Origin of the sequence: Arthrobacter sp. NPDC080031, from assembly GCF_040702485.1 — a bacterium.
GTDB lineage: Bacteria > Actinomycetota > Actinomycetes > Actinomycetales > Micrococcaceae > Arthrobacter.
The window spans coordinates 1-112417 of the sequence record NZ_JBFBLA010000016.1; the positions used below are offsets into that span (position 1 = coordinate 1).

Sequence of the window (112417 nt, forward strand, 5' to 3'; positions counted from 1 at the left end):
CAAGTCCACAAACTCGTTGCGGGCACTCTGAGGAAATGACCTGACCATAGAACGCTCCATCAATCAGAGCGTTGCTACGACCATATGACTTTGCCGGGCTCAGAACGACAACAACTGCGAGTCAGTTGGGTGGGCGCGGCGCCTCAGGAGGGCCCTACCCCAGCAGTGTGTTCACCAGGCGCGCGGCCACCTTGGCGGTCCGCGAGTCGATATCGAACCCAGGGTTGAGTTCGGCAACGTCCAAGTGCAGGAGTTTCCCGCTCGCGCCAAGCTGCTTGCACACCGCGTTGATGACGTGCAGCGGCACGCCATACGCTGCGGGGGCGCTCACTCCGGGAGCCACCGACGCCGGCAGCACGTCCAGGTCGATCGTCAGGTACACCAGATCCACCCCGTCCAAAAACGATGCCACGAAATCCTGCACGGCCGCAGCGGAGCAGTCCTCATCCAGCAGGTACTTCACGCCCAGCCGGTCCGCTGTATCAAAGAGGGTGCGTGTGTTGTTCGGCTCAGAGATGCCGACGACGGCGTAGTTCAGTCCGCGGCCCGCGGCGGCTTCCGCCCGGGCCATCTGCAGGAACGGCGTGCCCGAACTCGGCACAGGATCGTCCCGCAAGTCGAAGTGCGCGTCCAGGTTCAGGACGCCGAGGCGCTTGCCGCTCTTCACAGCCTCCGAGCCAGCCACGCCCAGGTAGCTGGCGAAAGCCGTTTCGTGCCCGCCGCCGAGCAGCACCGTGAGCTTGCCGGCGTCGAGCAATTCCGAAATCACACGTCCCGCGCGCTCCTGGCCCGCCTCCAGCGAGCCGTCCTCCACAACGACGTCGCCGGCGTCGAACACGTCCCGGTCCAGATGGAAAGCCAGCGGGCCCAACGCTTGGCGGATTGCCTCCGGCGCGGCGGCCGCGCCAATCCGGCCCTTGTTGCGCCGCACGCCTTCGTCACTGCGGAAGCCCACGACGACGGCGGCCCGGGAGCCCGCATCCGTCCCGCCGGGGGCGGCCACAGCGGGAGTGTGGGGCGCCACGGCCTGCCACCAGCGGCGGTGCTCATCGCCGGCACCGTCGAAGCGGCCGGTCCACGGCGTCGGGCGGATATCGGCAACAGCGGGGGAAATCTCCATGATTCAAGCTCAGCGCATGACGGCAGCGAAAAACACGGCTTGCGGGCCGAGGGTGTCCGGTATTCCGGAAAGGCCTACTTGATTCCTAGGATTTCCTCGACGGGACCGATCCCGAAGAACAGCAGGAATGCCGCGGCCACAGCCCACATGAGCGGATGGACTTCGCGGGCCCGGCCCTGGAAGGTGCGGATGAGTGCGAAGGAAATGAACCCGGCGCCCAGGCCGTTGGCGATCGAGTAGGTGAACGGCATGAGGGCCATGGTCAGGAACGCAGGAATGCCGACACCCCAGTCCTGCCAATGGATCTTGCCCACCTGGGACACCATCATGAAGCCCACCACCACCAGGGCGGGGGCGACGGCCTCGAACGGGACCAGGTTGATGAGCGGGGTGAAGAACATGGCCACCAGGAACAGCAGTCCGGTCACGATCGACGCGAGGCCTGTGCGGGCACCTTCACCGATGCCGGCGCCGGATTCCACGAAGATCTGGTTGGAGGACACGGACGAGCCGCCACCGATGATCGCACCGAGCGCGTCCACTTGCAGGACGCGGTCCACGTTGGGGATGTTTCCGTGCTTGTCGATGTTTCCTGCTTCCCTGGCCAGGCCCACCATGGTGCCCATGGCGTCGAAGAAGATGCTGAGCAGGATCACGAATGCCAACAGCGTGGCGGCGATGATGCCAAGGTGCTGGAACGCGCCGAGGGGGTTCGCTTTGCCGATGAGGGACAAGTCCGGAGCGGCCCACTCGGTGAACTTGGGCGCAACCAGGGACCAGCCGCGCGGGTTGTGGGTCTTGCCGTCGAAACTCGGTCCGATGTGCAGGGTGAATTCAAGGATGGCGGCAAGGGCAGTGGAGACGATGATGCCGATCAGGATGGCGCCACGTACCTTGCGGACCACCAGGGCGATGGTCAGGACAAGGCCGACGACGAACACCAGGGTGGGCCAGCCAAGCAACTTCCCGTCGACGCCCAGGCCCAGCGGGACCGAGGTGCCGGCGGCGTCCGGGATGCGGCGCACGAAGCCGGCATTGACCAGGCCGATCAGCGCGATGAAGAGGCCGATGCCCACCACGATCGCAGTCTTCAAGGCCTCGGGTACGGCTTTGAAAACCGCGGTCCGGAAACCCGTGAGCACCAGGATCAGCATGGTCAGGCCCGAGAGCATCACCAGGCCCATCATGTCCGGCCATGTCAGGCCGGGGTGCGACGCAATAGTGACTGCCACGAAGGCGTTGACGCCCAGTCCGGTGGCCACGGCGAAGGGGTGCTTGGCCCAGGCTCCCATGAGGATCGTCAGGATGCCGGCTACGAAGGCCGTGGTGGCGGCGACGGCGGCAAAGCCAAGGGAAGCTCCACTCGAGTCCGCTCCGGAAAGGATCAAAGGATTGAGGACCACGATGTAGCTCATGGCAAAGAACGTCGCGAAGCCGCCTCGGATTTCTCGCGAGTAGTTGGATCCGCGTTCCGAGATCTTGAAGTAGCGGTCGATGGCTGAGCCCTGTTTGAGCATGGAAGTCTCCGGGGATCGGGGAAGTGTGCTCTCAAATCCTATGCCCACGGCTTCGGCCCTCCCTCGAATTCGCCTACTCTGTAAGGAATCCAACACCAAGGGAGTCACTCGCTCATGCGCCCTATCCGCCAGCTGCTGGCCGTCGTCGTCGCTTTCGCAGCGGTTCTTTTCTCTGCCGCCCTGTTCTCAGCGGCACCGGCCTTCGCTCACGACGTCGCCGAGTCAACGTCACCGGCCAACGGCTCAACGGTTGCCAGCGTCCCGGACTCCGTTTCCATCACGTTCAACAACCGGCCGCTCCTGCTCGGCTCGCAGATCCGGGTCAACGACGCCTCAGGCCAGAACTGGGCCGATGGCTCCGTCGAGATTGTGGACGCCGTGGTGTCGCAGAAGCTGAGGCCCGGCGCGCCTGCCGGCGCATTCACCGTCATCTGGCGGGTTGTCAGTTCGGATTCGCACCCCATCGAAGGCACCTTTACGTTCACTGCCAAATCAGGAAGTACCACGGCGGGCGGCGGCTCCGCTAGCACCGCACCATCTGTGGTGGTGCCCACCGCCGGCACTGCCGCACCTGGTTCGACCGGGACGCCGGAGAAGGTGCCCGATGCTTCCCAGCCGTTCCCCTGGAGCATTGTGGTCTTCGCGGTGGTGGCCGCGGGCCTGCTGGTTTTCCTGGGCATCACGGCGCGGCGCAGGTTGGCGGGCGGGGACTCCGGCGATTCTGATGATTCCAGCGACTCTGACGGTTCCGGGAACTCCGAGGGAAAAGGGGTTTCCGAGGACGACAGGGACTCATAGGAGCGTCTGCCCTAACCTCGCCTCACAAAACCGGCGCTTGTTTTCCAGACCCGATCTCGAAGGGCCGGAATGGAAAACAAGCGCAAGTCTCTGCGGGCCTCTTTCTAGGCCGAGGCAGGAATTGCCGCGAAGGTACCCGTGAGGGCCCCGTGGACGCTCTCCGGGTAGACCTTGGCGGAAATCGCCTGGCCCACCACCTTGGCTTGGCGCAGGACTTCCTTTGGCGTGGGTGTGGCAAGTTCGCCGACGCCAACCAGGTACATTCCAATCGCGCGCATGGCTGCGACGAAGTTTTGGCCGATGGCGATGCCAAGCTCAGCAAGCATCCGCCGCAATTGGCTCTGTCCACAGCGGGTGACAACGACGTGGTCGGCCAAGAGCACTCCGTTGGCGGTGTGGACGACCCACTGGTACGAGGCCACACCCGAGGAAGCCACAGCGGGCGCTTCCGGATCCGGTCCGGCGGGGTTGGAAAGCCCGGAACCGGAAACTACCGATCCCGAAATCACCGTTCCCAAGGCAGCTTCGTCCAAGCGATCCAGGCGGACGGCCCGCGTGGTGCTCCGCACATCGAGCCCGTGACTGGCTGCGTAGTTGCGCAGGTGCCGGAGGATTTCGCTGCGCTCCCGGAGGCACGCGGCGTCGGCGGCGTCGCAGCGCTGGAGGATGCCGGTGTTGAGCGGCTGCAACGGTCCGGGGACATGCATTCCATCCACCACGATGGCGTCTACGCCGTAGCGGCTGAGTTCGCTGGCCACGGCCAGGCCGGGCATGCCGGCACCGATGACCACGGTGGTGGTGCGTTCCGTACTCGCAGCAGGCATGGTTGACACAGCTTGGCTCCTCTTTGAAGGTGCGTTGCCGAGGGCAACACCGCGGTGGCGTCCGGGTCCCCAAGCGGTCGCGAATGATGGCCGTTGATGTGTTGAAAAACACGATCCCCGGTCACCAGTGCCTCGAACATTACAGAAGAAATCGCGTGGTGGATAGCCCCGGCATCGGCATGTCCGCCGATGCGTTTTTCGCGCTCCGATTCGACGGATTTCTACGCTCCCGGGAGGCTTTCCACATACGCTTCTTCCCGCTTGATTCGGCCCTTGCAAACGAGAATAGTGAGCATTGGAGACCGCAACTCACGGCAGTCAAGCGAGAAACACGCTGTGGGCGCGGGCTCTGGCAGAATAGCCGCAACATCAGCCAGCAGTGCGAGGAGGCAGGCCCCATGGACCAGCACGGCAAACACTCTGAGAGCCATCGACGAGAGACCGAAGGCAGTGGAGAGGAACCATCCATTGCCCCCGGCGGAATTGTGGTGGGCGTTGACGGCAGCGAACACGGCCAGTGCGCCCTCATTTGGGCCGCCCGGGAGGCCGAACGCAGGCAACTGCCCCTGCATGTAGTCACGGCCTACTCCGTGCCCATCTTCGCCGCTTCCGGCCTGGACGGCGGCTACGCAACAGTGGATGACTCCGTTATCAGGGACGGCGCCGAAGCAATCGTCAAGCAGGCCCTCGAGAAGGTCTCCGGCTACGCCATCGACGTCGACGGCTCGGTGGAGAACGGCGATGCCTCCGGCGTGCTGCTCGATCTGTCCGAAACGGCCGAGCTCCTCGTCTTCGGCACCCGGGGACGCGGCGGATTCGTGGGCAGGCTCCTGGGCTCCGTGAGCAGTGCCCTGCCGGCGCACTCCAAGTGCCCCACCGTGACAGTCCCGCTCTTCTGCGCGGACCGACTGGGTGAGACCACAGAGGACAAGCACATCAAGGCCGAGCGCGCGAAGGCCGGCTCCCGCGTGATCGAAAATGTGGTCGCAGTCGGCGTGGACGGCTCCGAACACGCCCGTGTTGCCGTCCTGGAAGCCGCAGAGCAGGCCCAACGCATGGGAGCGAAGCTGCGCGTCATCTGCGCTGTACCCGAGTACAGCGGTTCCCTCGCGTGGGTCCCGGCGCCGCTGGACCGGGAGGCACTCTTCAAGGACATCAGGGTTCAGCTCGACGCAGGCCTGGCGTGGCTCAAGAGCCACTTCCCCAACCTTCCAGCGGAAACCCAACTGCTCGATGGTTCGCCCGTGGAAGTTCTCGTGGAAGTGAGCCGCAGCGTCGAACTCGTGGTGCTCGGCACGCGCGGGCGGGGAGGCTTCGCAGGAATGCTCCTCGGATCGACATCGGACGGAGTCCTGCACCATGCCAAAGGGCCCGTGCTCGTTGTTCCCGACCGGGATGACCCCAGGCTGGCGGACCGCGCCAAATTCGGCCCGATGCTCGCCGCATAACAGGGCAACCCAAGGACCGGTGGACGCAGGCGGACGGCAATGGTGGAGCACGCACAGCCCGGGGAGGGTTCGCGCTTGATCGTCGAGCTGCGCCGGATCCGGGCAACCATGCTTCCGGAGGTCGGTGGCAAGGCGGCCAATCTGGGCGAACTGATCTGGGCGGGACTTCCGGTCCCGCCCGGGTTTTGCCTCACCACCGAGGCTTACCGGCGCGCGCTTCAGCCCGATGCCAGCTCTGCGTCCCCTGGCGATAGTCAGGTAATTCCCAGCGGTGGCCCCGAGTTTGCGACGCTCCCGGACATTCTGCGTGGCCTTCAGGCCGTGGAGCCCGGCGACCTTGGGGGGCTCGCTTCCCTCGCGGCCCGCGCCAGGGAGGCTGTGCTCGACGCCGGGATCCCGGCCGACGTCGAAGACGCCGTCCGCTCGGCCTACTCCGCGCTGGGCTCGGAAGTCCCGGTGGCCGTCAGGTCCTCTGCCACGGCCGAGGACCTGCCCTTTGCGAGTTTCGCGGGCCAGCAGGACACCTACCTGAACGTCGTGGGGGCCGACGCCGTGCTGCAGGCCGTCCGGAAGTGCTGGGCGTCCCTGTGGACGGACCGGGCGGTCAGCTACCGGGCAAGCAACGGGATCGACCACGCCGCGGTGACGCTCGCCGTCGTCGTTCAACGGATGGTGGATGCTGAGACCGCAGGTGTGTTGTTCACCGCCAATCCGGTGACCGGGCGGCGCCGCGAAGCGGTAATCGACGCCAATCCCGGGCTCGGTGAGGCCGTAGTCTCCGGCGCGGTGAATCCGGACCACTTTGTGGTGGATTCCCTCACCGGCAGGATCACGGAACGAAGGATCGGCGACCGGAAGCTGGTGATCCGCTCAATCCCCGGAGGCGGGACCGAAAGGCTCGACGCGACGGCGCAGGCAGAAGGCGGAACAGCCGGGGATGCCTGCCTTGCCGACTCCCAGATCTGGGCGCTCGCTGCCCTCGGCCAGCGCGTCGAGGAGCATTACGGAGCACCGCAGGACACCGAATGGGCCATCGACGGCGACGGCAAACTATGGCTCACCCAAGCCCGCCCCATCACCACGCTCTACCCGCAAATGACCCGCCAGCCCGCAATCCCCGGTCCGCATGCGTACCTTTGCTTCAGCCTCGCCCAAGGACTCACGCGTCCCCTGACTCCCATGGGCCTGGCGGCCATCAGGCTCATGGGGTCCTCGGTAGCCAGCGCGGCGGGATTCCGGGTTCCCGAACCACGGGACGGGCCTTCGCCCTACTACGAGGCGGGGCAACGGATCTATTTTGACCTCACCTCGGTGTTACGGAGCAAGGCCGGGCGGGCCATCGTTCCCAGGATCTTCGACGTCATGGAAGCACGCTCGGCGGCCATCATGCGCGGCCTGTTCGAGGACCCGCGTTTCGCCGTCACCAGCAAGACGCCCTTCAAACTGCTCAGGCACGTTGCCCCGATCGTGCTCCGCTTCCGGCTTCCGCAGACCCTGTTGCGCGCTCTCTTTCGGCCGGACGCTGCCCTCGACAAGCTGGAACGGCTGGACGAGAACCTGAAGGCCACGCATGATGTGCCTGCCGACGCCACTCCGCGTGAAAAACTGGACCACGCAGAGCGGATACTCCGCGAGGAATTGTTCCCCATCCTGCCCAATATCCTGCCACCGGTAGCGCTCGGGTTTGCGATGCTCGGTTTGGTCCGGAAAATACTTGGCGAACAGGCCTCCTGGGGCGAACTCCAAACCATCATCCGCGGCCTGCCCAACAACGTCACCACTGAAATGGACCTCGCCCTGTGGCGGCTCTCGACCAGCATCCGCGACGATCCCGCCTCCGCTGAGGCCTTTACCGGCGGCGAGCCCGCGGTGCTCGCGGAGAGCTACCGCGGCGGCGGGCTGCCGTTCGTCGCGCAATCGGGATTGGCCTCGTTCCTGCGCCGCTACGGGCACCGGGCCATCGCCGAAATCGACCTGGGAATGCCCCGCTGGTCCGATGACCCCACCCACATCATCGGAGTCCTGGTCAACTACCTTCGCCTCGACGATCCCCGCCTGGCGCCGGACAAACAGTTCGAAAAAGCTGCCCGCGACGCCGAGGAACAGCTCGCAGTCCTGGTGGCGCGTGCGAGGTCCAAGAGCCCGCTCCACGCCTTCATCGTGAAAACGGCCTTGGAGCGGACACGCATGTTCGCGGGTCTCCGTGAGCTTCCGAAGTACCACCTCGTGCGCGGCTTCGCCGCGGTCCGCGCCCGGCTTTCAGAAGTAGGGGAGACCTTGGCGGACGCGGGAGTCATCGAAGACGCAGGCGACGTCTTCTTCCTGGATTTCATGGACGCCCGCCGCGGCTTGGACGGCAAGGATCTCCACGAGCTGGTGGCGCAGCGGCGCGAGGCCTACGAGCTTGAACTCAAGCGCCGGCACGTGCCACGCGTACTGCTCTCGGACGGCACTGAGCCAGAAGCCCTGGCCGCCGGCTTCCCGGGCAGCGGGTCGAGCAGCGGGTCGGGCGGCGCGCTGCCGGACGGCATGCTGAAGGGAACCCCGGCTTCGGCTGGAACGGTGACCGCCGTGGCCAGGGTGATCATGGATCCCGTTGGCGCGCATCTCGAACCCGGAGAAATCCTGGTGGCGCCCTCCACGGATCCCGGCTGGACCCCCCTCTTCCTGACTGCCGGGGGACTCGTGATGGAGATGGGCGGGCCCAACTCACATGGCGCGGTCGTAGCCCGTGAGTACGGGATTCCCGCAATCGTGGGCGTCCCGGAGGCCACCTCCCGAATCAGTTCAGGCCATACGATCACCGTGGATGGCGCCGCGGGGACGGTGGCTATCTAGCTGAGACCTCGGGTGGGGTCCGGGAGCTGCGTTCCGGAACGCAGCCAGCGGCCCGTCCCCACGATCTGACGGCCGCTATCCCCAGCCGAGCTCGTGCAAGCGGTCGTCGCCGATGCCGAAGTGGTGGGCGATCTCATGAATGACGGTGATGGCCACTTCGTCGATTACCTCCTGGCGGGATCCGCAGATATCCAGGATCGGCTGCCGGAAAATGGTAATCCGGTCAGGGAGGGAACCGGCATCCCACCAAGAGTCCCGTTCCGTCAAGGGCACGCCCTCGTACAGGCCGAGGAGTACGGTGTCCGGCTCGTCTCCAGGTTGCGGGATGTAGTCGTCCTCGATGAATATGGCCACGTTGTCCATGGCGCGGGCCGCTTTGTCCGGGATGAGGAGCAAGGCATCGCTGACGGCCGCCTCGAAGTCTTCCGGCGACATCTCGAATGGAACGGTGTTGAACGAACTCGCGCCGGTACCGGGAAGCCGGGAGGAAATGCGCTGGCCACCAGGGGAATCACCGTCGGGAACGATCGGCAGGCCGGGAGGTAAATTCGCGGGCATGTTCTGACTCTAGTCCGCGGCCCGGTCGTTGACGCCGGATGTGATGACAGCTACAGTTTTCCGGGCTGGTAATTCGTATAACCCGGCCCCAGGGTTAAGCCCAACCAGTCGTGCGGATCCTGTGACAAGCACCCCGGTGCCCTCAACAGACAGGCCAGCCCATGAACCGCCCCGGCAGCCGCTCCGGCACGACGATGAACGACGTCGCTGCCGCGGCCGGTGTTTCCCAGGCCACGGTTTCCCTGGTGCTCAACGACGCCGCTGGAACCAGGTTCTCGGAGGAAACCCGGCGCAAGGTCCATGCCGCCGCCCACGAACTGGGGTACCGGACCAACGCCCACGCCAAGGTACTCCGGGACGGCGTTGCCGGGATGATCGGCTTCGTCGGCGACTTCGTGGCCACAGCGCCATTCGCGGGCAAGATCATCGAGGGCGCCCAAGCCCGGGCCTGGGAGGCCGGGCTGCTCCTCCTGACTGTCAATACCGGCGGTGACAAGGCCCTCGAGGCCGCTTCGCTGGAGACCATGCTCTCCTACAAAGTGGCCGGAGTGGTCTACGCCGCTATGTACCACCGGGTACTTGACGTGCCGGACGTCCTGGCGGAGGTGCCAGCCGTCGTGCTCAATTCGCGCGACCGTTCCGGGCGTTTTCCGAGCATCGCTCCCGAAGAGGAACTGGGTGGCTACACCGCCGCAAAACGGCTGCTGGACGCAGGCCACCGGCGCATCGCGATGATCAACATCGGTGCGGTGGACGGTGAGCTTCCCGCCGCCGTCGGACGCTATGCCGGCTATCTCCGGGCACTCCAGGAGGCTGGCGTGCACCCCGACCCCGCACTCCACCGCATCGGCGACGGTCATGAATGGGGCGGTTTCGACAATGCGCTCGCACTCATGACCGGTCCGCAGCCACCCACCGCCATCTTCTGCGCCAACGACCGCACCGCCTGGGGCACCTACCAGGCGCTGGCCCAGCTCGGATTGTCCATCCCGCATGATGTGTCGCTGGTGGGTTTCGATAACCAGGAAACGCTCGCCCCGCACTTGCGGCCCGGGCTGACCACCCTGGAACTGCCCTTCCTTGAGATGGGCCGCCGCGCCGTCGAACGGCTGCTGGGCGGCGCGGAGCGTGACGGCAGTACCGAATACTTTGAATGTCCCCTCGTCGAACGCGATTCGGTGGCGGCGCCGCCGAAAACCACTAGTAGCCACCCAAAATCCCCCAACCAACGAACAGGAAACGCATGAACCACTCGCCCCTTGCGTCCGAGCCGCTCGACGTCGTCGTGGTCGGCGAAGCGCTCATCGACATCGTCAACTCGCCCGAAGGGCAGACTGAATACCCCGGCGGCTCGCCCGCGAACGTCGCCTACGGCCTCGGGCGGCTCGACCTGAAGGCCGGGCTGTTGACCGCCGTCGGGCGCGATTCCCGCGGCGAATCCATCGCGGCGCACCTGGCAAGCGCCGGTGTGGTTGTCCTGCCGGGCTCGCAATCGCTCGCGAAGACTGCGACGGCGACGGCGGAGATCGCCGCGGACGGTTCGGCCGAGTACACCTTCGACATCGAGTGGAAGCTGGGTCCCGCCGCACTCCCTTACGCCCCGAAGGTCCTCCACACGGGCTCGATCGCGACGTTCCTCGAGCCGGGCGCCCGCGTCGTCAGGACCCTCCTGGAGCAGGCCCAGGGCGGGTGCATCGTCACGTACGACCCCAACATCCGCACCGATCTCCTGGGTAGCCACGGCGAGGCACTCCGGATTTTCGAGGAGCTCGTACCGCTGACCAGCGTGGTGAAGCTCAGCGATGATGACGCGTTCTGGCTCTACCCGGGCAAGTCCCTGGAAGAGACCGCCACGCATATCCTGGGCCTCGGTGCAGGCCTGGCCGTCGTCACGCGAGGCGCCCAAGGCTCCTTGATGGCGACGCCGCACACCCAGCTGACGGTTCCTGCGGTGACCTCGGTGGTGGCGGACACCATCGGAGCCGGTGATTCCTACATGTCGGCACTGATCCTCGGGCTGCTGCTGCGCGGCAGCCAAGGGCTTGCGCCCACGGTCCTCGAACGCATCGGGCAGACCGCTTCCATGGCCGCGTCCATTACCGTGGGGCGCCCGGGGGCCAACCCGCCCACGCACCGCGAGCTTCTCGCCGGGATGGCGAGGTAGCGGCGGCGGAGGTTCGGCGGCGGTCCGGGCGCCTTGCCGGCGCGCGGCGATCCTAGCGGGACCGGCGCCGCGTCAACCCGACGCCCACGAGGCAGATGACGCCGCCCACCAGGCCCCAGATGGTGGGGATCTCCTTGAGGACCGCCCAGGAAATCAGGATGGTGGCGCCCGGAACCAGATACGTTGTGGCTGCGAGTTTCCCGGCCTCAATCAGGGACAGCGCATAGGCCCATGTGGTGAAAGCGATGGCCGTGGGGAAGATCCCGAGGTACACCAAGCCGAGAGTGGCCGGGAGGGGTGCGGCCTGCACTTCGGCCACCAGCTGGCCCGCCCACGGCAGGCAGCACACGGCCCCCACCACGATGCCGAACCAGGTGGCCTGGGCCGCGGAGAACTTCCGGAGCACGGGCTTCTGGACAATCACGCTCACCGCCGCGAGCACGGCGGCAAGGAGGCACAACAGCACTCCGGCGACGTCCGCTGTCGAGCGCTGTCCCGAACCGAGCGCGATCAGCGCAACGCCGCCGAATGCCACGAGGCTGCCGATGATCAGCCAGCGCGGAAAGCCTTCCTTCAGGATGACGCCGGCGAGGACGGCGATCAGGATCGGCGAAACGTTGATGAGCATGGCGCTGGTTCCGGCGTCGAGCAGGTGTTCGGCGGCGTTCAGGGCCAGGTTGTAACCTGCGAACCACATGACACCGTAGGCCAGGACGGGCAGCCATTCGCGGCCTCTGGGCCACCGCTTGAGCCTGGGCAGGGCGACAATGCCGAGCGCGACGGCGGCAACCACCAGCCGTCCGAGCGTCAGGGAGCCGGGGGAGAAGCTGGGTCCCACGGCCCGGATGCCCACGAAGGCGGATGCCCAGAGGACAACGGTGACGATGACGGCGGCGATGCCGAGCTTACTGATGGTCCGGGAGGTTGTGGTCGCCGGAGATGTTGAAGTGCTTGTGGCCATGATGCCAATCTAGCCCGCGGCGGGCTGGACGGACTGGCGGAATTCGGACGTCTTTCAACAAGAAACCGCCAACTCCGGCGTGGCGGATTTGAACGGCAGTTTGAGTTCCTGGTGTGAGCCTCGATTGCGTTCGGCAGCCCGCGATTTGGGAATATCCCCGACTATGCTCTAAAGTTTTAGAGTCCAGTTCGGACGAGCGAGAAGCGGGAAACGCATAGCGTTGTTGACTGTCGCGAATTCGGATTGTTCCAGGCCCCCATCGTCTAGCGGCCTAGGACACCGCCCTTTCACGGCGGCGGCACGGGTTCGAATCCCGTTGGGGGTACGCAAGGAACTGGTCAAGCGGGACTGAAAAGTCTGGTAGGCTGGAAGCCTTGAAAAAAGGCGGTAGAGATACTGCAATCGTAGTAGAGATACTGCAAGCAAGGCCCTGTAGCGCAGTTGGTTAGCGCGCCGCCCTGTCACGGCGGAGGTCGCGGGTTCAAGTCCCGTCAGGGTCGCTCTGATTGCCGGAAGGAATTCCGGCAATCATGGTGACATTGTCACCTAAGGCTCTGTAGCTCAGTTGGTAGAGCGTTCGACTGAAAATCGAAAGGTCACCGGATCGACGCCGGTCGGAGCCACCACTGGGAAGCGTCAGTTCTTCGGAACTGGCGCTTTTCTTCTTTTAACGTTCATGGGAAAAGCCCGGGGTTATTCGGTTTCTGCCTAAAAGGCGGACATTTCCGTGCATGCGCGCCATTTTCGTGCGCACGCGATCGATTCTGCTCAATCATTCGAATGGACAAACCTGGGCCCCTTGGAATCACGCGGCCGGCAAGCTAAGCGACCCGGAATGATCCAGCAGAATCCGACGGCGTCGGACGGCTGGTCTCCGCCTTGTCTTGGCCAAGCGCTAGGGTGGTACTCAAGAGAAGGGGAGGGCTCAATGGACCAGCAGGAAAGCTACACCGCGCCTGAACCGGAAGCCGTTGGGGCTCCGGTATCAGAAGACCGGCAAACGGTGGCAGGAAGTGGCCGCACAGTGATCTCTGATTCCGCTGTCGCCAAGGTTGCAGGCATTGCCGCCAGGGCTGTCCCTGGTGTCTATTCCCTCGGATCGGCCCCCTCGCGCGCCCTCGGAGCCATCCGCGATGCCGTCGGCAGCCAGGACCACGCTGCGGGTGTCCGCGCCGAGGTCGGAGAAACCCAAGTGGCCGTGGACCTCACTCTTGTGGCTGTCTATGGATACCCTTTGCATGATGTCGCCAACCAGGTCCGCGCGGCCGTCTATCGGGCGGTCGAATCGTTGGTGGGGCTGGAAGTCATCGAGGTCAACGTTGAGATCAACGACGTCTACGTTGCTCCGCCCATCAAAGCCGGATCAAGAGGCGCATTATCGGAAAGGGAGCCACTCCAGTGAACTTGACCGTTGTCGGTATCGGGATCGGCGCCTTCGTGGCGTTCATGGCCTTCCAGTTCGGGCTGTGGGGTTTCATCATCGCCCTTCTCTTCATGGGCATCGGTGCACTTCTGGGCCGCGCCGCAGACGGAAAGCTTGACCTGCGCAGCGTGCTGGATGCCCTCACCGGCCGCCGTTCATCGTCATGAGTTCCACGGCTGAGGCTGTGCAGCCGGCCGGTTCCCTGGCTGGCCACAACCGCATCAGCACCCAGGCCCTCACTACTTTGGCCCAGGCGGCCGCCGCGGAAGCGCTCGGTGTCTTGGCGCAGGATGTTCGTGCCGAATGGTCGGACGAGGACGGTCTCCTGGCACTTTCGATTGTGGCCCCGATCCGTGTGCCCTCGCTTATCGAAGTCCTCAGGGACCCGTTGCTGGTAGAGGGATACGGCGGCACGGTCTGGGACCGGACCGTCGCCGCCAAGACGGCCATTCTTGAGCGTGTCAGCCACCTCAGCGGTTCCATCCTGAGCCGCGTGGATATCCGGATCAGCGGCGCGCGCATCAGCGAAGGAGCACGCGTCGAATGAGCCACGCCCAGACCCCGCACGCCCGGCGCAGCCACCCGGACATTGCGCACGCGCAGTCGACCGAGGGCGAGACACCTGGCGTCCAGGCAGACGACACGCCCGGCGTCCAGACTCCAGGGACCTCCGGCGTCGGCGACCGTATCGACGTCGGACTCCAGCGCATCCTCAGGCGCGAGACCCGTTCCTCGCGTGCGGCAATGGCCGGGCTGGCCGCTGCCCTTGTGATCGCGGCCTGCGTCTACGCCCTCCTCGAATCCGCTTTGCGCGCCATTGGCCAACCGCCGTGGCTCATCGACCCCCAAACAGCTGCCGAACGGCTAACGGCCCTCCCCGCAGGTATTTCGCCCTTGCTGCTTGGCTCCCTCGGCGGAGTCGTGGCCATGGTGGGCCTGATCTTCTTCTTGAACGCGGTCCTGCCCGGCCGGAAGTCCCGGCACTTGCTTGAGAATCCCCGGGCCGGAGTAGTCGTGGACGACGAGGTCATCGCTTCGGCACTTGCCAGGGCTGCCCGGACCGCAGCGAACGTCACCCAGGAGCAAGTCATGGTGGTGGTCTCGCAAAAGCTGGTTGTAGTCAACGTCCGGCCCACCTCGGGCGTGCCCTTGCACCGGGAACGGATCCTGGCCGCCGTCGAGGATGAACTTCAAAGGATGGCCCCTTTGCCCATGCCTTCTGTCCGGGTCAATGTCGCTACGTCGGGGGTGATCGGGGCATGAACGGCACCCCGCACGTCCTCAACCGCATCCTGATCGGCATCCTCGGCCTGAAGCTGCTCGCCATCGGCGTTCTCCTGATGCTGCTGGCCACCGTTCCCGCCGTGGGAAGTTGGTGGCAAGGGTGGTCTACCGGGCTCTGGGAACACGCCAAGTACCTCTCTGAGCAGACCCGCATTCCAGGCCGGGAGGAAAGCTGGCTCTGGGTTGCCGCAGCAGTGGTGCTGGTTGTGCTGATCGTGCTCATGGTGGCATGGGTAGCGCAGCAGGGGAAAGGCCGCGCCAACCTCATCGTGTCCGAGTACGACGACACCCGGACGCCCGGCGACGTCAACATCGGCGGGAACCTTGCCGAGCAGGCGCTCAAGGCGGCGCTCGCGGAACGGGCGGATCTCGCGGGCGTGACGGTGGCAACCTACGACGTCAACGGTCGTCCCGGGCTCCGGGTCAGGGTCCAGCCCCGTCAAGGCGTTTCCCCAAACCTGCTGGCCGCGGACGTCTCCCGGCTGGTGGAGGCGCTGGACGTGGTGGTGGGGCGCAGGACTCCCGTCTTGATTCATATCGGGGCCGGGGCGCGGACCCGTTTCAGCAAGGCCGAGCGCGTTCGTTGAAGGGCGGCAAGTAGGCTCCACCCCGTAACGGCGCTTTCCTGACCCTTTTTGGCTACAGAACGGGGCCGACACGCACAACTTGCTGCGTGTCGGCCCCGTTTCCGTGCCAGAGAAGGTCGGGAAGGGAAGTCCCTACTTCGCCAAGAGGTACGCCCCGCTGTTCGGGACAATCGAAGCCGCGCCTGAGCCGCCATCGCTGGAGAGTTCCACCCGGAACCCGGCCGGCACGGGGAGAGCTGTGGTGCCCATGTTGACCACCACCAGCACGTCCCGGTTGTGGAAGGCGAGGACTCCGTTGGCGGGATCGTGCTCCTCAGCCCACTGGAACGTGCCCGAGCCCAGGAAGTGGGACCGGCGGAATGCCAGGACGGAGCGGTACAGCTCCAGGGTGGAGCCCCCGACGCCGGCCTGGACGTCCGCAGCCAGCTCGCCGAACGCCTCGGGCTGGGGCAGCCAGGGTGCTGCGGGTGCCTTGCCGGCAGCACCGGCGCCGCCCGTACCAGGCGATGCCGCTTCCGAGAATCCGAAACCAGGCTCTTTGGATTTCCAGGGCAACGGTACGCGGCACCCATCGCGGCCGCGCTCCACGCCCTTGGTCCGGAAGAATGAGGGGTCCTGGCGCGCCTCGGCCGGCAGTGACGTGTGCTCCGGAAGGCCGAGCTCCTCACCCTGGTACAAATAGGCCGACCCCGGCAGGGCGAAAGACACCATGGAAGCTGCCCGTGCCCGCGACAGGCCCAGTGCGGCGTCGGGCTGTTCGTCTTGCGCCGAGATTCCCTTCGGGAAGGTGGTGGGATCCGCCAGCCCAAAGCGGCTCGGGTGCCGTACGGTGTCGTGGTTGCTCAAGACCCAGGTGGAGGGCGCTTCGACGGATCCCGCCGCGTCCAGCGAAGATTCGATTGCCTCCGCCATGCGCTCCGCGTCCCAGCCTGCCAGGAGGAAATCGAAGTTGAACGCCTGGTGCATTTCATCCTTGCGGACATATCGGGCCAACCGCTCCGCAGGCTCGACCCAGGCCTCGGCAACCAGCATGCGGTCGCCGTCGTACTCGGCGAGGACCCGGTGCCATTCGCGGTAGATCTCGTGGACACCGTCCTGGTCGAAGAAGGGCGAGGGCGGGTCCAGCGGCGGCTTGACCTTGTGTTCGACGGCGGTCGCTACGGCCGCCGCCGCGGGCTCGGCTGCGGAAGCGACGTGAGCGTGTGCCGTGTGCGGTTCGGCTGCTTCGCTGTGGGCGCCCGGCGCGGATAGACCACCTTCGACCATGGCGGCAGAACCTTCCCAGTCCGGCAAGCCGGCTTCTTTGACCAGGCCGTGGGCAACATCCACCCGGAAGCCGTCAACTCCGCGGTCCAGCCAGAAGCGCAGTACCGAACGCATCTCTTCGTGGACTTCGGGGTTGTCCCAATTGAGATCCGGCTGCTTCGTATCGAAAAGGTGCAGGTACCACTCGCCGGGAGTGCCGTCGTCGTTCGTTACGCGCGTCCATGCGGGCCCACCGAAGATGGACTTCCAATTGTTCGGGGCCAGGGTCCCGTCCCCGGAGCCCGGTGTGGAGTCTTTGCCCGGGCGGAACATATAGCGCTCGCGTTCGGGGGAGCCGGGGCCGGCGGCGAGGGCTTCGCGGAACCAAGCGTGCTCGTCCGAGGTGTGGTTGGGCACGAGGTCGACGATCACCTTGATACCCAGGCTGTGCGCCTTCTCCAGCATGGCGTCGAAGTCATCCAAGGTACCGAAGAGCGGATCCACGGCCCTGTAGTCCGCTACGTCATATCCGGCATCGGCCTGCGGCGATTTGTAGAACGGGGACAGCCACACGGCATCCACGCCCAACGTTTGCAGATAGGGCAGTTTCGCGGTGACCCCGGCAAGGTCGCCCATCCCGTCGCCGTTGGCATCGGCAAATGAACGGGGATAAATCTGGTAGACGACGGCGCTTGCCCACCACGCGGAATTGCTGGAACCGGGGGTTGGGATCGGGGAGTGCGGCACTGGATTCCTCTCGATGACATATTTTTGTGTAAACGCTTGCATTCCTACCCGGAAGCTTACTAATGTGAGGCTCACCACATCAACCGCACAGCGGAAATACCTGGTCCACTCACTGAGGAGTTCCCAGCATGAACACACGCAAGTACCTTTTGCCGGCCGCTGTTGCCGGCGTGCTAGCCATGTCCCTGTCCGCCTGTGGTGGCGGCGGTGGCGGCGGCACAGCCTCCAGCGGCGGAGATGCCGCAGCAAACCTTGACGGGCGGGGTCCCATCACCTATGTCCAAGGCAAAGACAACAGCAACGTTGTCCGCCCGCTCGTCGATAAGTGGAATGCGGCGCACCCGGACCAGAAGGTCACCTTCAAGGAGCAGTCCGACCAGGCGGACCAGCAGCACGATGACCTGGTCCAGAACTTCCAGGCCAAGAACGTCAATTACGACGTTGTTGACGTGGACGTCATCTGGACCGCCGAGTTTGCTGCGAAGGGTTGGCTGCAGCCGCTCACGGACAAGATGAGCATCGATACCTCCAAGATGCTGCCCGCCACGGTCAAGACGGCAACCTACAACAACACGCTCTTCGCGGCACCCCAGACCTCGGACGGCGGCATTCTCTACTACCGCAAGGACTTGGTGCCTACCCCGCCCAAGACCTGGGACGAGATGATGAGCATGTGCTCCATCGCGAAGCAGCACGGCATCGACTGCTACGCAGGACAGTTCGCCAAGTATGAAGGCCTCACCGTGAATGCGGCTGAAGCCATCAACTCGGCAGGCGGCACGATCGTGGGAGACGACGGCAAGTCCACCGTGACCTCCGCGTCGGCCAAGGCAGGCCTCAACAATCTGGTTACGGCCTACAAGAATGGAAACATCCCCACGCAGGGCGTGACCTACCAGGAAGAACAGGGCCGGCAGTCCTTCGAAGACGGCAAGCTCCTCTTCCTGCGCAACTGGCCTTACGTGTACAACCTCGCCAAGACGGACGGCTCGTCCAAGGTGAAGGACACCTTCGGCATGGCTCCGCTCCCGGGTAAGAGCGGCCCCGGCGCCTCTTCCCTCGGTGGACACAACCTCGCCGTCAGCGTCTACTCGGCGCACAAGGCTACGGCCAAGGACTTCCTGACCTTCATGACCAGTGAAGAGACTGAAAAGTTCTACGCCACGCAGGGCTCGCTCGCCCCGGTCCTCGCTTCCTTGTACGACGATCCGGCCCTCGTCCAGCAGCTGCCGTACCTTCCTGTGCTGAAGACCTCGATCTCGAATGCCGTGCCGCGCCCGGTCACGCCGTTCTACCCGGCGGTCACCAAGGCCATCCAGGACAATGCCTACGCTGCCATCAAGGGTGACAAGTCCGTCGATCAGGCAATGACGGATATGGACACGGCCATCAACTCGGCCAGCCAATAGCGACACCTACAGTGAACCTCGGGCGGCTGGCGCTTCAAGCGCACGGTCGCCCGAGGGGCACGCTATCAATTTCCGGAAGGAGGGGAAATGTCCACCCTTGCGCAGCCTAAGCGGGCGCCAGAGACACCAAGCCCCAAAACCAAAAAAGTTCAAAAAGAAGTAGGACAGGACCGGGCGGCGAAGTCTCAAGGCCGGTGGGCGTTCTGGTTGATTTCCCCTGCCTTGGTATTGCTTGCCGTGGTCATTGTGTACCCGGTGGTCAACGCGATTATCATGGCGTTCCAGAAGGACCAGGGCCTGGATCCGGTGACCAAGGTCTTCGTCCAGGGCGGACCCGCCGGCTTCGATAACTTTGTCCACTGGCTGGCCCAGCAATGCGGCTCTGCGGCCTGTGCACCTGGCACCCTTGGCTCCCAGTTCTGGAGCGCCGTGGGAACGACATTCTTCTTCACGGCGGTCACCGTTGTCCTGGAGACTGTCCTCGGGTTCTGGATGGCCGTCATCATGGCCCGGAGTTTCCGCGGTCGCAGTGCCCTTCGCGCTGCTGTCCTGGTTCCGTGGGCCATCCCGACTGCCGTTACGGCGAAGCTGTGGTTCTTCATCTTCGCTTTCGACGGAATTGCCAACAAGCTCTTTGGCACGGCAATCCTGTGGACAGGCAGCGAGTGGCCTGCCCGTTGGGCGATCATCATTTCAGACGTTTGGAAGACGACGCCGTTCATGGCCTTGCTGATTTTGGCTGGCCTGCAGATCATCCCAGCAGAGGTGTACGAAGCCGCCAAGGTCGACGGTGCCTCGGCTTGGCAGCGTTTCACGCAGATCACCTTGCCGCTCGTGAAGCCGGCGCTCATGGTGGCTGTCCTGTTCCGTGTCCTTGACGCACTGCGCATGTATGACCTCCCGGCCATCATGACCCAGGGCTCGAACGGCACAACAACGTTGTCCATCCTTGTGGTTGACCAGATCCGTCAGGGCTTCAACTCAGCAGCGGCCTTGTCAACCATCACCTTCTTGATCATCTTCCTGGTTGCGTTCATCTTCGTTCGTTTCCTGGGAGCCAACGCAGTCGCCTCAGCCACACCCAAGACCACCAAGGGGCAGGAAAAATGACCGCCGTGAGTATTGACTCCGCTCCCAAGACAGCTGCCCGACGGCGGGAACGCTGGGCGAGCGGACGCACGTACATCAGCGCAGCGCTCATCTTCATCTGGTGCTTGATTCCCTTCTACTGGATGATCGTTACTGCGTTCCGCGACGTTGGATACACCTTCGATTCGACGCCCTTCTTCACCCACGTCACGTTGGACAACTTCAACACGGTGTTCTCGGAGAACCTGGGCAACCACTTCGGCCGGAACCTTTTGAACTCGCTCTTCGTGGCAGGGGTAACCACCGTCATTGCCCTGCTTTTCGGGGTGTTCGCGGCGTATGCCTTGTCCAGGCTTGAATTCCGCTTCAAGTTCCTGGTCCTCGGCTTTGTCCTCGGGGCATCGATGTTCCCGGGAGTCGCCTTGGTCACGCCGTTGTTCCAGCTGTTCACCAATATCGGCTGGTACGGCACATATCAGGCGCTGATCATTCCAAACATCTCGTTCGTGCTTCCGTTGACGGTCTACACCCTGACGTCCTTCTTCCGGGAAATGCCGTGGGAGCTGGAGGAATCAGCTCGAATCGATGGCTGCACCCAGGGCCAGGCATTCCGCAAGGTGATCATGCCGCTTGCTGCACCGGCTGTTTTCACCACGGCAATCCTGGCGTTCATCGCTTCGTGGAATGAGTTCCTCATCGCGAGCCAGTTGTCCAATGACCAAACCAAGACCGTCACGGTGGCTATCGCCTACTTCGCCGGTGCCCAGGCCCACCAGGAGCCGTACACCGCCGTCATGGCAGCCGGAACGGTTGTGACGATTCCGCTTGTGATCCTCGTCCTGATCTTCCAGCGCAAGATCGTGGCGGGCCTGACGGCCGGCGCCGTCAAATGACGCATACTCCGGATTCGGCCGGGCCGTCCCTCGGCGGCCCGGCCAAGGAGCAGCACTCGCGGGTGAAATCGGCGGAAGATTTCGACCTCGTGATAGGTTTCCTCGGCTTTTGGGCCCTGGTCCTGCTGGTCATCACCGTGGCGGCAGAGCTCACGGCCCAGCCCGCACTGGGCTGGGCCCTGGGCCTGCTGGCCGTGCTGCTGGCCCTGTGGGGAATGCTTCGGCTTCGCCGGCGGCTCCCCGCGCGGACATCCAGGCGCATCAGGTGAGCAGCGGTCCGAAATAAGTAGCGCGGAATCGGCGGAGGACAACTAGGCGGAATACGCTGGTTATCTGCCGTCTGGGAAGGAACCCCCGGCTTCCGCACGGATTCTTTGAGGGGGCTTGAGTGGCAAAAACGAATGAACGGTCCCAGCGTGGCGGCCACGCAGGAGCCAGCATTGAAGACGTCGCGCAGGCCGCAGGCGTTTCCACCGCTACCGTTTCCCGCGCAGTGCGCGGCCTTCCCCGGGTCTCTCCTGCCACCCGGGAAAAGATCCTCCGGGTTGCCGGAGAACTTGGGTATGTGGCGTCGTCGTCCGCTTCGGGCCTGGCCACAGGCCGCACCAGGACGATCGGTGTCCTTGCCCCCTACGTGGACCGTTGGTTCTTCTTCAAGGCGATCGAGGGCGTAGACCGCGAGCTCCACGCCCGCGGCTACAACCTCTCGCTCTTCAACTTGGGCGGGCAGCGCGGAGCGCGGGAACGGCTCTTCAGCAAGACGATGGTCTATAAGCAGATCGACGCACTCCTGGTCCTCTGCATGTCCCTGACGCCCGAGGAAATCGCCGATCTCCAAAGGATCGAAATCCCCTTGGTGATTGTCGGCGGTCCGGTGGAGGACTGCCCCAGCATCGGCATCGACGATTACGCTGCTTCGGTGGAAGCCACCATGCATCTGTTGAACCTCGGCCATCGGGAGATCGCGCTGCTCCACGGCCAGGACGATTCCGACCTGAACTTCACTGTGCCGCGATTGCGCGTTGACGGCTTCACGGACGCCATGACGAGCGCGGGCTTTTCCATGCCTCCGGAATGGGACATTTTCGGAAACTTCACCGTGGGCAGCGGCCAGGAAGCCTTCGATGAGCTATGGAGCAAGCCCGGACCCAAACCGACGGCGATCTTCTGCGCTTCCGATGAAATGGCCATGGGAGCCATGTTGCAGGCGCGGCGCCGCGGTGTCCGTGTGCCGGAAGAATTGTCCATCATCGGGATTGACAACCATGAATTCGCCGAAGCGATGGGCCTGACAACCGTGGCCCAGGACCCCGTTGAACAAGGCCAGTTGGGGACGCGCATGCTGTTGGACGAATTGGCGGGGGCTGCAGGTTCCGTGCGGTCCATGAAAGCACCCCACCAGCTCATCGTGCGGGAAACCACCGCACCGCCCCGCCCCAGAAGCTGAGGGCCCCAAGGACCAACTCCCCGGAAGCCAGGGTCCCGGCGGCCGGTAAAGCGGAGTCAGGAAGCCCGGGCCAACTGCCTGATGGGGATCCAGCGGGAAGCCAGCCTGCGGTAAGCCGCGGCCGCTCCTGTCATGTCGCCCTCGGCCAGGCATTCGATGCCGAGCCTGACGTCCATGGGCGAATCGTCCGGGTACACCTTGTCCGCCACGGCGCCGTAGTCCAGCTCGACCATTGACTGAACATGGAATAGTTCGAGCCATTCGGTGAGCTGGGTGAGGTCGTCCAGCATGTCCAAGTCCGGTGCGGCAAGGGCGAGGTTGGCTACGGCAAAGCGTGCCCGGTCCAAGGCATCCGTCAGCGAGGCCCAGACCCTCACCGTCAGGATGCGTCCGCCGGATTCCACGACATCCTTGCGGTCCGACTCCTGGAACAGCGAGAACCAGCTGAAGGGAATCCCCCAGGTGGAGGCCCGTGTGTGCACCCGCTTCGCGTCGTGGCTGGCGTTTATACGGTCGATGCGTGCCTGGTGCCGGTCGCGCTGGTCCACGGGGATGAGCAGGTCCGCGAGCGGTCCATGGATACCTTCCATGAGGGCGTTGGCCGCCAATCCTGCCCGGATGACCAGTTGGCTGGGGCAGTAAAGCAGCCGCCCGGCGTCGGGATCGTTCGGGTCTCCGGACGGAATCCTGGTGATGCGGACCAGATCGGTGCTGCCCGTCGGGAAAGGATCCCCGCCCTTACGGGTGACCCGTCCGAGGGAAGCGAGCAGCTCGGCATTTTCGACGGCGGCGCGCGAACCGTTGCGGCTACCGCTCGCCACGAGCTGCTGCCGCTGGTCCTCGGGGAATGCTTCGAGCGGCTCGTATACGCGCAACGCTGAAGAGAAGGGCAGCCCTGCCTGGCTTCCGTATAGCTTTCCGCTCATCGCGGGCCCGCCTCCTCCGTCATTGTCGCTGCTCAGTCCGTAAGCTCCACGATCACGGGAGCGTGGTCCGAGGCGCCCTTGCCCTTGCGTTCCTCTCGGTCGATTGAGGCCCCGATGACGCGGGCGGCCAGCGCGGGGGAGGCCAGGACGAAGTCGATTCGCATGCCCTCCTTCTTGGGGAACCGCAGCTGCGTGTAGTCCCAGTAGGTGTACACGCCCGGACCCGGCGTGTACGCGCGGGCGACGTCGGTGAATCCGGCGGCTTCGAACGCCCGGAAGGCCTCGCGCTCGGGTTCGCTGACGTGGGTGAGCGCGTTCGCCCGGAAGTAATCGATGTCCCAGACATCCTCGTCCAGCGGCGCAATGTTCCAGTCGCCCATGAGGGCCACCTGCGTCTCGGGGTTCTGCGTGATCCAACCGGCGGCGTGGCCCTTCAGCGTGTCCAGCCACTTGAGCTTGTACGGCATGTGCTCGTCGTCCAGGGAACGGCCGTTGGGAACGTACAGGCTCCACACCCGGACCCCGCCGCACGTTGCTGCAATGGCACGGGCTTCCTGGACAGGATCCTTGCCGGCTTTTCCGAAGGCGGGCTGGTCAACAAAGGTCCGCTCGACGTCGTCGAGCCCTACACGCGAGGCGATCGCCACGCCGTTCCATTGGCTCACACCGAAGTGGGCAACCTCGTAGCCCATGCGCTCGAAGAGCTCCCACGGGAAGTTGTCGTCCCTGCACTTGGTTTCCTGCATGGCGAGGACGTCGCAGTCACTGCGCTGCAGCCAAGCCTCGACGCGGTCGGCGCGTGCGCGGAGCGAATTCACATTCCAGGTAGCTATCTTCACAGCCACTAACTTACCGCGGGGACTAGTGGGCGAGCATCACCGAAGAAGAGGCGCGCCTGCGGAGCTTGATGCCGGAGGCGATCAACAGCACACCGCTGACCGCGGCGTATGTCGCGAGGAGCGCCACCACGCTCAGGAATCCGGCACTTGGATTGACGAGCACAAAAAGTCCGAACAAAGTGGTGACCAAGGCTGTCAGCATCCAGATCCACCAAGCCCTGACCGTCGTCCTGGTGTCCATGGCAAGGATGATCTGCGAAATGCCGAGGACCAGGGCCCATGCTCCGATGAGGATGCCCAGTGCCGCAGCGGTGATGCCCGGCCACGAAACGGCCACAAGGCCGGTCGCGACGGAGATGAAGCCGCCGATCAAGCTCCAGCGGGAATGGCGCGCCGGATCGTAGAAGTAGTGGGCCATATTGGTGAGCCCGTCGGTGATGGCGAAGACGCCGAACACATAGACGAGGGCAAACACCGTGGCGACCGGCAGGGAAGCGACAAGGAAGGCCAAGAGAAGGGCCAAGGCTCCCCGGAAGATGAGCGCCGTTCCCGAATGCTGGAACAACTTGCGTCCTGCGGTGTCGGACATAGGGTCAGTTTAGACCCGGGCCGGAAGCTGGTGAAGGGGCCGCTGGAACTCCCCAGCGCAACGCGGGGTCACTTACGGCCCAAGTTGCTGCCCGGCATGGGCCGTAAGTGACCCCGTGTTGGGGAGTTTCCGCTAAACAGACTCCAGGATGCTCACATAGTTCGCGATGCCCACGCCGCCCATGTTCTGCACGGCTCCGCGGCGGGCGTGGGGCAGTTGCATGGCTCCCGCGGTGCCCGTGAGCTGCATGGCCGCGATGACGTGCTGCGACACACCTGTTGCGCCCACGGGGTGGCCCTTGGCCTTGAGTCCGCCCGACACATTGACGGGCAGCCTGCCGTCCTTGTAGACCCACCCTTCCTGCACCGCCCGGGATCCTTCACCGCGCGGCGTCAGCCCCATGGCTTCGTACATGATCAATTCGGCGATCGTGAAGCAATCGTGCACCTCGGCGAAGTCCAGTCCTTCGATCCCGACGCCGGCCATCCCCAGCGCGCGTTCCCAGGACACTCTCGTGGCGGCGAACTCCGTGGGGTCGCGGCGCTCTGCCGGGAAGAAGTCGTTCGCGTGCCCGAAGCCCGCCAACCGCACGGGTTCGGTAGCAGCGCCCGACGCCGGGCCCAGGGAAAGCACGACGGCGGCGGCGCCGTCGGACACGGGGGAGCAGTCGGTGCGGCGAAGCGGTTCGGCAACCATGGGATTCTTCTCGGAAACCGTCCGGCAGAATTCCTCGCCGAAGTCCCTGTGCATCTGCGCGTAGGGGTTGTCCATGCCGTTGTGGTGGTTCTTGGCGGCGATGGAGCCCAGGACGTCGCTTAGGCCGGACCCGGCAAAACCAGGGCGTTCGATGCCCGCGCCATAGCGCTTTTCGTAGTGCCGGGCCACCTCGGCGAACAGCCCCGTGAAACCGGTAGTGGAGGCCTTGCCCGCCATTTCGTAGGAAGCCCCGAGCAGGGCAGCCCCTACGACGTCGGCTCCGGCGTCCGTCATCTTTTCGGCCCCGATCACCAGGACGTTGCGGGCAGTCCCGGCCAAGACAGCCTTCACGCCCTGCTGGAATGCTGCGGAACCGGAGGCGCAGGCGTTTTCGGTTCTCGTTGCGGGCACATTGGCAAGATCCTCGGACAACTCGAGGGCCAGCGAGGACGTGAAGCCCAACGGCTGCATGCCCGAGTTGAACTGGCCGAGGTAGATCGCGTCGATGTCCCGTGGCTCAAGGCCCGAGTTCCCGATGGCCTCCGCGGACACTTGGACGATCAGGGACTCGAGCGTCTCGTCCGTGAGTTTGCCGAACTTGCTGTGTCCCCATCCGGTGAGGAGGACATCTTTGCCGAACTGGTCCTTCAGGCTCATGCCAGTGTTCCTTCCAATGCATTTCCTTCCAGTGCAGGGGTGGTTTCGAATGCGACGTCGAATGCTGCCTCCGTCTTTTCCCGGAGCTCCTCCACGGTGACCCCGGGGGCGAGGCGGGTCAGCGTGAGCTGCCGCCCGCCGTCGTCGTTCGCGGATGGCAAGATGTCGAAGACCGCGAGGTCGCTGACGATCCGGTCCACCACGCGCAGGCCGGTCAGCGGCAGGGTGCATTCCCGGACGATCTTGGCGCTCCCGTCCTTGGCGTTGTGCTCGGTGAGGACCACGACGCGCGGGGTGCCGGCCACGAGGTCCATGGCGCCGCCCATGCCCTTGACCATCTTTCCCGGAATGGTCCAGTTGGCGAGGTCCCCGTTGCCGGAAACCTGCATGGCGCCGAGGATGGCAACCTTGACATGTCCGCCGCGGATCATGCCGAAGGACGTCGCGGAGTCGAAGATGCTGCCGCCGGGCAGGACCGTGACGGTCTGCTTACCGGCGTTGATGAGGTCGGCGTCTTCCTCGCCCTCGTAGGGGAAAGGCCCCATGCCGAGGAGGCCATTTTCGCTTTGCAGGACAACCCGTACGCCGTCGGGCAGGTTGTTGGCAACGAGGGTGGGAATGCCGATGCCGAGGTTGACGTAATCGCCGTCGTTGAGTTCCTGGGCCGCAATGGCGGCCATTTCGTCGCGGGTCCATGCCATGGTGGTGCTCCTTCGCTGGTGGGTGCTTAGACGGCCAGGGCTTCAGTGCGGGGCCGGACGGTGCGCTGCTCAATGTCCTTGGTGCGGCTGCGGGCCTGGACCAGTCGCTGGACGTAGACGCCGGGGGTCACGATATGGTTCGGATCCAGCTCGCCCGGATGCACGATCACTTCGGCCTCGGCGATGGTCACGATTCCCGCCGTGGCCACCACAGGGTTGAAATTCCGGGCCGTGTAGCGGTAGATCAGGTTGCCGTCCGTGTCCGCGGTGTGCGCGTGGACAAGCGCGACGTCGGCCACGATCCCGCGCTCGCGGACGTACGTGACGCCGTCGAACTCTTCGAGCGGCTTGCCTTCGGCAACCAGGGTTCCGACGCCGGTCCGCGTGTAGAAGGCGGGGATGCCGGCACCACCGGCGCGGAGGCGTTCGGCCAGGGTGCCCTGGGGCGCGAATTCGACCTCGAGCTGCCCGGAAAGGTACTGCTCGGCGAAGAGCTTGTTCTCGCCCACGTAGGAAGCGATGACCTTGCGGACCTGGCCCGTTTCGATGAGGATCCCAAGCCCCTTGCCATCAATGCCCATGTTGTTGGAGACCACTGTCAGGTCCTTGACGCCGGAATCGCGGACGGCCTCGATCAGGTCCGCGGGGATGCCGCTAAGTCCAAAACCGCCGACGGCGATCGTCTGGCCGTCGCGCAGGACGTCCTCTAGTGCAACGGCTGCGCTGGGCTGGTTTTTGGCCATGGCGTTGTCCTGGTCTTTGAGTAGGGTCACTCAGTGCTATCCACTTTGTGGACACTTCTCTGAGCTAGCGGTCTGAAAAGGAGCTTAGGGTTGCCCAGTGCGGAGGGTCAACGGCCTCGCATGGCCAGCAGGGTTGGACTCGCACAGTGTGGACGCTAGTCTTAGAAGTGTCCACATTGTGGAGGATATCTTTGAGAGGAGATCGGATTGTCGACTCGTCAGCCGCAAACCAAGCCGGTCCAGGGGGCCCAGGTCGTCGCCCGGGTTGCCGCGCTCCTCCGGCTCGTGGGACGCAAACCGGAGGGCATGTCCATCGCTGGCCTGGTCCGCGAGTCCGGACTGACCCGCCCGACCGTGCACCGCTTGCTCGCGTCCCTCGCCGCCGAAGGCCTGCTGGACCACGACCAGCGGAACGGCAACTGGATCCTGGGGCCCGAGATTTTCCTGCTGGGGTCCGTGGCGGCGGCGCGGTTCCCGTTTGAGGACTTGGCCCGGCCCGGCCTGCGCCGCCTGGCCGAGGAGAGCGGGGAAAGCGCCTTCTATTCGATCCGTCGTGGCAACGAAACCGTGTGTGTGCTCCGCGAGGAAGGCAGCTTTCCGGTGCGTTCGTTCGTCTTGCACGAGGGCGTCAGGTTCCCGCTCGGCGTCGCGTCGGCCGGAACCGCAATCATGGCGTTCCTGCCGGATGAAGAACAGGAAATGATCCTGTCCGGCTGGGAACAGCACGCCGGGGACTTCGCCGCCAGCCACACCGAGAGGGTGGTGCGCCGGAATCTTGAGCAGACCCGGATGGCCGGGTACTCGGTGAATCCCGGGCTGATCCTCGAAGGCAGTTGGGGGATGGCGGCTGCCGTCTTCGACCAGCTGGGCCGGCCAGTCGGCGCTTTATCCCTCACAGGCATCGAGCCGCGATTCCGTCCTGAACGCCAGGAATTCCTCGGCAAGTTGCTCATGGAAGAAGCCCACCGCATGAGCTCCGCAAGAACCGACCACCTTTGAGCCGCAACCTTGGCGCGAATGCCGCCATCCGGCGTCGGAGGCTCCCGAAAGTGGTCGGTTCTGGAGGCGCGCCCAAAATTAAGTTTTGAAACTCACCCATCCACCCGGCTCCCACCTCCGAATAGCTGGCATAAGGACTTCACGCCGGAATCAACCGGCACCGAATGTCAGTCCGTTTGAAGGAGAAATGTCATGCTTTCTACAAAGCGCACGTCTTTTGCGATCGCCGGCCTCGCCGCTTCCGCCCTGTTGGGCCTCACTGCTTGTGGCGGCTCGGCTTCCACGGCTTCACCGTCGTCGGCCGCTCCCGCTGCGACCACCATGGCAGCCACACCTTCCGCCTCGGCAAGCGCCGCGATGGACCCGACTAAAGACCTCGTTGGCCCGGGCTGCGCAGGTTACGCTTCCCAGGTTCCCAGCGGTGCAGGTTCGGTTGCCGGCATGGCTCTGGACCCAGTAGCCGTGGCCGCTTCCAACAACCCGTTGCTCAAGACCCTTACCGCCGCTGTGTCCGGCAAGCTGAACCCCAAGGTGAACCTGGTGGACACGCTGAACAGCAGCCAGTTCACCGTCTTCGCTCCTGTGGACAGCGCCTTCGCCAAGATCCCCGCCGCCACCATCGACGGCCTCAAGACCGACGACGCCCTCCTGAGCAAGATCCTCACCTACCACGTCATCCCCGGCCAGCTGACTCCGGACCAGATCGTGGGCACCCACAAGACTGTTGAGGGCGACTCGGTGACCGTTACGGGAACCAAGGACGCGCTCAAGGTTGACGGCGGCTCCGCCGTGATCTGCGGTGGCGTCCACACCGCCAACGCGACGGTCTACTTGGTTGACAGCGTCCTGATGCCGAAATAGATCTTGGCAGATGAGGTACAGGCCATGCCCCTTAGGATTCGTCCTAAGGGGCATGTCCGTTGCGCAAAAGATCCAAGGGGATGAGTGAAGCCGTCAATCGTATGGTTCCGGGACGACCTCCGGACCACGGACAACCCGGCGCTGCGGGCGGCAGCCGACGACGGTGGAGCCGTCGCGCTTTATGTCCTCGATGAGGAATCGCCCGGAATCAGGCCGCTCGGCGGCGCGTCCCGCTGGTGGTTGCATCATTCCCTGCTCACCCTTCGCGAAGACCTTGCCGCCCTCGCCGTACCACTCGTGCTGCGCCGCGGACCGGCGGCGGAGATTGTCCGGGAAACCGCGACGGCGATGGGTTCCGGATCGCTGTACTGGAACCGCCGTTACGGCGAGGCAGAGCGAATGCTCGACGCCGGCATCAAGGCCTGGGCGCGCGGGTCCGGGATGCACGCGGAGAGTTTCCAAGCCTCTTTGCTGCACGAACCGTGGGCCGTCACCACGAAGCAAGGCGGACCCTTCAAGGTTTTCACGCCATTTTGGCGGACCGTGTCCGGGCTGGATTTCCGTGAACCGCTGGAAGCTCCGGAACCGGGCCGGGGATACTCCGGCCGGCTCCCTCAGTCCGAGGAATTGGACACGTGGGGATTGCTGCCGCGGAACCCCGATTGGTCTGCCGGATTATCCGAGGTTTGGGAGCCGGGTTCGGCCCAGGCCCATGAGCTCCTTGATACCTTTGTGGAGCACGGGCTGGTGGACTATCCGGTGAACCGGGATCGTCCGGACCTGCCGGGCAGCAGCCGGTTGTCACCCTTTTTGCGCTGGGGGCAACTCAGCCCGTTCGAGGTATGGCATGCCCAGCAGCGCCGGCGTCGGGAACTGGGCGAGGGCGCTGCAGTCTTCGCCTCGGAACTCGGGTGGCGTGAATTCTGCTGGCACCAATACTTCCACCACCCGGACCTGGCAACGGCCAATTTGCGGCCCGGGTTCGACCACTATCCGTGGGCTTGGCCCGGTAGCCAAGGTGCAGGCTCGCATGACTCGGCCAGCAGCGCAGGGGCCCGGGAGGCCGAGTCACAGGAGGCCGAGTCACAGGAGGCTGCCACCCTCCTCCGCGCATGGCAGGAAGGCCGTACCGGTTTCCCCTTGGTGGACGCGGGCCAGCGGCAATTGTGGCATACAGGATGGATGCACAACCGGGTCCGCATGGTTTCCGCCAGCCTCTTGGTCAAGAACCTCGGCATCCATTGGCAAGTGGGCGAGCAATGGTTCTGGGACACATTGGTGGATGCCGATCCGGCGTCCAACCCGGCGAACTGGCAGTGGGTAGCCGGTTCCGGCGCCGACGCCTCGCCCTTCTTCAGGATCTTCAATCCGGAGACCCAGGCAGCGAAATTCGATCCCCACGGCAGCTACGTCGGCCAGTGGATCCCGGAACTGGGCACGCCGGACTATCCGGAGCCGGTGGTGGACCTCAAAGCCTCGCGTCGGGAGGCGCTTGATGCCTACGGCTCGCTGCCTCGTTGAACCGGGCCACCACTTCCGACCATCTTTGGCCCCGCCGCAGAGCGGCACCTCCCCGCCTGCGGCGGGTTCCGGCGTCGGGCATTCCCAAATGTGGTCGGGTGTTGAGGGCCGCAGCCGAAGTGCTCTAGAAATTAGTAGGAAGTCCGAGTATATTCGGGATCAAAGACGTCCCGGAGCGCAGTTGGACATGTGCCTTCGAGGCCGATGGCGGGCATTCCCCCTATGCAAAGGAGCATTCCATGGTGCGCGAACTTTCCCACTACATCGACGGCCAAAGAGTCGACGGGACTTCTACACGATTCAGCGACGTCTACAATCCCTGCACCGGCGAGGTTCAGGCACGGCTTCCCCTCGCCAGTGCTGACGAGGTCAGGAACGCCATTGCGAGCGCGGAGAAAGGCCAGCTCGAATGGGGCGCCATGAACCCGCAGCGCCGCGGCAGGATCCTGCTGAAGTTCGTGGACCTGGTCAACGAACACATGGACGAACTCGCTACGCTCCTGTCCTCCGAGCACGGCAAGACCTTCCCCGATTCCAAAGGCGACATCCAGCGTGGCATCGAGGTGGTGGAGTTCGCCGCCGGTGCCCCGCACCTGCTCAAAGGTGAATTTTCGGACAACGCCGGCGCGGGCATCGACGTCCACTCACTGCGCCAGCCCCTTGGGGTGGTCGCGGGCATTACGCCTTTCAACTTCCCGGCCATGATCCCACTCTGGAAGTCCGGCCCCGCCCTGGCTGCCGGCAATGCCTTCATCCTCAAGCCTTCTGAGCGCGATCCGTCCGTGCCGCTGCGCCTGGCGGAACTTTTCACCGAAGCGGGATTGCCGGACGGCGTCTTCAACGTCATCAACGGCGACAAAGAAGCCGTGGACACCCTCCTTGAAGATCCGCGGGTGAAGGCCATCGGCTTCGTCGGAAGCACGCCGATTGCCAAGTACATCTACGCCACGGCCGCGGCCCACGGGAAGCGCGCCCAGTGCTTTGGCGGCGCCAAGAACCACATGGTGATCATGCCCGACGCCGATCTCGACATGGCCGCGGATGCCCTCATCGGTGCCGGGTTCGGCTCCGCCGGGGAGCGTTGCATGGCGATTTCGGTTGCTGTGCCTGTTGGCCAGGAGACAGCGGACCAGCTCGTCTCCAAGCTGGAGGACCGCATCAAGGGCCTGAAGGTGGGTCCCAGCCTGGCCGCGGATTCGGACTTCGGGCCTGTAGTGGCCGCCTCGGCGAAGCACCGTATTGAGGGGTACATCCAAGCGGGCGTCGACCAAGGCGCCACCCTCGTCACCGATGGACGCGACCTGAAGGTGGACGGTTACGCCGGAGGCTTCTGGGTTGGCCCGACCCTCTTCGACAACGTCACGAAGGACATGTCCATCTACAAGGAGGAGATCTTCGGCCCGGTCCTGAGCGTCCTCCGCGCAGCCGACTACGAAGAGGCACTGCGGCTCTGCTCCGAGCACGAGTTCGGCAACGGCGTCGCGATCTTCACCCGCGACGGCGACGCTGCCCGCGACTTCGCGAGCCGCGTCGAAGTGGGCATGGTGGGCATCAACGTTCCCATTCCAGTCCCGATTGCCTACTACACCTTCGGCGGCTGGAAGGCCTCTGGCTTCGGCGACCTCAACCAGCACGGCCCAGACGCCTTCCGCTTCTACACCAAGACCAAGACGGTCACCACCCGCTGGCCCTCGGGCATCCGCCAGGGCGCCAGCTTCGTGATGCCGGCCGGCAGCTAATGGCCGAGGTCCTGTTCGAAAAGCGCGGCCACCTCGGCGTCATCACGCTGAACCGACCCAAGGCCGTCAACGCACTCACCGCCGGCATGGTGCACGCCATGCTGGAGCGACTCACCGCCTGGGCGGACGACGACGCCGTCAGAACGGTTTTGGTGCACGGCGCCGGGGACCGCGGACTCTGCGCCGGTGGGGACATCGTGGCGATCTACGACGACATCCTGCGCGGCGGGGACCGGACCGCGGATTTCTGGGCTGCGGAGTACCGGTTGAACTCGCTTATTGCCCGGTACCCGAAGCCGTACGTGGCCTTCATGGACGGGCTGGTCCTCGGTGGCGGGGTCGGGATCTCAGCCCACGGCTCCGTCCGCGTGGTCACCGAGCGGACCCGTACCGGCATGCCGGAAACCACCATTGGTTTTGTGCCCGACGTCGGCGGCACCCTTCTGCTGTCCCGCTCACCGGGCGAGTCCGGTACACACGCAGCCCTCACGGGCGCCCACTTGAGCGGGGCCGACGCCTTGTTCCTGGGGCTCGCGGACCACTTCGTGCCGTCCGAGAGCCTGCCCGCGCTCGCGGAAGCGCTGGAAAGCTCGACGGCGGAGGCCGCCGTCGGGCGCTTTGTTCAGGAGCCGCCCGCCTCGGCGCTGTCCGGCCAGCGCGGGTGGATCGATGACGCCTATGCTTCCGACGACGCCGAGGAAATCGTCGCCAGGCTGCGCGCCGCCGGCGGGGACGCCGCTGCAGCCGCGGTCACGATCGAGGCGAAATCGCCTACAGCCGTGAAAGTCACCCTGGAATCGTTGCGGCGCGTCCGGGGGCTTTCCCTCGAGGAGGCTTTGGAGCAGGAATACCGTGTTGGCGTGCGGTGCCTGGCCGGCCCGGATTTCCGGGAGGGCATCCGCGCCCAAGTGGTGGACAAGGACCGCAACCCACAATGGAAGCCAGCTTCCCTGGCGGAGGTGTCGCCGGCCGCCGTCGAGGGCTTCTTCGCGTCTCTCGGCGACCGTGAACTCAAACTTCATTCAAAGGAGTCCGACCATGTCTGACGCAGTTTCCGGCACCATCGCTTTCCTCGGCCTTGGCCACATGGGCGGTCCTATGGCCGTGAACCTTGTCAAGGCAGGGCATCAAGTGGTCGCGTACGATCCCGTGCCGGCAGCGCTTGAGGCAGCCCGTGAACACGGCATTGCCACGGTGGATTCCGCTCCGGAGGCCGTTGCCGGCGCTTCCGTTGTCCTGACCATGCTGCCCAGCGGCAAGCACGTCCTGGAGGCCTACCGGGGAGTGGACGGAGCGCCGGGCCTGCTCTCGGTGGCTGCGTCGAACACACTGTTCGTGGACTGCTCCACCATCAACGTCGAAGAGGCCCGCGAGGCCGCTGCCATTGCCTTGGAAGCCGGCCACCGCTCCGTGGACGCGCCCGTTTCCGGCGGCGTAGTGGGTGCCGAAGCCGGGACCCTGACCTTCATGGTGGGGGCGCTGCCCGAGGACTTCGAAACAGCGAAGCCGATCCTGGAACACATGGGCCGCAGGATCGTGCACTGCGGTGACCACGGAGCCGGGCAAGCCGCCAAGGTCTGCAACAACATGATCCTTGGCGTGTCCATGATTGCCGTCAGCGAGGCGTTCGTCCTGGGCGAGAAACTGGGACTGACGCACCAAGCGTTGTTCGATGTCGCGTCCAACGCCTCTGGGCAGTGCTGGGCGCTGACCACCAACTGCCCGGTTCCCGGACCGGTTCCCACGAGCCCGGCCAACCGCGACTACAAGCCCGGATTCGCCGGAGCGCTCATGGCGAAGGACCTCCGGCTCGCGGTCAACGCGCTTGAGAGCACCGGAGTGGACGGGAAAATGGGGCACTTGGCATCGCAGATCTACGATGCTTTCGCGGCCGAAGGCGGAGCCGAGCGCGACTTCTCCGGCATCATCACGGACATCCGGGACAAGTCCGCCAAGTAGCCTTGGCGGGTAGGTCAGTTACGACAAAAGGGGTACGGCTTGGCGCAGCAGCACGAAAACATCCTGGTGGAACTCCGTGGACGGGTGGGCTTGGTGACCCTGAACCGGCCCAAGGCGCTCAATGCGTTGAACCAGGCCACCATGAACGAGATCGTGGCCGCCGTGTCGGACATGGATGCGGATCCCGCAGTGGGTGCCGTGGTGATCACCGGCTCGGAAAAGGCCTTCGCGGCCGGCGCCGACATCAAGGAAATGGCATCCAAGGGCTACATGGAAATGTACGCCGCCGACTGGTTCCGCGCCTGGGAAAACCTCACGCGCCTGCGCATTCCCGTCATTGCCGCGGTGTCCGGCTTTGCCCTGGGCGGGGGCTGCGAACTTGCCATGATGTGCGATTTCATCATTGCCGGGGACAACGCCAAGTTCGGCCAACCGGAAATCAACCTCGGCGTCATTCCCGGCATGGGCGGCTCCCAGCGGCTGACCCATGCCGTGGGCAAGGCCAAAGCGATGGACATGGTCCTCACCGGGCGGTTCATGGACGCCGAGGAAGCCGAGCGTGCGGGACTTGTTTCCCGCGTCGTGCCGGCAGATTCCGTGGTGGAGGAGGCTCTGAAGGCCGCCGAAGTGATCGCGTCAAAGTCCAAACCGGTTGCCATGGTGGCCAAGGAAGCCGTCAACGCAGCCTTCGAAACCGGCCTGTCCCAGGGCGTTTTGTTTGAGCGCCGGATCTTCCACTCACTGTTCGCCACCGAGGACCAAAAGGAAGGCATGGCAGCGTTCACCGAGAAGCGCCAGCCGGAGTTCAAGCACCGTTGACCCATCGATTGCTCCCCACCGGCACCCTAACCTCGCAAGCTCGGCCAGGGAACCCTGCCGGCGTGGGCCCAGTGCCGTTTTGCCGGCTCAAAACGGCACTTACTCAGCAACGGATGGCTCTGATCAGTCCGTAAAGTCCCCCGCCGCCTTGCGGAAGTCTCCCAGCACGCGGATCAGGTGCTCGACGTCGTCGTCCCCGAAACCGGACTGGCCGAACACCTCGTTGTTGAGTGCCGTCGTCGCGCGTTTCGCGAGGGTGCGGCCTTCCGCGGTGAGCTCGATCAGCGTGGTGCGCCCGTCAGTGGGGTGCGGGGAGCGGACCACGAGGGCTGCCTTCTCGAGGCGGTCGACGGCGTTGGTCACGGACGTCGGATGCACCTGGAGCAGCGCACTGGCTTTGTTCATCGGCAACGCGCCGCTGCGGGCGAAACTCAGCAGTGCCAGGAGCTCGTAACGCGCGAAGGTCAGGCCGAACGGCTTCAACACGCCCTCGATCCGCGCCAACAGGATCTGCTGCGTGCGCATGATCGCGGTGATGGCCGCCATGGGCGCGGCGACTTCGCCCCAGCCGTGGCGTTCCCAGTTTCGCTGGGCGTCGGCGATGGGGTCGCGGGGGAGCGGGCTTCCCACGGTGCCTCCTGACATTGGTTGGCTGTCTATTCTTTCAGACTCGGGAACTCGTCCTCGGTGTACTCGACGCCCAGGCCGGCAGGCAGCGGGCCGTCTCCGTGACGGGCCACCTCCGTGCCTCGAAGTTCGACACGGCGGATCTTGCCGGAAATCGTCTTGGGCAACTCGCCGAATTCGAGCCGACGGATGCGCTTGAAAGGCGCCAGGTGCTGCCGGCAGTACCTGAGGATGTCCTCAGCCACGGCCGGACCGGGCTCGTACCCCGCGGCGAGCACCACGAAAGCCTTAGGCACCGAAAGCTTGACCGGATCCGGAGAGGGCACGACGGCGGCCTCCGCCACAGCGGGATGTTCGATCAGGACGCTTTCGAGTTCGAAAGGCGACAAGCGGTAGTCGGAGGACTTGAAGACATCGTCACCGCGGCCCACGTAGGTAATGACGCCGTTCCCGTCCCGGCTGGCCATATCGCCCGTGTGGTAATAGCCGTCACGGAAAGCCTCGGCCGTCTTTTCCGGGTCGCCGAAGTAGGACTTCATGAGCCCCACGGGGCGGGGGTCCAAGCGCAAGCACAGCTCGCCGTCGTCGGCCTCTTCGCCGGTGGCAGGATCAACAAGCACGACGTCGTAGCCTGGCAGCGGCCGTCCCATCGAGCCGGTCTTGACCGGCTGGCCGGGGGTGTTGGCAATCTGGACCGTTGACTCCGTTTGGCCAAAACCGTCGCGGATGGTCTGGCCCCAGGCCCTCTCCACTTGCCCGATCACCTCGGCGTTGAGGGGTTCGCCCGCAGAAACTACCTTGGTGGGCGGGGTCTTGAGCAGGGTCAGGTCCGCCTGGATGAGCATGCGCCATACGGTGGGCGGGGCGCAGAAACTCGTGACGCCTTCACGCCCCATCTGTTCCATGAGTGTCTTGGCATCGAAGCGGTCATAGTTATAGACGAAAACGCAGGCCTCGGCGATCCACGGCGTGAAAACGTTGGACCATGCGTGCTTGGCCCAGCCGGGGGAAGCCACGTTGAGGTGGACGTCTCCGGGTTCCAGCCCGATCCAATACATCGTGGAGAGGTGCCCCACGGGATACGACGTGTGGGTGTGCTCCACCAGCTTCGCCCGTGACGTGGTGCCCGAAGTGAAGTAGAGGAGCATGGTTTCGTCGGCAGCGGTGGGTGCATCCGGGACGAACACGGTCTCCGCGGAATCCGCTTCGGCATAGTGGAGGGCATTGGCGGTCGGGCTGCCGGTGTTCTGGGCTCCAGCCGGGCCGCCGTCGCCCACTTCAATGAGGGTGTAGTCGCCCGGTACCTCCGCGAACTTGGCAATATTGGCGCTCCCGACGGCGGCCCAGCGGGCGCCCCCGCGCTCGACGCGATCCGTGATGTCGCGCGGACCCATGAGCGTGGTGGTGGGAATCAAGACCACGCCGAGTTTGATCCCGGCGAGCATGAGTTCCCACAGTTCCACTTGGTTGCCAAGCATGATGATCATGCGGTCGCCACGGTGGACGCCCTTGCCGCGGAGCCAGTTGGCAAGCTGCGAGGACCGAGCGGAGAGTTCGGCGAAGCTGCGGCGGGTGGAGCTCCCGTCCTGCTCGACGATGACGAGCGCCGGGTTGTTGGCCTTGGCGGGATCCGCTGCGATCTGGTCGAACCAGTCGAGGGCGAAGTTGAACTCGCTGAAGCGGGGCCACTGGAAGTCGCTGTATGCCTTGGCGTAATCGGTGCGTAGCTCAAGGAGCCGGTCGCGGGCTGCGCGGAAGTCGTCGGTGACTGTCATTGTCTGCCTTTCGCCCTGCGTGGAATCGGTAGGCGCGGACCGGAAACGAGCTGGCCGTGTGATCCGCCTCACCTGCAATATACTAGGACATCCAAGGGTTTGGAAGGGGCAGTGCGGCGGGGATACGTCCCGTCACGCCGGGCAAACTTTTGCGGGATAACGACGGCGGCGCCCCCGCCACGGCGCGGCAGGCCGCCGTCGTGCGCTGCAAAAAGTTGCCCAGCGTGACGGAGGACCCCGGGTTCAGGCGAGTGCTACTTCCACCATGTGTCGAAAATCGTGACCGGAACAGTGCGCTTGTGGCGCGTCCGCGTGTACTTCTGCTCAATCAGCATCGCTGCGGCCTCGGGGATGTCACGGCCCTCAAGGTAGTCGTCGATCTGGTCGTAGCTGACTCCGAGTTCATCCTCGTCCGTACGTCCGGGCGTGCCGTCCAGGAGGTCCGCCGTCGGAATCTTTTCCCAGACCCTGGACGGGGCGCCCAGCTCGGCGAGGAGTGCGCGGTTCTGCCGCTTGTTCAGGCCGAAGAGCGGCAGGATGTCCGCGCCGCCGTCGCCGAACTTGGTGAAGAATCCGGTGACGGATTCGGCTCCGTGGTCGGTGCCGATCACCAGGTAGTTGTATTCGCCGGCGAGGGCGTACTGGGCGGTCATGCGGGCCCGGGCCTTGGTGTTGCCCTTGTGGAAATCCGAGATGCGTGCGCCGGTGGTCTTTTCGAACTCGTCCTCGAAGCCGTCGACAGCCCGGGAAATGTTGAAGGTCCACTCCGTCTTGGCCTGGATGAAGTCCAGTGCCGCCCGGGCGTCGTCCTCATCGTGCTGGGTGCCGTAGGGCAGCCGGACCGCCACGAAGTTTGCTTCGACGCCCTCGGCCGCGAGCTCTTCGACGGCCAGTTGGGCGAGCCGGCCGGCGAGGGAGGAATCCAGTCCGCCGGAAATACCCAGGACAAAGCCCTTGGTTTGCGTGGCCTTGAGATATTCCTTCAGGAACGTGACGCGTTTACGGACCTCCTCGGCAGGGTCGATCCGGGGCTGGACGCCCATTTCCGCAATGATCGTGGCCTGGAGTGTGCGCATGTCCCCAACACTAGTAACCAGCACTTGAAACACTCAACTGTGTCACCCCATGTGTTTTACCCCCGAGTGCCTGTGTCACCCAACTGGTCCCCACCGGCTCCCAGCCTTCGCAAGCTCAGGCAGGGGCCCTCGCCGGCGTGGGCCCACGCAATTGTTGTCGTTTTGAGCGCCCATAACGACAACAACTGCGAGCTAGTTGGGCGCGATACGCCGCCTGTTCAGCGCACCGGGGCGGCGCCCGTCGACGCCCGGACCGTGAGGTGGGTGGGCATGACTGCCAAGCGCCGGCCGGTGCCGCCGTACTGGGGATTCAGCCTGGACAGGAGCATGGAGACGGCCACACGACCGGCTTGTTCAATGGGAGACGCCATGGTGGTGAGGGGAGGGTTGCAGAAATCGGCTCCGAAGATGTCGTCGCAACCGACGATGCTCATGTCCTCGGGCACCCGGATACCGCGTTCGCGCAGCCGCTGCAGCATCCCGATGGCCAACAGGTCATTGAAGACGATGCACGCCGTGGCACCAGTGTGTGCCGCGGCGTCCGCTGCGGCAGCGCCCGAGGTGGTCTTGGGTGCGAACGGTCCCACGCTGAATGTGGTCAGCTTCCGTTCCGTAGTTTCTTCCTGGAATGCTTGCCACCGCTTGGCGTTGGACCAGGAGGTGGCCGGGCCTCCGACGAAGCAAATCCGTGTGTGCCCCAGCGAGACCAAGTGCTCCAGCGCCTGGATAATGGCCGACGGCGTATCGATCACCACGGTGGGTGCAATTGCCGGGGCCCGGTTGATGGTGACCAGGGGCTGCTGCGCCGCCGCTTCGGCCAGCTGTGCATCTGTCAATCGGGATGCGGCAAGGATGAATCCGTCGGCCGAACGGCGCATCTTCTGCAGGGCATCTGCCTCCATCTCCGCTGATTCCTCTGTGTCTACGAGCAGCTGCGTGTAGCCGGCGGCCTTCAACTGGTGCTGCGCCCCGCGGATGATGTCGAAGTAGAACGGATTGGTGATGTCCGGAACCAGGACGGCAACGGTCTGGGTGCGTCCGGAGCTGAGCCCGCGGGCCTGGGAGCTGGGAATGTAATTCAATTGCGCGGCCGCTTCTTCGATCCGCTCGCGCGTCACGTGGTTCACCCTCCCCGGATTGCTCAGGGCTCTCGAGACCGTTGACGTCGCCACTCCCGCGAGCTCCGCGACGTCGCGGATCGTGGGCTGCTTGCCCGGTGACTGGAGCTGAAGTTCTGCCATCGTCTAGGTGTTCCTCATCTGCCGCAGCCTCTCCACAACGAGTGACTTGTCCCACAATTGCAGCACCGATGACAATTTTTGGCAATCGCTTGTCATCCATGTTGCGCGTGCCTAGACTCGGAGCAATCACCCCGATGTGACGCGCACCACGCCAATGAGGCCCATCGGGCTCCAGGGAGGAAAACAATGAAGTTTGCATCGTCCGCCAAATTTGCCGCTGTCGCCGTAACAGCCGCCCTAGCCTTGACCGCCTGTGGAGGCGGCAGCACCAGCTCCGGGGGGAGCGTCGGGCCTGTTGACGGGAAGGGCAAGAAGCTGAGCGTCCTGGTCAACTCCAGCGCCGCCTATCCCGCCCAGCAGAAGCAATGGTTCACCGACATTGCGGCCAAGTTCAAGGCCCAGACCGGTGCCGACGTCCAATTCGAAACCTTCGCTTCGGCCAACGATGAACTGACCCGCATCCAGACGTCCGTCGTCTCCGGACAGGGACCTGACGTCTACAGCCTCGGTACCACCTTCACGCCCACCGCGTATGCAACCAAGGCCTTCGTGACGTTGTCCGACGACGACTGGAAGAAGGTCGGCGGGAAAGACAAGTTCAACCAGGCCGCCCTCGGAATTTCGGGCCCGGACGCCCAGCACCAAGCGGGCATTCCCTTTGTCAGCCGGCCCTTCGTGATGGCGTACAACAAGGACATCCTGAAAGCGGCCGGGATCGACAAGCCCGCCACCAGCTGGGACGAGCTTGCAGCCCAGGCCAAGAAGATGACCGATCCGTCCACGGGCACCTTCGGCCTGGCCACCGGGTACAAGGACAGCTTTGACCCCTGGAAGTTCATCTGGGCAATGTCCGTCCAGGCAGGAAACCCGCTCGTGGACGGCAAAACGCTCAAGCTTGACGACCCGGCCGTCAAGAAAGCCTACGAAACCTACTTCGGCTGGCTTACCAAGGACAAGGTAGTCGATCCGGCTTCCATCGGGTGGAGCAACAGCAATGCCGTTGCCGCCTTTGCCTCGGGCAAGGCCGGATACCTCATGATGACGACGTCGAGTTCCCTCCCGACTCTGGACAAGTCGGCTGTTGCGGGAAAGTACGCCTACACAGCCATGCCGACGACGGCGCCGGGCCAGTCGTCTCCGCAGGGCGATGGCGCGAAGGCGGCCAGCATCCTGTCCGGTGACAACGTGGTTGTTGCCGACTACTCGAAGCAGAAGGACCTTGCCTTCGCTTATATCAACCTGATCACGTCCAAAGATGAGCAGTTGAACTACCAGAAGATCTTCGGGGACCTGCCGGCCAACGCCGAAGCCCTGAAAGCTTTGGACAACCCTGTCCTCCAACCGGTTGCCGACACTGCAGCGAAGTCCAAGGCCACCCCGTTCACCGGGGCTTGGGGCGACATCCAGCTCGCCCTCCTGAACGTCGTGGTCCAATCGATCCCCGACCTCTCCAAGGGTTCAATTGACGACGCCAGTCTCCAGGCGCGCCTCAAGGACGCACAATCCAAGGGCCAGGCCTCACTTGACCGGGCATCGAAGTAAGTAGGAACCAATATGTCCACCGATTCATTGACTGCGGGAAAGTCCACGCGCCGCAAATCGTCCCGCGCTGCAAAGCCGGACCCGCAGTCGCCGGACAACACGCCCCGGCGCCGCAAGGGGTTGAGCGAACGCAACCGCCCCTTGTGGATGCTGATTCCAGGCGGCCTGCTGATGGTGATCATCATCGTGGTGCCGCTCCTCCTCGGCATCTTCATGTCGGGGCTGGACCTGGACCAGTATTCACTGCGCCAATGGGTCAGCGCTCCGTTCATCGGAGTCCAGAACTTCGTCGAAGCGCTGACCGCGTCGCCTTTGCTCCACGCCATCTGGCTCAGCGTCAGCTACTCCTTGCTCGCCATGGTGGTCACTATCCCGCTCGGCATCGCCGGCGCCGTCGCGACCCAGAACGCGTTCAAAGGCCGCGCCGTGATCCGTTCCATCTTCCTGGTCCCCTACGTTCTTCCGTCCTTCGTGGTGGCCACGGTGTGGCGGACGATGTTCCAGCCGGGCAGCGTGATCGATTCGGCGCTGCACTCGGTAGGCATCGATCCCGGCCTGTGGCTCAACGGTCCCCAGTCTTATTGGACCTTGATCCTGGTCCAGATCTGGGCATCGTGGCCGTTCGTCTACCTGCTTGCATTGTCCGGGCTCCAGTCCGTGGACCATGAGGTCCACGAGGCCTCGGCCCTTGACGGTGCGCTGTGGTGGAACAAGCTGCGCTACGTGGTCTTCCCGTACCTGAAGGGACCGCTCTCCTTGGCGTTCCTGATCGGCATGCTGCACCACATCAACAACTTCACCTTGCCGTTCGTCCTGTTCGGGGTACCCGCTCCGTCCGATGTGGAGCTGCTCCCGATCCTCACCTACGTCACGAGCTTCCAGAGCTTCAGGTTCGGGCTCAGCGCAGCTATGGCGTTCGTTTCGCTGATCCTGATCGCGATTCCCCTGTTCGTCTATCTACGGGCCGTCAAACTCGATGACGCCGAAACTCCCGGAGGCAAAAAGTGAGCACCGCAACTACCGCCGTCGGACGCCAATCGAGCGAAGACTTCCGCCCGGGCTCCAAACGCCAGCACGAGGTCACCAAACTCTTGCCGGGGCCCATGCTCGCCATCATCCTGACGGTGTTGTGTGCCCTGGTGCTCATTCCGGTGGCGTACATCTTCCTGGCGTCCGTGAACTCGGACATCGGCGTGGCCCGGGGCGAGTTCTTCCCGTCCAGCGTCTCCTTTGAGAACTACTCCACCATCTGGTCGAGTGTTGGACTGGCCACGGGCCTGGCCAACAGCGTCCTCGTGGCCGGTTCCACCGCCGTGGTCTCCGCGCTGATGTCGATCGCAACCGCCTACGTCCTGGTCCGCTACCAATTCCGTGGCCGCTTGACGATCCTTCGCGGGCTCCTCGGACTGCAGTCGGTTCCGGGCACCCTCATGGTGCTTCCGGTCTTCGTCCTGTTTTCCTCGTCCGCCACCTACTTGGGCATCCAGGTCATTGGCACGCAATGGGGCCTGTTCCTGACGTACCTGACGTTCGCGATGCCGTTCTCCACTTGGGTGATGGTCACGTATCTGCGCGGCCTGCCGCGCGAACTCGAAGAGGCGGCAAGGATCGACGGCGCCAGCAACCTGGGCGTGCTGGTGCGGATCATCCTCCCGCTGAGCTGGCCCGGCGTCGTCGTTTCCGGTATTTTCGCCTTCCTGCTCGGCTGGAACGATGTCCTGTTCGCCTCGGTCATGACGCGGCCCGAAAGCCAGACGGCCGCCGTCGCGCTCCAAGTCTTCGGCGCCTCGCAAGAAGGCGGCGCGATTCCCTACTACGGCCAGATGATGGCGGCTTCCCTTGTGTGCGCCGCCCCGGTGGTCATCCTGTACCTGATTTTCCAGCGTTACCTAGTGGGCGGCCTGACCGCCGGAGGAGTCAAGTAACTATGAGCACGCCAGCTGTCGAATGGGAGCTCTCGGGCTTCGGCGACGAGATCGACGACGACCCCAAGATCCAGATTGCCGTGATGCAGGCATTGGGAGCCAAGCACATCGAGGTCCGCAGCGCCTGGGGCACCAACATCGTGGACCTGGATGATGCGCAGCTCCGTGAACTGAAGTCCTTGCTGGATGCCGCGGACATGAAGGTTTCCGCGATCGCCTCGCCGATCGGGAAAGTAGACGTTTCCCTTCCCGTGGAGCACGAGGTGGAACGGCTTCGCCGGGCGGTCAACGCCGCCCAAGTCCTGGAATCCCGCTACATCCGGATCTTCTCCTTCTACTACGGCGAGGACGTAGCGGTGGAGAGCATCCGGGATGCGGTCATCGAACGCATGCGTGCGCTCGCGGACGTGGCGGAAGAGGCCGGCGTCGTGCTTCTGCACGAAAACGAGAAGGACATCTACGGCGATATCCCCGAACGGGTCCTGGACATTGTCGAAACCGTGGCGTCTCCCGCGCTCAAAGTGGCGTGGGACGCGGCGAATTTCGTCCAGGTGGGCGTCAAGCCTTTCGACGACGGCTACGCCAAGCTCCGCCCGCACCTTGAGTACCTGCAGGTGAAGGATGCCTTGTTCTCGGACGCCACCGTGGTCCCGGCGGGCGAGGGCGACGGCGATGTCCTCCGCACGGTTCAGGCCCTGAAGGCCGACGGGTACACCGGCTTCGCGAGCCTCGAGCCACACCTGGCCGGCGCCCATGGACTGGGCGGATTCTCCGGCCCGACCGCGTTCGGCATTGCAGCGAGGGCGTTCGCGAAAGTCCTCCATGAAGCAGGGGTGGGGACGAAGTGAGCGAGGCCTCAAAAGCTCCCGGCGCTTCGGAGATCCGGGCCGCGATCGTAGGGTGCGGGGTCATCGGCCGCACCCACTCGGCGGCGATCCGCGAATTCCCGGAGGTGGCCATCACGGCGCTTGTGGATGTGGTTGCCGAGGCTTCCGAGGCGCTTGCCGCGAAGATCGAAGCCCAAGGCGACCCTAGGCCTGCGGTCTTCCCGACGCTGGCCGCGGCGCTCGCCGCCGCACCGGTTGACGTGGTCATTATCGCGACCCCCAGCGGGCTCCATATCCAGCAAGCGCTCGAAGCGCTCGACGCCGGCAAGCACGTGGTGATCGAAAAGCCGCTTGACGTTGACTTGGGCAAGGCGGACGAAATCCTGGCTGCGGCCAAGGCTGCCGAGGCCAAGGGCCTGGTGGCCACCGTGATCAGCCAGCACCGCTTCGATCCGGCCAGCCGGGTGGTGGACGAGGCCCGTCGAGCCGGGCGCTTCGGCACACTGACCTCGGCCGTCGCCTCCGTCAGCTGGTGGCGGAGCCAGGGCTACTACGATTCGGGGGCCTGGCGCGGAACCTGGGCCATGGACGGCGGCGGGGCCATCATGAACCAGGGCGTCCACACCGTTGACCTGCTGTTGTGGTTCCTCGGCCGGCCCCTCGAGATCAGCGCCAAAACCGCGCTTCTCGCACACGAAGGCGTTGAGGTGGAAGACACCGCCGTAGCTACTGTCACCTTCGAGTCAGGCGCCCTTGCCGTGTTGCACGCGACGACGGCGGCGTACCCGGGCTTGACGGTCCGCCTCCAGGTGATGGGGAGCAAGGGTTCCGCAGTGATCGACAACGACGACCTCGCGTACTTCCACGCCTCCGACGCCGCGGATCCTTCCGAAAGCAGCGCCATGGGCATCCTCGGCGGCGGGAACCAGGCCGCCGTCGAACTCGCCAAATACCCCGACGACACCGTCGAAGCACTGGACCCCACGGTGTACCCGGCCGGACATGTCCGGCAATACCGCGACATCATCGCAGCGATCCGGGAAGGACGCCCCGCGGGCGTTACCGTCCGGGACGCCGTGACTGCTCTGGCTACCGTGCGTGCCCTGTATGTCTCGGCCACCTTGGGCCAGCCCGTGCTGATCGCCGACGTCATTGCCGGCAAGTACAACAATGTGGAGGTCCGCACCGGCGGGGCCCCTTCCCACCCGGAAGCCCCCACTGGCTCGCACCGCGAAGAGGTATCGGCATGAAGTTCTCCGTCTTCACCGCATCCACGCCCGAATGGTCGCCGCAGGAAGCCGCCACCAAGCTTGCCGCCCAGGGGTGGGACGGCATCGAATGGCGCGTCACCGACCAGGCGGAGGCAGCAGAACCAGGCTTCTGGGCAGGGAACCGTGCCACCTGGCCCATGACAGGCTTGGAGGATTCGATCCCGGAGATTGCCCGCCTCACCGCGGAATCAGGGCTGGAATTCTCCGGACTCGGCGGTTACGCCCGCTGCGACAACCACGACGACGTCGATCGGGTCCTCGCCGCGACCGCAGCCTTGGGTGCAAAGCAGGTCCGCGTGAACGTGTTGCCGCTGGGCAACTCGAACATGGGCGGCCAGGAACCCACCGGCCTGTCCTACCCGGAACTCTTTGCCGCCACCCGGGAACACTACGAGTGGGTCGCATCCCGCGCGGCACACCATGGCGTCAAAGCACTCGTGGAACTGCACCATGGAACCGTGACCGCGTCGGCCTCCTCGGCCCTGCGATTGCTGGAAGGGCTGGACCCCAAGCACGTCGGCGTTATCCATGACCTCGGCAACCTGCTGATCGAGGGCTGGGAATCGCCGTTGCCCGCACTCCAGCTCCTCGGGCCCTATTTGGCACATGTCCACGTGAAGAACGCCCGCTGGGTCCGCACCGAGGGGAAGGACGAATCGGGTGCGGCCGTGTGGGTCAACGAATGGGCCCCCCTGGTCGAGGGACAGGGCAGCGTCCTGGGCTACTTCCGGGCGCTCGCAGAGGTCGGCTACGACTCCTGGGTGACGCTGGAGGACTTTTCCACCGAGCTTCCGTTGGAGGAACGGACCGCGTCGAACCTGGCGTATGTCCGCAAGGCAGCAGCGTTGGCGGGGTTCGCCGTCGTCGATCCCGCTTCGGCAACTTGACCGGGCCGCTCCTCGACCATTAAACGCTCCTCGACCATTAAACACAGCAGCAGCCGCTTGCCTTTCCGAGGCAAGCGGCTGCTGTGTTGTTTGGAGGTTCCTAGATGGTGCGAGTTGCCTTGGCCAGGTTCTCCTTGAGTTCGGCGGCGTTCTGCCGGATCACGTAGGCCGGGCGGTCACGCTCCACGCGCCAGCTCTCGTCGAGCGGTCCGATGTTGACAGTGTCGAAGCCGAACTCGTCGTAGAGCTTCGCTACGAGTTCGGCGGCCTCGGGGTAGTCGCTGGCGGTGGCCAGCGCGCGGCGGTTCTCGGAGCCCGCAGGGGTGCCGTCGGTGCCGATCTCCTTCGCCATGATGTGGTTGAAACCCTTGGCCACCTTGGACGTGGGCAAGTGCTTCTGCAGCAGGCCCGACGTGGTGGCCTCGCCCTTGTCGACCTCCGGGATGCGGCCGTCCCGCTCCCAGTAGTAGTTGTTCGTGTCGATCACAATCTTGCCGGCGAGCGGCTCCACGGGAATGTCCTGGTAGCTCTTGAGGGGAACAGTCACGACGACGAAATCGCCTGCCGCCGCTGCCTCGGCCGGCGTTGCGGCCCGGGCACGAGTGCCAAGCTCCGCCACCAGTCCCGCCAGGGTCTCCGGTCCCCGCGAGTTGCTGATCACTACGTCATAGCCGAGTTCGACCGCCTTGCGGGCGATTTGGCTGCCAATGTGTCCTGCACCGATGATTCCGATTGTTGTCATATGTGCGGGAACACCGTCTGCTGCGCAGATATTTCACAGGTTACGGCCAGTGACGCGGGCGCACCGCGGACTTTCCATGACGCCGCCCATTCCCTCGCGTCCAACGGCTTTACGTAGAATAGGCACCATGACTGTCGCCTCTGATGCTGCCACCGCCACTGCCGCCGCCCGTGCCCGCCTCCTTGAATTGATCAAAGAACTGGCGGTCGTCCGCGGCAAGGTGATCCTTTCCAGCGGTGCCGAGGCGGACTACTACATCGACCTGCGGCGCATCACCCTCCACCACGAGGCTTCGAAGCTGGTTGGCCAGGTCATGCTGTCCATGATCGACGACGCCGGAATCGCCGTTGAGTGCGCCGGTGGCCTGACCATGGGGGCGGACCCGGTCGCTACCGCTGTGATGCACGCCGCCGCAGACGCCGGCCGCGCCGTGGATGCCTTCGTTGTGCGCAAGGCGCAGAAGTCCTACGGCATGGGCCGCCAGGTGGAAGGTCCCTCGGTGGAGGGCCGCAACGTCGTGGTTCTCGAGGACACCTCCACCACCGGCGGCTCGGCACTGACCGCCGTCGAAGGCGTCCGCAAGGCCGGCGGCAACGTGGTGGCGGTGGCCGTCATCGTGGACCGCAACACTGGCGCCAAGGAGAAGATCGAAGCCGAAACCGGCGTGCCGTACCTCTTCGCCTTCGGCAAGGACGAGCTGGGACTCGACTAAGCTTCCCGCGCTAGGCGGGGCTGAACGGGCCCGTGTGCCCGGCGGCCGAAAAGCCTAAGCTGGCTGCGTGAACTATCGGGCGGGAAAATTTCCCCGGAAGCAGCAACGCTGGCAGGACCCGGGCTCCCTCGCCCGGGTGCTCCGCCAAGCCGCCGAGCTGAAGAGTTTCTCGCGTCGCTCCTTCCTGATTGGAGCGGGTGCTTCCACGGCCCTCGCAGCGGACATGCTGTTCACCCGCCAGGTCCAGGCTGAACGTCGCACCACCAAGATCCTTCCGGTGGGGGACGATTTCGCAGAGTCGTACTACCCCAACTCGGGTTGGATTCTCTTTCCCGGCTACAAGACCAGCTGGGAAGAGGCCCAATGGATCCTCAACTCGATACGCGGTTCGCTGCGGCAGCGGGGCCAGATGGCCGCCGTCGGATATTCCAACCTGGGGTTGGAAGTCACCGAGGTTGTGGACGCCGTGCTCGCCTACATCAATGCGCGGAAGCTGAACACCCTCTATTTCTACGGCCACAGTTTCGGCGGGATGTTGGCCACCGAAGTGGCGGCGCTCCTGCGCGAAAGGAACGGCGTCAGCGTCAAGCTGATCCTGTTGGATTCTTCGCCGTTCAGTAAGTACGACATCCTCGACCAAAGCTGGTTCGACGGCGTGGTGTTCTTGTACGAGAGCGGCTTCCAGGTTCCGTCGGTCCTCCGCGGCGGTTACGAACTGGGGGAGCGTGTGGTGAACAAGCATGAACGCACGTGGGGGCAGATCTGGAACCAGACCCTGGAGCAGCTCTCGCCGATCGCGCCGTCGAGCGTGCTGATCCAAAGCGAATCGGACTACATCTACCACTTCGACGGCACGCGCTTTGTCGACAGGCTGGGGGACACCCGCGTGGCCTTTATCGGAAACCCGAATGACGACACCGTGAACTACGGAACGGCCCGGGCAGCGTGGGCCAAGACATTTCCCCTCAACATCGCGTCCACGGGCCGCAGGACCGACGGCGCCCGCCCCGCCCACGCGAGCCCCCAGTGGAATCCCTTTATCTACAATCCGATCATCGAGGACCTGGAGAACGAGCTCTTTCCGCTGCCCCGCGCAGGCTCGCGGGTGGTGTTCTACTGAGCGGTTCCTAAAGAAAGAACGCCGCTACCTGAGCCGCAATCCATCCAGCTCGGAACCACTGAGCCCGGCGTCGCGCAAGTAATCCCCCGCGCTGCCGAACTCCTGCCCGAAACGGTCCAGGAAGTACTCCATCGCAGCTTCGGGGGATTGCAGCAGCATGAGCGAGGGACTGAATGCCTCCTCCGGAACCTCGGGGACAGCCAGCCGCCATGCTGCTGACATGGTTTCCAGCATCGCGGGGAGGGCAGCGGTGCTTGCGGCGTAGTCCGCCACGACAGCCGCGTGGTCAGCGCCCGTCGCGAGGAGAGCCAGAGCGGCCACGACGCCGGTGCGGTCCTTTCCGAGCGAGCAATGGATGAGGGTCCGCTTGCCTTGGGCCGCGGGACGCAGCGATTCGGCCACCCAATCCGGGCGGGCTCGCACCCAGCCGAGATAGAGCTCGCCAAGGTCTTCGGCTGTGTGGATCGACTGAAGCCCCTCGGAAGCGGTACGCGGATCGAGGGGGTTCTCCACGAGCTCCACTGGAGCCTTGGACATTGAGCCGTTGGCCAGTTGCCAAGGCACAATGGCGCGTTCAAATTCGCTTCGAAGATCCACAACCGCCTGGATGCCATGACGTTCCAGGAAGGCGGCCGTCGCCGCGAAGTCCATGCCAAACGGCTGGCTGCCCCTCAGAATACGGCCACCGGCCAGGGAACGGAGGTTCAGCACAGCCATGGCAGCAGCCCTTCTTCTTAGATCTGGCTTTTGAGATCAGCTACCGAGTTCAGGACCTGGTTCGGCCGGAACGGGAAGGCCGCGATGTCCTCGCGCTGGGTGATGCCGCTGAGCACCAGGACGGTGTGCAGCCCGGCTTCCATGCCCGCGATGATGTCGGTATCCATGCGGTCACCGATCATTGCCGTGGTTTCCGAGTGGGCGTCGATCTGGTTCATCGCGGAACGGAACATCATGGGGTTCGGCTTGCCCACAATGTATGGTTCGCGGCCGGTCGCCTTGGAGATGAGCGCGGCAATGGCGCCGGTGGCGGGCATCGGGCCGTCCTTCGAGGGGCCGGTGGCATCCGGGTTGGTGGCGATGAAGCGCGCCCCGGCGAGGATCAGCCGGATGGCCATCGTGATCGCTTCGAAGGAGTAGGTGCGGGTTTCGCCGAGCACAACGAAGTCCGGGTTCTGGTCGGTGAGGATGAACCCGGCCTCGTGCAGCGCCGTCGTGAGTCCTGCCTCGCCGATGGTGTAGGCCCGGTTCCCGGACTCCGAGCCCCGCACCTGGTCCTTGAGGAACTGCGCCGTGGCCAGGGCTGATGTCCAGATGTTCTCCTCCGGGATTTCCAGGCCGGAAGAGCTCAGCCGCGCCGCCAGGTCCCGCGGGGTGAAGATGGAGTTGTTGGTGAGGACGAGGAATCGCTTGGAGGTGTCCACCCAGCGCTGGATCAGCTCAGCCGCCCCGGGAACCGCCTGGTTTTCGTGGACGAGGACGCCGTCCATATCCGTGAGCCAGCATTCGATTTCGTGTCCGTTGCGGTAAATGGCTGAGCTTGTCGGGGCCTCGGTTGCGTTCTCCATGCTTTTCCTCCGCGTATTGGCTGCTTCTCGTCCCAAGTCTTTCATCTTTCGGTCCGGGAGACACCCGGGTGTCCTGCGTTACGGTGGCCCGGGCTAGTGTTGAAGAGTGACTGACCGGCCCCAGTACCCTGCCCCTACCGACGCCACTGCTGTCTCGTCGTTCGTCTCCTCCACCGAGGGGGAGTCCGAAGCGAAACCGGAGGTCGGCGTCGGGCCGTGGGAAGGCGACTGGCCGGAAGGCGGGCATTGGGACCCGGACCTGCTGGCGGATGGCGACCGCCGCAACGTCGTGGACAAGTACCGGTACTGGAAGCACGAAGCGATCGTCGCGGACCTGGATGCGCACCGGCACGATTTCCACATTGCCATTGAGAACTGGCAGCACGACTTGAACATCGGCACGGTGGTTCGCACGGCCAATGCGTTCCTCGCCAAGGAGGTCCACATCATCGGACGACGCCGGTGGAACCGTCGCGGGGCCATGGTCACCGACCGCTACCAGCACGTCCGCCACCACCCCACCGTGGAGGATTTCGTGGAGTGGGCGCAGGGGGAAGGGCTGGCCATTATCGGCATCGACATCTTCCCCGATTCCGTGCCGCTGGAAACCTACGACCTTCCGCGCAACTGTGTGCTCGTGTTCGGGCAGGAGGGCCCCGGCCTGACTCCCGAAGTGCACGACGCCGCCGTCGCCACGCTGTCGATCGAACAGTACGGTTCCACCCGGTCCATGAACGCGGCGTCGGCTGCGGCAATCGCGATGCACGCCTGGATCCGCAGGCACAACTTCGGCCAGCGCGTCTGCTGACGCGGGGTTCCTTCTTTTCGGATCGGCAGCGTCCTGCCGGCCGCTCGGTAGCCCGAGCCGTTGGCAGCGCTTCGCCGTACAATCGGGCATATGGGTCTGCTCGCGTACGGCAGGGACTTCAGCGGAGCCAAAGGAGCCTTGATGAAACTCATCCCACTGGCGTTGACCGCTGCGTCCACTGTAGCCACGGCTGCGGCCGGCTCGGTGGCGGCCGATCCGGAGGGCAGCTGGTACCGGCAGTTGCGCAAACCAAGCTGGCAGCCCCCGGCCATCGCCTTTCCCTTGGTGTGGACGGCGATCTACGCCGATCTCGCAGTGAGTTCAGCGGGGGCGTTAGCCAGCGGCGACGCGCCCGGCGCCCCGGGCAGCAAAGCCCGGCGCGAGGAGTCAACCGCCTACCGAGGGGCCTTTGCGGTGAACCTCGTGCTCAATGCCTCCTGGAGTTGGCTCTTCTGGCGTGCCCGACGGCCCTGGCTGGCTGCCGCGGAGTGTGCCATGCTGACAGCGAGCAGCGCCGACTTGGTGCGGCGAACGTACAAGCTGAACCGCAGCGCCGGTGTGGCTCTTGCCCCTTACGCACTCTGGTGCGGATTCGCCACGGCCTTGTCGACCGCAATCGCAAGACTCAACCACGAAGAAAACATTGGCTGATCCCGCACCTGAAGTTCCAAAGACGTAGCGCCGAATGCCTTCTGAGCTCAAGGTCCGCAAGTGTTACCCGTCTCCGTGACCGGAAACACGGTGCCGGATTCGAAGTCGCTAGGATGGTGCCTAGCCGTATAGGTCTACTCCAGGGTCAACAAAACCCACAGACGAAATCAGCATAGGAGTCAGCATGCCCATCGCAACCCCAGAGATTTACTCCGAGATGATCGACCGCGCGAAGGCCGGTGGATACGCGTTCCCGGCAGTGAACGTCACCTCGTCGCAGACCCTGAACGCCGCCATCCGCGGCTTTGCCGAGGCCGAGTCGGACGGCATCATCCAGGTCTCCACCGGTGGCGCTGCTTACTGGTCCGGCGCATCCGTCAAGGACATGGTTGCCGGCTCCTTGGGCTTCGCGGCGTTCGCCCGCGAGGTCGCGAAGAACTACAACGTGAACATCGCCCTGCACACGGACCACTGCCCGCAGGACAAGCTGGCTGATTTCGTCCTGCCGCTGCTGGCTGCTTCCGAGGAAGCCGTCAAGGCCGGCAAGGACCCGATCTTCAACTCGCACATGTGGGACGGCTCGCACGAGACGTTGGAAGACAACCTGCGCATCGGCCGCGAACTCCTGGAACGCGCAGCCGCCGCCAATATCATCCTCGAAGTTGAAATCGGCACGGTCGGCGGCGAGGAAGACGGCGTCGAGAACGAGATCAACGAGAAGCTCTACACCACCACCGAAGACGCCCTCGCCACCATCGAGGCACTCGGCGCCGGCGAGAACGGCCGCTACCTGACCGCCCTGACCTTCGGCAACGTCCACGGTGTGTACAAGCCGGGCAACGTCAAGCTGCGCCCCGAACTGCTCAAGCAGATCCAGGCTGAGGTCGGCGCCAAGATCGGCAAGTCCAACCCGTTCGACCTCGTCTTCCACGGCGGCTCCGGCTCCACCGAGCAGGAAATCGCGGATGCCGTTTCCTACGGCGTCATCAAGATGAACATCGACACCGACACCCAGTACGCGTTCACCCGCCCGGTTGCCGGACACATGTTCTCGAACTACGACGGCGTCCTGAAGGTCGACGGCGAAATGGGCAACAAGAAGGCCTACGACCCCCGCGTCTGGGGAGCCTCCGCAGAGGCCGGCATGGCTGCCCGCGTCGTGGAAGCCGCAAAGCAGCTCGGCTCGGTAGGCAAGACCTTCTAATGTCCGACGAATTCCGCAAGAACCTGATGGGCCCGGAGCCGACGCTCCTGCCCGCCGAGACCGAGGTGTACCAGCACCTTGCCTTGGGGCAGGAGGCCCTGGACCTCGTGGCCAAATACCCCACGTCTTCGTTGCTGTGGGCGATCCTGGCCGAGGAAGCCTGGGCCGAGGGCCGGACCATCGACTCCTACGCGTATTCCCGCGTGGGTTACCACCGGGGACTGGATTCGCTGCGCCGCAACGGTTGGCGCGGCGTCGGGCCCATCCCATGGGAGCACGAGCCCAACAGGGGATTCCTGCGCGCTCTGTACTCTCTCGGCCGGGCATCCGCCGCCATCGGCGAAGCTGAGGAACCGGAGCGGATCGAGAAGTTCCTGAACGACTCCGACCCCGCCGCGAAGGCAGCGATCGAAGGCTAGGACAACTGGGTTAAACGCCGACGGCGGCCGTCCCACTCAGGTGGGGCGGCCGCCGTCGCGCTTTCCCACCCAACTAGCTCGCATTTGTTGTCGTTATGAGGCGTCAGAACGACAACAAATGCGAGTCAGTTGGGCTTGGTGGGTCCTAGGAGACCGGGGTGAGCCCGGTCCGGGCCATGGCCTCGGCGTAGGCGCCATGGATGAGGTCCAGGTACTCCTGCTGGCGCGTGGGGGAGCCGGCGAACGAGCGTCCACCCAGCGAGCGGACCTTGAACGTCTTGAAGCCGCGGCGGTGGATGCTCTGTGGCGCGGATTTCATGAGCTGGTCCGCCAAACGATGGGCTTCATTGCCGTGGGCTACCAGCACGGAGGTGCGCGGCACGATCGCGAGGAGGCGCAGGAGCGGCTTGAGGCCTTCGGTGATGTTGGCGGGAGTCAGCTTGCCCGGCTCGCTGTCGGGCTCGATCCACGGGTAAACGTTCCACGGCATCATGAGTTCCGGACGCAGGCCCAACTGCCACTGCATGCCCACCATGCGGGCGGTGGCATCCGCGTCGCCCGCGACGATGAAGCCCGAGCCCTCAGTGGTGCGGGTGTTGGAGAAAAGGCTGATGATGCGGCACTCGTCAACGCTGTGGGCAGGGTCTACGTAGAGGACTTCGCTACCAGGCTTCTGTTCTTTGAGGGAATCGCAAAGCCCCGTGACCTCGGCGATGTGGGGTTCGAAACGTCGGTTCCAGAGCTGCACTTCGGGTGTTTCAGTCGCCAGGTCTTGCATATGGGCTTGGGTCTCCTACGTGTAGCGAGGCGCACTTATCCGGCCGGGAGCGGTTTGCCGCGACCGGTCGGATTGGGTGCAGTGTTGGGGGCTGGTTAACTCTACCGGAACGGCGGTGAGCTGTGGGGTGAATCGGGACTTCTGTGTTGGGTCTCTCGACGGCGGGAGCCGGATTCGGGCCTGAAGCGGCCCTGCTTTAACGGAAGCCGTGCCTTAACGGAAGCCGTGCTTTAACGGAAACGGCACCGTCCCGATGGATTCGGGACGGTGCCGTTTCGACAAGCGCCTGCTACTGCTGGTTCTCGTTCTGGTCGTCGCTTTCCTTGGTCTTGGAAACCACGGTGCCGTTCGATTCGTTGAGGATGAGCTTCACGTCCCGCCCGTTGTCGAAGTTGAACATCGCGTTGATGGAGCCGGCCTTGGCGTCCGCCGAGGAGTCGCCGATCTGGCCGGTGTGCCAGTTGTCCTCGATGAAGCGAAGGATGGATGACTGGTCCGTCTGGGTGTGGTCCACGAAGTTCTTCTTGGCGAAGGGGGAGATCACGACGAGCGGCTGGCGGGGGCCGGGGCCGCAACGGTCGGCATAGCCTCCGGCCATCGGCACACCCTTGTTGTAGGCGTTGAGGCACCACGCGGCGTCGTCAGTGGTGTTCGACGAGTTCTTCACACCGGCAGCGACGTGGTCGTACCAGCCGTCCGAGTCATCGTAGGCGAGGACGATGGCAGTGTTTTCCCAGTTCTTCGAGTTCTGGATGGCGTTCACCTGCTGGGTGATGAACTTCTGCTCGTCCAGGGGATCGGAGTAGCCCGCGTGGCCGTCCTGGTAGTTTCCGGCCTTCAGGAAGGAGACGGCAGGCATGTTGTCCGAGTTGACCACCTTGGCGAAGTCCGTGGTGTCGTACTGGTGGTTGGCCTGACCGTTGTGTCCGATCTCGTCCACGCTGGCCGGAGCAAGGTGGTGCGGGTTGGACGTTGACTTGTAGTACTGGAACGGCTGGTGGTGCGGGTTGTAGTCCGTTACCGTGGCACCGGCAATGTTGGTGTGGGTGGTCATGCACGCTGCCGGAGTGGTGTCCGTGGCCGGCGTCGTCGGGGCGAAGCCGCCCTGGAACCAGCCCCAGCTGACGCCCTTGTCGTTGAGCAGGTCGCCGATGTTCTTGCCCTGCATTCCGGCAAGGTTGTTCTTGCTCGCGTGGCTCTTGTTGGAGCAGTCGTCGTAGACCGGATCAGGGTCTTCCGTCATGGTGCCCACGCCGTTGGCGTCAGGGAACTTGACCGTGTAGTCGCTGCTTGCGGGTTTGACCGGCTGCCCGGCGGCAGTGAACTCGGTGACACCGTGGGTCTGGCCGGACACGAGGTTGAGCGCGCCAGGGCTGGACGGGCCGAACACGGTGCTGAAGTGTGAGTCGCTCATGGCGAAGTTCTGGGCGTAGTTCCAGATCCCGGTCACGGTATTGCCGTCGTAGTAGTCCATGGTGAGACCGGGACGGCCGAACTGGCCACCCGAACAGGTATCCATGCTCGTGTTTTCGACGAACTTGTTCATCAGGCCACTGTTGTAGGCCTTCTGCTCCGCGGTGTATTCGTGGTCCTGGTCGCACGTGATTGCCTGGCCGGGCGTCAGCCGCTGGGGCTGGACCGAGTTGGGATTGTTCGGTGCCAACAGCTTGTCGTTGGCGAGGGTGGCGATGTTCTTGGGGGTGTTCTTGGCTGCCGTGAACGCGGGAGCCGCTGTGCCGCTGCCTTGCTGGGTTTCGCCGGCCGTGTTGGCGGCCTGCGGGTATGTCGCGAAGTAGTGGTCGAAGGAGACGTTCTCTCCGAAAATTACGACGACGTGCTTGATGGGCGTGCTTGTCCCGTCGTCGTGGCCCTTGGCCGAGGCCGGCGTCATGCCGAACCCGATCAGACCGGCAGCGATCGTGGACGCCGCGAGAGCGCTCACTCCTGCCGTTGACAAAAGACGCTTGTTGCGAAAATTCATGGATTTCCCTTCAAATTCACGGAAAGGTGTGGGTGGGGATTCACAAAGAATGTAGCCGGTCGTCCGGGGCCCGGCGGGCGATTTGGCGGCACAATGCGGACTGTTTGGGAAGAGTTCACATTCTGCTAACAGGGACTTCGAGTGCTCCCTCCTTGTCTTCATTTCGCCCTCCGGCCGTGTGGCAACAGGTCCAAGAGCCGCATCGGCTAAACTTGGCTGGTAAGAGCCCCGGAACTCTTGCTGATCCCGCCGGTGAACTTTTGCGAAAGTCTGCGGGCAGGACCGAAAAGATTCGGGGCGTTCTCATGAACGGCGCTGAGCCTTGGTGATCCCGCCAGGACCGGCCCGAAAGAATGGGGGAGGATCCCATGCCAGCTATCGTGATCGTCGGAGCCCAATGGGGCGACGAAGGCAAAGGCAAAGCAACCGACCTGCTCGGTGGCCGCGTTGACTACGTGGTCAAGCCCAACGGCGGCAACAACGCCGGGCACACCGTTGTGGTGGGCGGTGAGAAGTATGAGCTCAAGCTCCTTCCTGCCGGCATTCTGAGCCCCAACGCGATTCCGATCATCGGCAACGGCTGCGTGGTGAACCTTGAGGCGCTGTTCCAGGAGATCGACGGCCTGGAAGCCCGCGGCGCGGACACGTCCCGTTTGCGCGTCTCGGCCAATGCCCACCTCGTAGCGCCGTACCACCAGGTGTTGGACAAGGTCACGGAGCGCTTCCTCGGCAGCCGAGCCATTGGCACCACAGGCCGGGGAATCGGACCGGCCTACATGGACAAGGTGGCCCGCCTGGGCATCCGCGTCCAGGATGTCTTTGACGAATCGATCCTCCGCCAGAAGGTGGAAGGCTCGCTGCGCCAAAAGAACGAGCTCCTGGTCAAGGTCTACAATCGCCGCAACGTGGTGGTGGACGAGATCGTGGAGTACTTCCTGTCCTACGCCGAACGCCTGCGGCCGCTGGTCATTGACAGCACACTTGTCCTCAACAACGCATTGGACGAGGGCAAGGTGGTCCTCATGGAAGGCGGCCAGGCCACGTTCCTGGACGTGGACCACGGCACCTACCCGTTCGTGACATCTTCCAACCCGACCGCCGGGGGCGCGTCCGTTGGCTCGGGCATCGGGCCCACCCGGATCTCGCGTTCCATCGGCATCATCAAGGCCTACACCACCCGCGTCGGCGCAGGTCCGTTCCCCACGGAGCTCTTCGACGAGATGGGCATGTACCTGCAGAAGACCGGCGGCGAGTTTGGCGTCAACACTGGCCGCCCGCGTCGCTGCGGTTGGTACGACGCGGTCCTGGCCCGCCACGCATCCCGCGTCAACGGCTTCACGGACTACTTCGTCACGAAGCTGGACGTTCTGACCGGCATCGAGCAGATCCCGGTCTGTGTGGCCTACGACGTCGACGGCGTTCGCCATGACGAAATGCCCATGACCCAGACCGAGTTCCACCACGCCGTGCCGATCTTCGAGTACTTCGATGGCTGGACCGAGGACATCACCGGCGCCAAGACGTTGGAAGACCTCCCCGAGAACGCCCGCCGATACGTGCTGGCCCTCGAGAAGCTCTCCGGCACGCGCTTCTCCGCGATCGGCGTCGGCCCGGACCGGGACCAGACGATCGTGGTGCACGACCTCATCGAGGACTAGTCACCAAAGCCGAATCACGACGACGGCGGGCGGCCCTTTCAGGGGCGGCCCGCCGTCGTGCGTTCCGGCTATTTGGCGCCCAGTATCTTCCTGTTTCCGATCGATGACTTGAGCTGGACAAACGTGATGAGGGTGTTCAGCTGTTGGGTGCAAGGACCCTTGTCGGGAAAAAACTTTGGAATCCGCGTAACCCTTTGGGGTGCCCCGACGATTACGTCTTTGAAAGGCCGAGCTGAAATTTGTCCCCCATCATGTTTCAGCTCGGCCTTTCATGTCTGAAGGGGTTTCGTGGATGTGCAGAAAGTCCGGGAGAGGCAAGCCTCCGGAACCGAAGGCTGGTCCTTGGGCATAGCGGGAGCTGCGGTTAGGCTAGGTGAGGTTGCCCGGCCCTGCGGCGTTTGGGCGGCACCGAGGATCTCGCTTGGATCCGGACATTCGCTCCCCGACGAAAGCCACGTTTCAGTGACCGACGCCTTGACCGATGCAGCATTGCTTGCCCTCCGCGGCCGGGAGGCTGAGCTGTTCAGCGCCGTGTACCAGGCCTTCGCGGGCCAGGTGCTCGGCTACCTGACAGCAAAGGGGGTCTCGGATCCGGAAGCTCTCACCCAGGACGTCTTTCTTGCCGTCCTGCCGCGCGTTGAGACGATTACTGGCGGCGTCAGCGGCCTGCGGACCTTCGTATTCTCGGTGGCCCATGCCCGGATGGTGGATGACCACCGTCGGCAAAGCAGGGCGCCCGAGCACCACGAGTTTGAACCTGAGCGTGACACGCGCCAATCGAGTTCGGCGGAAGCCGAAGCGATGGACCGTGTGGCGCCAGCCGAAGTGATGGCGCTGCTGGATCTCCTTCGGGAAGATCAGCGGGAAGTCCTGACGCTTCGCATTGTTGCCGGTCTGACTGTGGACCAGGCAGCCGAAATCATGGGGAAAAGCCAAGGCGCAGTCAAGCAACTGCAGCGCCGGGCGTTGAATGCACTCCGCGAGCACTCGGTAGTAAAGGAATACGTGGCCCCATGATGCGTTGGGATTGCAAGGACATTGACCGCGACGCGATCATCCTCGAGCTCATGCTTGAAGCTGGCCTCACGGACGCCCCCGAACTCACGGATTCGTTGAAAGCACTGGAATCGTTTGGGTCCATGCCGCCGCCGGTCCCAGGGCCCGCACTCCCGGCGATGCTGTCCGGCGCGGCCGTGGGTGAGACCCTTCCCCACGACGAACTGGGCAAGCGGCGTCAGTTGCGCAAGCATCGCCCCGTCGTCGTTGGTGCCGCCGTCCTGACCGCCATGGGCCTGGGCGTTGGTGGCGTTGCGGCCGCGAGCGGCGGATTCAGCAAGGGAACCCCGGAATTCATGCAGACACTGCTCTCCGGCTGGGCGCCCGCTTGGACCACTGCTCCGCCGTCGCTTGTTCCTCCTGCCCCTCCCCAGGACTCCCCGAAGGTTATGACGCACCCGGCTCCCGTCGATCTGCCGCCGGCCGCGCCTCCAGTGGCAGGCCCTTCGGCGGACCCGGCGCCTCCCGCTCCGGCCAGTACCGGTAATGCGGCGCACGAGCCTTTAGCGCCGCCCGCCCCGGCACGCCAACCAAGCGGAATGCCCGAAGCTCCGAAGGCAGTGCACACCGAGCCAAAGACCGACTCGCAGGGTATTCCGCAGCCCAAAACTGCTATCCCATCGACCCCGACGGCGAAGGACCTCCAGAACGGCGTTCAGCCAGTCGCAAACGCCAAGGACGACGTGTCCCTGGAGCCTGCCGGGACGTCGCTGCGTTGGCTCTTTGGACTGCTGTCCCGCTAGTAGGCTGGGGTTATGACACACGTCAACGATCCGGCAGTCATTGACCGGCTTATGCGAACAAAGGGTCGCTGGGCAATCGTGGGACTCAGCACGAATGAGTGGCGCTCGGCGTTCGAGGTAGCTCTTTATATCCGTGACACGATGGGCATGGAGATCATCCCGATCAACCAGAAAGGTGATGACGTCCACGGCGAAACCGGCTACAAATTCCTTGCCGACGTCCCCTTCGAGAAGCAGCCCATCGACGTCGTCGATTGCTTCGTGAACTCCTCGCGCGTCGGCGCGGTAGTGGACGAAGCGATTGCCGTGGGAGCGAAAGCCGTGTGGCTCCAGCTCGGAGTCATTGACGAGGACGCAGCGGAGCGGGCCAAAGCTGCGGGCCTGGACGTGGTGATGAACGCTTGCCCGGCACAGGTGGGCTGGCGCAGCGGCATCTAGCGTCGCTTTCTGTTAACCGGCCGCTGGTATGTTCCGGGGACAACTGCCCCTCCGACACCCAAGGAACCCCATGTGTGACGAACACCCCTCCACCGCCAGCCGACGCGCCGCGCTCGGTTTCCTCGGGGCTTCCCTCGTGGCCGGGCTGGGGGCATGCGCGCTACCGGGAAACCCGTCCGCAGAGAGCCCGACGGCGGCTCCCGGCACTGCGGGCCCCTCGCCGTCGTCGTCAGCAAGCACAGCGATGAGCCCCCCACCAAGCCCCGCGGGCCCCGGGCGGCTCCGGAACCCCTTCGAGCCGGACTTCACGCTGCCGCCGATCCAAGGCGGGCTGGCTCCGGTGATCACCAGAATCCCCACCAAAGATCCCGTGGTGTTCCTCACGATCGACGACGGGCTGGTCAAGTCACCGGAAAGCGTCCGGCTCCTCAAGGAGAACGGTTATCCGGCCACCCTGTTCCTGACGAGCAACACGGTCCGCGACAACCCTGCATTCTTCAAGGCCTTCATGGCGCAGGGGAGTCTGGTGGAAAACCACACGGTCAGCCACAACGTCAACATGACGACCCAATGGGGCTACCAGCGGCAGCTTGAGGACATCGCGGGCATGCAGGATTTCGCCGTCCAGCAGTACGGCCGCAAGCCGACCCTGTTCAGGCCTCCCGGAGGTGCCTATTCGACGGCCATGCGGCAGGCCGTGGCAGCCGCCGGTTTGAAGGCCATCATCACGTGGGAGGCCAAGGCGAATGCCGGGCGCATGGATTACCAGTACGGCAATTCCCTCCGGCCCGGCGACATTGTCCTGATGCACTTCCGCCCGGAATTCGCGGCGGACTTCGAAGCCTTCCGCGCGGCGCAGGTCGCGGCCGGCCTGGAAGTGGTGCTCCTCGAGGACTTCCTGGACGTTGCGTGAGGCGGTCGGTCCGCTGATCGTCGCACTCCGCTAGTCTCGCTACATGGACGCTGCCACACTCCGCCAAATCTGCCTCGGCTTCCCCGGGACGTACGAAGACTTTCCGTTCGGTCCGGAAACGTCGGTTTTCAAAATCCGGTCCGCCGTGTCCGGTGGATCCAAGCAGGAAGGCAAGATGTTCGCCGCCTCTGCCATGGACGACCACAACCTGGCGGTAAGCCTCAAATGCGATCCCACATTGGCCGTGCAACTTCGCTCGGCCCATCCGGAAATCACCGGCGCCTGGCACATGAACAAGACGCACTGGAACGGCGTTCGCCTGGACGGCGCCCTCCCTGACTCCATGGTCCGGGACATGGTGGAGGACTCCTATGACCTGGTGGTTTCCTCGCTGAGCCGCAAGCAGCAGGAGCAACTGGGCTGGGCCCGGCTCGCCAAGGACTGACACGCCGACCCTGTCGGCTGCTTCGGCTAGATTGTCAGTGGACTGCACCTTCCCAGCCGCAAAGCAATCAGGAGGAGCCAGATGCTGAAACAAAAGACCCTCGATGAGCTGTGGAATTTTGAGGACCCCGCGTTGTCGGAAGCCCGCTTCCGCGAAGCCATGACGGATCCCGCCTACGATGCCTTCGAACGGGCCGAACTCGCCACCCAATTGGGCCGGGCCATCGGCCTGCAGGGCCGCTTCGAGGAAGCGGATGCGCTCCTGGACGGGATCGACGCCGAAGAGGAACCGACCGTTGCGGTGCGGATCCTCCTGGAACGGGGCCGCCTGCTCAACTCCGCCGGCCACCCGGCCATGGCCGTTCCGCTCTTTGAGCAGGCCGCCGAGATGGGAGACCTCCTGGGCGAAGATTTCCTCGCCGTTGACGCACTTCATATGCTGGCCATCGCGGACTCCGGCCACCAGGAATCATGGACGCGCAGCGCGCTTGAATACGCCTCCGCCGTCGAGGATCCCCGCACCAAACGGTGGATGGTTTCCCTGCACAACAACCTCGGTTGGGCGATGTACGACGACGGGCGGCGCACCGAGGCGATGGTCGAGTTCCAGCTCGCCGAACAATGGGCTGAGCGGGTAGGAACCGAGCAACAGCAGCAATGGGCGCGCGAGGCCATCGCCCAGTGCGCAAAATCCTTGAATTTACGGGCCTAAACCACCCAAATCACCCCTCCGCACGGGCAAGATCGTCAGATCACATTTTGACAAAAGTTGATTGAAACTGCCCCCAAATATTGCTTTTCAATCACTCGTGGTGAAGTATGTCACACGAGGGGCACGCGTCGCAGCGGCGGTGCCCGGACCGATCGACTGCCGGCCGAGGCGCCGTCAACGTGAGGTACTACGAGTCTCTGGAGGGTTTTAGGATGAATGTTCAGCAGCAGTCCTTTGCACGGCGCGGTTTCCTTCGCGGCGCGCTTGCCGCGGCCGTGCTTGTGCCGTTGGCCGGCTCGATGGCCTCCTGCGCGGCCGGTGGCGGCGGAGGAAGCACCGGTCCTACGGGCGCCGTTTCAGATACCAATCCGTTCGGTATGGCAGACAAGTCCACCGTTGACGCAGTGATTTTCAAGGGCGGCTACGGAATCGACTACGTCGACTTCGCGGGCAAGGCCTTCGAGAACGCACATTCAGGTTCCACCGCCAAGATTTCCCCGTCCACGGACATTGCGCAGGAACTCCAGCCGCGATTCGTCGGCGGCAACCCGCCGGACCTGATCGACAACTCCGGTGCCAAGGCAATCGGCTTCAGCACCATCCTGGCCCAGCTTGAAGACCTTACCAGCGTGGTCAACGCCAAGAACCTTGAGGGCAAGGTCATCAAGGACACCCTCTACGCCGGAGTGCTCGCTCCGGGCACTTTCAATGGCAAGCTGGCGGCCCTGAACTACGTGCTGACCGTGTACGCCATGTGGTACTCGGATTCATTCCTAAAGGAGAACGGTTGGACCGTGCCGAAGACTTGGGATGAGATGTACACCCTTGGCGAGCAGGCAAAGGCCAAAGGCAAATACCTGTTCGTCTGGGGCAAGGAAGCCGCCACGTACTACCAGGAAATGGCGATCGCTTCCGCCATCAAGGAAGGCGGCAACGACGTTCGCCTCGGCCTTGAAAACCTGAAACCGGACGCCTGGTCCCACCCGGCCATCCAGAGCGTCTTTACCGCGCTGAACAAGATCGTCAAGGCGGGCCACTTCAAGCCAGGTGGTTCGGGTACGCAGTTCACCGCAGCGCAGGCGCAGTGGAGCAACGCCCAGGAGGCCGTGTTCTACCCGTCCGGCTCGTGGATAGAGAACGAGATGAAGGACCAGACCAAGGCCGGATTCAAGATGACCGGCGTCCCCGTTCCTACCGTGACCTCGGGATCCAAACTTCCTTGGGAGGCTATGCACAGCGCTTCCGGAGAGCCATTCGTTGTTCCGTCCCAGGGCAAAAATGTTGCTGGCGGCAAGGAATTGCTGCGTGTCATGCTGTCCAAGGATGCTGCCACCAACTTTGCCAAGACCAAGCTGGCCCCCACCATCGTCAAGGACACAGTTCCCGCCGATGGATTCGGGTCTACCGCCCTGGTTTCCCAGACCAAGCTGCTCAGCGATGCCGGCTCGAACATCTTCACGTGGAACTTCGTTGACCTCTACGGGATGAACAAGGACCAGTTGGTTGTGTGGAACACCTTCCTCGATGGAAAGTCCGACGTCGCCACCCTGACATCGGACCTGCAGAAGATTACCGACAAGGTCCGCAACGACAGCTCGGTGACGAAGATTGAAGTGAAGTGACTTCAGTGAAAGCAAAAACACTCCGGGTCGGCGACGGTGCGTCCGCCGTCGTCGTTCCGGATACCGCACCACCGGTCTACAAGAGGCGGCGCAAGCCCCTGACGTTCGACAAGGTCAGTTTTTTCGTGGTCTTCCTGGGCCTGCCCCTGGCGATCTATCTCCTGTTTGTGATTTGGCCTTTCATCCAGGCGTTCGGCTACTCCCTGACTGACTGGAGCGGTTTCTCACCCGACCAGAACTTCATCGGACTTGAGAACTACCGGAAGCTCTTCACGGATGACATCTTCATGAAGGCCATGGGGAACAACATCCTGCTGGTCATCTTCCTCCCCATCATTACCATCATCCTCAGCCTCGTGCTGGCAACCCTGGTGACCGTGGGCGGCAGCAGCAAGGGCCAGATCAAGGGCTTGCGCAACTCCAGCTTCTACCGGGTTGTCTCCTTCTTCCCCTACACGATTCCGGCGATTGCCATCGGCATCATGTGGGGCCAGATCTACGATCCTTCCGGAGGCCTGCTGAACGGCATCCTCACCTCCTTGGGGCTCGACCAGTTCAAGTCCTACGCCTGGCTTGGGGACAAGAACACCGCCATGATCGCCACGATGTTCGTGATCGTGTGGGGCTTCATCGGCTTCTACATGGTGTTGTTCGTGGCGGGCATCAAGGGCATCCCCGCGGAGCTGTTTGAGGCGGCGCGGATCGACGGAGCAGGACGCTTCCGCACCGCCGTGTCCATCACCATCCCGCTGATCAGGGACAACATCCAGACGGCCTACATCTATATGGGCATCCTGGCACTGGACGCCTTCGTCTACATGGCCGCACTGAACTCCGGCGGCGGCCCGGACAACTCCACCCTGGTGATGTCCCAGCAGCTCTTCTTCACCGCATTCACCAAGGGCCAGTTCGGCCTGGCCAGCGCAATGGGTGTCGTCCTCGCCGTAGCCACCCTGATCTTCTCCGGCCTCGTGTTCCTGGTCAACAGGCTCACTGGCGGCGACAAGGATGTGTCCCTCTAATGTCTACCAAAATTGCCAGCCAGGAAATGAAGGCGCTGCATTTCAACGCGCGCAAACCGGCCATGACCACGGGAGACAAGGTGGTAGGCGCCGTTTCGCACGCGGCCCTGACCATCTGGTCGCTCATCGTGATCCTGCCCTTGTTGTGGACTTTCATGTCTTCCTTCAAGACGTCCAGCGAGATCTTCGCCTCGCCGTTCGCCTTGCCCTCGCAATGGCGCTTCGACAACTACGTCCGGGCCTGGACCGAGGCCGGAATCGGGAGCTACTTCCTCAACTCTGTGATCGTCGTAGGGTCCGCCTTGGTGATCGTCATGGTCCTCGGAGCCATGTGCGCCTACGTCCTGGCGCGCTATGTCTTCTTCGGCAGCAAAGCGATCTACTACCTCATGCTTGCCGGGCTCACGTTCCCGATCTTCCTCGCCATGGTGCCTTTGTTCTTCGTCATGAAGAGGATCGGCCTCCTGAACACCCTGCCAGGCTTGACCTTGGTGTACGTCGGCTTCGCGCTGCCGTTCACCGTCTTCTTCCTGTTCTCCTTCTTCAAGTCGCTTCCCCACGAAATCACCGAGGCTGCTGCTTTGGACGGGGCCGGGGAGTGGCGGACGTTCTTCCAGGTCATGTTGCCGATGGCCAAGCCGGGACTCGCCTCCGTTGCCATTTTCAACTTCCTGGGCCTGTGGAACCAGTTCCTGATTCCGGTGGCCATCAACGCGGCCGGGCCGCGTGTGCTGTCCCAAGGACTGGCCGCCTTCGCCGGCCAGATGGGTTATGCCGTGGACTTCGGCGCGTTGTTCGCAGCCGTCACCGTCACCGTGGTTCCGGTGTTGATCGTCTACATCATCTTCCAGCGCCAGCTTCAAGGATCCGTGTCGCAAGGCACGTCCAAGTAGCACGACTAAGCTAAATAAGCGCCGGACGGCGGTTCCCACCCTAGGTGGGGGCCGCCGTCGGGCGTTTCTGCCAGCTGCGCCCCGTGCCAACTGACGCGGGCCGCCGTCAGATCCTCTGGTAACGGGAGCGGAACAAGGAGTAGACGCCGTAGGCCATGAGTCCGACGCTGACGAACCCCAGCACCCATCCGCCAAATGGTTGTTTCAGGAAGGCCTTGAGCGCCGAATCGAGGCCCCCTTGCTGGGAGGGGTCGTGCGCCGCGGTAGCGATCAGGATGAGCAGGCCGACGGCGCCGAGGGCCACCCCTTTCGCGCAGTAGCCCACCACGCCCAGCACCGTAAACGCATCTCCGAGGGCGCCGGACGGCTTTCCCCTCAGGTTCTTTTCGTACTTGCGTGTGATCCCCAGGAAGACGTACGTGCCGGCTGCCGCCAGGAGCGCCACCCCGATGATCACCAGGAGGACGGTGCCGGGACCGCTGGACATGAGGTCTGCGCTGGTCGTACGTGATTTCTCGCTGCTGTTGCTTGGATGGCTGAGCGCAAAACTGCCGAAGGTCACCGCGGCCACAGCGAAGACGATGGCCTGCCCGACTGCCTTGAGCCGGTTCATCCAGGGCTTCGAGCTGCCCCCGCTCCATCCCATCACGGCGTCGCTCGCCATGTAGAGGGCGAGGACACCGCAGGCGATCAGCCCCGCCCACAAAAGGACGACCCCGCCAGGCGTGGCGGCCATCTGGCTGACCGCTCCGCTTTGGTCGGCTTGGCCGGATGAGCCCAGAGCGATCCCCAAGGCGATAACCCCGATCAGGATGTGTATCAGCCCTACGGCGACGAAGCCGGCCCGCGCCACCGCCCGGACGGTCCGTGAATCCCTTGCGTCGTCTACGGCGTTTTCCACCGAATCGGCGCCGCGGGATACTGCGTTACCGGCCTTGTTCGTACGATCGTCTGCGCCCATGGAGCTCCTTTGGTCTGCCCTCATCTTGCCACTGCGGGCTCCGAAGCGGGAGGGCGCGCCACTACTGGATACGATGAGCGCATGTGGATCGCGTGGATCGAATTCGACATCCTCCTCGGCGAGGTGCACAGCCTGAAGGAGAAACGCTCCCTGGTGCGGCCGGTGATCGGCGAGTTGAAACGGCGTTTCGAGGTCTCTGCCGCCGAGACCGGGCACTTGGACCAGCATCGCCGTGCCCTCATCGGCGCGGGCGCGGTGGCAGCAGACCGGGCGCATCTCGTGGAGGTGCTCGACGCCGTCGAACGCTTCGTTGCCGCGCGCCCCGAACTGGAGCTGCTGAGCGCCCGACGCCGGGACCTCCACAGCGAAGACTGACCCTTTTTCACACCGATTGCTGAGCAAACGTCGTTTTGAAGGCCCAAAACGACCGTTCTGGAGCAATCGATGGAGGCTGTGGATAACTTCTGCGAGGTAGGCCGTTTTCTGCTCTGATGAGGTCATGAAAACCCCGCGTCGCCTCCCAATGAGCCTCGAGACGCGGCCGTTCACTATTGCCGAGGCGGCCCGGGAAGGTGTCAGTCCCAGGCGTCTGCGGCACGGCTCTCTGAAGAGACTCGGCAAGGGGATCCGTTCGGAGAGCCCGACGGCGGAGCTCCCCTTGTGCGTCCGTGTGCGCCCTTTCATTGAGGTCAATGAGCGATGCGCCGCATCCCACCTCACAGCGGCAGAGCTCCTTGATCTGCCCCGACGTCGCCAGAAGGAGCCAACACAGATGTTCCACGTGATTAGACCGGAGGGCGCAGCCCATCTCAACCGTCCACATGTCGTCGTCCACCGCATGAAGCTCTATGAGGACGAGCTCACGACGGTTGATGGCCTCCCTGTCACAACCGTGGAGCGCACCTGGCTGGACATGGCCGAGATGCTGACCGTGGACGAATTGGTGGTGATGGGGGACAGCTGTGTGCGGATGCCGCGGGTTGAATTCGAAGCGCGAGACACGCCGTTGTGTGCTCTCGCGGATCTCCAGCGGATGATCGATCGCCACAAAGGCAAGCGCGGCCTGCGCAAAGCCAAGGAAGCGCTCCGACTGATCCGGATGGGCTCCGATTCACCGCAGGAATCCTTGCTCAGGTTGGCCATCGTGAGGGCGGGCTTACCGGAACCCGAACTCAATGCGCCGATTGAGGCTAGGGACGGCGGGAGGTTCCTGCAGCCTGACTTGTCGTACAAGAAGTACAAGATCGGCATCGAGTACGAGGGAGAGAACCACGGCAACGAAGCGCAAGTTGTGCGGGACATTAGCCGCTCGGAACGGTATGAGGCGCTGGGCTGGACGGAGGTCCGGATTTCAAAGCGCCACATGGTGAACAGCTCCAAGTCGGCCGTGGCGAAGATCCGGACGGCACTCATCCAAGCCGGTTGGCGCCCGGCCCGTTCTTAAAACGATTGCTCCGTAACTGCCGTTCTGAAGGTTCAAAACGGCAGTTACGTGGGGCCACGCCGGCGAGGGCCCCGGCCTGAGCTTGCGAAGGCTGGGAGCCGGTGGGGAGCAATCGATGAGCCCCGCGTTGGATTAGCCGAAGTACTTCGGCAGCGTGGCCTCGTGGGCTTCGCTGAGAGCGTCCAAGGAGAGCTCGTCCACGCCGTTGATCTCCAGCTTGCCGCCGGCAGCGTCGACGACGCCGATCCGGAGGTGGGCGAAGCCGCGGGCGGTGCACATGTCCTTGAAGCGTATTTCCTCGGAGCGCGGAACGGACACGATGGCCCGGCCCTGGGACTCGGAGAACAAAGCCGTGAACAGGTCCACGCCGTCGCGCTCGACGAGTTCGTCCAACGCAATCCGGGCTCCGACGCCGTAGCGCAGTGCGGATTCCACCAGAGCAGCGGCAAGGCCGCCCTCGGAGAGGTCGTGCGCGGCGTCGATCATGCCGTCGCGCGAAGCGTTGATGAGGATTTCGCCCAGCTGGCGCTCGATGGCCAAGTCAACCTTCGGCGGCAAGCCACCGAGGTGTCCACGCAGGTTGGACCATTCCGAACCGTCCAGTTCCGCAGCCGTGGTGCCCAGAAGGTAGATGGCTTGGCCGTCTTCCTTCCAGCCGGACGGGGTGCGGCGCGCGACGTCGTCGAGCTTGCCCAGCACTGCAACCACAGGGGAGGGGTGGATCGGCACGGTACCCGTCTGGTTGTACAACGAGACGTTGCCACCGGTGACCGGGACGCCCAGCTCCATGCACGCGTCAGACAGCCCTCGAATGGACTCGGCCAGCTGCCACATGACGTCCGGGTCCTCGGGGGAACCGAAGTTCAGGCAGTCGCTGACGGCCATCGGGACCGCGCCCGAGGTGGCGACGTTGCGGTACGCCTCGGCAAGTGCCAGCTGCGCGCCGTGGTACGGGTCGAGATAGGTGTAGCGGCCGTTGGCGTCGGTGGCCAGGGCCACGCCAAGGCCGGTTTCCTCGTCCACGCGGACCACTCCGGCGTCGTCCGGGAACGCCATGGCGGTGTTGCCGCCGACGTAGCGGTCGTACTGCTTGGTGATCCAGGCTTTGCTGCACATGTTCGGTGAAGCAATGAGCTCGGTGATGGCAGCGGCCAGTTCCCCGGAGGTGGAGGGGCGGCCGGCGTCCTGCACGGAGCCCGTGAAGGTATCGGCCTGGACGGAATCCTGCCATGAGGGTCGGGCAAACGGGCGGTCGTAGACCGGGCCGTCGTGGGCAACGGTGCGCGGGTCGACGTCGACAATGACTTCGCCTTCCCACGTGATGATCAGGCGTCCGGTGTCGGTCACTTCACCAAGCCAGGAGTACTCCACGGCCCACTTGTCCATGACCGCTTCGAACGCGGCGACGTTCTCCGGAGTGACAACGGCCATCATGCGTTCCTGCGACTCGGACATCAGGATTTCGCCCGGGGTCAGCGTGGGGTCGCGGAGCAGCACGGAGGTCAGCTCAACCTGCATGCCGCCGTCGCCGTTGGAAGCGAGTTCGGACGTGGCGCAGGAGATGCCCGCCGCGCCGAGGTCCTGGATACCCTCAACCAGCGAACCCTTGAACAGCTCCAGGCAGCACTCGATGAGCACCTTTTCGGCGAAGGGGTCGCCTACCTGGACAGCGGGGCGCTTGGAGGGCTTGGTGTCGTCGAAGGACTCCGAGGCCAGCACCGATGCGCCGCCGATGCCGTCGCCGCCGGTGCGTGCACCGAAGAGGACTACCTTGTTGCCCTTGCCGGAGGCGTTGGCCAACCGGATGTCTTCGTGGCGCATGACGCCGACTGCCAGCGCGTTGACCAGCGGGTTGCCCTGGTACACGGAATCGAAGACCATTTCTCCGCCGATGTTCGGCAGGCCGAGCGAGTTGCCGTAGCCGCCGATGCCGGCAACGGCACCGTGCATCACGCGGGCCGTGTCCGGGTGGTCGATGGCGCCGAAACGCAGCGGATCCATCACGGCCACGGGGCGGGCGCCCATGGAGATGATGTCGCGGACAATGCCTCCGATGCCGGTTGCGGCACCCTGGTAGGGCTCCACGAACGACGGCGAGTTGTGGGACTCGATCTTGAACGTCACGGCCCAGCCGTCGCCCAAGTTGGTGACGCCGGCGTTTTCGCCGATGCCCACGAGCATGTCCTTCTTCATCTCTTCGGTCACCTTTTCGCCGAACTGGCGCAGGTGGTTCTTCGAGGACTTGTAGGAGCAGTGCTCGCTCCACATGACGGAGTACATGGCGAGTTCGGCGCCGGTGGGGCGGCGGCCCAGGACCTTCACGACCTCGTCGAACTCGTTCTGCTTGAGGCCGAGTTCGGCCCAGGGGAGCTCGGTGTCCGGCGTCTTGGCCGCGTTCTCGACGGTGTCGATGTTGAACTTCTTGCCGACGGTTTCAGCTGAGGTAGTCACTGTGCGCCTCCCACGATTTTGTTCAGGACGGAGGTGAAGAAGCCCAAGCCATCCGTGCCGGCATTGGACTCGGGGCCGAATCCTGGCTCCACCGCGTGCTCCGGGTGCGGCATGAGGCCCACCACGTTGCCGGCGGCGTTGCTGATGCCGGCGATGTCGCGGCGTGAACCGTTCGGGTTCCAGCCGACGTAGCGGAACACGACGCGGCCCTCGGCCTCAAGGGCGTCCAGGGTCTTGTCGTCGGCGATGTACTGGCCATCCTGGTTCTTCAGGGGAACCGTGATTTCCTCGCCGGCCTCGTAATCCGAGGTCCAGAAGGTCTTGTTGTTCTCCACGCGTAGTACCTGGTCGCGGCACAAGAACTTCAAGTGGTCATTCTTGATCATGGAGCCCGGGAGCAGGTGCGACTCGGTCAGGATCTGGAAGCCGTTGCAGATTCCCAACACAGGCAGCTTGGCGTCGCTGTTGGCAGCATCGATGATGCGGGACATCAGCGGAGCGAAGCGGGAAATCGCCCCGGCGCGCAGGTAGTCGCCATAGGAGAAACCGCCCGGGATGATGACGGCGTCCACGTCGGCGAGGTGGGTGTCCGCATGCCAGAGCGCGACGGCGGTGCCGCCTGCGAGGCGTACCGCACGGGCGGCGTCGCGGTCGTCAAGGGTGCCGGGGAAGGTGACGACGCCGATCTTGGCCCCGAGCAATTGGGGTTCGACGGCCACAGGGGCTCCGCCGATCAAGGGAAGTTCAGTCATGTCAGGCCTCGACGACCTCGACGTTGACGACGTCTTCGATCACCGGGTTGGACAGCAGGGTCTCGGCGGCTTCGCGGGCCTGGGCGAGGATGGCGTCGGTCACCTCGCCGTCGACGGTCAGTTCGAAGCGCTTGCCCTGGCGGACTGCGCTAAAGCTGGTAAAGCCGAGGCGGGGCAGTGCGCCCACGATGGCTTTCCCCTGAGGGTCCAGAATCTCGGGCTTGGGCATGACGTCGACGACGATCCGGGGCATCCGGTAACTCCTGTGCGTGAGCGTTGGTTAAACCTTGGTTAAAGGCTGCCGCGGAGTGGTGCCGTCTCACGCCGGAACTGCCTCCAAACAGTGTTCAGCAACAGTGTTTAACGGCAGTGTCTTACGGAATAAGGGGGGCGCTCCGCGAGCTTGCATGCCCATTCTACCGGCCAAATCGCTACATACCCTATTTGCGGGAGATCGGTGAAGAGGTGGCAACCAGGCAAAAGGTACGCGCCAATTCGCGGCGGCGCCCCGCCGACGTCGGGGGTTTTCAATGCCCGACGTCGGCGGGGCCCTGAACGACAGCGGCTCTGGCCGGGGGTGGTTTGCGTCACTAGGATTGCGGCATGGCCGAGAACGCTAAGTCGATGGTTTTGCCCGTGGTCCTTGCCGCTGTTTTTGCCGGCCTGGGGAGGATGGTTTTCCAAAGGATCATGGCAGACCGGGCTGCGCGGGAAAACCGTATATCCGTCCCGCCGGATGCATCGACAAGGGCCAAAATCAGCGACGCGTTGCGAGGGATCCATTCTTAGCGCGGCCCGGGGCGCTGATACCGCAGGGAGCGCAATAGGGTACGCGCAAATGCGCTAATCCTCCGGGTTAAAGGGGCGCATTCGGGAGTAGCTTGGAATTGCTGTCAAGGAAATTCCCCGCCCAACAGGAGGAGCAATGACCGAACACGTCGCCGAAGTGTCCGCATGCAGCGTTGGCAGCTGCGGATTCAACCACCATGGCTGCACCGCGTACGGGATCACGATCGGCGGAACCGCGAACCACGCATCCTGTGCCACCTTCATTGACACGACGCTCATGGGAGGACTCCCCAAAGTCCTGGCGCATGTAGGTGCCTGCCAGCGCTCGGAATGCACCCACAACAACAACCTCATGTGCGAGGCCCACGATGTCCGGATCGGCCCCGGTGCCGAAGCGGCCGATTGCTTGACGTACCAACACGCCTGAGGCTCTTTTCGACCCCGCCTTCGTCATCAATATCTGAATATCCGCACAGCGGGCACGTCCCTTCCGACGGGGGCGTGCCCGTTGCTGCGCGCGGATGTATTCTGATGCCGAATGACATGACAAAAAACGTGAAATGTGTCCTATGTCATATTCAGCTATCGCTCTGTACTCTATGAATCGGCTGGGACTTACCTGATTACAAGAACTGTCAATCGGTGCCCCTCCTTAGTTGATTGATCTTGACATAACCGCCACGATCGCCCGGAAAGGTGCAATCACTCGTGAATTCACAAGGAAAGAGCTTCATTGGGAGCGGGGGGCTTCGAAAAGCTGCGGCGTTGGCCGTCGGATTACCGTTTCTGCTCTCCTCGGTGGCATTGACACCCGCCCAAGCTGCGCCCGCTTCCGGCTCAACGGTCTTCGGATCAACGGCTGGGGGGGTTGCCCGGAATGTCGACCCCAAGTCTTATCAGGATGGCCGCTACGTGGTGGTGCTGGCAGAGAAGCCAGCGGCCACTTACGACGGCGGAACGCCCGGCTATGTGCCCACTAAGCCGCAAGCCGGCAAGAAGCTCGACGTCGGCAAGGCCGAAGTGAAGCAGTACCAGGCCCACTTGCAGCAGAAGCAGCAGGACGTGGCCAAGCAGCAGAGCGTGAGCATCAATCGCGACTACACCACAGCCATCAACGGCTTCAGCGCCACCCTGTCCGCGAACCAGGCCGTCAATCTCGCGAAGAACCCCGATGTTCTCCTCGTGGCCCCGGACACGCAGTCGGCTCCGGACTACTCCACTACCGATTTCCTCAACCTCAGCGGACCGAACGGCGTCTGGAATACCCAGTTCGGCGGCCAGGACCAGGCCGGCAAGGGCACCGTGGTCGGCGTCATCGACACCGGCTACACGCCCACAAGCAAGTTCTTCGCCGGCGATCCCGTCCAGCCGCTTGTCGGAGACCCCCAGGTGGGCGTCCCGTACCGCACGAGTGACGGCAAGATCGCCATGCTGAAGGCCAACGGAGATACCTTCGTAGGCGAGTGCCAGAAGGGTACCGACACCGGGGCGGCCTTTGACGGAACTGCCTGCAATTCCAAAGTCCTCGCAGCCCACTACTTCGCAGATGCCTTCCTCCAGACGGTTCCGCCAGCCCAACGGGCACCCAAGGAGCAGATCTCGCCCATCGACGTCGTGAGCCACGGCACGCACACGGCCAGCACCGCTGCAGGCGACTCCGGTGTGGAAACGTTCGTGGATGGCCGCAGCTTCGGCAAGACGAGCGGCGTGGCACCAGCTGCCAAGCTCTCGATCTACAAGGTCTGCTGGGAAGACACCGACCCCAATTCGGGCGGCTGCTACAGTTCCGCGGCCATCGCCGCCATTGACCAGGCTGTTGCCGACGGCGTGGATGTCCTGAATTACTCCATCTCCGGCGCTACGGACACCACCACGGATCCGGTCTCGCTGGCGTTCCTCTCTGCCGCGTCGGCCGGCATTTTTGTCTCAGCGTCGGCAGGTAACTCGGGTCCGCAGGCCAGCACCGTCAACCACGGCGCACCCTGGATGACCACGGTTGCGGCTACTACCTTCTCCCAGGAGCTCCAGGGAACCGTCGAATTCTCCGACGGCACCAAGTTCCGCGGAGCGAGCATCATGAACCGCCAGGTGAGCGGGGCCGGCGTCGTTCTCTCCGCAAACGCTGCCTCAGGTGCCGGCAACGCAGCACTCTGTGCGCCAGGGTCCCTGGACCCGGCGAAAATCGCCGGCAAGGTAGTGGTGTGTGACCGTGGGGTGGTTGACCGCGTCGCCAAGAGCGCCGAGGTGCTCCGAGGAGGCGGCGTGGGCATGGTCCTCGTGAACCTCACCAGTTCCTCGTTGGACACGGACAAGCACGCAGTGCCGACCGTTCATGTGAATCCTCCGGCCTCGCAGGCGATCAAGGACAAGGTCGCGGCGAACCCGGGAATTACCGTTTCCCTGGTTGACCACGACACCACCGGGCTCCCGCTCGAGGCCCAGCCGCAGATCGCCGGATTCTCCTCCCGCGGCCCGCTCGTCGCCACCGATTCGGATCTCCTCAAGCCGGATGTCTCGGCTCCCGGCGTTGCTGTACTGGCAGGTGTTTCGCCGATCGGCAGCAACGGTGATGAGTACGGATTCATGTCCGGTACTTCCATGGCATCCCCGCACATTGCAGGTTTCGGAGCCTTGATCCTGGCGAAGAATCCCGATTGGTCACCGGCGATGGTCAAGTCGGCCATGATGACGACGGCGAGTGACGTCAAGCTGGCCAACGGAAGCAAGAACCGGGACGTCTTCGCTACGGGCGCGGGCGAAATGAACCCCGCAAGCGTGCTGGAACCGGGCCTGGTCTACGACGCGGGAACCGAGGACTACCTGAAGTTCATCCAGGGCACCGGCGTCGATCTCGGCAAGCCGGGACTTGGCGCGACACTGCCGCGCGATATGAACCTCCCCTCGTTCGCCCTCGGTAACCTCGCGGGCAAGATCGAGGTCACGCGCACCGTCACCGCCCTGACCCCGGGGCAGTACCGGGCGACAGCCGATGTTCCCGGCGTTGACGTCAAGGTGACCCCGTCCGTGCTGAACTTCAAAGAAGCCGGCCAGAAGAAGACCTTCACGGTGACCTTCGAGAACAAGAGCGCGCCACTGGGTACCTTCGCGATGGGATCGTTGAAATGGGAAGGCGCCAACAAGTCGGTGGTCTCTCCGATTGCGGTCCGCCCGCAGTCAGTACTGGCATCCAAGAGCGTCGCCTTCACGTCACAACAGGCAAGCGGATCGGCCGACATCAACATCGTCTCCGGTTCCGACTCACCCACGGCTGTGACCGTTGACGGCCTATCCAAGGCTGATTCCTCGGCCGCGGAGCTTGTTCCCGGTCCCGTGGCTGTAGCGAACGATGCCTCGAACTTCGTCAAGACCGCCACCGTTGCCCCCGGAACGACGTTCGCGAGATTCTCGGTGATTTCCTCCGATCCCACCGCCGATTTCGATCTGTATGTTCTGTCGCCGTCGGGTCAGTTGTTCACGGCTGCGACGCCGAGTGCCAGTGAGTCGCTCTCGCTCGACAACCCGGAACCCGGGACGTACACGATCATCGCGAACCTGTATGCCAGCCCCAACAACCGGCCCACCAAGGCCAGCGTTGATGCCGCGATCCTGGGCGCAAACCAAGGCAACGCCACGGTCACGCCCAACCCGATCAACATGAAGAACGGCAAATCCGGGAAGCTCACCTTCGCGTGGAGCAAGCTGACTCCGGGCTCCTACATCGGCCGACTCACCTTTGCCGGCACCAGCTCGCCGACATTCGTGTCCGTCCTGGTCTCGGCAAACGGCAGCGTGTCCGTCGCGCCGAATGACGACCAGGAAGGCCAGCATGGCAAGGGCAAACTGCAGAATGACGGGGAAGACCAGTCGAACAACGCGCTTTAGTGCGGCAGTGATGGTCTGACAGATATGCAAGGCAGCGGCCGGCGGGATATCTCGCCGGCCGCTTTCTTGTGATCTCCCCGGAACGCCCGCTCACGTATGTGGCCCTTTTGGCGGACGCCCGCTCACGTATGTGGTCCTTTTGGCGGACGCCCGCTCAGGTATGTGGCCCTTTCGGCGGACGCCCGCTCACGTATGTGGCCCAACGGCCGGAACCGTGTTGCAGATTAAGTGAGCGGGCGTTCGGCTCGGGAGGGGTTGTTTGTGAGCGGGCGTTCGGCTCGGGAGGGGTTGTTTGTGAGCGGGCGTTGGGCTAGATGTCGCCCGTGGATCCTGCTACGCCGCCGAGGAGTGCGGCCATGGTTCGCCAACGGGCGATCTCGCAGCCGTCCGTCCGGCTGAAGCGGCTGCTGACCTCGCGACCGCGGAACCGGCCCGTCACCACGGCCACTTGGGGACCGCCGTATTGCTGGGTGCAAATGCGGTCCGGCCGGGGAACCGGAAAGAAGATCTCTTCGCCGAACTGCTCGACGGCGGCAAGCGCCGCGCGCGGGTCCGGAAGGGTTGAGCCTTCGGAGACTTCGCCGCCCGAGCCGAGCAGGAGGAACTCATAGTCCGCGGCGCCTGGTGCCTCCGTCAGCGTGATGGTGAGTTCGACGTCGTACTTTCCATTGCTTGAAGTCATCGTTGTCCTTCGCGAGAGGGTGTTTGTGCCAGGATCTCCAGGAGCGGCCGCACTTCGTCGAGCACCCGCGCACGCAGCGCCTGGGCCTCGGCGGCGAATGCCCTCTGATACTCAACGTACTCGGCCTTGCCTTGCGGCGTCTCGATCCTGATGGCCGGATATCCCCACTCTTCAAGGTCGTAGGGCGAGGCCTGCATGTCCATGGCCCGGATGCGCCATGACAGTTCGAAGCAGTCCATCACCAGTTCGCTCGGCAGGGCCGGCGCCAGTTTGTATGCCCATTTGTAGAGGTCCATGTTGGCGTGGAGGCAGCCAGGTTGTTCCATGGTGCGCTGGTTGTCCCGCGTAGGGGCGAGTTCGTTGAGCGGGACGGCGTCCGGAGTGTAGAAGCGGAAGGCGTCGAAGTGCGAGCAGCGGATCCGGTTGTCTTCCACCACGGTATCTGTCCCTTCGGAGCCCAGCCGCAGCTTGAGGTACTCGTGGCGAAGATCGAACTTGTCCTGGCGGTAGACCATGGCCCACTCGTGCAGTCCGAAGCAACCGAACTGGGCAGGCCGCGCAAGGGTTCCCCCGAGGATGATGCCGGCGAAACGGAGGGCCTCGGTGCGGTCGGCCGCGAACTTTCGGCGATCGAAGGTGACAGCAACGGTACCGGCGGGCAGGCCCGCGGCCGCCAGCGCGCCGTCGTCGAGCGCTTTGTAGTACTTCCACCCGGTCCGCTCCGCCGCTTTGGGGCCGGAGAGGACGATGCCGTCTCCCGGGTGCCACCGCAGCAGCTGGCCGGGCTTCTGGGTGTAGTAGGTGAAGAGGAAATCTTCCACGGGGTGCTTCTGGCCTGCGGAGCGCCGGGCCAAGTATGGCTTGGCGTAGCGCTCAACGCGGGCGTGGTGGGCAGCCTCCAGCGCAAGCCAATTCTCTTGCGGGAGGTGCCTGTAGTTAAGCTCCGGCACCGCTGGAACCCAGGATGTCGGCGACTGCGGCCCATGCGGCGATTTCGCAGCCGTCAGTGAGTTTGTAGGAGGAATCGACGCCCACGCCATCCACCGCCCCGGTGACTGTTGCCGTCTGGGGGCCACCGTAGCGCTGGCTGCAGACTTGGTCGCTAGGGCGTGGCGAGCGCGTAAGCAGGGCCGGGTTCTTTTTCAGGGCCGCGCACGCTGCGGCTGCGGTGGGGTGGTGGCTTTCCGCAGCGGAGACGCCGCCGGTGCAGACGAGCGTGTAGCTCTCGGGGGCCGCAGTAGGGGAGAGCTTGACGATGATGGAAAGCTCGGCATCTCCATGGCCGGAAGAGGTGGGTGTACCCGGGGTGATGGATGGGGCCGGTTTGGGAGATTCGGTCTCGTCCGGGAGGAGTCCGGAGGGGCTGCTCGACGGCGAGGACGAGGTGCTGCTGCCAGGCGCCGTGCTGCTGGGCGAACCGCCCCCGGGGCCGGGCGTGCAGGCAGCAAGACCAGCGAGGGCGAGGACGGCCAGCACAGACCGGACTATTCGCAGGCGCATGGGTTCTCCTTGATTTATGCCAGTTTATCGCCCGGCGGCCGCACCGGGGAGTTGAGTGGCCGCGATGAGCCCGGTCATGGCCCGGTGAAGTTCCGCTACTTCGGCCCGGCTGAGCTGGAGCCGCTCCATGATGGTTCCCGGCACGGACGTCGCCTGTTGCCTGAGGGCGGCGCCGGCTTCGGTCAAGGCAATGGCAAGGGCCCGTTCGTTTCCGTGGATGCGGTTGCGGGTGACGAATCCTGCTTCTTCGAGCCGACGCAGGATGGGTGAAAGGGTGGCCGGCTCGTGCAGGAGTGCCTCGCTGATGTCCTTGAGCGTGCGGGGGCTGCGTTCCCACAGGGCGAGCATCACGAGGTACTGCGGATGGGTCAGCCCCATCTTTTCAAGCACCGGCTTGTAGACCCCCACGACGCTCCGCGACGCCACCGTCAGGGCGAAGCACAATTGACGCTCAAGCAAAAGGTCGTCTTCCGGCGAGGCAGTGGTTTCTGCGGCAATGGGTGTGCTCGCGGCAGCCATAGCTTGCTCCGTTCCGTGTCGGCGACCGGCCGTACCGGTCGATAGTTAGTGCACTAATTGTTAGTGTACTCTTAAAGCACAACATCCTTTGAGAGAGGGTAGACCAGGTGGCCAAAGAGACCATGACCCAGAGATTCATGCGTGCAACCGGCAAGCTGCGGGTGATTTTCGGTCCGGCGCACAGCAGTTCCCTGGATCATGAAATGACCGAGGAGAACAAGCACCTCCTCGCGCAGCGCCAGGCCGAAGCGCAGCAATGGGAGACGATTCGCAGGCCCGACGGCAGCACCTACGTGGTCCCCAGGAACCCGGACGACAAGTCCCTTCGCTAAAGGCTCCTGCCTCTCAGCGATCGGCGCCGACCCGGGCCTTTTACGGGTTCCGGGCGTAAAATTGGCCTCACTGGAACCACTCAGCTCCAACCGCACGGCTGGACCTCGCAGCGGGGAAGGAGGTGGGAATTGTGGGACATGCACTCGATAGTTTCATGAAGGTCACAGATCGACTGCGCTTCTGGTTCGGCCCGGCAACCCGGGGTGACATCGATACGCCCGTAGTCCACAAGCATGACGACTTCGAGAGGGCGTCGGAAGAAGAACTGGGGCATTTCGTCGTCGAAACAGACGACCAGGGCCACCACTACGGAATCCGCAAGGAAGGCACCTGAAGCAGCTCAGCGGCTCCAAAGCCGCAGCAATGCAAAAGAACCGGAGCATCAGCTCCGGTTCTTTCACGTTTAAGTACTTCAGATCCCGACGGCGGGTGCCCGACGGCGGCGGCCGGCTAGCGTCCGGCTAGCGGCCGGTGCCGCCATAGACAGTTGCCTCGGCTTCGCCGTCGAGCTCGAACGCCTTGTGGATGGCGCGCACGGCGTCATCCAGCAGATCGGCGTGCGTGACCACGGAGATGCGGATCTCCGAGGTGGAAATCATGTTGATGTTGATGCCGGCGTCGGAGAGCGCTTTGAAGAAGGTGGCGGAGACGCCGGGGTGCGAACGCATGCCGGCACCGATCAGGGAAAGCTTGCCGACGTTCTCGTTGTATTCGATGCTTTCGAAGCCGATTTCAGGCTGCGCCGCACGGAGTGCGGTGAGGGCGTCGGCGCCTTCCACGATGGGCAGGGTGAAGGAAATATCCGTGCGGCCGGTGCCGTGGGTGGACACGTTCTGAACGATCATGTCGATGTTCGAGTGTGCCTTGGCGATGACCTGGAAAATGGCGGCGGCCTTGCCGGGAATGTCCGGGACGCCGACCACGGTGACCTTGGCTTCTGAACGGTCGTGTGCAACACCGGAGATGATTGGCTGCTCCAAGGCAACTCCCTCTTGAATCGTGATCTTGTCATCGGCGCTGGGCAGGACCCAGGTGCCTTCGTTCTGGCTGAATGAGGACCGGACGTGCAGGGGCACGCCGAACCGGCGGGCGTATTCCACGCAACGCAAGTGCAGGATCTTGGCGCCGGAAGCTGCCAATTCCAGCATTTCCTCGCTGGAGATACGGTCGATCTTCGTGGCAGTGGAGACCACGCGCGGGTCGGCCGTGTAGATGCCGTCGACGTCCGTGTAGATTTCGCAGACGTCCGCTTCGAGCGCGGCGGCGAGCGCCACGGCGGTGGTATCGGATCCGCCGCGGCCAAGGGTCGTGATCTCCCGGGTGCTCCGGGTCATGCCCTGGAAGCCGGCCACGATAGCGATGTGCCCCTTGTCCAAGGCAGTACGGATGCGGTGGGGGTCGACGTCGATAATGCGGGCCTTGCCGTGGATGCCGTCCGTGATCATGCCGGCCTGCGAGCCGGTGAACGACTGGGCGGAGGCGCCGAACTTGTTGATGGCCATGGCGAGCAGGGCCATGGAGATGCGCTCGCCTGCGGAGAGTAGCATGTCCATCTCACGCGCGGGAGCAGAATCGGTGACTTGGGCGGCGAGATCCAGGAGCTCGTCCGTGGTGTCTCCCATGGCGGAAACCACCACGACAACCTCGTTGCCGGCCTTTTGTGCGTCAACCACGCGGCGGGCAACACGCTTGATGCCTTCTGCATCGGACACCGAGGAGCCGCCGAACTTCTGCACGATCAGCTGCTTGGTCTTGGCAGTCTGCGCGGGCAGGTCTTCGGTTTTCACATCGGTAGTGGGCAAACTCATGCGCGCACCCTCACTGCATCAATTGGGAATCGTACGTTGCGTGGCCAGGTGGCGGCACGGCTACGTGGCTTATGTGGCCAGTTTATCGCCGGGCGCGGCGGCCGGGGGAATTGTGACCAAATCTCGGCCCTTGGGTGGCCACCGGATGGTTTCCGCGTGGCGTACGATCAAGAAATACGCAGCCTGCGGGCATGTGGGCTCACGGGAATTGAAGCGTACTTGTTCTGTTTGGGGGAAACAGGTGAGTAGAGCATGTCGATAGCTGAAAGTCCAAGAGTCCCGGGCAGCGGCGCCCTCGGGGTATCCGCGGAAGGCGTCTCACGCCGCTTCGGTACGGTCCACGCGGTGGAGCACATCGATTTCCACGCTCCGGCCGGGAAAGTCACGGCGCTCATCGGGCCCAACGGGGCCGGCAAAACGACGCTCCTTCTCATGCTTGCCTCGCTTCTGCGGCCCGACTCCGGGACCGTCCGGATCGACGGCCTCGATCCTCTGCACGACAGCGCGGCCGCCCGGCTTCGGATCGGCTGGATGCCGGACACCCTGGGGGTATGGGAGTCTTTGACCGCGCGCGAAATCCTGGTCCAGATGGCCCGCTTCTACCGTCTGCCCAAGTCCGGTATCGCCCAGCGTGTTTCCGGGTTGCTCGAACTTGTCCGGCTGGACACGCTTGCCGACCAGCCGGCCCGGGTCCTTTCCAGGGGCCAGCAACAACGGCTCAGCCTGGCCAGGGCCCTCATCCACGACCCCTCCGTGCTTTTGCTCGACGAGCCTGCGTCCGGCCTCGACCCGGGATCCCGGGTGGAACTCCGTAACCTGCTGCGCCGCCTTGCCGCGGAAGGGAAAGCCGTGGTGGTTTCCTCCCACGTGCTCAGCGAGCTCGATGAAATCGCCGACGGAGCGGTGTTCGTCAGCCAAGGCCGCACCGTGAAACAGCAGACCCTCGAGGAGGCGGCCCTGCAGGGCCGACGCTACGCAATCACAGCCCTCGACAACGGGGCCCTCACAGCAAAGCTCAGCGAACTCGGGCTGGAATACCGTGTAGAGGCGGGCCGCCGCTCGTCGGTCACCTTGCTGTTGACGCACGACGACGGCGCTGCCGCCCTCCTGGGCGAACTCGTCCGGTCCGGCATCGGCGTGGTTTCTTTCGCCCCGGCCGCGGGCGCCCTGGAAGAGACGTACATGAACCTGGATACGGAGAGGCGATGAGCAACGTGACTGAAGCCGTCCCAGGCCCGGCGGGACCGCAGGGAATTACGGGGGGCGGGAACGCCGTCGTCGGCTATCTTGGCGGGATACGCGACGTCGTGGTCCTTGAGATGAAACAACGGTTGCGCTCGCGCGGCTGGTACATCATGTTGGGCATCTGGTTCTTTCTGATTGCGGTAGTGACGTGGCTGACCTGGCTTGCCTGGAACGCCAGCATGGAAGCGCGTCGTTCCACAATGCCTCCGTCGGCGCTGTCGCCGCAGGACGGGGCCGGGTCGATGATCTTCGAGGTCGTGCTGGCTTTCGTGCTCCTGTTTGCCCTGCTTGTGGCACCCGCGCTGTCCGCCAATGCCATCAACGGAGACCGGGCCGGAGGCACACTGGCCATCCTGCAGATCACGTTGCTGACTCCGGGCCAGATCCTGTGGGGCAAGTTCTGCGCGGGGTGGCTGGCGGCGCTCGCCTTCCTGGCGACAAGTTCTCCGTTCCTTGTGTTCGGAATGTTCCAAGGCGGGCTGACCCCGGGGCACGTCGTGGTTTCCCTGCTGATGCTGGCCGTGGAACTGGCCGTTGTCTGCGGGATCGGAGTGGGGATTTCGGCGCTTGCCGGTCGGCCCTTGTTCTCGATCGTGGTGACCTACTTGGTCGTCGCCGCATTGGTGGTTGGATCGTTGATTTCCTTCGCACTGGGTGCGCAACTGGCGCAAGGGACGGTGTTGGCCAACTCTCCCGCTAGCCGTTCCGTGCTGTATGCGCCGGTGCAGCCGGATCAACAAGGGCAGCCGATTGAACCAGCGCAGCCGGGCTACAGCTGCGAGGGGCCCTTGGTGGAGCACCCGGCCGTACGGACCGAACGCGTTGCTTGGATGCTCGCATTGAATCCCTACGTGGTGGTGGCCGACGCGATTCCGTATCCGGACCGGAGCGGGACCGGGTTCTACACGGTCGGGATGATCGAAGGCATCAGCCAGGGTGCCAGGTCTGCGCTCGCCGGCCCGGATCACACTTACCTATGCGCCAACGGCGTGCCGCAGCCGCAGTACCTCGAGCAGACGACGCCCTTGTGGCCGCTGGGACTCGGCCTGCAACTGCTCCTGACGGGGCTGCTCATGTGGCTCGGCTGGCGTTCGCTGCGGACGCCCGCAAGCCGGCTCGCCAGCGGCACACGGATCGCGTAAGCCGGGCGGGTTGCGTAAGGGTCCGCAACGGCGTCGGGGGTTTTCCGGGAAGCGCGCTGCCTACATGAGGGCGTTGCGGCGGCCCTCGAAGGCCCTTCCGAGGGTAACTTCGTCCGCGTACTCCAGGTCTCCGCCCACCGGGAGGCCGGAAGCAAGCCTGGTGACCGTGATGCCGATCGACTTCAGCATGCGTGCCAGGTAGGTGGCCGTCGCTTCGCCTTCAAGGTTGGGGTCGGTCGCGATGATGATTTCCTGGATGGCGCCGTCGTTGAGCCTTGTGAGGAGTTCCCGGATACGGAGCTGCTCGGGCCCGATACCGGCGATCGGATTGATCGCGCCGCCGAGGACGTGGTAGCGGCCGCGGAAGGACCGGGTGCGTTCCACGGCCAGGACATCCTTGGATTCTTCCACCACGCAGATCACGGAGGGGTCGCGCCGCGGATCGCGGCAGATGTTGCACAGCTCCTGCTCGGTGACATTGCCGCAGACAGTGCAGAACTTCACCCGTTCTTTGACTGTGGTGATGGCCGCGACCAGCCGCTTCATGTCCTCGGGATCGGCCTCGAGGATGTGGAAGGCCAGGCGCTGCGCCGACTTCGGCCCGACGCCGGGGAGCCGGCCGAGTTCGTCGATCAGCTCTTGTACTGCGCCTTCGTACACAATGTCCTCGTTCGTTTGGTGTGGACGCCGCTGCTGTTCGGCGGCGTCGCGGTTTGGTGGCACCTTTTGCGGGCGCCGGCGGGCTCTCAAGCGGGGTTCCAAGAGGTTCCCCGCCGGACCCCGTGCGTGCCCGGCGCAGGGTGCTGTTACGGCGTCTCTTTATTAGCGGCGCATGCCGTCCAGCGACCGTTCTTCCAGTAGCTTTCCGCCCAGAATACGCTCGACGGCGGCGCGTCCAAAGACTCCCGACTCCTCGATAGTTTCGTCGTCGGCACTCGGGATGTCTTCCACCACGATGCCGGGCGCGACGGCGGTCCGTGCCGGTGCTTTCTCGCGGCCTGCCATGGCTTCGGGGCTGTTCGAAAGCCGTTGGTAGAGGCTCTGCTTGCCGGTTCCCGAGGGAGCGGGCTGCGCAGGGGCCGGGGCCGTTTGGGCAGGGGCCGGCGGAGCGGGTTGGGCAGGGGCCGGAGCCGGGGCCGCTTGGGCAGGGGCCGGCGGAGCGGGTTGCGCGAGTGCTACGGCCGAGTGCGCGGTTTCGCCTCCGGGCGTCGCTGCTGCCGGTGAAGTGCCGGCGGGCGATGTGCCCGCCGGGGGTGTACTGCCTGGTGATGTGCCTGTGCCTGTGCCTGTGCCTGTGCCTGTGCCTGTGCCTGTGCCGGAGGCCGTGGACTGGGGCGCCGACCAGGTCGTTGACCAATCGGTGGCTGGTGCCGTGGCCGCGGGCGGTGCCGAAGCCTGCGGCTGGTTTGGAATCTGGGCGGCGGCCGGTTCATAGACGGGACTGGGTGTCGCCGGCGCGGATGAAGCGGCCTGGCCGCCAGGGACCGCAGAGCCCGCGGAACCGACGTTGGACTCGGTGCCGACCACCCACGAGCCCGGCGCCTGCTCGACAGCCCTGGACCATGGATCTTCCGAGGCCTCGGACTTCTTCCCCGCAGGTGCCTGGATGGAGCGCTTGATCTTGGGGGTAGAGGTGTCCGTGGGCATCGCGGTGAAGCCCGGGGACGACGGCGGCTCCCAATCCATGGGCGGTTCTTCGTCCAGCGGGGGAGCGTCCTCGTCCCGCGGGGGACCCCAGTCATCGTCCGAATAAGAGTAGTCCGCGGCCGGGTCCGTCGGTGCCGTTGCGGCTGCTGCGGTGGACGATGCCGGGGCGGCTGCTGAGGCCGGAGCCTGTGCAGCAGGAACGGGTTGGGTCGGAGCGCCGGGCGCGGAAGGAACCGGCCCCGACGTCGCCGGTGCCCCTGGTGTTCGTGCCGTAGATGCTGGTTGCGCCGTTGGGGCTGGTTGAGCTGTTGGTGCTGGTGCCGGGTCGGCTTTGTCTGCTTCCGGGGCAGCAGGGATCTGTGTCGCAGGGGCAAGTCCCCATGCGCTGTCCACAGCGGACGACACAGCTGGAGAGGCGCCAACCTCTACAGCGGGCGCCGGGTCAGTAGGTGCTTTTGGGTTTGGTTCAGAGCTACCTGAGCTGTTGCCGCCAACGAACGAAGTGATCTGGCAGTCGATGCCGATTGTCTTGTGGATGGCCTGGCGTAGGTTCTCGGCATGGTCTGCGCGGCTGAAGGCGCTCGCAAGGCCGTCAGTGCTGAATGCCAGAGTCAGAAGTTGGCCGTCGAACTGCGCCACCTGCGCGTTTGCTCCCACCAGTGCCCAACTGCTGCGCTTGATCTTGGTCAGCGTCTGGAGGATCTCGGGCCAAGCCCGCCGGATCACCTCTACATCGGCGCCACCGGTAGCGGGGCGAGAGGCCAGCGAGGGTGCTGGGGGTTGTGCGGGCGCCTGGGCGGGCGCGGGCGCGGGCGTGGGTGCTTGGGCCGGTGCCGTTACGGCCTGGGCGCGTTCCTGATCGGTGGCTGACAGAGCCGCCGGCGCCCTGTCAACTGGCTGCGTCGCAGGAGCTTGAGCGGGGGCATGCGCAGCTGGTTCGGGAGCGGGGCGGCTGGCCTGTTGCCTGGTTTCATCCACGGGCCAGTCCGTAGTAGAAACGCGGGGCGGTGTCAGTTGTTCCCTGGACGGTTCCCCGGAAACAGGCTGAGGGCCGGAAGCCGGAGCCTGGGCGACCTCGACGGGCCTGGATGTGGGTGCCTGGGGCGGGGGTGAGCCGAGGCTTGGTGAGTCGGAAACGGCGCTGGCGGCCGCCGTCGGGCGTTCCACTGGTTGATCCGCCGGGCGGGAAGTCGGCGCGGCGGAAGCGGAAGGAGCCGAAGCAGCTTCCACGGGAGGGAGTGCGCCGCCATAGTTGAGGCGGCGTTCGACGCGGTCGATCCGGGCCGCGATGCCGCGTTCGGTCTGCTCGGAACTGGGCAGCAGGATCCGGGCGCAGAGGAGTTCGAGATGCAGCCGGGGCGAGGTGGCGCCGGTCATTTCAGTGAGCGCGGTGTTGGTGACATCGGCGGCACGCGAGAGCTCAGCGGCACCGAGGTTGTTGGCCTGGCTACGCATGCGGGCGATTTGGTCCGCCGGCATGCCGCGGAGGATAGCCTGGGCGCTTTCCGGCATGGCTTGGACGATGATGAGGTCGCGGAACCGCTCCAGCAGGTCTTCGACGAAGCGGCGGGGATCGTGACCGGTTTGGATGACGCGGTCCACGGCGCGGAAAACGGTGGCCGAATCGGATGCGGCGATTGCCTCCACGACGTCGTCGAGCAGTGAAGCATGGGTGTATCCAAGCAACGCGACAGCGAGTTCATAGTCCAGGCCGTTGGGTCCGGCGCCGGCCATGAGCTGGTCCAGCACGGAGAGGGAATCGCGCACCGAACCACCGCCGGCCCGGATGACAAGGGAGAGCACGCCAGGAGCTACGGGCACGTTCTCCTGTTGGCAGAGAAGCTCGAGGTACTGCATCAGGGGCTCGGGCGGCACCAGCCGGAAGGGGTAGTGGTGCGTGCGGGAGCGGATCGTGCCGATGACCTTGTCCGGCTCAGTGGTGGCGAAGATGAATTTGATGTGTTCCGGCGGCTCTTCGACGATTTTCAGCAGCGCATTGAAGCCGGCAGAGGTGACCATGTGGGCTTCGTCAATGATGAAGATCTTGTAGCGGTCCCGGACCGGGGCGAAGGTGGCGCGTTCGCGGAGATCGCGGGCGTCGTCCACCCCACCGTGGCTGGCGGCGTCGATCTCGATGACGTCGAGCGAACCGGATCCGCCGCGGGCCAGCTCAACGCAGCTGTTGCATTTTCCGCATGGAGTGTCCGTGGGGCCTTCGGCGCAGTTGAGGCAGCGGGCAAGGATGCGGGCGGATGTGGTTTTTCCGCAGCCGCGTGGGCCGGAAAAGAGATAGGCGTGGTTGACCCGGTTTTTGCGCAGGGCCGTCATGAGCGGCTCCGTGACGTGTTCCTGCCCGATAACGTCCGCAAAAGAATCGGGGCGATATCTGCGGTAAAGAGCAGTAGTAACAGTCACAGGGAAAACCTACCTATAGGGACTGACATTTAAATAAGAGACCCCTCATGCACCCGCCAGAGCCCATCTACCCTTGCTACCTTCCGGTCCTGGGGGAGTTCAACAGGATGACGCCACATGAGGGGCCGTCGATAAGCTTACCCGAAGTTGTCGGGCCCTCCGAATTTGCGGACATGTGCCTTGTGAGAGCCAAGAAATGGACATGTCCCCTCGGTGCCTGGTGGTTCCATGGGACATGCCCCCTGTGAGAGCCAAGGACTGGACATATTCGTATTCTGTCCAGCGCTCGAGGGGTGGGGAGGGCATGTTCAGTTGCGGGGAGGCTCTGTCCAGCTGCGGGGGAGGGCATGTCCAGTGCTCGAGGGTTGGGGAGGGCATGTCCAGTGCTCGAGGGTTGGGGAGGGCATGTCCAGTGTGTGGGCTAGCGCCAGCCGTTCACAGGCCACGTCATGAATGCCGGCTCCTCATAAGGGTGGGCTGAGCGCAGGGCCTGCACTACGGCGTCGAGCAAGTCCGCCTCAACTAAGCACTCGACCCGGATTTCCGGCACCTTTTCCCCTTGCCCCACGGCTCCGATGAACGGTTGTGCACCCGGCAATGGTGTGAATCGTCCGGTGCCGGGAGTGGTGAAGGAGCAATGTGAATAGTCGCCGATTCTGCCGGCCCCGGCATCGCCGATCGCAGCCAGCAAGCTCTCGCTATGCGATGCCGGAACGTAGACGACGAGGGCGTGCAGTTGGCTCATGGCACCATCCTCCCAGTGCTCGCCGAAAAACAGGTCAGAGGATGGTTCTTAATCTCCATTGCCAAACCGCTGAACGGAGCGGACTATGGGTATGTACACCGATTGGGGCAATCTCAAGATTGTGAGCTGCAGGGCCTGGTTTCAGGGGCTGGACCCAGCAGCTCAACGGAGTGCCGGAGGAATGGACGCATTGGGGGCGTCCATTTTTACGTTTAAGGGCACGGAGGGCAAGCATGGCATCATGAAAGTCCCGATTGGGCTATGCCGAAAATCTCGGGTACAGTGGAGTCTGCTTTTGATTCAGAAGCATGGAGAATTCGCCTAGCGGCCTATGGCGCACGCCTGGAACGCGTGTTGGGTTAACGCCCTCGGGGGTTCAAATCCCCCATTCTCCGCGTTTCGGCCCCGGTCCTTGGACCGGGGCCTTTTTGCATTCAAGCTGCATTGCTGAAACCCGGGATTGTTTCCGGGACCGGCTCCTATTGCGCCCGGATGAGAAACAAGCGCCGGGGCGGGCCCGCCGAAGCGCCGGAGTTGGCCCGCCGAAGCCTCGGGCTCGGCCCGAACAAGCCCGGCTCGCCTCGAACGCCCTACGCCCGTTCCGCGGCCACCCGCTCCAGCACCTCCCGGCACGCCAGGATTGCGGGGTGGATCCGGCCTGCGGTGCGGGTTGAGGTGAAGACTGTCCGCTTGGGCAGCCCGGGCAGGTCCAGCAGCTGCAATGGCGTGGTCCGTCCCGTCCAGACGAGGTCCGGCATGAGGGCCACGGCATTGCCGGATTCGATGAGCCGGATCTGTGCCTGGAGGTCGGCGGTTTCGTAGCGGACGTCGGGCTCGAAGCCTGCGGAACGGCATGCTTGCTCCGCCCAGTGGCGGGACGCCGCACCGCGCGGTTCCATGACCCATGGCAGAGCAGCGGTGTCCGCAAGCGAGGAAATCGATTCGCCGCCGAGGCCAACCGGGGGAGTGGCCAGCCTGATGGCGTCGCTGGTCAGGGTGGCCCTGTCCAGGCCGGGGTGGTGCGGGGCGGCGTGTCCGGGGTATTGCTCGGCCACCACGATGTCGAAGTCGCGGGCCCACGTTTCATAGAGCGCAGTCTCCGGTTCGCGTTGGATCATCTCGACGCGCACCTCGGGATACTCGCTCTTCATGATGGTGAGGAAGTCCGGCATGAGAGCCAAAGCGGCGGTTTGGAACACGGCCAGCCGGACTGTGCCCGTGACCGTGGAAAGCGAGGCCGCCAAATCCGTCTCCGCCCGCTCAAGGGTGGCCAGCAACGCGGCCGCATGCTCCACCAGGATCTCGGCCTGCGGGGTGAGCTGCACGCGTCTTCCCGATTTCCGAAGCAGTTTCACGCCGGCTTCCTTCTCCAGCAAGGTCAACTGCTGGGACACCGACGACGGGCTGTACTTCATCGCATCGGCCACTTCTGCGAGCGTTCCGCGGATCTTCAGTTCGTGCAGCAAGCGCAGCCTGCGGACATCCAGCATTCGGCTCTCCAGAAGGTTCTAGAAATCTAATGAATATTCTTCAGAAAAGATCGCTTTTCCTAATCTGATTGTAGATCCATACTGATGGAAACAAAGCCCTCTCCGCACCAAAGGAACGAAGCGCATGAGCACACCAACCCGGGATTCGAGCATCGACGCCAGGACGCAGTCCACCCTGGAATCCGGTCACCTCCAGGAGTTGGCCGATGAAGCCATCCAACTTGTCCGACACTGGCTCACCGAAGCCTCGAAGGTGCCGGTTGACGTTTCCGCGCAGCGCCTTGCCGGCGTCCTGAAGGATCCGAACGGCCTGGACTTCACGGTCGGATTCGTCGACGGCGTCATCCACCCCGAAGACCTGTCCGTCGCCGGCCGCAACCTGGCCAAGCTTGCCCCGAAGGTCCCCGCCTTCCTGCCTTGGTACATGCGCGCTGCCGTACGCACCGGCGGCGTCATGGCGCCGGTCCTGCCGCAAGTGGTCATCCCGATCGCCCGCAAGGTCCTCCGTGACATGGTGGGCCACCTGATTGTGGACGCCACGGATGCCAAACTCGGTCCGGCCATCGCCAAGATCAAGCAGAACGGCGTCCACCTGAACGTGAACCTCCTGGGCGAGGCCGTCCTGGGCGAACGCGAAGCCAGCCGCAGGCTCCAGGGAACCCTCAAGCTCCTGGCTCGTGACGACGTCGACTACGTCTCCATCAAGGAGTCCTCCACGGTGGCCCCGCACTCGCTGTGGGCCTTCGACGAAGCAGTGGATCACGTGGTGGAGAAGCTCACCCCGCTCTACAGGCTGGCTGCATCATTCCCCAAGCCCAAGTTCATCAATCTGGACATGGAGGAATACAAGGACCTCAGCCTGACCATGGCCGTGTTCAAGCGCATCCTGGACAAGCCCGAATTCAAGAACCTCGAGGCCGGCATCGTGCTTCAGGCGTACCTCCCGGATGCGCTCTCTGCCATGCAGGAACTGCAGGAATGGGCTGCGGTCCGCCGGGCAAACGGCGGCGCTCCCATCAAGGTGCGCGTCGTCAAGGGTGCCAACCTGCCCATGGAACAGGTCCAGGCCTCCATCCAGGGCTGGCCGCTCGCAACGTGGGGCACCAAGCAGGATTCGGACACCAACTACAAGCGCGTCCTCAACTACGCCCTCACCACCGAGCACATCGATGCGGTCCGGATCGGCGTCGCTGGCCACAACCTTTTCGACGTGGCGTTCGCCTGGTTGTTGGCCAAGGAACGTGGAGTGACCAAGGGCATTGAGTTCGAGATGCTTCTCGGCATGGCCACGGGCCAGGCCGCGGCTGTCCGCAAGGACGTCGGCAGCCTCCTGCTGTACACACCGGTGGTCCACCCTGGCGAGTTCGACGTCGCCATCGCCTACTTGATCCGCCGCCTTGAAGAAGGCGCCAGCCAGGACAACTTCATGTCGGCTGTGTTCGAACTCAGCGAGAACGAAGCGCTCTTCGAGCGCGAGAAGAACCGCTTCCTTGCCTCCCTCGCGGCCTTGGACGACTCCGTTCCGCTGCCCAACCGCACCCAGAACCGCAACAAGCCAGCGGCGCCGGGGCCCACGGACCGTTTCGTCAACACTCCGGACACCGATCCTGCCCTGCCCGCCAACCGGGCCTGGGGCCGCGCCATCCTGGACCGCGTGCCGGGCTCCACCGCCGGCAACGCGATCGTTGAAGCCAGCAAGGTCAGCGACCCGCAGGAACTGGAACGCATCATCGCCACTGCCGTCGAGGCCGGCGAAAAATGGGGCGCCATGCCGGCTGCGGAGCGCGCAGCCATCCTGCACCGTGCGGGCGACATCCTGGAATCCCGCCGCGCCGAGCTTCTTGAGGTCATGGCTTCCGAGACCGGCAAGACGATCGAACAGGGCGACCCCGAAGTCAGCGAAGCAATCGACTTCGCGCACTACTACGCCGAGCGCGCCAAGGACCTGGAAAAGGTCGACGGCGCCACGTTCGTCCCAGCGAACCTCACCGTTGTGACCCCGCCCTGGAACTTCCCGGTGGCGATTCCTGCGGGTTCCACGCTCGCGGCGCTCGCGGCGGGATCCGCCGTCGTGATCAAACCCGCAAAGCAGGCCCGCCGCTCCGGTTCCGTCATGGTGGACGCACTGTGGGAGGCCGGTGTGCCGCGCGAAGTGCTGGCGCTTGTGCAACTCGAAGAACGCGAACTGGGCACCCAGCTGGTCTCGCACCCCAGCGTTGACCGCGTGATCCTCACCGGCGGTTACGAGACCGCTGAGCTCTTCCGCTCCTTCCGGCAGGACCTCCCGCTGCTCGCGGAGACGTCCGGCAAGAACGCCATCATCGTCACTCCGCACGCAGACCTCGATCTCGCCGCCAAGGACGTCGTCTATTCGGCTTTCGGGCACGCCGGGCAGAAGTGCTCCGCGGCTTCGCTCGTGATCCTGGTGGGTTCCGTTGCCACTTCCGAGCGCTTCCATAACCAGTTGATCGACGCTACACGTTCCCTCAAGGTGGGCTACCCGGAACAGGCCACCACCCAAATGGGCCCGATTATCGAGCCGGCCAACGGCAAGCTCCTCAACGCGCTGACCACCCTCGGCGACGGTGAGACCTGGGCCGTGAAGCCGGAGAAGCTCGACGAGACCGGCCGCCTGTGGTCCCCGGGCATCCGGTTCGGCGTCAAGCGCGGCTCCTACTTCCACCTGACCGAGTTCTTCGGCCCGGTCCTCGGCGTCATGACCGCTTCCACCTTGGAAGAAGCCATCGCCATCCAGAATGAGATCGAATACGGCCTCACCGCCGGACTGCACTCGCTCGATTCCGATGAAATCGGCGTCTGGCTGGACACCATCCAGGCCGGCAACCTCTACGTGAACCGCGGCATCACGGGCGCGATCGTCCAGCGGCAGCCGTTCGGCGGCTGGAAGAAGTCGGCCGTGGGCGCGGGCACGAAGGCCGGCGGACCCAACTACCTCGTCGGACTGGGCAGCTGGCTCCCCGCAGAGCCCGGCGCGAAGCGCGGTGCCACGCTCAAGGGCGCGGCGGCTTCGATCCTTGCCGCTGCCAAGGCCGCAGGCCCGCTGGTCGAGGCCGGCGAAGCAGAATCCCTGCAGAAGGCGCTCTTCAGTGACGCCGCGGCATGGTCAACGGAATTCGGCACCCGCAAGGACGTCTCCGGCCTGAGCGCCGAGCGCAACGTCTTCCGGTACAGGGCCGTCCCCGTGACCATCCGCTTGTCCGAAGGCGGGAAGCTCGTCGACTTGCTTCGCGTCGTAGCAGCCGGGGCAGTGGCGGGTTCGGCACTCACGGTGTCCTCCGCCGTCGAGCTTCCCGAATCGGTTGTGGCAGCGTTCGCGGGGCTCGGCGTGAGCACCCGCATCCAGAACGACGCCGAATGGCTGGCTTTCGCGGCAGGCATCAACGGTGGCCGCATCCGCCTGATCGGCGGGGACAGCAGTGCGCTGAGCGCCGCCACCGGCGGTCGTCCCGACGTTGCGATCTACCACGGCACGGTGACCCCGGCCGGACGCATCGAGATGCTGCCGTTCGTGCACGAGCAGGCCATCAGCATCACGGCGCACCGCTTCGGCACTCCGAACCACCTGTCGGACTCGCTGATCTAGCGATTCGTCAAAGAAGCCCGGCGGGACGGCCACAAGCATTTCCGCCGGGCTTCTTTGCGTCTATGCCTCGTACCCCAGGCGCCGCAACCGCTGGCGGGCGGCCTGTTCGCTGGGGCCGCTGCGGCCCAAAGTCAGGCGCACGACGGCGAGGACCACCCGCGCGGCGAGAATCGACGGTAGCGGGATGGGGCCAAAACGGGCCTTTTCCAGCCCCAACAGTTCCCGATACCGGGGTTCCAGGCTGGCTACGGCCGCGGCGAACAAAATCCGGTAACCGGGTTGCAGCGACGCTTTCAACGGGGGATACCGGATGAATTCGATGGTTTCCCTGAGCCGCTCGTCCGCGCGGAGATGGCCGGAGGCGTACCACTGTTCCATTTCCGACGCCACCTCGGCGAGGCTCAGGGGAGGGTCCTCGACTCCCATCAAGCGGCCGGCCTGGGCCCACTCGCGGACGTACGCATCGGTGCCCCCGGGGATGGCGCCTCCCCAGATCCGGTGCGCCGCCACGAATGAATCCGCGTATGCAACGTGGACCCAGCGCAGAAGCTCGGGATCGTTGGCTGAATACTCGCGGGTGCGGCCCTGGGCGTCAACGTAGCTGCCCTTGACGGAGTCGTGCACCCGCCGCACGAAGTGGGTTGCGGTTTGAGCGGCATCCATGGAGCCGTAGCTCACGGTGAAGATCCAACGGATCGTATTCGCCAGCCGGCCGAGGGGATCCCTTTTGAAGCCTGAATGGTCGTACACGCCCGCCAAGGCGCCGGGGTGCAGGGACTGCATGAGCAGCACCCGGATTCCCGCGACGATCGTGGACATGGACCCGTGGACAGCCCAGACGGCCGAGCCGGGAAGGTGGTATCCGGGGTCGTTTCCCTCAGCAAGCCGCAACACCCAGTCGGGAGTGGACTGCGGGTGACCCGTGAAAGTCATCCGCAGTTCCGCTTGCCACTTCTTCAGGAAGTTGACCATGGTCCATTGTTGCGCAGCATTCTGTTGGCGCAAGGTGCGGCCTTGTTTACACAAAAGTGCCGGCCCGCTGTGGAAACAGCGGGCCGGCACCTCTCACGCGAGTCCGCTTAGGCTGCGGGTTGCTCCGCAAGTGCCCGACGGCGGCGCGCCGGGGACGCTGCCACCAGCAGGGCCGCGATTGCCACGGCAGCGCTCAGGACCAAACCGGGACGGTACTGATCGAGCATGGCTGCCGCACTGAGCGTGCTGCTCGTGCCATTGGTGCCGTGCCCGCTGACGATCGCAGTGGTCACGGCAAGGACAAGGGCTGCGCCGACCTGTGTGCTGGTCTGGATGAGTCCGGCGGCCAGCCCTTGCTCCGAATCCCGGATGCCAGCGGTGGCTTGGACATTGATGGACGGGAAGGCCAAGGCGAAACCTATGCCCAGCAGGATGACCGAGGGAAGGATGTCCAGGACGTAGTTGGGCGAGGTTCCAACGCGGAGGAACAACACGTAGCCCAGTCCCAGCGATGTCAGCCCTGTGAGGATGAGCTTCGGGGCCCCGAATTTCTCGATGAACCTGTCCGCGAAGGGGGCGCTTGTTGCCACCAGGAGCCCCGTGGGAAGCAAGGCAAGCGCCATGCCCAAGGGGGACCAGCCGAGAACCGACTGCAGGTACATGGTGAGGATGAACTGGAAGCTCAAATAGGAGCCGAACAATCCGATGGCGCTCAGGTTCGCACGGGCCACCCAGCCTTCACGAAGGATGCCGAAGCGGATGAGCGGGTGCTTGACGCGGTTTTCGATGACGGCGAAGGTTGCCAGCACGGCAGCGGAGATAGCGAATCCGGCGATTGTTGCCACAGATCCCCAGCCCTTCTCCGGAGCTGAAACCAAGGTGTATACGAGGCCAAGCATGCCGAGCGCGAGGGTGACCGCGCCCCAGACGTCATGGCCGCTCTCTTGCATGGATGGCTTGTCCCGGGGAATGAACAACATGCCGAGAAGCACAACGGCGACCGCGATCGGTACCGACACCAGGAAGGTCCAGCGCCAGCTCAAGCTGGTCATGAGCCCGCCGACTACCAGCCCAAGCGAAAAGCCGCTCGCGCCGAAAGTGGTGAAGATGGACAGAGCCTTGTTGCGCTCGCGGCCTTCAGCGAAGTTGGTGGTGATGATGGAGAACCCGGTAGGGGCAGTGAACGCCGCGGCCAGGCCTTTGACGAAGCGCGTGGCGATCAAGAGCGTTGGATCATTCACGAGGCCGCCGAGGAGTGACGCCGCGGCGAACACGGCCAAGGCGATCAGGAAGATCCGGCGCCGGCCGAACAGGTCGGCGAGCCGCCCGCCGAGGAGCAGGAGGCTCCCGTAGCCCAGGACGTAGGCGGAAACGATCCACTGCAGGGAATCGGTTCCGAGGTGGAGTTCGTGGCCGATGGAGGGAAGGGCTACGCCCACCATGGAAACGTCCAGGCCGTCGAGGGCCAGGACGGTGCACACCACCATCAGCAGCAGCCACTGGGCTCTGGTCCAGCGGACGGCTGTATGGAGCTGCTCGGCAGATCTAGTGAGGGTGCTCGGTGAAGTCATGGAATCAATCTATATGACACGTCATTCAATGACAAGGAATATGACTAGGAATCTTATGACGTGGACTTTATTTGGCGTTTCGACTAGAATCAGGACATGGCAACAACGCAGGATCGCCAGCTGGTTGAGCAATGGCGCAGCATCCAGAACTCGTACTTCCGCACCGCGGCCGCCATAGACCGCGCCCTCGAAGCCAAGTTCGACATCGGCCTGAACGAATTCGAAATCCTCGATCTCGTTGCCGAAAGCGTCGACTCCGCCTGCCGCATGAAGGCACTCGGGGAGCGGACTCCCATGACCCAGAGTGCCGTCTCCAAGGTTGTTGACCGTCTGGAGAAAGCCGGACTCGTCTCCCGCGCCACCTGCGCGGATGACCGCCGCTCGCTGTACCTCGAGCTGACCGACGCCGGCCGCGCGCTCCATTCGGATGCCGCCGTCGAGCACCGCGCGCTGCTGAAAGCGAACCTCGGCGAGTAGCCCGGCACGGTCAGGCGAGTATTCCGCGGACAGGCCAAGTATGAAGTCGAGTGTTCCCATTCGATTTCATAGCGGCCACAATGGGACAAGCGCGCCCGTACTACTGGGAATGAGCGCCTGTCTCAGGAGCTGCTGTGGGAAAGCATCATGAGTCTGGCCGGATTGTCGATCTGGTGCTCACAAGAAAACTTGGCCGGATCCTTTCGGCTTGCTTCCTCGCTGTCGTGGTGATCCTCGCTTTTGGTTTCCAGGGCCCGCGCCTGGGCGGTCCGGCAAGCGACGGATCATTGGCGACGGGCCAGGTTGAACCCGGCATGCTGCCCACGGATAATGCCACGGCGAGCGCGCAGGAGACCGTGCCTCAAAGCCCGTCATTGGCCCCGGTGCAGGCAGGTGACAAAGCCACGGTGTCCTTTGAGCGTTCCCCGGTCCAAACCCTCGACAAGAACGGCGTCGGCGCCCTCAACGTCTCCTCGAGTTCGCTCGACCGGCCCCCTGCCGGGAAACTCTACGCGCCGCTCGAAATGCTGCTTCCGAGCTCTCCTTTCGGGTTGAGGATCGATCCTTTCACCGGATTGCCGGGGGAGTTCCACTGGGGCCAGGATTTCGCCGCGGCTTGCGGCACGCTCGTCTACGCAGCAGACTCCGGCGTGGTCCGGGCCGTGGGCTGGCATCCATGGGGCGGCGGCAATCGCGTGGAAATTGATCATGGCAACGGTCTCGTCACCACGTACAACCACCTGCAGGGAATCGCGGTGACCAAGGGGCAATCGGTCCGCGTGGGCGAGGTCATTGCCAGGGTGGGAACCACGGGTTCCTCAACTGGTTGCCACCTGCACTTCGAGACCATTCTCAACGGCGTCTACACCAACCCGATGAACTGGACGTTCCTGCCAACCAAGCAGGTGGATCCCCTCGGCGATATCCCGATGGTCAGCTACCAGCCAGGTTCCGCGACCGCGACCTCGGCGGGGTCGGTCTGGTCCATCCCCGGGGCCGTGCCGACTGACCCGGGAGCCGCGCCCCCTGGACAGGCAGTCACCGGCGGGGTGCAGGAGACGAAGGTGATGCCTCCAAGCCCGTCTGCTACGGGCACGCAAACGCCGACGGCGTCACCCACCGGGACGCCCAGACCGAGTGCGACGCCGACGGCGCCACCCACGGGGACGCCCAGACCGACGCCGACTGCCACCCCAAGCGCGACGCCCAGACCGACCGCGACGCCGACTGGCACCCCAAGCGCGGCGCCGAAGCCCTCGCCGAGTGCGTCCCGCACGCCAAGCAGGACAGCGAGCGGCACTCCGGGCCCTTCCGTGACGCAGGCTCCTACCAGGACGCAAGCGCCTGTGGTGACATCGACGCCCACAGTGTCAGCACCGCCTGTGGTGACCGTACCGCCCACGGTGGCGCCGACGTCGGGCCTCCCCGCTCCGGTCCCGACGGTCACGCACACCCAGTCAGCCCCGCCCCCGCCGGCGACGCCGGCACCTGCCAAGCCCACGCCGTCGGCGCCCGCGAGCCCCACGCCGTCGGTTACCGCCACCACCAAAACCACCCCTACGGCCCCCCGGCCATAGAAGTCATCGCTTTCCTGGAGCCCGTTCAGGCGCACTGCCGCGCGTAGACTCGGACGCGGCAGTCTGCCGAGGTCCCCCGTCGTAAGGAAGCGATTCAATGTCCCCGCTCTATAGCATCCCCCTGACGTTCAACGACGGCTCCGAAGCCGATTTTGGGCGTTTCGAGGGCAAAGCCGTACTGGTAGTCAATGTGGCTTCGAAGTGTGGTTTCACGCGCCAGTACTCGGGACTTGAGGAGCTCTACGGCAAATACCGTGACCGCGGATTCGAGATTCTGGGTGTGCCGTGCAACCAGTTCGCCGGCCAGGAACAGGGGTCCGACGCCGAGATCGCGGACTTCTGCCAGCGCAATTTCGGAGTCTCGTTCCCGCTCGCGAGCAAATCGAAGGTCCGGGGCAAGCAGCAACACCCGCTGTATGCCGAGCTGACCCGGACGGCCGATGGCTCCAAACCGCAGAAGGTGAAGTGGAACTTCGAAAAGTTCCTCGTGAGCCGCGAAGGCGAGGTGCTCGCCCGCTTCCCGTCCGCCGTCGAGCCCGATTCCGAAAAGCTCATCGAGGCCCTCGAAGACGCCCTGGCCTAAGCAGGCTGGAACGACCCCCGGTTGACTCCTCCGGTGCGGGCCTGGCTGTTGTCAACAACGACTTCTCCGTCGACAACAGTCAGGATCACCGGCGTCTGCGCGAACTCGTCCGGCGCGGTGGTCAGGGGATTGTGTCCAACAATCGTCAGATCGGCGCGGGCGCCCCTCTCCACGATTCCGCCTACTTCGCCAACTGAGCGCCAGTATTGGCTCGTGTAGCCTTCGAGCGCGGCACGCGCGGACAGCGACTGCTGGGGCTGGACGGGCTCGACGTCGGGCCGGCCGGCCGGGCGGCGCGTCTGGGCTGAGGCGATGATCGCCCGCGGGTCGAAAGGCGCGATGGGCCAGTCCGATCCGAGGGCGACGATGGCTCCGGCGTCTCGGAGATCCCGGGTCCGCCACGCATGGTTGGCCCGTTCGCTGCCAAGCCTCCGGGACCAGTTGTCGCTGTGGTCGGCGCGGCTGTAGAGGGCGCAATGGGTCGGCTGCAGGCTCGTGGCAGCCCCCGCGCTGATGATTTCCGCCAGGACCGAATCCGGGATGGACTCGATGTGCTCGATCCGGTGGACCGTGCCGTTCTTGGGAAGGGCCCCGATGGTCCGCGCGACGAAGGACACCGCTTTGTCGCCGATGGCGTGCGTGGTGGTGGGGATCCGGTGTTCGTGGAAGAACTTCATCGCTGCGCCGAGGGCCTCAGGATCGTGCCAGAGCGGGTGGAGCGATTCTCCGTGGGTGTCGGGTTCAAAGAGCCATGCCGTGCCATTGTCGATGGTTCCATCCATCATGAGCTTGATGCCGTGAACGTGCCAGCGCCTGCCGTGCCGGCCCTGCATCGCCAGCATGGCCTTCAGTTCTTCCTCGGTGGCACCGGGCATGACCCACGGGGAGATGCGCAGCCGGATGGCGAGCTCGCCTCTGCGTTCGAGGGCCTCCAGCACTTCCAGGGTGTCCGGGGCCCCGAAGTCCAGCATCTGGCCGGCTACCAGTCCGGCTTCGGCCATGGAATGCAGGAGTTCCCCGAGTTCGTCGACCCGCTGATCGAAGGAGGGCCGGGGGAGGATGCCGCGAACGAGGTCCTGGGCGGCCATTTCGTAGAGCATGCCGTTGGGCTTGCCGTGCTGGTCGACGCCGACGTAGCCGCTGCTGGGAAGCTCTTCCATTCCGGTGATCCCGGCGAGCTTGAGGGCGGCGTCGGAGACGAGTGAGGCGTGGCCGTCGAACAGGGTGATGAATACGAGTTCGTCGTCGAGGATGCCGTCGAAGAGGGAGTTGTCGAAGACGGCATCCCCGAAGATGACAGGGTCCAGGCCCCAAGCGAACAACCAATCGGAGCCGACGGTGTGTGGCGTTGACGCGGCGTGCCGCGCAAGGGCGGCGCGGACGGCGTCGAGTTCGGTGACCCCGCCCAGGTCAAGGCCACGGGCGATTTCCGCCCCGTGGATAGGGTGGATGTGGGCGTCGATCAGGCCGGGGCAGATTGTTGCGTCGCCGACGTCGATCACATGTTTGGCCCGTGCGGTCCATTCGGCGGCGCGGTTGGCTGCCTGCTCGCCGTCGGCGCGGCCGACGTGCGCAATGCGGCCATTTGAGATGGCGACGAAACCGGCGGTCTCAGTGAGCGCCTCACCGTGGAGGATGCTGGACGAGAAGATGACGAGATCGATGGGCTCGGGCGTGGTCAAGATGTAACTCCTTGTGGTGTTCGGGTTTCCGACGCCGGCCCGGTGAGGATCAGTCGTCGTCGATAGCGGCCTTCAATCCTGCCGAGAGGACATCGGCCAGGAAGGCGAAGCGGTCTACAGGGTGCTCTGCCACGGCTTTCTTTGCCGCGAACAGATGCGGATAAGTGCCTTCCTCCTCTTCGTTGATGCTCCATGCTGATTCCATCGTCAATGCGTCGAGGCTCGCGCCGATCGCTGCGCTGTCGAGGGCTTCCAATGCCGGGATGATGAGGTGCCGTGGCGTCCCCGCGATCTCGAACGCTTCGACAAACTGGTCGTAGCGCTCCAGGGCTGCCGGGTGTGACACCGGCTGCGTGAGCAGGAGGGGAAGGAGCGCCGGCACCATGCTGTACGCCTTGCGGAGCGAGTCGAAGATCTTGCGGATGACGTCGTCCAGGCTGCCGGCCGGCAACTCGGGCATCGGAGCTTTTTCCACGAGCGCGCCACGGGCCAGTTCGATGATCTCCTGGCGACCGGTGACGTGCTTGTAGAAAGATGACTGCCGGACGCCCAGGCGTTCCGCGAGCCGCGGGATGGAGAGGCTCTCTTCCTCTTGGAACATCTCGAGTGCCGCGCGGCCGATCGCCTTCCGCGAGAGCCGCGGTGTCCGGGGCCGTCCTAGCTGGCTGGTTTTGCTGGGAGTCTGCATCCCTCAAGACTAGGCTCCGGGATCACTCGGCGTGGCCGATCCGCTGGTAGGCGGCCGGGTTGACCTTGCGCAGCACGAGGGCCAGTACGGTTCCAGCGGCAAACAGGATCGGCGCGAACACGAGGAGCGTGGTGTTGACGGGGTCCCCGGCCGGGAGGCCTGTGAGCAGTTGGGCATTGTTGGCCATCAGGTAGGTCACTGCGCACATGATGATGGTGGCGAGCACGGCGGAAGGGACGACGTACCAGCGAAGCCCGTGGTCCCTGAGCCGGGTGAAGAAGACCACGACGCCGACACCCGTGAGGGCCTGCAGGAGGAGGATGCCGATCACGCCCGGGGTGTTTGTCCAGATCAGGAACTGGGTGAAGGGGTCCAGCTGGAATAGGGCCGCGCCGATCACGAGGGCGAGCGCGAGGAGGGTCTGGTCGAAGCCGGCCACGGAGGGAGTGCGGTATCGGGGGCTGATGCGGCCGGACCGTTTCGGGAAGATGCCTTCGCGGCTCAGGGACAGGGTGTAGCGATTGATGGTGTTGTGGAAGGAGAGCTGGGCGGCGAAGATGCTCGTGACGATCAGGACGCTCATAAGGTTCACGCACCAGCCGCCCGCGAAGTTGCCCGCTGCGATGTAGGCGGTGTCCCCGGCGTCGAGGTGGCCCGCGGCGAACGCTTGGACGGCGTCCGCTCCGAAGGCCTGGACGATGATCCAGACGGCGAAGGCGTAGAACGCGCCGATGAAGGCGATGGAGATGTAGGTGGCACGCGGGACGCTGCGGTCCGGGTCCCGGGCCTCTTCCCGGTACAGGGCTCCGGATTCAAATCCCATGAAGGCGGAGAAACCAAGCCCAAGGACTGCAGCGAACTGCGGGGAGAAGATGGCCTGCGGGCTGAATGATTCGAAGCTGATGCCGTGTGCGCCGCCTTGGGCAAGTACGAAGGCGGCGACGATGGCGACGATCAGGGTTTCGAGGGTGAGCAGGACGGCGAGGACCTTGGCGCCGACGTCGATCCCGCGCCAGCCCAAGTAGCAGACGGCCCCGATCGACACGATCGCGTAGAGCCACCAGGGAAGTTCCACGCCGGTGAAGGACTTCACAGCGAGGTTGGCCTGGATACCCAGCAGGCCGTAGAGGCCGATCTGCAGGCCGTTGTAGCTCATCCAGGCGGTCAGGCCGGAACCGAGGCCGACCACGCGGCCGAGGGTTTTCGAGATGTACCCGTAGAACCCGCTGTAGGACCGGACGTGGCGGGTGAGCGCCATGAAACCGATGGCGAACAGGCCCAGGCCGATAGCCGCGGCGATGTAGATGGAGGGAGCGCCGACGCCGCCCACAGCGAGGGCGAGCGGGGCGATGCCGACCACGATGGTCAGCGGAGCGGCCGCTGACACCAACATGAACACAATGTCGCGAGTGCCGATTGCGTTCTTCTTCAATCCAAGCTCAGGGCTGGACGTTGCGGGCGGCGCCATTGCCGCTGTTTCTTTAGTGAAAGCCATTCACTTATTGTGAGGGGCGGCACATGTTTGAGTCAAGAGGCTCTGTTTCGTGGCTTGTTCCCGGGCCAACGCAAACACCGACGCTCGCTCACTTATGTCGCGTTTTGGTCTAACGCTCGCTCACCTATGTCGCGTTTTGGTCGATCGCTCGCTCACCTTTGGTGAGCGGGCGTCGTCGAAAGTTGCCCCATAGGTGAGCGGGCGTCGTCGAAAGTTGCCCTATTGGTGAGCGGGGATCGCCGCGGAAGGTGAGTAATTTTCCAACATTCCGCCCGTAAGTTACCCTGCGTTAGCCTTTTGTCTGGTTGGATTGGGTTTATTGGGGCAGACACTGGAGGCGCCGTCTCCTACCGACCCGAAGGTAGTAATGGAGCTCATCGAGGCCGAATATCCTCGGCCAGGACACGTCCTTCTGCACCTTAGCGACTCCCATTTGTTGGGAGGGTCGGAGCCCCTTTACGGCGCGGTCGATAGCGAAGCCCATCTCAGGCAACTATTTTCGGAAGTGCACGCGTCAAAGGTCCGTCCCGACGCCGTGATCTTCACCGGGGACCTCGCCGATCAAGGTGAGCCGGGCGCCTACGCCAAACTCCGGTCGATCGTCGAGCCTGCTTGCCGAGAGATGGGAGCGCGGGTGATCTGGGCGATGGGAAACCATGACGATCGGGCGAACTTCCGTGCCGGCCTCTTCGACCAGAGCGACAATGACGCCCCGGTGGATCACAGCTACTTCGTCAACGGCCTGCGGATCATCACGCTCGATACCTCCGTGCCCGGCTTCCATCACGGTGAGATAAGCCAGAGCCAGCTCGACTGGTTGGGATCGGAGCTCGCGACGCCGGCTCCCGACGGCACGATCCTCGCACTCCACCATCCTCCGGTCCCGAGCGTCCTTGACCTCTCCATCCTGGTGGAGCTGCGCGGCCAAGCGGCGCTGGCCGACGTCGTGCGCAATTCCGATGTCCGTTCCATCCTGGGCGGCCACTTGCACTACTCCACCACAGCCACTTTCGCGGGCGTGCCGGTATCAGTGGCTTCGGCGAGTTGCTACACACAGGACCTCAACGTTCCGCAGGGCGGTACCCGCGGACGGGACGGCGCCCAGGCGTTCAACCTGGTGCACGTTTACGAGCAGACGATCGTGCATTCAGTGGTGCCATTGGGAAAATCGCCGACTGTCGGTGAGTACGTCAGCCCGGAAGCCACCAGGCGCCGGCTCGCCGAAGCGGGCATCCGGATTCCCCAGCGAGCTACGCACGAACGCGGTTCCAGGGCCGATGCGAAGCGCCCGGAGATGACCCGCCGCTAGAGCACTACTTCTCCCACGGCGCCTTGACCGGGAAGTACTTCTCCATGAAGTCCGTCACGAGTCCGGCCCGTTCGTCGGCAGCCACCTCGGGGAAGCTGCCATCGTTGAGGCAGAAGAAATCCACGTTGCGTTTGGCGAGCAAGGTGGGCAGGTAGTGCAGCCCGGACCATAGTGTGGTGTCCACATACCTGACCTTGGCTGCCGTCTGCGTCACTGCCCGGCCCGTGAGCAACGAGTAGTAGTGGTAGAACGAGTTGGTTACCGAGATGTTGTCCGCCGCGCGGAACCTGCTGCCCGCAGTCTTGGCGAATTCGGCCGGAAACTCGCGCTCCATCTCTGCGATCACGCTGCGGCGAAGGGGCGCGGCGGTGTGCTCCAGATGGCGAGTTGTGATGCGCCCGAACCGCTCCCAGAGGAGCTTCCTGTTGACGCGGGCAGCGTTCTCGAAGCCGCTGCGTTCGGCGTCGTTCTCTCCCAGTCCGATCCGGGTGGAGGCTTCGATGAACTTGGTGATTCCGCCGGGAGTGAAGAACATGTCCGGTGCTACGGGCCGGCCGAAGAACATGTCGTCGTTGGAATACAGGAAGTGCTCGGAGAGTCCCTCGATGTGGTGTAACTGGGATTCCACGGCTTGGGAATTGTGGGTGGGCAACACTGTGGGGTCCTTGAAGAACTCCTCGCTGCGCATGATCCTGACGCTCGGGTGCTCGGCCAGCCACTCCGGCGCGGGGGAGTCCGTGGCGATGTAGATCCGCCGAATCCAGGGCGCGTACATGTAGACGGAACGCAGGGCATATTTGAGCTCGTTGATCTGCCGGAAACGGGCCTCGTGGGCGTCGCCCTCGCCCACGATGACGTCTTTCATCTGCTCGCGGCGGGCCGCAATGTACGCGGGATCGTTGCCGTCCACCCACGAAAAGACAATGTCGACGTCGAAATCGATGTCGCTCGCGTGGTCCGCGAACATGTTCTCGATGGTCGGCCAGCTCAGCCCGTGGCGTTCCACCGTGCCCCGGACAGCGTCCTGGCGCAACATGGTCCGCCGGGTCAGGGAGTTTTCCACCGGCAACACGAGTTGTTCGCCGTCGAACTCCCACAATTCCAGTTGCACGCCCAGCGAGGGGCCGTAGGTCAGCCCGCCGCCGGGTTCCACGCGTGGACGGAAGAGCCGGAAGATCCGGGCCTTCCGGTTGCTCGAGAGCTCGCCGTCGGCGACCAGCAACGTGGATTTCTTCCGCGCGTCGACGGTCATGGAGTAGAACGGCTCGTTCCGGAAAGCCGACACCAAAGCCTGGCGCAGTTTCTTCCGGAGCTTCCAATCGACGGCGATCACGGGCCGGTGATCATTGCCGCGGACCAGGATGAAGTCCAGCCCGGCCGCGTCCAGTGCGGCGCGGATCACGAGGAGGTCTTCGACCATCACCTGCTGCGGGGTGCGGTTCTGGTTCAGCAAGCTGTATCGGCCGCGATGGCGGACGACGTCGGCGCGGTGCTTGAGGCGCGCGTCAACTGCGGGCGATGTCGGTTCGGGAACGACCGCATCGTCGTCGGAGGCGGGGCTACCGAAGTAGATTGCTTGCTGGTCCATGACTGTGATGGCTTTTCTCCGAAAGGTTGTGGTTCGCGCGGGCCTGGTGACCTTAGCCGACCAACGCTTCACGCCAACTGCGCAGGAATGCGCCTCCGGCGTCGTCGTGAATGACGTCCTCGCCCAGGCCGAGGTCTGTGGCTGTAAGAACATCGTAGGGCTTGTTGGGCACGCCGTCCGCGGGCCGGACGTCGACGTGCTTGACGCTGTGGTCGTTATGGTGGAGCCAATCCGCCATGGCGTAGTCCGTGCGCGAATCTCCCACCGTCCGCCAGGCCTGCGGCGTGATTCCCTGGGCGGCGAGGAGTTCCACAGCGCGGCTGGCGCCGAGATCCTTGCCAAGCCGGATGGACTCGATGTCCGTGGAGATGATGGTGGGATCCAGGCGGTAGTCGGCGGCGTCGTCGGACTCTGGTGCGTGGTGATCCAGGAGAGCGGCGGAGAGCCCGTGCCTGCCCATGAGCTCCAGGGCATCGGCGTCGAAGAGCTTCTGCTCGGCCAGGTAGTCGTCATTTGAGACATCCAGATGCTGCTCCACGGATACCATCGCGCGCTTTGTCTCGTCGAAGAACATGTGCGTCGCATAGTCCTCTGCCACCATGCGGCGGACATCGTCGCCGTAGGCCTTCGGAACAGCAAGGTCATGGTCCACATGGATGGGTCCCGGGCCGCCTGAGGTGTAGCTGAACCAGACAGCGCCCTTCTCGCAGATCGCGTGGACTACCGTTCCGGCAGGCATTCCGGCGGCGATCATGGGTGCCATGACCTGCTCGCGGATGAAAGCGTCTGAGCGGCCGGTGTTGAAAATGACGGGGATGCCTGCGGATGCCAAGCCCACGAGGTCGGCGATGATTTCCGGCTTCACGTCGCGTGTCACGGGACTCGCGACAGGGCCGTCGACGTCGAGGAGAAGTGCGAGGGCGGGAGCAGCCGGGTGCGTGCTTGGCATTGAAGCGGTCATGAACCCATTCTGTCAGTACGGCGTGATGGCGGCATCGGTGTGACGGCGACGGCGGCAGGCGGCGCCGTTTCTGCGCGCACCGTCCGTCAACGGTTACCTTTTGGCCACAACCTTGGTCACCGACTTCTCACAAGTTCCCTTGGACGCCTTACTTCTTTAGGCTTGCAAAGTGATATTCAAAGCTGTGGGCGAGGGACGCCCGTACCCTGACCATGGTTTTTCCACGCCCAAGGACTGGGCCTCGCTGCCTCCGCGTCCGGTCCGGCTCGACGAACTTGTCACCACTAAGCGCACCCTTGACCTGGAAGCACTGCTGGCGGAGGATTCAACGTTCTTCGGCGACCTTTTCCCGCATGTGGTGCAGTACCAAGGCCTGCTGTATCTCGAAGACGGGCTCCACCGTGCAGTCCGTACTGCGCTCCACCAGCGCACGGCCATCCACGCCCGTGTCCTGGTGATAGATGGTTAACGAAACAGTCCCGGAGGAGCAGGTGGGAGTGCCCGATAATGCGGATCCGAGGAAGCGCCGGAAACGTCCCGGTCGGCAGAAAGACCCGGCGATTCTGCATGGCCATCGGGTTGTCACCGGTCCGGAACTTCGGGCAACCTTTGCTGAGGCTCCTGGGCCTGAGAGCCATCCCGGGTGGTTCAGCCGCCGCCTCTTGCATGGGATCGTTCTCGCGCTGCTCGTCGGGCTGGTCGTTGCCGGACTCGTGGGCGCATGGGCAGTGATGAACGGTGTGATCCGCTTCCCCTCGGCCGTTGCAAGCCAGGCGCCGGCGGCGGTGTGTCCTGCCACTGTTTTCGACTACACGCCCAACAACAAGGTCAAGGTCAATATCTACAATGCCGCGGGCAGGCCGGGCCTGGCCAAGAACGTGGCAGATCAGTTGAAGGCCCGGGGATACAACGTTGGCACCGTCGACAACTCGACCACCAGTTACACCGGCCCCGCGGTGGTTGTCTCGGGATCCGGCGGCCAAGCGGCGGCGTTCAACATCCAAAGGAACATCGCGGGTACCGACTACGTCCAGGACGAACGCACGGATGCCTCTGTGGACCTCATCCTCGCGCCCGGTTTCTCGGCATTGGTGCCGCCGGAATTGGTGGATAACACCCCGGGCAAGCTCAGTTGTCCCCGGTTGGAACAGAGGATCGCGGACAATGCGAAGCTGCCGGTAATGCCGACGCCTTAGCGTAGGCCTTACGAGGACGCGTTAGCCCCACGGCCGGGTCACGCCAAGCGCGCGGGCCGGCCGTCGTCGTCGAACCTTGCTCCTGCGCCCAACTGGATGAACCGCACGGTCTGTACCAGCCGCTCCTCACGCTCGTCCAGCTCCGCCCCGTTCGCGGCATTGCCGCGTGCCGCGCTGGAGGAAAGAGTTCCGTGGATGAGCCTGGCGAGCTGTCCGACGTCGGTGGGCGGGAGGTAGCCGGCCGCGATTCCGTCGCGCAGGATGTCCTGGAGCAGCAGGTTGAGTTCGCCGACGTGATCTGCCAATTTCGCAAAGGAAGCGGGGGAGAGGACAGCCGCCATCGCAGGACCCGGGGGGAGGTGCCGGCGGCTCAGGTCCTCCACCTGGGCGCGCACGTAAAGGGCCAGGCGGTCCACCGGATTCTGCAGTGCCGCAAGGGATTCGCGTAGATCGCCCAGGAACCGCTCGGTCTCGTCCAGGGCGTACGCGATGAGGAGCTGTTCCATGTCGGCGTAGTAGTTGTATACCGCCGTCCGGCCGACGCCGGCGTGCCGCGCGACGTCGGTCATGGTCAAGCCGGGCAGGCCGTGGGTGAAGAGCAGTTCCCCGAAAGCTGTCAGGACCCGGCGTCGGGTTTCAGCGCGTTGCGCCGCGTTGCTGGCGGCCGTAATCCTAGGCATACCGACACTTTACAGTGATCTGTCAGTAAAGTTGCGTGGGTGCGGGGCGAAGACAACGGTTTCCGGTGGTGATGGGTCCGCCGGGATGTGACTCTTTCCCTTTTCCAATGATTCGAGGCGGTCTGCCGTCAGTCAATCGATGCCGGCCGTCGGTCAACCCGAATGGTTGACATGAAAAACCGTTTTAGCTAATGTGACTTGCACAACAAGGTGAAAAAACGTTTTGCAAAGGAGCATGGTGGCGGCAAGAGTAGGCATCCGCGATGTAGCGAAAGCCGCACAGGTATCCGTCACCACAGTGTCGCACGCCCTGAATGACCGGCGAGCCTCCCGCATCAGCGCCGCCACCCGGGAACACGTCCGTTCGGTCGCTGAGGCCCTCGGATATGCACCCAACCGGCTAGCCAGTGGGCTGCGGAACAACCGCTCATACCTGATCGGTCTGGTCAGCGATGAGGTTGCGACGACGCCCTTCGCAGGCGACATGATACTGGGGGCCCAGGATGCCGCGTACGAGCGGGGTTGCCTGCTGATGATGCTGGACAGCTCTCGCGACGATGAGCTGGAAAAGCGGCAGATCAGCGCCTTGCTTCAGCACCAGGTGGACGGCGTTGTCTACGCGAGGATGTACCATCAGCGGATCGGCCTCCCGGCGGAACTCACCGGGGTGCCGACGGTCCTTCTGGATGCCGTTTCAGCAGACGATACCGTCTCCTCGGTTGTCCCTGATGAAGTAGAAGCGGCACGGATCGCTGTACGTTCCCTTGTTGATGCCGGGCACCGGAGCATCGGCTTCATCAACAATCTCGATGACATTCCCGCCACTCACGGGCGCCTTCTAGGCTACCGGGAAGCACTGAAGGATAGCGGGATCGAATTTGACCCCGCCTTGGTTGTCGCAGGAGTTGCCCAGGCCCACGGCGCGCGTGCGGCTGCGGTGGAGTTGCTGTCTAGGCCCTCAAGGCCTACGGCATTGTTTTGCTTCAATGACCGCATGGCCATGGGCGCCTATCAGGCGGCCGGAGCCCTGGGATTGAGGATCCCGCAGGATCTGTCGGTCATTGGGATTGACAATCTGGAACTGATCGCAGGGGGCCTTTGGCCTGGCCTGACAACCATGGCCCTCCCTCACTACGGCATGGGGCGTTGGGCCGTAAACCGGCTTCTGGACGAGATCGAAAGCCCAGATGACGTGGAACCCGTCCAGATGATGTTCGACTGCCCGATGGTCCAGCGCGGGTCAGTCGCACCGCCACTGCAGATCTGAGGCAGCGGCGCCCCGCAAGAAACCCAGGCTCCGCACAAAAAATGGGAACGTGGCCGCTGCAACGGCCACGTTCCCTGGGCGGAACCGAACCGTCAACGCAAGAATCAACAGAAAGTTTCACCAACCATGAACATTCGTTTCAAGCGGTTCCTGGCCGCAAGTCTAACCTCCGCCGCCCTTGTGGGCAGCATGGCAGCCTGCGGAACAGGTGGCGGCAACTCCAAGGATGGAGCCAATGGCGAGCTCACCCTTTGGACCCACAATGCTGGAAACCCGGACGAATTGGGGGCCATCCAGTCCGTTGTCGATGCCTACAACCAAAGCCAGAGCAAAGTGAAGGTCAAGGTTCAGGCGTTCCCGCAGGACTCCTACAACGACTCGGTTGTCGCTGCGGCTTCGGCGAACAAACTGCCCTGCATTGTCGATATTGACGGGCCGAACGTCCCGAACTGGGCATGGTCGAAATACCTGACGCCGCTGAAACTGAGTGCGGATCTGTCCCAGAACCTGCCCAGCACCCTGGGGAAATGGAACGGCCAGACGTACTCGGTCGGATACTACGACGTCGCCTTGGCCATGCTGGCCCGCGCATCGGACCTGAAGGCGGCGGGCGTGAGGGTGGCTACCGTGGACAAGCCCTGGACCAAGGACGAATTTGACGCCGCCCTGGCCGCGTTGAAGAAGCTGGGCAAGTGGGACAACCCGCTGGACCTTGGGACGGCCGGCACAGGTGAATGGCTACCCTACGCCTACTCACCGTTCCTGCAGTCGTTCGGCGGGGATTTGATCAACCGCAACGACTTCCAAAGCGCTGACGGGGCCCTCAACGGTGACAAGGCAGTCGAATGGGCCAGCTGGTTCCACGGCCTGATTACCAAGGGCTATGCGGCGCAGAAGAGCGGCAAGGACTCCACGGCAGATTTCCTGAACAACAAGAGCGCCATCGTCTACACAGGCAGCTGGGCCGCGGACAAGGCACGCACGGCTCTGGGCGATGACCTGGTGGTCATGCCCTCCGTGGACCTGGGCAACGGCCCGAAGATCGGCGGCGGATCCTGGCAGTGGGGTGTGACCACGGGCTGCAAGAACCCGGACGCGGCGATGGACTACCTCTCCTTCTCCCTCAAGCCGGAGAATATTGCCAAGGTTGCCAAGGCAACCGGCACGATTCCGGCCACCGACGCCGCTGCTGCCCTGGTCCCCGGTTTCGAGCCGACGGGCAAGAACCGGCTCTTCCTTGACTTCTCCAAGAAGTCTGCCGTGCTGCGGCCCGAAACGCCGGCCTATCCGTTCATCGCTACCGAGTTCGGCAAGGCCACCCAGGACATCATTTCCGGCGCTGACCCGAAGCAGGCTCTGGACAAGGCCGCCAAGAACATCGATTCAAACATCAAGTCCAATAACGGCTACAAGAGCTAGCCAGCCTCCGGGGTGCCGCGGCGCGATCCAGCCGGCGCGGCACCCCGGACCGGACCACACAGGACCAGTCACCATGAATTCCTCTTCAGCCACGTCATCCTTGCCGGCAACCACCCGTGTCATCCCTTCAACACCATCTCTTCAGAAACCACGTCAGCTCAAGAAATACCACCGGCGCGAGCAGCGCGCCGGATGGGCCATGCTGAGCCCGGCACTTCTCCTGCTGCTGCTTTTCGTGTTCGTGCCAGCAATGCTCGCCTTTGGCCTGGCCTTCACCAACGCCCGTTTGATCTCACCAAACCCGCCGACATTCGTCGGCCTGGACAACTTCGTACGCCTCTTCGGAGATGAAGGGTTCTACCGGGCCCTCCTGAACGTCGCCTACTTCGCCGTCATAGTCGTGCCGCTGCAGGCTGGTGTGGCGCTGGTCATGGCGCTGCTGGTCAATGCGAAGGTCCGCGGGGTCAACTTCTTCCGCACCGTGTATTTTCTGCCCGTGGTCACCTCCATGGTGGTCGTCTCCCTCTTGTGGTTGTTCATCTACCGTCAGGACGGTCTGCTCAACGAAATCATCACTAGGCTGACATTCGGTGCAGTCCATGGACCGGACTGGCTGAACAACACCAGCACCGCCATGCCGGCCATCATCCTGATGTCGGTCTGGCAGGGCGCCGGTTTCCACATGATCATCTGGCTCTCAGGGCTCCAGACCATTTCAGCTGAACTATACGAAGCAGCTGACATCGACGGCGTCAGCCGGTGGCAGAGGTTCCGGTACATCACCTGGCCGGGGCTTTCCTCCACCCGGAGTCTGATCCTGATCACCATCACGATCCAGGCACTGAGCCTGTTCACACAAGTCAACGTGATGACCCAAGGCGGACCGCTGGATTCAACGACGACGATCGTCTACCAGGCTGTCCGTGCCGGATTCAAGCAGCAGGAAACCTCCTACGCCTCAGCGATTTCCCTGGTTTTCTTCGCGCTGGTCCTCATCATCTCCGCAGTACAGCGCTACCTCACCCGAGAGAAGTCCTAACATGGCCACCATCCTTGAGAGCTCCGGCGGCCGCGCCGAAGCCCGTCCAATCCCCCGGAAACCCCGGAGCCTCCGCGCCATCGGCGGCTGGATAGCGCGGATCCTTCTCGGCGTCGTCTTCGCTTTCCCGTTGTTGTTCATGTTCGTGTCCTCAATGAAGCCGGACCAGCAGATCTTCGGGGATCTGTCCTCAATCGCCGCCTTCCTGCCGGTGGGCAACCTCTCGTTCGACAACTACGGCGCCGTCTTTGACAGGGTTCCCGCCGCCCGGTTCCTGATCAACTCCATCGGCATCTCCGCGGTGACCGTCATTCTGGGAGTCCTGATCAACAGCCTCGCGGCATTCGCCCTCTCGCGGATGAGGGTCCGAGGAAAAGGAATCATCCTGACCCTCATCATCGCCACATTGATCGTCCCCTTCGAAACCCTGGCCCTGCCCCTGGTCTGGTGG

The 112417-nt window shown here is 64.2% G+C and carries 106 protein-coding genes, 4 tRNA genes, 1 other RNA gene and 1 pseudogene (1 of these 112 cut by a window edge); 68 read left to right on the top strand and 44 right to left on the bottom strand.

Going from position 1 to position 112417, the window contains the following annotated elements:
• Positions 1 to 154 precede the first annotated feature (154 nt).
• Both hutG and AB0323_RS14325 read right to left on the bottom strand, forming a co-directional pair.
• A complete protein-coding gene (gene hutG, locus AB0323_RS14320) occupies positions 155 to 1120 on the bottom strand; it encodes a formimidoylglutamase (RefSeq protein ID WP_366177909.1) in 966 nt (321 codons plus the stop codon).
• A gap of 74 nt (positions 1121 to 1194) precedes the next feature.
• Positions 1195 to 2637: an NCS2 family permease gene (locus tag AB0323_RS14325; protein WP_366177910.1), complete on the bottom strand. Its 1443-nt coding sequence runs from the start codon at positions 2635 to 2637 to the stop codon at positions 1195 to 1197.
• Positions 2638 to 2751: 114 nt separating this feature from the next.
• Here AB0323_RS14325 and AB0323_RS14330 point away from each other — a divergent pair, with 114 nt between their 5' ends.
• Positions 2752 to 3435 carry a copper resistance CopC family protein gene (locus AB0323_RS14330; protein WP_366177911.1) on the top strand — a complete coding sequence of 228 codons (684 nt, stop codon included), beginning with the start codon at positions 2752 to 2754 and terminating at the stop codon, positions 3433 to 3435.
• 104 nt (positions 3436 to 3539) lie between these two features.
• Here the strand turns inward: AB0323_RS14330 and AB0323_RS14335 are convergent, their stop codons facing one another.
• Positions 3540 to 4259 (bottom strand): FAD-binding protein, encoded by a 720-nt coding sequence (locus AB0323_RS14335; protein ID WP_366177994.1) that lies wholly within the window; start codon positions 4257 to 4259, stop codon positions 3540 to 3542.
• A gap of 398 nt (positions 4260 to 4657) precedes the next feature.
• Between AB0323_RS14335 and AB0323_RS14340 the strand changes: the two genes are divergently transcribed.
• A complete protein-coding gene (locus tag AB0323_RS14340) occupies positions 4658 to 5707 on the top strand; it encodes a universal stress protein (RefSeq protein ID WP_366177912.1) in 1050 nt (349 codons plus the stop codon).
• A 39-nt stretch (positions 5708 to 5746) separates the two neighbouring features.
• On the top strand, positions 5747 to 8545 hold the full coding sequence (locus AB0323_RS14345; RefSeq protein WP_366177913.1) for a PEP/pyruvate-binding domain-containing protein: 2799 nt from the start codon (positions 5747 to 5749) through the stop codon (positions 8543 to 8545).
• A 75-nt stretch (positions 8546 to 8620) separates the two neighbouring features.
• Here the strand turns inward: AB0323_RS14345 and AB0323_RS14350 are convergent, their stop codons facing one another.
• Complete coding sequence (locus AB0323_RS14350) at positions 8621 to 9103, bottom strand: metallopeptidase family protein (RefSeq protein WP_364541227.1); 483 nt, start codon at positions 9101 to 9103, stop codon at positions 8621 to 8623.
• A gap of 161 nt (positions 9104 to 9264) precedes the next feature.
• Between AB0323_RS14350 and AB0323_RS14355 the strand changes: the two genes are divergently transcribed.
• Together AB0323_RS14355 and AB0323_RS14360 are read left to right on the top strand one after the other, a co-directional pair.
• Positions 9265 to 10350, top strand: a complete 1086-nt coding sequence (locus AB0323_RS14355) for a LacI family DNA-binding transcriptional regulator (RefSeq protein ID WP_366177914.1) — start codon at positions 9265 to 9267, stop codon at positions 10348 to 10350.
• The gene (locus tag AB0323_RS14360) at positions 10347 to 11267 is read left to right on the top strand and encodes a carbohydrate kinase (RefSeq protein WP_366177915.1); all 921 of its coding nucleotides are present in this window, start codon (positions 10347 to 10349) and stop codon (positions 11265 to 11267) included. Before AB0323_RS14355 ends, AB0323_RS14360 begins: the two co-directional genes overlap by 4 nt.
• A 52-nt stretch (positions 11268 to 11319) precedes the next feature.
• Here the strand turns inward: AB0323_RS14360 and AB0323_RS14365 are convergent, their stop codons facing one another.
• Complete coding sequence (locus AB0323_RS14365) at positions 11320 to 12228, bottom strand: DMT family transporter (protein ID WP_366177916.1); 909 nt, start codon at positions 12226 to 12228, stop codon at positions 11320 to 11322.
• A 252-nt stretch (positions 12229 to 12480) separates the two neighbouring features.
• Between AB0323_RS14365 and AB0323_RS14370 the strand changes: the two genes are divergently transcribed.
• From AB0323_RS14370 to AB0323_RS14405, 8 genes are all read left to right on the top strand, one after another.
• Positions 12481 to 12553: transfer RNA gene (locus AB0323_RS14370), tRNA-Glu, on the top strand.
• A 101-nt stretch (positions 12554 to 12654) separates the two neighbouring features.
• A tRNA-Asp gene (locus AB0323_RS14375) sits at positions 12655 to 12728 on the top strand.
• Positions 12729 to 12778: 50 nt separating this feature from the next.
• Positions 12779 to 12854: transfer RNA gene (locus AB0323_RS14380), tRNA-Phe, on the top strand.
• Between the two features lie 302 nt (positions 12855 to 13156).
• Complete coding sequence (locus AB0323_RS14385; protein ID WP_366177917.1) at positions 13157 to 13630, top strand: Asp23/Gls24 family envelope stress response protein; 474 nt, start codon at positions 13157 to 13159, stop codon at positions 13628 to 13630.
• Positions 13627 to 13818, top strand: a complete 192-nt coding sequence (locus AB0323_RS14390) for a DUF2273 domain-containing protein (protein WP_059388473.1) — start codon at positions 13627 to 13629, stop codon at positions 13816 to 13818. Before AB0323_RS14385 ends, AB0323_RS14390 begins: the two co-directional genes overlap by 4 nt.
• Positions 13815 to 14198, top strand: coding sequence for a hypothetical protein (locus AB0323_RS14395; RefSeq protein ID WP_366177918.1), 384 nt, complete (start codon positions 13815 to 13817; stop codon positions 14196 to 14198). The genes AB0323_RS14390 and AB0323_RS14395 overlap by 4 nt, the downstream gene beginning before the upstream one ends.
• Positions 14195 to 14914, top strand: a complete 720-nt coding sequence (locus tag AB0323_RS14400; RefSeq protein WP_366177919.1) for a hypothetical protein — start codon at positions 14195 to 14197, stop codon at positions 14912 to 14914. The genes AB0323_RS14395 and AB0323_RS14400 overlap by 4 nt, the downstream gene beginning before the upstream one ends.
• Entirely contained in the window at positions 14911 to 15522 is a 612-nt protein-coding gene (locus AB0323_RS14405) for a hypothetical protein (RefSeq protein WP_366177920.1), read from the top strand. Before AB0323_RS14400 ends, AB0323_RS14405 begins: the two co-directional genes overlap by 4 nt.
• Before the next feature lie 132 nt (positions 15523 to 15654).
• Here AB0323_RS14405 and AB0323_RS14410 read toward each other — a convergent pair whose 3' ends face one another.
• On the bottom strand, positions 15655 to 17403 hold the full coding sequence (locus tag AB0323_RS14410) for a glycoside hydrolase family 13 protein (protein ID WP_366177995.1): 1749 nt from the start codon (positions 17401 to 17403) through the stop codon (positions 15655 to 15657).
• A 239-nt stretch (positions 17404 to 17642) separates the two neighbouring features.
• On the opposite strand from AB0323_RS14410, the gene AB0323_RS14415 reads away from it, so the two are divergent.
• From AB0323_RS14415 to AB0323_RS14435, 5 genes are all read left to right on the top strand, one after another.
• The gene (locus AB0323_RS14415; protein WP_366177921.1) at positions 17643 to 18923 is read left to right on the top strand and encodes an ABC transporter substrate-binding protein; all 1281 of its coding nucleotides are present in this window, start codon (positions 17643 to 17645) and stop codon (positions 18921 to 18923) included.
• An 87-nt stretch (positions 18924 to 19010) separates the two neighbouring features.
• The gene (locus AB0323_RS14420; RefSeq protein ID WP_364541201.1) at positions 19011 to 20033 is read left to right on the top strand and encodes a sugar ABC transporter permease; all 1023 of its coding nucleotides are present in this window, start codon (positions 19011 to 19013) and stop codon (positions 20031 to 20033) included.
• Positions 20030 to 20905: a carbohydrate ABC transporter permease gene (locus tag AB0323_RS14425; RefSeq protein WP_366177922.1), complete on the top strand. Its 876-nt coding sequence runs from the start codon at positions 20030 to 20032 to the stop codon at positions 20903 to 20905. Before AB0323_RS14420 ends, AB0323_RS14425 begins: the two co-directional genes overlap by 4 nt.
• Positions 20902 to 21174: a hypothetical protein gene (locus tag AB0323_RS14430; RefSeq protein WP_364541197.1), complete on the top strand. Its 273-nt coding sequence runs from the start codon at positions 20902 to 20904 to the stop codon at positions 21172 to 21174. Before AB0323_RS14425 ends, AB0323_RS14430 begins: the two co-directional genes overlap by 4 nt.
• 119 nt (positions 21175 to 21293) lie before the next feature.
• Positions 21294 to 22352, top strand: coding sequence for a LacI family DNA-binding transcriptional regulator (locus tag AB0323_RS14435; RefSeq protein ID WP_366177923.1), 1059 nt, complete (start codon positions 21294 to 21296; stop codon positions 22350 to 22352).
• A gap of 56 nt (positions 22353 to 22408) precedes the next feature.
• Here the strand turns inward: AB0323_RS14435 and AB0323_RS14440 are convergent, their stop codons facing one another.
• The 6 genes from AB0323_RS14440 to AB0323_RS14465 form a co-directional block, all read right to left on the bottom strand.
• Positions 22409 to 23278 (bottom strand): hypothetical protein, encoded by an 870-nt coding sequence (locus tag AB0323_RS14440; protein WP_366177924.1) that lies wholly within the window; start codon positions 23276 to 23278, stop codon positions 22409 to 22411.
• A gap of 32 nt (positions 23279 to 23310) precedes the next feature.
• Positions 23311 to 24117, bottom strand: coding sequence for an exodeoxyribonuclease III (locus tag AB0323_RS14445; protein ID WP_366177925.1), 807 nt, complete (start codon positions 24115 to 24117; stop codon positions 23311 to 23313).
• A 22-nt stretch (positions 24118 to 24139) separates the two neighbouring features.
• The gene (locus tag AB0323_RS14450; RefSeq protein WP_366177926.1) at positions 24140 to 24706 is read right to left on the bottom strand and encodes a DUF308 domain-containing protein; all 567 of its coding nucleotides are present in this window, start codon (positions 24704 to 24706) and stop codon (positions 24140 to 24142) included.
• A gap of 132 nt (positions 24707 to 24838) precedes the next feature.
• Positions 24839 to 26059 carry an acetyl-CoA acetyltransferase gene (locus tag AB0323_RS14455; protein ID WP_366177927.1) on the bottom strand — a complete coding sequence of 407 codons (1221 nt, stop codon included), beginning with the start codon at positions 26057 to 26059 and terminating at the stop codon, positions 24839 to 24841.
• The gene (locus AB0323_RS14460) at positions 26056 to 26760 is read right to left on the bottom strand and encodes a CoA transferase subunit B (protein WP_366177928.1); all 705 of its coding nucleotides are present in this window, start codon (positions 26758 to 26760) and stop codon (positions 26056 to 26058) included. The genes AB0323_RS14455 and AB0323_RS14460 overlap by 4 nt, the downstream gene beginning before the upstream one ends.
• A gap of 26 nt (positions 26761 to 26786) precedes the next feature.
• The gene (locus AB0323_RS14465) at positions 26787 to 27503 is read right to left on the bottom strand and encodes a CoA transferase subunit A (RefSeq protein WP_366177996.1); all 717 of its coding nucleotides are present in this window, start codon (positions 27501 to 27503) and stop codon (positions 26787 to 26789) included.
• Positions 27504 to 27710: 207 nt separating this feature from the next.
• On the opposite strand from AB0323_RS14465, the gene AB0323_RS14470 reads away from it, so the two are divergent.
• The 7 genes from AB0323_RS14470 to AB0323_RS14500 all read left to right on the top strand — a co-directional run bounded on the left by AB0323_RS14470 (position 27711) and on the right by AB0323_RS14500 (position 35401).
• The gene (locus AB0323_RS14470) at positions 27711 to 28502 is read left to right on the top strand and encodes an IclR family transcriptional regulator (RefSeq protein ID WP_366177929.1); all 792 of its coding nucleotides are present in this window, start codon (positions 27711 to 27713) and stop codon (positions 28500 to 28502) included.
• Positions 28503 to 28694: 192 nt separating this feature from the next.
• A complete protein-coding gene (locus AB0323_RS14475; protein WP_364541174.1) occupies positions 28695 to 29363 on the top strand; it encodes a fasciclin domain-containing protein in 669 nt (222 codons plus the stop codon).
• A gap of 84 nt (positions 29364 to 29447) precedes the next feature.
• The gene (locus tag AB0323_RS14480) at positions 29448 to 30884 is read left to right on the top strand and encodes a deoxyribodipyrimidine photo-lyase (protein ID WP_366177930.1); all 1437 of its coding nucleotides are present in this window, start codon (positions 29448 to 29450) and stop codon (positions 30882 to 30884) included.
• A gap of 239 nt (positions 30885 to 31123) precedes the next feature.
• A complete protein-coding gene (locus AB0323_RS14485; RefSeq protein WP_366177931.1) occupies positions 31124 to 32623 on the top strand; it encodes a CoA-acylating methylmalonate-semialdehyde dehydrogenase in 1500 nt (499 codons plus the stop codon).
• Complete coding sequence (locus AB0323_RS14490) at positions 32623 to 33669, top strand: enoyl-CoA hydratase/isomerase family protein (RefSeq protein WP_366177932.1); 1047 nt, start codon at positions 32623 to 32625, stop codon at positions 33667 to 33669. Before AB0323_RS14485 ends, AB0323_RS14490 begins: the two co-directional genes overlap by 1 nt.
• Positions 33662 to 34582 carry a 3-hydroxyisobutyrate dehydrogenase gene (gene mmsB / locus AB0323_RS14495; RefSeq protein ID WP_366177933.1) on the top strand — a complete coding sequence of 307 codons (921 nt, stop codon included), beginning with the start codon at positions 33662 to 33664 and terminating at the stop codon, positions 34580 to 34582. The genes AB0323_RS14490 and mmsB overlap by 8 nt, the downstream gene beginning before the upstream one ends.
• A gap of 39 nt (positions 34583 to 34621) precedes the next feature.
• Positions 34622 to 35401, top strand: coding sequence for an enoyl-CoA hydratase (locus AB0323_RS14500; RefSeq protein ID WP_364541163.1), 780 nt, complete (start codon positions 34622 to 34624; stop codon positions 35399 to 35401).
• 123 nt (positions 35402 to 35524) lie between these two features.
• Here AB0323_RS14500 and AB0323_RS14505 read toward each other — a convergent pair whose 3' ends face one another.
• From AB0323_RS14505 to AB0323_RS14520, 4 genes are all read right to left on the bottom strand, one after another.
• On the bottom strand, positions 35525 to 36031 hold the full coding sequence (locus AB0323_RS14505; RefSeq protein ID WP_284981964.1) for a MarR family transcriptional regulator: 507 nt from the start codon (positions 36029 to 36031) through the stop codon (positions 35525 to 35527).
• A gap of 26 nt (positions 36032 to 36057) precedes the next feature.
• Complete coding sequence (locus AB0323_RS14510) at positions 36058 to 37803, bottom strand: AMP-binding protein (protein WP_366177934.1); 1746 nt, start codon at positions 37801 to 37803, stop codon at positions 36058 to 36060.
• Between the two features lie 254 nt (positions 37804 to 38057).
• A complete protein-coding gene (gene nadE / locus AB0323_RS14515) occupies positions 38058 to 38879 on the bottom strand; it encodes an ammonia-dependent NAD(+) synthetase (RefSeq protein WP_364541156.1) in 822 nt (273 codons plus the stop codon).
• A gap of 218 nt (positions 38880 to 39097) precedes the next feature.
• Positions 39098 to 40120 (bottom strand): LacI family DNA-binding transcriptional regulator, encoded by a 1023-nt coding sequence (locus tag AB0323_RS14520; protein ID WP_366177935.1) that lies wholly within the window; start codon positions 40118 to 40120, stop codon positions 39098 to 39100.
• A 186-nt stretch (positions 40121 to 40306) separates the two neighbouring features.
• Here AB0323_RS14520 and AB0323_RS14525 point away from each other — a divergent pair, with 186 nt between their 5' ends.
• From AB0323_RS14525 to AB0323_RS14550, 6 genes are read left to right on the top strand one after another with little or no spacing between them, the layout of a single operon-like run.
• Positions 40307 to 41662, top strand: coding sequence for an extracellular solute-binding protein (locus AB0323_RS14525; protein ID WP_366177936.1), 1356 nt, complete (start codon positions 40307 to 40309; stop codon positions 41660 to 41662).
• Between the two features lie 12 nt (positions 41663 to 41674).
• Positions 41675 to 42670, top strand: a complete 996-nt coding sequence (locus AB0323_RS14530; protein ID WP_366177937.1) for a sugar ABC transporter permease — start codon at positions 41675 to 41677, stop codon at positions 42668 to 42670.
• A complete protein-coding gene (locus tag AB0323_RS14535; protein ID WP_366177938.1) occupies positions 42667 to 43587 on the top strand; it encodes a carbohydrate ABC transporter permease in 921 nt (306 codons plus the stop codon). The genes AB0323_RS14530 and AB0323_RS14535 overlap by 4 nt, the downstream gene beginning before the upstream one ends.
• Positions 43588 to 43589: 2 nt before the next feature.
• Positions 43590 to 44435, top strand: coding sequence for a sugar phosphate isomerase/epimerase family protein (locus AB0323_RS14540; protein WP_366177939.1), 846 nt, complete (start codon positions 43590 to 43592; stop codon positions 44433 to 44435).
• Positions 44432 to 45664 (top strand): Gfo/Idh/MocA family oxidoreductase, encoded by a 1233-nt coding sequence (locus AB0323_RS14545; RefSeq protein WP_366177940.1) that lies wholly within the window; start codon positions 44432 to 44434, stop codon positions 45662 to 45664. Before AB0323_RS14540 ends, AB0323_RS14545 begins: the two co-directional genes overlap by 4 nt.
• Positions 45661 to 46572 (top strand): sugar phosphate isomerase/epimerase family protein, encoded by a 912-nt coding sequence (locus AB0323_RS14550; protein WP_366177941.1) that lies wholly within the window; start codon positions 45661 to 45663, stop codon positions 46570 to 46572. Before AB0323_RS14545 ends, AB0323_RS14550 begins: the two co-directional genes overlap by 4 nt.
• A 100-nt stretch (positions 46573 to 46672) precedes the next feature.
• On the opposite strand, the gene AB0323_RS14555 is transcribed toward AB0323_RS14550, so the two are convergent.
• Entirely contained in the window at positions 46673 to 47314 is a 642-nt protein-coding gene (locus AB0323_RS14555) for an NAD(P)-binding domain-containing protein (RefSeq protein WP_366177942.1), read from the bottom strand.
• A gap of 127 nt (positions 47315 to 47441) precedes the next feature.
• On the opposite strand from AB0323_RS14555, the gene pyrE reads away from it, so the two are divergent.
• Both pyrE and AB0323_RS14565 read left to right on the top strand, forming a co-directional pair.
• Positions 47442 to 48026, top strand: a complete 585-nt coding sequence (pyrE, locus tag AB0323_RS14560; RefSeq protein ID WP_364541132.1) for an orotate phosphoribosyltransferase — start codon at positions 47442 to 47444, stop codon at positions 48024 to 48026.
• Positions 48027 to 48093: 67 nt separating this feature from the next.
• On the top strand, positions 48094 to 49146 hold the full coding sequence (locus AB0323_RS14565) for a thioesterase domain-containing protein (protein WP_366177943.1): 1053 nt from the start codon (positions 48094 to 48096) through the stop codon (positions 49144 to 49146).
• A gap of 24 nt (positions 49147 to 49170) precedes the next feature.
• On the opposite strand, the gene AB0323_RS14570 is transcribed toward AB0323_RS14565, so the two are convergent.
• On the bottom strand, positions 49171 to 49863 hold the full coding sequence (locus AB0323_RS14570; protein ID WP_366177944.1) for a tyrosine-protein phosphatase: 693 nt from the start codon (positions 49861 to 49863) through the stop codon (positions 49171 to 49173).
• Positions 49864 to 49880: 17 nt separating this feature from the next.
• A complete protein-coding gene (locus tag AB0323_RS14575) occupies positions 49881 to 50711 on the bottom strand; it encodes an HAD-IIA family hydrolase (protein WP_364541123.1) in 831 nt (276 codons plus the stop codon).
• Between the two features lie 106 nt (positions 50712 to 50817).
• Here AB0323_RS14575 and AB0323_RS14580 point away from each other — a divergent pair, with 106 nt between their 5' ends.
• The 4 genes from AB0323_RS14580 (at position 50818) to AB0323_RS14595 (ending at position 53793) form a co-directional block, all read left to right on the top strand.
• Entirely contained in the window at positions 50818 to 51519 is a 702-nt protein-coding gene (locus tag AB0323_RS14580; protein ID WP_366177945.1) for a TrmH family RNA methyltransferase, read from the top strand.
• Positions 51520 to 51660: 141 nt separating this feature from the next.
• Positions 51661 to 52170 (top strand): TspO/MBR family protein, encoded by a 510-nt coding sequence (locus tag AB0323_RS14585; protein ID WP_366177946.1) that lies wholly within the window; start codon positions 51661 to 51663, stop codon positions 52168 to 52170.
• A gap of 184 nt (positions 52171 to 52354) precedes the next feature.
• The gene (gene fbaA / locus AB0323_RS14590) at positions 52355 to 53374 is read left to right on the top strand and encodes a class II fructose-bisphosphate aldolase (protein WP_366177947.1); all 1020 of its coding nucleotides are present in this window, start codon (positions 52355 to 52357) and stop codon (positions 53372 to 53374) included.
• On the top strand, positions 53374 to 53793 hold the full coding sequence (locus AB0323_RS14595; protein WP_364541113.1) for a DUF3151 domain-containing protein: 420 nt from the start codon (positions 53374 to 53376) through the stop codon (positions 53791 to 53793). The genes fbaA and AB0323_RS14595 overlap by 1 nt, the downstream gene beginning before the upstream one ends.
• Positions 53794 to 53938: 145 nt before the next feature.
• Here AB0323_RS14595 and AB0323_RS14600 read toward each other — a convergent pair whose 3' ends face one another.
• Complete coding sequence (locus tag AB0323_RS14600; RefSeq protein ID WP_366177948.1) at positions 53939 to 54571, bottom strand: uracil-DNA glycosylase; 633 nt, start codon at positions 54569 to 54571, stop codon at positions 53939 to 53941.
• A 289-nt stretch (positions 54572 to 54860) separates the two neighbouring features.
• Complete coding sequence (locus AB0323_RS14605) at positions 54861 to 56552, bottom strand: alkaline phosphatase family protein (protein ID WP_366177949.1); 1692 nt, start codon at positions 56550 to 56552, stop codon at positions 54861 to 54863.
• A 368-nt stretch (positions 56553 to 56920) separates the two neighbouring features.
• Here AB0323_RS14605 and AB0323_RS14610 point away from each other — a divergent pair, with 368 nt between their 5' ends.
• The 10 genes from AB0323_RS14610 (at position 56921) to AB0323_RS14655 (ending at position 66053) form a co-directional block, all read left to right on the top strand.
• Positions 56921 to 58210: an adenylosuccinate synthase gene (locus AB0323_RS14610; protein ID WP_059388506.1), complete on the top strand. Its 1290-nt coding sequence runs from the start codon at positions 56921 to 56923 to the stop codon at positions 58208 to 58210.
• A 462-nt stretch (positions 58211 to 58672) separates the two neighbouring features.
• A complete protein-coding gene (locus AB0323_RS14615) occupies positions 58673 to 59227 on the top strand; it encodes a sigma-70 family RNA polymerase sigma factor (RefSeq protein WP_366177950.1) in 555 nt (184 codons plus the stop codon).
• On the top strand, positions 59224 to 60009 hold the full coding sequence (locus tag AB0323_RS14620) for a hypothetical protein (RefSeq protein WP_366177951.1): 786 nt from the start codon (positions 59224 to 59226) through the stop codon (positions 60007 to 60009). Before AB0323_RS14615 ends, AB0323_RS14620 begins: the two co-directional genes overlap by 4 nt.
• Positions 60010 to 60021: 12 nt before the next feature.
• Positions 60022 to 60447, top strand: a complete 426-nt coding sequence (locus AB0323_RS14625; RefSeq protein ID WP_364541096.1) for a CoA-binding protein — start codon at positions 60022 to 60024, stop codon at positions 60445 to 60447.
• A gap of 70 nt (positions 60448 to 60517) precedes the next feature.
• Entirely contained in the window at positions 60518 to 61360 is an 843-nt protein-coding gene (locus AB0323_RS14630; protein ID WP_366177952.1) for a polysaccharide deacetylase family protein, read from the top strand.
• Between the two features lie 43 nt (positions 61361 to 61403).
• Positions 61404 to 61805, top strand: a complete 402-nt coding sequence (locus AB0323_RS14635; RefSeq protein WP_366177953.1) for an MmcQ/YjbR family DNA-binding protein — start codon at positions 61404 to 61406, stop codon at positions 61803 to 61805.
• 81 nt (positions 61806 to 61886) lie between these two features.
• Positions 61887 to 62516 carry a hypothetical protein gene (locus AB0323_RS14640; RefSeq protein WP_366177954.1) on the top strand — a complete coding sequence of 210 codons (630 nt, stop codon included), beginning with the start codon at positions 61887 to 61889 and terminating at the stop codon, positions 62514 to 62516.
• Positions 62517 to 62728: 212 nt separating this feature from the next.
• Positions 62729 to 64138: an N-acetylglucosamine/diacetylchitobiose ABC transporter substrate-binding protein gene (gene ngcE, locus AB0323_RS14645; RefSeq protein WP_366177955.1), complete on the top strand. Its 1410-nt coding sequence runs from the start codon at positions 62729 to 62731 to the stop codon at positions 64136 to 64138.
• Entirely contained in the window at positions 64135 to 65160 is a 1026-nt protein-coding gene (locus tag AB0323_RS14650; RefSeq protein ID WP_364541083.1) for a sugar ABC transporter permease, read from the top strand. Before ngcE ends, AB0323_RS14650 begins: the two co-directional genes overlap by 4 nt.
• On the top strand, positions 65160 to 66053 hold the full coding sequence (locus AB0323_RS14655; protein WP_366177956.1) for a carbohydrate ABC transporter permease: 894 nt from the start codon (positions 65160 to 65162) through the stop codon (positions 66051 to 66053). The genes AB0323_RS14650 and AB0323_RS14655 overlap by 1 nt, the downstream gene beginning before the upstream one ends.
• Before the next feature lie 106 nt (positions 66054 to 66159).
• Here the strand turns inward: AB0323_RS14655 and AB0323_RS14660 are convergent, their stop codons facing one another.
• Entirely contained in the window at positions 66160 to 67014 is an 855-nt protein-coding gene (locus AB0323_RS14660) for a DUF1206 domain-containing protein (RefSeq protein ID WP_366177957.1), read from the bottom strand.
• 81 nt (positions 67015 to 67095) lie between these two features.
• Here AB0323_RS14660 and AB0323_RS14665 point away from each other — a divergent pair, with 81 nt between their 5' ends.
• Both AB0323_RS14665 and AB0323_RS14670 read left to right on the top strand, forming a co-directional pair.
• Positions 67096 to 67389 (top strand): DUF503 domain-containing protein, encoded by a 294-nt coding sequence (locus AB0323_RS14665; RefSeq protein ID WP_366177958.1) that lies wholly within the window; start codon positions 67096 to 67098, stop codon positions 67387 to 67389.
• 397 nt (positions 67390 to 67786) lie between these two features.
• On the top strand, positions 67787 to 68458 hold the full coding sequence (locus AB0323_RS14670; protein ID WP_366177959.1) for a hypothetical protein: 672 nt from the start codon (positions 67787 to 67789) through the stop codon (positions 68456 to 68458).
• Positions 68459 to 68590: 132 nt separating this feature from the next.
• Here AB0323_RS14670 and purL read toward each other — a convergent pair whose 3' ends face one another.
• The 3 genes from purL to purS are packed head-to-tail and all read right to left on the bottom strand — an operon-like array spanning position 68591 to position 71914.
• A complete protein-coding gene (gene purL, locus AB0323_RS14675; RefSeq protein ID WP_366177960.1) occupies positions 68591 to 70909 on the bottom strand; it encodes a phosphoribosylformylglycinamidine synthase subunit PurL in 2319 nt (772 codons plus the stop codon).
• A complete protein-coding gene (purQ, locus tag AB0323_RS14680; protein ID WP_364540232.1) occupies positions 70906 to 71661 on the bottom strand; it encodes a phosphoribosylformylglycinamidine synthase subunit PurQ in 756 nt (251 codons plus the stop codon). Before purQ ends, purL begins: the two co-directional genes overlap by 4 nt.
• A gap of 1 nt (position 71662) precedes the next feature.
• The gene (gene purS / locus AB0323_RS14685) at positions 71663 to 71914 is read right to left on the bottom strand and encodes a phosphoribosylformylglycinamidine synthase subunit PurS (protein ID WP_028265707.1); all 252 of its coding nucleotides are present in this window, start codon (positions 71912 to 71914) and stop codon (positions 71663 to 71665) included.
• Positions 71915 to 72264: 350 nt separating this feature from the next.
• Here purS and AB0323_RS14690 point away from each other — a divergent pair, with 350 nt between their 5' ends.
• The 3 genes from AB0323_RS14690 (at position 72265) to AB0323_RS14700 (ending at position 76332) form a co-directional block, all read left to right on the top strand.
• Complete coding sequence (locus tag AB0323_RS14690; RefSeq protein ID WP_059388516.1) at positions 72265 to 72450, top strand: hypothetical protein; 186 nt, start codon at positions 72265 to 72267, stop codon at positions 72448 to 72450.
• A 136-nt stretch (positions 72451 to 72586) separates the two neighbouring features.
• Positions 72587 to 72877 (top strand): DUF1540 domain-containing protein, encoded by a 291-nt coding sequence (locus tag AB0323_RS14695; protein WP_366177961.1) that lies wholly within the window; start codon positions 72587 to 72589, stop codon positions 72875 to 72877.
• Positions 72878 to 73158: 281 nt separating this feature from the next.
• Positions 73159 to 76332 carry a S8 family serine peptidase gene (locus AB0323_RS14700; protein WP_366177962.1) on the top strand — a complete coding sequence of 1058 codons (3174 nt, stop codon included), beginning with the start codon at positions 73159 to 73161 and terminating at the stop codon, positions 76330 to 76332.
• Positions 76333 to 76642: 310 nt separating this feature from the next.
• Here AB0323_RS14700 and AB0323_RS14705 read toward each other — a convergent pair whose 3' ends face one another.
• From AB0323_RS14705 to AB0323_RS14720, 4 genes are read right to left on the bottom strand one after another with little or no spacing between them, the layout of a single operon-like run.
• Positions 76643 to 77014: a serine protease inhibitor gene (locus AB0323_RS14705; protein ID WP_366177963.1), complete on the bottom strand. Its 372-nt coding sequence runs from the start codon at positions 77012 to 77014 to the stop codon at positions 76643 to 76645.
• Positions 77011 to 78054, bottom strand: a complete 1044-nt coding sequence (locus AB0323_RS14710) for a 3-methyladenine DNA glycosylase (protein WP_366177964.1) — start codon at positions 78052 to 78054, stop codon at positions 77011 to 77013. Before AB0323_RS14710 ends, AB0323_RS14705 begins: the two co-directional genes overlap by 4 nt.
• Entirely contained in the window at positions 77951 to 78514 is a 564-nt protein-coding gene (locus AB0323_RS14715) for an SSI family serine proteinase inhibitor (RefSeq protein ID WP_366177965.1), read from the bottom strand. The genes AB0323_RS14710 and AB0323_RS14715 overlap by 104 nt, the downstream gene beginning before the upstream one ends.
• Before the next feature lie 24 nt (positions 78515 to 78538).
• Positions 78539 to 79033 (bottom strand): MarR family transcriptional regulator, encoded by a 495-nt coding sequence (locus AB0323_RS14720; protein WP_366177966.1) that lies wholly within the window; start codon positions 79031 to 79033, stop codon positions 78539 to 78541.
• 122 nt (positions 79034 to 79155) lie between these two features.
• Between AB0323_RS14720 and AB0323_RS14725 the strand changes: the two genes are divergently transcribed.
• Both AB0323_RS14725 and AB0323_RS14730 read left to right on the top strand, forming a co-directional pair.
• Positions 79156 to 79365 (top strand): hypothetical protein, encoded by a 210-nt coding sequence (locus tag AB0323_RS14725; RefSeq protein ID WP_366177967.1) that lies wholly within the window; start codon positions 79156 to 79158, stop codon positions 79363 to 79365.
• A 155-nt stretch (positions 79366 to 79520) separates the two neighbouring features.
• The gene (locus AB0323_RS14730) at positions 79521 to 79700 is read left to right on the top strand and encodes a hypothetical protein (RefSeq protein ID WP_366177968.1); all 180 of its coding nucleotides are present in this window, start codon (positions 79521 to 79523) and stop codon (positions 79698 to 79700) included.
• A gap of 127 nt (positions 79701 to 79827) precedes the next feature.
• On the opposite strand, the gene AB0323_RS14735 is transcribed toward AB0323_RS14730, so the two are convergent.
• Complete coding sequence (locus tag AB0323_RS14735) at positions 79828 to 81174, bottom strand: aspartate kinase (protein WP_364540210.1); 1347 nt, start codon at positions 81172 to 81174, stop codon at positions 79828 to 79830.
• A gap of 252 nt (positions 81175 to 81426) precedes the next feature.
• Here AB0323_RS14735 and AB0323_RS14740 point away from each other — a divergent pair, with 252 nt between their 5' ends.
• Complete coding sequence (locus AB0323_RS14740) at positions 81427 to 82383, top strand: ABC transporter ATP-binding protein (protein ID WP_366177969.1); 957 nt, start codon at positions 81427 to 81429, stop codon at positions 82381 to 82383.
• The gene (locus AB0323_RS14745; protein WP_366177970.1) at positions 82380 to 83561 is read left to right on the top strand and encodes an ABC transporter permease subunit; all 1182 of its coding nucleotides are present in this window, start codon (positions 82380 to 82382) and stop codon (positions 83559 to 83561) included. Before AB0323_RS14740 ends, AB0323_RS14745 begins: the two co-directional genes overlap by 4 nt.
• A 60-nt stretch (positions 83562 to 83621) precedes the next feature.
• Here AB0323_RS14745 and recR read toward each other — a convergent pair whose 3' ends face one another.
• The 4 genes from recR to AB0323_RS14765 form a co-directional block, all read right to left on the bottom strand.
• A complete protein-coding gene (gene recR, locus AB0323_RS14750) occupies positions 83622 to 84221 on the bottom strand; it encodes a recombination mediator RecR (RefSeq protein WP_028265726.1) in 600 nt (199 codons plus the stop codon).
• A 162-nt stretch (positions 84222 to 84383) separates the two neighbouring features.
• Positions 84384 to 87623, bottom strand: a complete 3240-nt coding sequence (locus AB0323_RS14755) for a DNA polymerase III subunit gamma and tau (RefSeq protein ID WP_366177971.1) — start codon at positions 87621 to 87623, stop codon at positions 84384 to 84386.
• Between the two features lie 33 nt (positions 87624 to 87656).
• Positions 87657 to 87753, bottom strand: an RNA gene (gene ffs, locus AB0323_RS14760) — signal recognition particle sRNA small type.
• Between the two features lie 291 nt (positions 87754 to 88044).
• A complete protein-coding gene (locus tag AB0323_RS14765; RefSeq protein ID WP_366177972.1) occupies positions 88045 to 88368 on the bottom strand; it encodes a hypothetical protein in 324 nt (107 codons plus the stop codon).
• A 310-nt stretch (positions 88369 to 88678) separates the two neighbouring features.
• On the opposite strand from AB0323_RS14765, the gene AB0323_RS14770 reads away from it, so the two are divergent.
• Positions 88679 to 88763: transfer RNA gene (locus tag AB0323_RS14770), tRNA-Ser, on the top strand.
• Positions 88764 to 88958: 195 nt separating this feature from the next.
• On the opposite strand, the gene AB0323_RS14775 is transcribed toward AB0323_RS14770, so the two are convergent.
• Positions 88959 to 89858 carry a LysR substrate-binding domain-containing protein gene (locus AB0323_RS14775; RefSeq protein WP_366177973.1) on the bottom strand — a complete coding sequence of 300 codons (900 nt, stop codon included), beginning with the start codon at positions 89856 to 89858 and terminating at the stop codon, positions 88959 to 88961.
• A gap of 124 nt (positions 89859 to 89982) precedes the next feature.
• Here AB0323_RS14775 and AB0323_RS14780 point away from each other — a divergent pair, with 124 nt between their 5' ends.
• On the top strand, positions 89983 to 93462 hold the full coding sequence (locus AB0323_RS14780) for a bifunctional proline dehydrogenase/L-glutamate gamma-semialdehyde dehydrogenase (RefSeq protein ID WP_366177974.1): 3480 nt from the start codon (positions 89983 to 89985) through the stop codon (positions 93460 to 93462).
• A gap of 60 nt (positions 93463 to 93522) precedes the next feature.
• Here the strand turns inward: AB0323_RS14780 and AB0323_RS14785 are convergent, their stop codons facing one another.
• Both AB0323_RS14785 and AB0323_RS14790 read right to left on the bottom strand, forming a co-directional pair.
• Positions 93523 to 94434: an oxygenase MpaB family protein gene (locus AB0323_RS14785; RefSeq protein WP_366177997.1), complete on the bottom strand. Its 912-nt coding sequence runs from the start codon at positions 94432 to 94434 to the stop codon at positions 93523 to 93525.
• A gap of 107 nt (positions 94435 to 94541) precedes the next feature.
• Positions 94542 to 96005: an MFS transporter gene (locus AB0323_RS14790; protein ID WP_366177975.1), complete on the bottom strand. Its 1464-nt coding sequence runs from the start codon at positions 96003 to 96005 to the stop codon at positions 94542 to 94544.
• Between the two features lie 96 nt (positions 96006 to 96101).
• On the opposite strand from AB0323_RS14790, the gene AB0323_RS14795 reads away from it, so the two are divergent.
• Together AB0323_RS14795 and AB0323_RS14800 are read left to right on the top strand one after the other, a co-directional pair.
• On the top strand, positions 96102 to 96482 hold the full coding sequence (locus AB0323_RS14795; RefSeq protein ID WP_366177976.1) for a MarR family transcriptional regulator: 381 nt from the start codon (positions 96102 to 96104) through the stop codon (positions 96480 to 96482).
• Positions 96483 to 97006: 524 nt separating this feature from the next.
• A pseudogene (locus tag AB0323_RS14800) lies at positions 97007 to 97345 on the top strand (M23 family metallopeptidase); the annotation flags it as partial.
• A gap of 74 nt (positions 97346 to 97419) precedes the next feature.
• On the opposite strand, the gene AB0323_RS14805 reads toward AB0323_RS14800, so the two are convergent.
• A complete protein-coding gene (locus tag AB0323_RS14805) occupies positions 97420 to 98094 on the bottom strand; it encodes a hypothetical protein (protein WP_366177999.1) in 675 nt (224 codons plus the stop codon).
• A gap of 62 nt (positions 98095 to 98156) precedes the next feature.
• On the opposite strand from AB0323_RS14805, the gene AB0323_RS14810 reads away from it, so the two are divergent.
• Complete coding sequence (locus tag AB0323_RS14810; RefSeq protein WP_366177977.1) at positions 98157 to 98642, top strand: glutathione peroxidase; 486 nt, start codon at positions 98157 to 98159, stop codon at positions 98640 to 98642.
• On the opposite strand, the gene AB0323_RS14815 is transcribed toward AB0323_RS14810, so the two are convergent.
• The 3 genes from AB0323_RS14815 to AB0323_RS14825 are packed head-to-tail and all read right to left on the bottom strand — an operon-like array spanning position 98639 to position 102507.
• Entirely contained in the window at positions 98639 to 100324 is a 1686-nt protein-coding gene (locus tag AB0323_RS14815) for an amidohydrolase (RefSeq protein ID WP_366177978.1), read from the bottom strand. The genes AB0323_RS14810 and AB0323_RS14815 overlap by 4 nt on opposite strands.
• 49 nt (positions 100325 to 100373) lie before the next feature.
• Positions 100374 to 101012 carry a hypothetical protein gene (locus tag AB0323_RS14820; RefSeq protein WP_364539995.1) on the bottom strand — a complete coding sequence of 213 codons (639 nt, stop codon included), beginning with the start codon at positions 101010 to 101012 and terminating at the stop codon, positions 100374 to 100376.
• A 22-nt stretch (positions 101013 to 101034) separates the two neighbouring features.
• Entirely contained in the window at positions 101035 to 102507 is a 1473-nt protein-coding gene (locus tag AB0323_RS14825) for an APC family permease (RefSeq protein WP_366177979.1), read from the bottom strand.
• 367 nt (positions 102508 to 102874) lie between these two features.
• Here AB0323_RS14825 and AB0323_RS14830 point away from each other — a divergent pair, with 367 nt between their 5' ends.
• Positions 102875 to 103816 carry a metallophosphoesterase gene (locus tag AB0323_RS14830; protein ID WP_366177980.1) on the top strand — a complete coding sequence of 314 codons (942 nt, stop codon included), beginning with the start codon at positions 102875 to 102877 and terminating at the stop codon, positions 103814 to 103816.
• A 4-nt stretch (positions 103817 to 103820) separates the two neighbouring features.
• Here the strand turns inward: AB0323_RS14830 and AB0323_RS14835 are convergent, their stop codons facing one another.
• Together AB0323_RS14835 and AB0323_RS14840 are read right to left on the bottom strand one after the other, a co-directional pair.
• A complete protein-coding gene (locus AB0323_RS14835) occupies positions 103821 to 105404 on the bottom strand; it encodes a stealth family protein (protein ID WP_366177981.1) in 1584 nt (527 codons plus the stop codon).
• Between the two features lie 52 nt (positions 105405 to 105456).
• Positions 105457 to 106365 (bottom strand): hypothetical protein, encoded by a 909-nt coding sequence (locus AB0323_RS14840; protein WP_366177982.1) that lies wholly within the window; start codon positions 106363 to 106365, stop codon positions 105457 to 105459.
• Positions 106366 to 106534: 169 nt separating this feature from the next.
• Here AB0323_RS14840 and AB0323_RS14845 point away from each other — a divergent pair, with 169 nt between their 5' ends.
• Both AB0323_RS14845 and AB0323_RS14850 read left to right on the top strand, forming a co-directional pair.
• A complete protein-coding gene (locus tag AB0323_RS14845; RefSeq protein ID WP_059388531.1) occupies positions 106535 to 106834 on the top strand; it encodes a type II toxin-antitoxin system VapB family antitoxin in 300 nt (99 codons plus the stop codon).
• A complete protein-coding gene (locus AB0323_RS14850; protein WP_366177983.1) occupies positions 106827 to 107561 on the top strand; it encodes a LytR C-terminal domain-containing protein in 735 nt (244 codons plus the stop codon). The genes AB0323_RS14845 and AB0323_RS14850 overlap by 8 nt, the downstream gene beginning before the upstream one ends.
• 38 nt (positions 107562 to 107599) lie before the next feature.
• Here the strand turns inward: AB0323_RS14850 and AB0323_RS14855 are convergent, their stop codons facing one another.
• Positions 107600 to 108241, bottom strand: coding sequence for a TetR/AcrR family transcriptional regulator (locus AB0323_RS14855; protein ID WP_364539978.1), 642 nt, complete (start codon positions 108239 to 108241; stop codon positions 107600 to 107602).
• A 235-nt stretch (positions 108242 to 108476) separates the two neighbouring features.
• Between AB0323_RS14855 and AB0323_RS14860 the strand changes: the two genes are divergently transcribed.
• From AB0323_RS14860 to AB0323_RS14875, 4 genes are all read left to right on the top strand, one after another.
• Complete coding sequence (locus AB0323_RS14860; protein WP_366177984.1) at positions 108477 to 109508, top strand: LacI family DNA-binding transcriptional regulator; 1032 nt, start codon at positions 108477 to 108479, stop codon at positions 109506 to 109508.
• A gap of 126 nt (positions 109509 to 109634) precedes the next feature.
• On the top strand, positions 109635 to 110927 hold the full coding sequence (locus tag AB0323_RS14865) for a sugar ABC transporter substrate-binding protein (protein WP_366177985.1): 1293 nt from the start codon (positions 109635 to 109637) through the stop codon (positions 110925 to 110927).
• A gap of 73 nt (positions 110928 to 111000) precedes the next feature.
• Complete coding sequence (locus tag AB0323_RS14870) at positions 111001 to 111966, top strand: sugar ABC transporter permease (protein WP_366177986.1); 966 nt, start codon at positions 111001 to 111003, stop codon at positions 111964 to 111966.
• A gap of 139 nt (positions 111967 to 112105) precedes the next feature.
• On the top strand, positions 112106 to 112417 hold the start of the coding sequence (locus AB0323_RS14875; RefSeq protein WP_366177998.1) for a carbohydrate ABC transporter permease. It continues 480 nt past the right edge of the window; only the first 312 of its 792 coding nucleotides appear in the window; it begins with the start codon at positions 112106 to 112108; the stop codon falls past the right edge of the window.

Coding starts and splice junctions, on each gene's coding strand:
- hutG (WP_366177909.1), bottom strand. CDS start 1,120: ATGGAGATTTCCCCCGCTGTTGCCGATATCCGCCCGACGCCGTGGACC.
- AB0323_RS14325 (WP_366177910.1), bottom strand. CDS start 2,637: ATGCTCAAACAGGGCTCAGCCATCGACCGCTACTTCAAGATCTCGGAA.
- AB0323_RS14330 (WP_366177911.1), top strand. CDS start 2,752: ATGCGCCCTATCCGCCAGCTGCTGGCCGTCGTCGTCGCTTTCGCAGCG.
- AB0323_RS14335 (WP_366177994.1), bottom strand. CDS start 4,259: ATGCCTGCTGCGAGTACGGAACGCACCACCACCGTGGTCATCGGTGCC.
- AB0323_RS14340 (WP_366177912.1), top strand. CDS start 4,658: ATGGACCAGCACGGCAAACACTCTGAGAGCCATCGACGAGAGACCGAA.
- AB0323_RS14345 (WP_366177913.1), top strand. CDS start 5,747: ATGGTGGAGCACGCACAGCCCGGGGAGGGTTCGCGCTTGATCGTCGAG.
- AB0323_RS14350 (WP_364541227.1), bottom strand. CDS start 9,103: ATGCCCGCGAATTTACCTCCCGGCCTGCCGATCGTTCCCGACGGTGAT.
- AB0323_RS14355 (WP_366177914.1), top strand. CDS start 9,265: ATGAACCGCCCCGGCAGCCGCTCCGGCACGACGATGAACGACGTCGCT.
- AB0323_RS14360 (WP_366177915.1), top strand. CDS start 10,347: ATGAACCACTCGCCCCTTGCGTCCGAGCCGCTCGACGTCGTCGTGGTC.
- AB0323_RS14365 (WP_366177916.1), bottom strand. CDS start 12,228: ATGGCCACAAGCACTTCAACATCTCCGGCGACCACAACCTCCCGGACC.
- AB0323_RS14385 (WP_366177917.1), top strand. CDS start 13,157: ATGGACCAGCAGGAAAGCTACACCGCGCCTGAACCGGAAGCCGTTGGG.
- AB0323_RS14395 (WP_366177918.1), top strand. CDS start 13,815: ATGAGTTCCACGGCTGAGGCTGTGCAGCCGGCCGGTTCCCTGGCTGGC.
- AB0323_RS14400 (WP_366177919.1), top strand. CDS start 14,195: ATGAGCCACGCCCAGACCCCGCACGCCCGGCGCAGCCACCCGGACATT.
- AB0323_RS14405 (WP_366177920.1), top strand. CDS start 14,911: ATGAACGGCACCCCGCACGTCCTCAACCGCATCCTGATCGGCATCCTC.
- AB0323_RS14410 (WP_366177995.1), bottom strand. CDS start 17,403: ATGGGCGACCTTGCCGGGGTCACCGCGAAACTGCCCTATCTGCAAACG.
- AB0323_RS14415 (WP_366177921.1), top strand. CDS start 17,643: ATGAACACACGCAAGTACCTTTTGCCGGCCGCTGTTGCCGGCGTGCTA.
- AB0323_RS14420 (WP_364541201.1), top strand. CDS start 19,011: ATGTCCACCCTTGCGCAGCCTAAGCGGGCGCCAGAGACACCAAGCCCC.
- AB0323_RS14425 (WP_366177922.1), top strand. CDS start 20,030: ATGACCGCCGTGAGTATTGACTCCGCTCCCAAGACAGCTGCCCGACGG.
- AB0323_RS14430 (WP_364541197.1), top strand. CDS start 20,902: ATGACGCATACTCCGGATTCGGCCGGGCCGTCCCTCGGCGGCCCGGCC.
- AB0323_RS14440 (WP_366177924.1), bottom strand. CDS start 23,278: ATGAGCGGAAAGCTATACGGAAGCCAGGCAGGGCTGCCCTTCTCTTCA.
- AB0323_RS14450 (WP_366177926.1), bottom strand. CDS start 24,706: ATGTCCGACACCGCAGGACGCAAGTTGTTCCAGCATTCGGGAACGGCG.
- AB0323_RS14455 (WP_366177927.1), bottom strand. CDS start 26,059: ATGAGCCTGAAGGACCAGTTCGGCAAAGATGTCCTCCTCACCGGATGG.
- AB0323_RS14460 (WP_366177928.1), bottom strand. CDS start 26,760: ATGGCATGGACCCGCGACGAAATGGCCGCCATTGCGGCCCAGGAACTC.
- AB0323_RS14465 (WP_366177996.1), bottom strand. CDS start 27,503: ATGGCCAAAAACCAGCCCAGCGCAGCCGTTGCACTAGAGGACGTCCTG.
- AB0323_RS14475 (WP_364541174.1), top strand. CDS start 28,695: ATGCTTTCTACAAAGCGCACGTCTTTTGCGATCGCCGGCCTCGCCGCT.
- AB0323_RS14485 (WP_366177931.1), top strand. CDS start 31,124: ATGGTGCGCGAACTTTCCCACTACATCGACGGCCAAAGAGTCGACGGG.
- AB0323_RS14490 (WP_366177932.1), top strand. CDS start 32,623: ATGGCCGAGGTCCTGTTCGAAAAGCGCGGCCACCTCGGCGTCATCACG.
- mmsB (WP_366177933.1), top strand. CDS start 33,662: ATGTCTGACGCAGTTTCCGGCACCATCGCTTTCCTCGGCCTTGGCCAC.
- AB0323_RS14510 (WP_366177934.1), bottom strand. CDS start 37,803: ATGACAGTCACCGACGACTTCCGCGCAGCCCGCGACCGGCTCCTTGAG.
- nadE (WP_364541156.1), bottom strand. CDS start 38,879: ATGCGCACACTCCAGGCCACGATCATTGCGGAAATGGGCGTCCAGCCC.
- AB0323_RS14520 (WP_366177935.1), bottom strand. CDS start 40,120: ATGGCAGAACTTCAGCTCCAGTCACCGGGCAAGCAGCCCACGATCCGC.
- AB0323_RS14525 (WP_366177936.1), top strand. CDS start 40,307: ATGAAGTTTGCATCGTCCGCCAAATTTGCCGCTGTCGCCGTAACAGCC.
- AB0323_RS14530 (WP_366177937.1), top strand. CDS start 41,675: ATGTCCACCGATTCATTGACTGCGGGAAAGTCCACGCGCCGCAAATCG.
- AB0323_RS14540 (WP_366177939.1), top strand. CDS start 43,590: ATGAGCACGCCAGCTGTCGAATGGGAGCTCTCGGGCTTCGGCGACGAG.
- AB0323_RS14550 (WP_366177941.1), top strand. CDS start 45,661: ATGAAGTTCTCCGTCTTCACCGCATCCACGCCCGAATGGTCGCCGCAG.
- AB0323_RS14555 (WP_366177942.1), bottom strand. CDS start 47,314: ATGACAACAATCGGAATCATCGGTGCAGGACACATTGGCAGCCAAATC.
- pyrE (WP_364541132.1), top strand. CDS start 47,442: ATGACTGTCGCCTCTGATGCTGCCACCGCCACTGCCGCCGCCCGTGCC.
- AB0323_RS14570 (WP_366177944.1), bottom strand. CDS start 49,863: ATGGCTGTGCTGAACCTCCGTTCCCTGGCCGGTGGCCGTATTCTGAGG.
- AB0323_RS14575 (WP_364541123.1), bottom strand. CDS start 50,711: ATGGAGAACGCAACCGAGGCCCCGACAAGCTCAGCCATTTACCGCAAC.
- AB0323_RS14585 (WP_366177946.1), top strand. CDS start 51,661: ATGAAACTCATCCCACTGGCGTTGACCGCTGCGTCCACTGTAGCCACG.
- fbaA (WP_366177947.1), top strand. CDS start 52,355: ATGCCCATCGCAACCCCAGAGATTTACTCCGAGATGATCGACCGCGCG.
- AB0323_RS14595 (WP_364541113.1), top strand. CDS start 53,374: ATGTCCGACGAATTCCGCAAGAACCTGATGGGCCCGGAGCCGACGCTC.
- AB0323_RS14600 (WP_366177948.1), bottom strand. CDS start 54,571: ATGCAAGACCTGGCGACTGAAACACCCGAAGTGCAGCTCTGGAACCGA.
- AB0323_RS14605 (WP_366177949.1), bottom strand. CDS start 56,552: ATGAATTTTCGCAACAAGCGTCTTTTGTCAACGGCAGGAGTGAGCGCT.
- AB0323_RS14610 (WP_059388506.1), top strand. CDS start 56,921: ATGCCAGCTATCGTGATCGTCGGAGCCCAATGGGGCGACGAAGGCAAA.
- AB0323_RS14620 (WP_366177951.1), top strand. CDS start 59,224: ATGATGCGTTGGGATTGCAAGGACATTGACCGCGACGCGATCATCCTC.
- AB0323_RS14625 (WP_364541096.1), top strand. CDS start 60,022: ATGACACACGTCAACGATCCGGCAGTCATTGACCGGCTTATGCGAACA.
- AB0323_RS14630 (WP_366177952.1), top strand. CDS start 60,518: ATGTGTGACGAACACCCCTCCACCGCCAGCCGACGCGCCGCGCTCGGT.
- AB0323_RS14635 (WP_366177953.1), top strand. CDS start 61,404: ATGGACGCTGCCACACTCCGCCAAATCTGCCTCGGCTTCCCCGGGACG.
- AB0323_RS14640 (WP_366177954.1), top strand. CDS start 61,887: ATGCTGAAACAAAAGACCCTCGATGAGCTGTGGAATTTTGAGGACCCC.
- ngcE (WP_366177955.1), top strand. CDS start 62,729: ATGAATGTTCAGCAGCAGTCCTTTGCACGGCGCGGTTTCCTTCGCGGC.
- AB0323_RS14655 (WP_366177956.1), top strand. CDS start 65,160: ATGTCTACCAAAATTGCCAGCCAGGAAATGAAGGCGCTGCATTTCAAC.
- AB0323_RS14660 (WP_366177957.1), bottom strand. CDS start 67,014: ATGGGCGCAGACGATCGTACGAACAAGGCCGGTAACGCAGTATCCCGC.
- AB0323_RS14665 (WP_366177958.1), top strand. CDS start 67,096: ATGTGGATCGCGTGGATCGAATTCGACATCCTCCTCGGCGAGGTGCAC.
- AB0323_RS14670 (WP_366177959.1), top strand. CDS start 67,787: ATGTTCCACGTGATTAGACCGGAGGGCGCAGCCCATCTCAACCGTCCA.
- purQ (WP_364540232.1), bottom strand. CDS start 71,661: ATGACTGAACTTCCCTTGATCGGCGGAGCCCCTGTGGCCGTCGAACCC.
- purS (WP_028265707.1), bottom strand. CDS start 71,914: ATGCCCCGGATCGTCGTCGACGTCATGCCCAAGCCCGAGATTCTGGAC.
- AB0323_RS14690 (WP_059388516.1), top strand. CDS start 72,265: ATGGCCGAGAACGCTAAGTCGATGGTTTTGCCCGTGGTCCTTGCCGCT.
- AB0323_RS14695 (WP_366177961.1), top strand. CDS start 72,587: ATGACCGAACACGTCGCCGAAGTGTCCGCATGCAGCGTTGGCAGCTGC.
- AB0323_RS14705 (WP_366177963.1), bottom strand. CDS start 77,014: ATGACTTCAAGCAATGGAAAGTACGACGTCGAACTCACCATCACGCTG.
- AB0323_RS14710 (WP_366177964.1), bottom strand. CDS start 78,054: ATGGCGTGGGCGTCGATTCCTCCTACAAACTCACTGACGGCTGCGAAA.
- AB0323_RS14715 (WP_366177965.1), bottom strand. CDS start 78,514: ATGCGCCTGCGAATAGTCCGGTCTGTGCTGGCCGTCCTCGCCCTCGCT.
- AB0323_RS14720 (WP_366177966.1), bottom strand. CDS start 79,033: ATGGCTGCCGCGAGCACACCCATTGCCGCAGAAACCACTGCCTCGCCG.
- AB0323_RS14725 (WP_366177967.1), top strand. CDS start 79,156: ATGACCCAGAGATTCATGCGTGCAACCGGCAAGCTGCGGGTGATTTTC.
- AB0323_RS14730 (WP_366177968.1), top strand. CDS start 79,521: ATGAAGGTCACAGATCGACTGCGCTTCTGGTTCGGCCCGGCAACCCGG.
- AB0323_RS14735 (WP_364540210.1), bottom strand. CDS start 81,174: ATGAGTTTGCCCACTACCGATGTGAAAACCGAAGACCTGCCCGCGCAG.
- AB0323_RS14740 (WP_366177969.1), top strand. CDS start 81,427: ATGTCGATAGCTGAAAGTCCAAGAGTCCCGGGCAGCGGCGCCCTCGGG.
- AB0323_RS14745 (WP_366177970.1), top strand. CDS start 82,380: ATGAGCAACGTGACTGAAGCCGTCCCAGGCCCGGCGGGACCGCAGGGA.
- AB0323_RS14765 (WP_366177972.1), bottom strand. CDS start 88,368: ATGAGCCAACTGCACGCCCTCGTCGTCTACGTTCCGGCATCGCATAGC.
- AB0323_RS14775 (WP_366177973.1), bottom strand. CDS start 89,858: ATGCTGGATGTCCGCAGGCTGCGCTTGCTGCACGAACTGAAGATCCGC.
- AB0323_RS14780 (WP_366177974.1), top strand. CDS start 89,983: ATGAGCACACCAACCCGGGATTCGAGCATCGACGCCAGGACGCAGTCC.
- AB0323_RS14785 (WP_366177997.1), bottom strand. CDS start 94,434: ATGGTCAACTTCCTGAAGAAGTGGCAAGCGGAACTGCGGATGACTTTC.
- AB0323_RS14790 (WP_366177975.1), bottom strand. CDS start 96,005: ATGACTTCACCGAGCACCCTCACTAGATCTGCCGAGCAGCTCCATACA.
- AB0323_RS14795 (WP_366177976.1), top strand. CDS start 96,102: ATGGCAACAACGCAGGATCGCCAGCTGGTTGAGCAATGGCGCAGCATC.
- AB0323_RS14810 (WP_366177977.1), top strand. CDS start 98,157: ATGTCCCCGCTCTATAGCATCCCCCTGACGTTCAACGACGGCTCCGAA.
- AB0323_RS14820 (WP_364539995.1), bottom strand. CDS start 101,012: ATGCAGACTCCCAGCAAAACCAGCCAGCTAGGACGGCCCCGGACACCG.
- AB0323_RS14825 (WP_366177979.1), bottom strand. CDS start 102,507: ATGGCTTTCACTAAAGAAACAGCGGCAATGGCGCCGCCCGCAACGTCC.
- AB0323_RS14830 (WP_366177980.1), top strand. CDS start 102,875: ATGGAGCTCATCGAGGCCGAATATCCTCGGCCAGGACACGTCCTTCTG.
- AB0323_RS14835 (WP_366177981.1), bottom strand. CDS start 105,404: ATGGACCAGCAAGCAATCTACTTCGGTAGCCCCGCCTCCGACGACGAT.
- AB0323_RS14840 (WP_366177982.1), bottom strand. CDS start 106,365: ATGACCGCTTCAATGCCAAGCACGCACCCGGCTGCTCCCGCCCTCGCA.
- AB0323_RS14850 (WP_366177983.1), top strand. CDS start 106,827: ATGGTTAACGAAACAGTCCCGGAGGAGCAGGTGGGAGTGCCCGATAAT.
- AB0323_RS14855 (WP_364539978.1), bottom strand. CDS start 108,241: ATGCCTAGGATTACGGCCGCCAGCAACGCGGCGCAACGCGCTGAAACC.
- AB0323_RS14860 (WP_366177984.1), top strand. CDS start 108,477: ATGGTGGCGGCAAGAGTAGGCATCCGCGATGTAGCGAAAGCCGCACAG.
- AB0323_RS14865 (WP_366177985.1), top strand. CDS start 109,635: ATGAACATTCGTTTCAAGCGGTTCCTGGCCGCAAGTCTAACCTCCGCC.
- AB0323_RS14870 (WP_366177986.1), top strand. CDS start 111,001: ATGAATTCCTCTTCAGCCACGTCATCCTTGCCGGCAACCACCCGTGTC.